Here is an 83,426-nt window from a genome sequence, read left to right on the forward strand (position 1 = left end):
TGTACAATGTTGTCCCAGTTATGCTCCATTTCATGGATGGTTAGGTAATGCTCAATAGTGCTTAATAAATTTTCCCGATTAATACTCTCTGAAATATCAAAGGATTGCAAGGTCTCCATGTTCACCAGTTCTGATTGGCTGATTTTCTGATATGAGGTTTTTAAATTTTGTAATATCTGTTGCACAGATAAAACTCTTTGTATTTCATCAATGTCAATGTTTGTGATGAAAAAGAGAATACTTAAATCATATTAATCTTTATTACAAAGGTCGTATTTAGATATAGCGTTTATCTGAAGCTTTAATCAATTTTTTACATGGGGGGATATTATAGTTTCACTTATAATATATGCTATTACTACTTTCTCGTTGTATATTGGGAATACAACATATGCGGTGATTGATGTTCTTTTTTCTTAGATAAGTTACAAGTAGTTGGTATCCTCTGTTTCCATGAGTGCGGATGTGTATAGAAGTTTGACTTCTCATTTCCAATGAGAGAAGCAGAGGCATATTAGTGATTTTTTGATATGACGACAATATGAGACAGAAGATTATTCAATCATTCTCATTGACAGTAATCTGAAAGATGAGCAAGTAAGTTTTTATAACACTTGTTTCCAACTGTTGGGGAAGCATAAATTAATAGACGAGAATCGTGTGTTCTTCCTAATTACTCTATCAAAAAATCGAATAGGAAAAATCTCTAAGCAAACAAAAACCCCAAATAGGTAACAAACCTAAATGGGGTAAATTTTATACGTATTACAACCCTTCAGTTATTGAATAATCTTTAATCAATAATTGGAAACTAAATAACCTTCCATCTATAATTCACAAAATTTAGTTATACTCACCGTAATAGCTGATAATCTTATTTGCAAAATATTTTTACATTTAATTTTAGGAGAAAAACACATCATTCAGTTTTACCTAATTTAAACGGATAGTCAGAATAATAAAACAGTCTCCCATTAAAGAAGGAAAATTAATAAGCTGATCGATTAAACGTGAACAATATTGATTCAAATACGTAGACTAACCCAAGAAAAATACCAAAAATCATAATAACCCCCCGTTATAAATAATTAAAAAAATATACAGATAAGCATTTCTATTTAAAAAGCTTAAATGTTCTCAATTAACATAAGGATTCCCCTACACTTCATAGAGATATCTAAAACCTTAACGCACATTAGGCAAGCACTCACATTTAAGTGTCTGTGTTACTGGATTAAGGTAAACATCTTTATTAATTTTTAGAAAACCCCAATTTTTATTTGGTAAATATTTAAATTTTATTTGTCAAATATTATTTTTATATTTATGCAAAAAGAATATTTATAATGTTAGAATACAAACAATTTTACGTGTACAATGCAATATGTAAAAATTCAAAAGCCTGCAGTATAACATATAACAACAGCGCAACAATTGACAGGATATAAGGAATTCTCTAAAGTGAAGCCTCGTCGGGGAAATGTTTATACAGCTCGGCTAAAATATTCAAATTTTCTCAGCTTTCAAGATTAGCAAAAGTGGTTAATTGCAAAATAAATCGGTTGTGAGTGTTGTGATCATAGCCAATATACGTGTAAGATCGTATTTAAGAAAGTGACAATAAAGATTATTCAACGTTCATCAGCCAACTCACCCTTTCCTGATCCAGTACAGGAAAGAGAACCGACAGTGTGTTCGTTTTTGTAAAATAGAGGTATGAGGAGTGTAAAACTATGGCTTTTAAAGTTACAGTTGTTGGCGCAACCGGGAATGTTGGCCGTGAAATGCTAAAAATTCTAGAAGAGCGTGGCTTTCCTGCAAGTGAAGTCGTTCCTTTAGCTTCACGACGCTCACTAGGACAGAACATTGTTTATGGTAACAAAACCTTAAAAGTGAAAGCACTTGATACCTACGATTTTTCCGACACCGATTTGTGCCTAATGTCTGCTGGAGGAAAAATTTCCAAAGAATATGCCCCTAAAATTGGTGCCGCTGGCTGTGTAGTGATCGACAATTCATCGACTTGGCGTTACAATGCTGATATTCCTTTGATTGTACCCGAAGTCAATGCAGAAGCGATTAACGGCTTTTCTAAACACAACATTATTGCTAACCCCAATTGCTCAACAATTCAACTGGTTGTAGCTTTAAAGCCTCTCCATGACGCAGCAATCATTAAACGTGTCGTTGTTTCCACTTATCAATCAGTTTCCGGAGCGGGCAAAGAAGGAATGGACGAATTGTTTGAACAATCACGTGCTGTTTTTGTTGCTGATCCAATCTCATCAAAAAAATTCACCAAGCGTATTGCCTTTAACCTCATTCCTCATATCGATACTTTCATGGAAGATGGCTACACTAAAGAAGAATGGAAAATGATGGTTGAAACAAAAAAAATTCTTGACCCTAAAATCAAATTAACAGCCACAGCTGTTCGAGTTCCCGTCTTTATCAGTCACGCTGAAGCCGTCAATGTTGAATTTGAAAAACCACTAAGTGTCTATGAAGCACAGAGCTTACTGCGTGATGCACCTGGTTGCCAACTTGTCGATAAACACGAAAATGGTGGCTATATTACACCTTATGAATGCACAGGAGAGGATGATACTTTTATCAGCCGTGTTCGTGAAGATATTACTGTTGAAAATGGTTTAGCTTTCTGGATTGTTGCTGACAATTTAAGAAAAGGAGCCGCATTGAATGCAATTCAAATTGCTGAACTTTTGACTACTAATCAGTGGATCAAACCCAAAGCATCTGCCTAAAAATAGCCGCTAAAAAACAAAGTAAAACGAGTATTACCTATATGTTGTGCATATTACGGGTGACTTTTGCGCACAACATAAATATTACCCATAGCTACAAATAACCATTCAAACAATCTTACCAATAGCAATTCTAAACCTCAATCCTCCAAAGATACTATCATCATGGATAAAATTTCCCTATAAATCATCCTTTTTCCTTTGCGATAATTTTCAGAAATAAAATATTTATTTTTGTAATAATTGATTGCGTTATAAAATGATGAAGTGTTCTTTTATTTTCTTTTAAAAGCTATTTCTTGAGAAAAGTTCTTTTTGTTCTCTCCCTAATATCCCTCATACATTACATATAAGCATTTACATTTATAGTCCCGCTCATATCATAACTAACTGCTTTTAAAGAACATAATATGATTACTCTTTTTCAAGTCATGACTGCTTAAAGAAGTTTTGTACTGGTTTCATCAAATAATAAAAAATGCGAATTTTATTTGTTAAATTTTAAGAAAATATGCATTGATAAAATCATCATATATTATATGATAATTTATTTAAAATAAAGTAATTGAATAATTTATAATATATTCTTATGTTATTCTATTTTAATATTTAATTTATATAGAAAATGTGTAAATTTTACTTTATAAATTGTCTAAAAAACAAGAAAGACAAAAATTTATGACACTGAATAAACTGTCCTGGTACACTATAATTGGATTATTTCTTTCTCTTGCTGCATGTTTTTTTTATGCTCCCGTTGCCATAGCAGTAGACAAATCAAAAATCAAACTCGGTGTCATGGAAGGAGCAGAGGCCATTATTTGGGAAGTTGCCATTGAACAAGCTAAAAAAGATGGTCTTGATATTGAGCTCGTTTATTTTTCTGATTACACACTGCCCAACGATGCTGTTCATGCTGGAGATATTGATGCGAACGCTTTTCAGCACACACCTTATCTTGATACGCAGATAGAACAGCGTGGCTATAAACTTTCAATTGTCGGATATACTTTTATCACTCCAATTGGTATCTACTCACACAAAATTACAGATATAAAGAATCTGCAAAATAAAGCAAATATTGGCATCCCCAATGATCCATCTAATGGTGGCAGAGCCTTGCTCTTGCTCGATTCTTTAGGTATCATTAAGTTAAAAGATCCTCATAATGTTCTTGCATCTCCACTTGATATTGTTGAAAATCCTAAAAATGTGAAAATCCATGAATTAGATGCCGGTATTTTAGGACGTGCCATTGATGATTTTGATATTGTAATTGTGAATACAAATTGGGCACTGACAACTGGATTACACCCACAAAAAGATGCCATTGCATGGGAAAAAGCAGAAAATAATCCTTATAATAATATCATTGTTGTACGCACTGCAGACAAAGATGAACCATGGATCCGAAAATTAGTTGCTGCTTATAACAGCGAACCAGTCCGAGAAAAACTTAAAGAAATCTTTGGCACAACTGCTCAAACATCTTGGTAACTTGTGAATGGAGAATTCTGCTGCCCTTATTTCCCTAAAAAATGTTAGTCATTGTTTTTCTAAAACAGCAGCTATTCCAGCGCTTAACAATTTATCTCTTGATATCCACGCAGGTGAAATTCTTGGTATTATTGGACGCAGTGGGGCAGGAAAATCAACATTGATGCGGTGTTTAAATGGATTAGAAAAAATCGATGAAGGAAACCTTTTTTTTGAAGGAGTGAATATTTCAAACCTATCAGAAACAGAATGGGCTCCTTATCGCCGACATATTGGAATGATCTTCCAACATTTCAATCTTTTATCGTCTCAAAAAGTTATTGATAATATTACATTACCACTAAAATTAGCAGGCATAAATAAAAAACAACGCTATAAACGTGCTTTTGAACTCATTGAATTGGTAGGGTTATGTGGCAAAGAACACCACTATCCTGCAGAACTTTCAGGAGGGCAAAAACAGCGTGTCGGTATTGCACGGTCTCTGGCTGCTAATCCTAAAATATTGTTATCAGATGAGGCTACCTCTGCTCTTGATCCTGAAACAACGCAATCTATTCTAGAGCTTCTTTCTGATATCAACTACCGTCTCAATCTGACTATTGTTCTCATTACCCATGAAATGGAAGTTATACGCACAATCGCGCATCGCGTTATCGTCCTTAATCAAGGAAGCATTGTAGAAGAAGGATATGTAAAAGATATTTTTACATCACCACAAGAAGATACAACCATCGCTATGCTAAAACTTGTAACACCACAGCTTCCAAAAAAATTTGCACAAAAACTCAAACCAAGTGGTCAAGAAGCTGTCATTGAGATTAATATTGACGGTGAAATCGCACAACAACCTTTTTTAAATCTTCTTGAAGATGATATCGGATTAAGGGCACGTATTTTACACGGCAGTATTGATACTGTTCAAGGTGAAACCATTGGACGCCTTTTTTTAGGTCTTCCCAGCCAAGATAAAATAAGGTTGGAACAAGCTGTTAAATGGTTAACAGAAAAAGGTCGATATTGTGAGGTTTTAGGCTATGTTTAAGACTCTCCTTCATGAGCTACCTAACGCCATTCTTGATACGTTATTGATGACAACAACTGCCTCTTTAATCGCTCTTATCATCGGACTTCCGCTTGGTTTGCTGCTCTATACAACAGCATGCGGAGGACTTTATGCATCATCTCTCATTAATCGTCCTCTCAGTGTCGTTATTGATAGTACTCGCGCTATTCCCTTTATTATTCTCGCCTTTTATCTTTTGCCTGTCACGCGTATGGTTTTTGGAAGCGGTGTAGGAATTCACGCAGTGATCTTTGTTCTCACCATTTCAGCTATTCCCTTTTATACACGTATCGCAGAATTATCGTTTAAAACGGTTGATCATGGTTTAGTAGAAGCAGTCCGTTCTATGGGTGCTAATCGTTTACAGATTGTCAGGCATGTGCTTATTCCTGAAGCACTCCCTAACCTGATTAATGGCTTTACAGTGATGATTATTTCTCTAATCGGAGCCACTTCACTTGCTGGATATCTTGGTGGTGGTGGTTTAGGGGATATGGCAATTCGCTACGGCTATCAGCGTTATAATACTTCCATCATGACAATCGTTATTATTGCTTTGATCATACTGAACATCACGGTTCAATGGTTCTCTGATCGCATAACTCAGAAATTGGACAAAAAAAATCTTTGAAAATTTAATGATCTGATTTTTCTTTCTCAACAGTAGTAATAACAATCCAATCAGCGGTAAGAGCTGGACTTTTTGACTGTTCAATCTCTATTGTTACTTGATAATAAAAAACCACCCGACCAGAAAGACGAACTTTAGCATCGCTTAAAACAAAACGGGCACGTATTCGTGTACCTGTTTTCACAGGGGCTATAAAGCGAACTTTATCAAAACCATAATTAATTCCCATGGTTGCCCCTTCCAACTCTGGCAAAACCTCATAAGCCAGCGTAGACAAAAGCGATAATGTTAAAAAACCATGTGCAATAGTGCCCCCAAAAGGTGTTTCTTTTGCTTTTTCTTCATTAACATGGATCCATTGATGATCATCTGTTGCAGATGCAAATTGGTTAATCATATCTTGTGTTACTAAGCGCCACGACGATACACCAATTTCCTGTCCAATAAAATTAGGGATATCTTGTACTGCTATTTTTCGCTGCATAATACCATTCCTATTTTGTTCGATAAAAAGCTCACTCTCTTCCCCCTTGCTTTTATAGAAGCGATTAATTAGAGCATCAAGAATAAAAGAAATGAAATATTTCAAAAATAAATGCATCTTATCAAGAAAATGTCTCGTTAAAGAGATACTTTTCAAATAGGAAAAACAATGGCCAGTAATGTAACCTTGACAGGTTTAGCACGTGATTTAAAACAATATGCAGAACAGCACCAACCAATTCGTATTGGACTTGTTGGATGTGGTGAAATGGGAACGGATTTATTATCAAGCGTTGCACATATAGAGGGTATAACGGTTGCAGCTGTTGTCACCCGAACACCTTCACGTGTTTTAGATGCTGCCGCTTTAGCCTATGGTGAAAAAGGCCATGCCATCACAGTTGAAAACACCAAAGCTTTAACTGAAGCCATTGAAAAAGGCTTAATTGCTGCCACAGATGATCTTGACCTTCTTTTAAAACATGAACAAATTGACATTGTCGTTGATGCAACAGGCTATCCTGAAGCTGGTGCAGAAATTGGCTTCAAAACGCTTGCAAATAATAAACATCTTGTCATGATGAATGTCGAGGCCGATGTTACAATTGGTACTTATCTCAAACATGAAGCCGATAAAAGAGGCCTCATTTATACATTGGGTGCTGGTGATGAACCCTCTTCCTGTATGGAATTGATCGAATTTGTTTCAGCCCTTGGACATCAGATTATTGCGGCAGGTAAAGGAAAGAATAATCCGCTTATTTTTGATGCTATTCCTGATCATTATGAAGAAGAAGCAACTCGGCGTAATATGAATGTTCGCATGTTAGTTGAGTTTATTGATGGTTCTAAGACAATGGTTGAAATGGCTGCTATTGCCAACGCAACAGGTCTTGTTCCTGATTGTGCAGGAATGCATGGTCCACAAGCTGCGCTTGAAGAGTTAGATAAAGTGTTCATTCCAAAAAAAGATGGTGGCATTTTAAATCGATGTGGTGTTGTGGATTATTCAATAGGCCGGGGAGTATCTCCTGGTATTTTTGTGATTGCAAAAATAGCACATCCACGTCTACGTGAGCGTATGGAAGATTTAAAAATCGGACGAGGACCCTATTTCACCTTTCATCGCCCATATCATTTAACCGCAATGGAAGTTCCTCTTACCTGCGCACGCGTTATGCTGTATGGTAAAGCGGATATGGCACCGCTCAGTCACCCAGTAGCAGAAGTCTGTGCTGTTGCCAAAAAGGACCTACACCCAGGCGACCAATTAGATTTTATCGGTCTCTATACCTATCGCGCTTGGACTATGAGTGTTGCAGAGGCACGTAGCCAGCAAGCTATTCCTTGTGGCCTGCTAGAAAAAGCAACAGTTACAGCTGAAATAAAAAAAAATGAACTCATTACAATACACAATACAGCCATTCGCGAAAACCAGTGGATTGCTAATCTTCGCACAAAGCAAGACCTTTTGCTTAATTTACATGCTTCCTAACAGCATACATAAACATCTGTTTTTTGAAAAACACTGAGTTTATTATAAGCATGCTAAGATAAAAGCACACTCACAACAATAATATTCTAATACCCTCTTATTATTTATAATTATTATTATCTTATAATTGCCAGTCTTTTTAATAATGCATCCATTTTTTATCATACGCAGATTGGATAAAATAAAACTCTTCATTTGAATTTTTTTTATATATAGATTATAATTTAGGAGGGATTGCTTATCAGAGTGAATGCATTCCGCATCTTATTCACTTATCTTTTTTGTGACGAATTTATGGTTTCAGATATCCCTCCCCTTGCTCTTTTACCCTTGGGAGCTCACGAATATCATGGAGATCATCTCCCATTTGAAACAGACTGGATTATTGCCGAATCCTTTGCAAAAGCTCTCACCTTAAAAACAAAAGAGAAGTTTCATATCACACGTTTACCAGTTGAAAAAATTGGCTATTCAGTAGAGCATATGGATATTGCTGGAACACAAACGCTTACCTTCTCTGATGCTATAGAACGCTGGATTAATATTGGTGAAAACTGTTACCGTAAAGGTATAAAACGTTTTCTTCTTCTCAATGCTCATGGAGGTAACTCACCATTAATGAGCATTGTTATTACTGAATTACGGAAGAGGTTTTCAATGCTTGCAGTTGCTACAAGTTGGAAGCGTTTTGGATTACCAGAAGGCTTAATGACAGCATCACAACACCATCTTGATATCCATGGAGGGTTTCTTGAAACCTCCTTAATGCTCTATTTAGCACCAGAAAAAGTGCATATAAAAGAAGCAAAAAATTTTCATAACAAACAAGCTGACATGATTGCTCATCACAAATATTTACGAGCTTATGGCCCCCATGCTTTTGGGTGGATCATGCGTGATCTCAATGCACAAGGAGCAGCAGGCAATGCAAGTCACGCAACTTCTCAAGCAGGTGAAGCAATTTTTTCTCATGTTCTTTGCGGACTTTGTGATTTACTTGATGATATCAGTCAATTTAAAATAGATGCATTACAATGAAAAACGTAACTATGGGGCAGACACAGAAATACACCTGAAAATTTTTCATTGCAATTCTCATAAATTACCAAATTAGATAACACCCCCTTTCAATTGCGTCTGGGAAAAGAGCCGGTATGACCACAGTCATACAGTCATTATGCAATAAACTGAGTGCTTTGGTGTTGATGACCTTCTTGCTAAGAAATTAACGTGAAAATATCTTATGATAAAAACACTGCTTAATATTTATTGACAGTATAATGTTAACTTATCCGCATTTTTAAAAGTCAGATGCAATCCTATCTGATTTAATTATCTTTGCACAACAAGACTTAACACCCCAATTCCAATTGTAAAATCTTCCCTGTTCTATCAACAATCTTTTTACGCCTTCTATTATTTTCCTCCCAATATCAAAAAGATGTACCGATTGATTACTTATTCTATTCAATCACGATAAGCACAATTCACTCTTAGACTTTTTTGAAAAAAATAATCAAATAAATATAAACATAAAATCACCCCCTTGCGGCTATGAAGCAACAAAGGGGTGATCAACGATCAGAAATCAACCAAATTATAACTAGAATCGGTAGCGCAGACCTCCTGAAACACTAGTTCCAGTGAAACCAAAAGTGTCAAGTTTGTGCTTATAGACCAAATCTCCGTAGATCATCACAGCTGAAGTTAATTGAGCATTAACTCCAAAACCTCCTTCGATCGCAGAACCGAAAGCACCTAAACGGAACGCATCATGAATGTACACAAACTGATCTCCTCCATAACTACTCGTGAAGTGAACTCTTCCGTAGAAAGAAACAAAATGACCTCTTTGCAAAGTTTGTATTGCTTTTCCGAAACGCCCACCAACACGCATTGTAAATTGATCTGGACGGTCAAATTGAACATTCAAACAATCAACATCAACAGTTTCATTAAAGGCAACAGACTGATAAATTAGCTGAATCTGTGGCTCAAAGACAAGCCCTTTATAGTTCGTGACAAAAGTTTTCCCTGTTGTCAAAGAAGCACTCAATGGTTGACCACGTAAATTAACCGCTACACCACGTTCAGCTGTCAAAACATCACCTGCTAAAAACCCATAAGAGAAAGTACCATTTGCATAAAAACCGTTATCATGTTGCACACGCCCATAAGCGGTTAAAGACCATTTATCCAATGTGCTTTTTAGGCTTTTTGCAACTTGTTTAGGTTGTAAAGACAAATGTCCAAAATTCCCCATAACCCCAAAGAACATGTTGCTGTGCTTGTTTTCTATTGTTTTCAGCAAAGCACTTCCTTGTACACCCTGATAACCAACATCGGCTCCATAACCATATTCGTTTTTAGTTAGGTTAGAAGTATAGCGGTGACTTCCATCATAACCTTGTACAGAAATTTTATCTGAAAGATCACCAGCATCAATCTGTATCGTTTCCAACAGCTTGTTTTGATAATTAATATCCATCAAATCAGCATGGAAAAAAGCATTCGGCAACACCAAATAGACCGGAACTTGCGGAGCGATAGCTCTGAAAGGACGAGCATGTCTTCCATACAGAGAGTTTTCATCTTCTTCAAACTCGTCCCAATCTAACTCTTCTCCATTTTCTCCAAACACAACTTCTTGTAAGCGGAAATCCCAAAAATTATCACCGTTTCCTGAAACAAATCTTTGTCTTTTCATAGACTTTTCTTTTTTTGCATCAGACTGCTTCGGGCCATAAGCTTTTAAACGATATTGATAAGGCAACCCACCAAGTGTAGTATAACCACTCTCTAATTCAAATGAATCCTTGTACGCTTCACCAGAAACCTGAATAATTGAAATACCTTTTTTCTTTCCGTCATTCTTAGTTACTGCTTCTTTATCATTAACGTCCAAATGCCCATTCACATGCACTCTAGTAGTGCTTCCAGCAACAGAGCCTTCGATCAAAACACGATCCGTCTTTTGATTATCAAGCTGGCCTTTCTCATCTACATAAGCATTAAGATAAAGATGTGCACCACCACTTACATAGTAAGCAATATCACCACGCACAGTTCCTGGCTTACCAATACGAAGCGTTTGATACTCTTGTGGAGCTACACTTTGAGATGCAAAAGCAATACTACTATGATTAAGGTGAAGGAATGAAATACTCGAATCTGGAAGACCTGCATCTCTAGATTTATTAGAATCTGATCCATTTAACAGTTCATATTGGTTTTTTGTTAAAGTCCATTTTGAGTTATTACTTAAATAAAACCCAACATTAGAAGTACCATTAATACGCGTACCACCTGTTAAGGAAGAATCATCAGCGACAATGATTATTTCATCTTTACCTTCTCTAGTTTCTAACAATAGACTACCAGAAACCTCTGTCCCTTGTGATAATTGAATATAAGCACGCCCATGATCACTATAAATAGCTGCGCTATCTGGAACTGTAAGAGTTGTCTTCTGCAAAGAAACAAAAGAGGTTCCTAGAGCGACACGTTCCTTTATAGGGCTTTCTGCTAACCATACTTGTTTTTTATGTTTTGGCAACAGTGTAGAACCTCGAACATATATACCGTAAGCTGCGCTACCTTTCACAGAAAATTCCGAGCGAGCGATATTAATCCCAAGAAAATGCGGAAAATTACGGGCATAATAATCATCTGAATGATCAAAGTCAGTATCATTCATAATTTGCAATCCATGATGATAGGTAACATCAATCTTACCGTCATTAAAAGTAATCAAACCAGTTTTGTTTGCATAAAAAGCTGCACCAAATACCATCTTATTTACATTTTCACCAATGCCAGTAATAAAAACATCTTTAGCCGTAAAAGAGGCATTACTCAAAGAAACCCCATTATTGGAAAAATTAAGACGTCCATTAAACATCTCAACCTTCCCACCTTTACCTATCATTATACCTGCTGAACCTCCTCTAGTGACCACTTCTGTACCCATTAGAGTTACAGCCCCTCCTGTGTTGTAAATCCCAGTAATCGCAGTAATTTTTCCACCTGTCATGCTAATATTGGTTCCTTTATCTTCAACACGAAGACCTGTACGCACACCTTCAAGCGTCGTGTTATTCAAACCAATTTTCCCTTTCGTTTTAGCATATACACCTATGCGATGGCCTACGTTTTCTACTGTAGTTTCTAAATCACTAACAACTTTTACGCCATCTGCTTTAATTGTACTGCCTGCTTCTGATTTTATGACAGCAGCCTCCTCCCCTTTATTTAGCACAGAAATTTCAACATTCTTTAAAGTAATATTTGCTTTTTCACCTGTAGCACGAACCCCTACAGTCTTGGCTATAACCCTCCCCTCTATCATGCTAATTACTCCACCCTCAGCTACAAGCCCAGAGTCTCCATGATTCTCTACTTTTACACCTGATAATCCGATACTTGCCTCATTCTGTGCCTTAACAGCAACAGTATTCTTCAACTTAATAGCCCCATTACTCATTATAATCTTTGATTTTTCACCTTCAGACAAAAATCCATATGAATCTGCAACATCACTGCTATTATTACTTTCCACTTGCGTATTCTTTAAGTTGATAACCCCCGCATTCTCTACCTTAACAGCCATTTTTTTAACTTGGATATTCCCGTCTTCTATATCAATAGACCCACCGGAAGTGTGAAAAACAATAGCCTTATTCGACTTAACAGACCCACCTGTCATTATAATCTTTGACCCTTCGTCAGATACAAATTCAGATGCATTATTTGCAGCACCATTATCACTATGATTATTCTTCACGTTTACATCAATTAAGTTGACACTCCCACTTCTCAGCACCTTAACAGCTGAACCTTTTGCAGCGATCGATCCCCCGTTTATTTCAATGGATGCATTATTAGAAAAAATCCCCACTACTCCACGATTCTCTACTTTTACATCTGATAATTTAATACTCGCGTTATCCTCTGCCATAATAGCTGCAATCTTGTTTACCTTAATAGATCCATCGTTCATTATAATCTTTGATTCTTGGGTAGCCAAAAGCCCATATGAATTCTGAACAAAGCGGCTATCATTAGTAGTTTCCACTTGCGTATTCTTTAAGTTGATAATACCCTTCTTACCCTGTGACTTAACAGCTACTCCTTTAGCTTGGATCTCCCCGTCTTCTATATCAATAGTTCCACCGGCAGTGTAAACAGCAACAGCCTCACCCGACTTAACAGACCCACGTATCATTGTAATCTTTGCTTCGGTAATCTTTGCTTCGTTACTGTCAACCCAAAGCCCATATGAATTTGCAGTCTCACTGGCATTGTTAACTTCCACTGTCGTATTCTCTAACTTGACAACCCCCTTACCCACTGACTTAACAGCTACTCTTTTAGCTTGGATTTTCCCGTTTCTTATCTCAATAACTCCACCGGAGTAAACAGCAATAGCCTTATCCGACTCAACAGACCCACTACTCATTATAATCTTTGATTGTTGATTTTCAGTCCAAAGCCCATACAAACCCTTAATATTCTTGTTATTGCTATTTTCTACTTTTGTATTCTCTAACTTGACAACCCCCCCACTCAGCACCTTAACAGCTACTTTTTGGGCTTGGATATTCCCGCCTTTTATCTCAATAATTCCATCGTGAGCGTAAACAGCAACAACCTTATCCGACTTAACAGACCCACCTGTCATTGTAATTTTTGATTTTTCACCCTTAGCAAAAAGCACATATAAATCTTGATTTTTATTGCTATCGCTGCTTACTATGGTCATCACATTTACATTATTTAAGTCAACACTCCCTTCATCCAATACTTTAACAGCAACAGCATTAGTTACCTCAACACTTCCTTTGTTCATCACAATCTTTGCGTCTTTACTGTTAGCAAAAAGCCCATATGAATTTGTATTCCCATTACTCCTGTTTTTCACGGTTACATCATTTAAATTAACGCTCCCCTTATCCGATGCTGCAATAGAAACAGCAATATCTCCGTTTGTCTCAACATTCCCCTTGTACATCATAATGATTGCTTCTTTCTCAGCAAAAAGCCCATATACATTTTTATTATTGCCGTTTACTATGCTCTTCACATTTACACCATTTAAGTTGACACTCCCATTATTTGTTGCTTTAACAGCTATTCTTTTGGATATGATATTCCCGTTGTTCACATTAATAATTCCACCAGTAGTGTAAACAGCAACAGCCTCATCCGACTTAACACTACCATCGTTTATTGTAATTCTTGATTTGTTATCCCCAACCCAAAGCCCATATTCACCCTCGTTGCTTACTTTTACATTACCTGATAAGTTGATAATCCCCCCATTTAATGCCCCAACAGCTATAGATTTTTTTGCATCAATAGACCCACCATTCACTGTAATATTTGATTTGCTATCCTTAGCAAAGAGCACATACGCATTTTCAACATTACTGCTGTTATTCGCACTATTATCGCCCGACACACTTACACCTGATAACATAATATTTCCCGCGTTCGATGCCTGAACAACTACTTTTTTTCCTGTAATCATCCCGCCAGTCACATTAATAGTTCCACCTTGAGAGCTAAGTGTTTCTTCATTATTTGTACCTGAACTGACTACGTGTACATTTTTTAATATAACACTAGCACCCTTTTGTTTCGACAGAACCGCTACCTTAGACGCCGTAATTCCCCCATTGTTCATTTCAACGCTCCCCTTTTCAACCCAAACCCCTGCTGATTGTTCACTCTTTATTTGAACATTATCTAAATACATACGTCCTTGGTTTAGCTGAACAGCTCTCCCTTTTGTCGCAGTAATCATTCCACCATCCATAAGAAAGGATCCATCATTGTGAAAAAAAACTGCCTCTTTTTTTACACTCGCTATCGTTACGCCGTTTGATAATTTGACCATTCCTTTTCCTGATATCTTAATAGCTGTATCGTCTCCGCTGACCTTTCCCCCATCTATTTCAATGACTACAGTAGCATTACCTTTTCTTGAATATTCAGAAGCAATCCCTATTTGTTGGGCACTAATACCTACATTTGACAGCTTAATTAACACCCCCCTATCGTCCCTATCGTCTATATCCAAAGCTTTTTCTTTTGCTGAAATTGTTCCACCCTTTATATCTGCGAATACATTACTTTTAATCTTAATCCCATTTTTCGGGACATTGTTTTGTGACACACCTTCCCCCACGTTTGAGGAACTTTCACCTATATGAACACCTTGCAATATGAGATTTGCCATTTTATTTTCGGAACCATTTATGTCGACAGCAACCTCTGTCCCACGAAAAGTTACATTTTCCATATAAACATCTGATTTATCAGCTATAACTCCGCTTACCGCTCTAAGTTCCTGAATCGTTTTTAAAATGACCTTTGAATTTCCTGTTGCATGAACTGCTACGTCGAATGCACTAAATTTCCCGCTCTCCGTTACACTCACTGTTCCTTCCGATGTAGCGTAAGCACCGTTTCTTACATTACTTATAATCAACTTTTGAGCGTCTATAGTCCCTTTACCGGAAGCATAAAAAGCAACTGAATCCGCAACGCCCTCACCATTGATTACACCCCCATAAACTCTCATAGTTCCTGCTTTCTCTGCAATTACAGCAATATTTTTTTTGTTCACAGGCGATTCTTTTCCAATATGCACAAATTGTGTCGAGTTAATCGCAGCCCTTGACCTTATTGTACCTTCGAACTCTACATAACCACATGCAACATAATTATTGTAATAATTTCCTTCGCTTATAACAGTTCCATCACCAACATACGAACAATTCCTACTCGCCACGTCCCACGTTCCAGCTTGAATATTTGCTCCAATTAAATTCTGTAAAGTATAAATAATAAGTCCTAAAAAAATTAAACTGATAACATTTTGTGCTTTTCTTACAGTCATCATCGTCACCATACCAAACTTTCATAAAAACATTGAACAAATATTCTTACGAGACTCATCAGAAATTAAGTCTCAAAAAATTAAGTTTGGCGTTTATAACAAAATAATGGCGAAAAAAAGCCACAAATTGATAAAAACATTTTATTATCAATTTATCGTTACAATATGGATAATAAGTAATTGAAAAACAATATAAAATAGGAGAATGTATATAAAGTGATAAACACAAATTATCTTTAAAATAGTCCTAAAAAAGTACAAATTTACGCTCAATCAATTTTTATATATTGAACATAAACTCTTCAATTCCTCCGAAGAATAATCAAATAAACTCGAGATAAGTCTCCTAATAATATCAATTCTCTTATAATCTCACGACGCACATTCAAAGCACTCTCATTCCTATTTTTAGTTATATTTCCTTTGTTAACTGAACAGATTCATACATACTGGTTGCCTCAATTTACAAAAACACGTGAAATCAATTTGCCAATCACTTTAATTATTCGCCCATTATTCTCATGAATGCTTCCATCTGCGCTCAATTTCCTTTCACATATCTTCATAAGTTAAATGTCTGAAAGTGACCGTTCCTTTTTATTATGATAAAGAACATACATACAGTATTTTGTGGTATGATCTCTTATGTCTGGATGTAAAGTGATCATCATCCCATTGCATTTCATAATGGAATCTGAAAGCTTTCCTCTATCTTGACATTTTTGTATCGACTGAAATGGACCACTTTACGTGACATAATCCTGGATCACAAATATACGGTGCATTTTGTTCTCTTACTTAGCAGATATAGATGGAATAAACTGAGTGACATTTAAAATATACCAAAAATCTATTCGGTATTTATATAATCCTCTGAATAATTAATTTTCGCACTCACATTATATTATAATGTATCAATCTTATTATAAAGATAGGTATTATAAAAACGCTATAGATGAAAGATATCATAGTTTCATCTCTTTCCATTACACCACAAATTGATTTTACTCCCAAAAGTATAAAATAAATCTAAATTTAGCCATATTGGTATAATAGCCGTGTTACCCTTAATGTTTAAGAGTGTAATTTTGAAGCGAAATTGTAACAAAATTTCTATTAACTGTTTCCTCTATGACATACTTTAAATGATATTTTTGAATAAAAGGATTAAAATGATGATTATCAAATATATCAAATGGATAGCTTCTATCTTAGCTGCGGTAATGAGCTTGGTGACCATTTCATCAGCAGATATAACCATTGATCATACTTCAGGGAAAACTTCTGTTCCCCTTCATCCAAAAAAGATTGTGGTTTATGATCTCGCATCCCTTGATAATATGGTTCGTCTTGGTGTTGACGCCACTTTTGGTGTGATTGATGGGAAAAAACCTACATACCTCGAATATTTTAATGGGGCAGAATACGAAAAAATGGGAACACGCACAGATCCCAATTTTGAGAAAATTGCCTCGTTTCAGCCTGATCTTATCCTGATTGCTTCACGAGTGCGGTCTAAATATGAGAATTTTTCCCAAATTGCTCCAACACTTGATATGACAGTAAGATACGCAACCATCCTTAAAGATATTGAACGTAATCTTACTATGCTTGGACAAATTTTTGGCAAAGAAAAAGAAGCTGAACAAGAAATCGCCACACTTCATGATGCTTTAGCTGAAGTGCGTAAAAAGACACAAGGAAAAGGAAACGCTCTAGTTATCATGACCAGTGGTGGTAAAATAAGCGCGTTTGCTCCTGGAGGACGTTTTGATCTTCTCCACTCTAGCTTTGGGATCCCTAGTGTAACAGATAAAATATCCCAAGAAAGACATGGCCAGCTTATTTCCCCTGAATTCATTTTTAAACACAACCCTGATTGGTTATTGGTTGTTGATCGGGATGCAGCAATCGGACAAGAAGGAAAATCAGCAGCAGAATTGCTTGACCATAAACTGATTCATCGCACAAAAGCTTGGGAAAAAGGCCAAATCATTTATCTTGATCCTCAGAGCTGGTATTTAGCAAGCGGAAACCTCACTGGACTTCATAACACAATAAAACAGATCGGTGATGCTTTTGAAAATAGCAAATAAGCGCATAAATGACTTGCTTTCTATAAAATAAAATTTAAGAACAGAAGAAGTTTAGTAAAACAACTTCTGTTATTTTTTTCTCGTAGGAATTATTAAGCGTGAAAAATTACTGGATAGCTATAATAGCTATTATTCTGCTTTCCATTCTCAGTATTTTTGTTGGTTATTCTGATATAACACTCTCTAATCTACTCTTAAAAGATTCTACTGGATGGCTCCTTTTTTGGCAAACACGCCTACCACGTACTGCTGCAGCACTCTTATCAGGGATGGCGCTTGCACTTTCAGGAATGATTATGCAAATGCTTGTGCGCAATCGCTTTGTTGAACCTTCAACAACTGGAACTGTTGAATCTGCATCGCTTGGCTTACTTTTGATTATGATGTTCGCCCCTGGCATGCCTGTTCTTGGAAAAATGGTTATTGCCACCATTTTTGCTATGGCAGGCTCTTTGCTTTTTATATTTTTACTATGTCAAATCCCTTTAAAATCTACTCTTATTGTGCCACTTACAGGCATTATGCTTGGATATGTGATTAGTGCCCTAACAAATACTATCGCTGATTATGAGACGCTTCTTCCCTCTCTTCAAGCTTACTTATTTGGTAGTTTTGCAATGGTTCTTGAAGGAAGATACGAACTCTTATGGCTATCTCTCCCTGTGTGTATTCTTGCCTATTGTTTTGCTGACCGTTTCACAGTTGCTAGCCTTGGAGAAGATCTAACAAACAACCTTGGTCTAAATTACCGTAGCGTTATGTTTTTAGGTCTCTTTATTATTGCATTAATCACTGCCCTTGTGGTCTGTACAGTCGGTCGTATTGCTTTTGTTGGGCTTATTATTCCAAATCTTGTATCAAACATCATGGGTGACAATATGCGCTATAGCGCCCCTTGGATAGCGATCAGCGGTGCAGGATTAGTATTAATCTGTGATATTTTAGGACGAATATTGCATCATGGTGCTGAAATCCCTATTGGAACCATGATGGGTGTTATTGGTAGCTTTATTTTTATCATGCTTCTTTTACGTTGGAGAAAACGTCTTGGATAAGCAAAAGACGACCCCTCTCATACTTATAACACTTATTTTCAGTGCTTGCGTTGTCATCAGCCTTTATATGACATGGAATATCAATGCTTATACCTGGTCATTACGTTTAACAAAATTGATCTCTCTTCTCCTTATTTCTTATACAATTGCTGTTTCCACTGTCTTATTTCAAACAATCGTCAATAACCGACTGCTGACCCCCTCTATTATGGGGTTTGATCAACTTTATATCTTAATCAAAACTGTACTCATTTATTATTTAGGCTCTCTTTCTCTACCTTTTTTGAGTAAAGAAGGACAATTTCTTCTTGAAGCTCTTATCTTAATTATTTTTTCAATAATTCTTTTTCGCTGTTTTTTTTCAGGAAGCTTCAAAGGACTTCACCTTACCCTTTTAATTGGTGTAATTTTAGGCGGCTTTTTTTTCAGTTTGCGTATGTTTATGCAGTTACAACTGGATCCAGATCAAATGATGACTTTAGCAAATGTCATGTTTGCAAATTTTAATACATTTAATTCATCATTAATCGGCATTGCTACAATCCTTGTCCTAATCATTAGTGTGATGAATTGGCGCTTATATCATATGCTTGACATTCTCGCGCTCGGCAATGAATTTGCTCTTAATCTTGGTGTTGATTATAAAAAAAGTGCTATAACTATTCTCATTTCCGTTTCTATTCTTGTCTCTATTTCAACATCACTTGTCGGGCCTATCACCTTTTTCGGACTGCTTGTTGCCAACCTTGCTTATAATATCTCACCACAAACAAAACACAGTGTTATTATACCAATCGCGGTATTATTGGCTATCATCTGTCTAATTGGTGGGCAATTTATTTTAGAGCAAATTTTCAATATGGCAGGACGTCTAAGCTTCATTATGGAATTTTGTGGTGGCATTATCTTCCTGACTTTATTGATGAAGGGACGACTAAAATGATTGAAATCAATCATCTTTCTAAATCTTATGGTGCTCAATTGGTTATTGATAATCTGTGCCTTCATTTGCCAAAGGGAGGAATTACTTCCCTTATTGGTCCCAATGGTTCTGGAAAATCAACCCTTTTGCTGATGATAAGACGCCTTCTGCCAAAAAATCAGGGATCGATTAGCATTGATGGTCTTGACACTCATACAACACCACACGATGTTTTAGCCAAAAAACTCTCACTCCTGCGTCAAGACAACCCTTTGTCTGTCCGTCTTACTGTGTATGATTTAGTCAGCTTTGGACGTTACCCCTATTCTAAAGGCCGATATCATCATGAAGATAAGAAATTTATCGACAATGCTATCCAATATCTTGATCTACAAGGCTTAGAAACACGATTTTTAGATGAGCTCTCTGGTGGACAACGCCAACGGGCCTTTATCGCCATGCTCCTCTGTCAAGATACGGACTATGTATTATTAGACGAGCCCTTGAATAATCTCGATATGAAACACTCCATTGCTATGATGAAGCAGTTACGCCGTATGGCTAATGAACTCAACAAAACAATTCTTCTTGTTATGCATGATATTAATTTCGCATCTTCTTATTCAGATATAATCGTTGCGCTCAAACACGGTAAAGCTGCTTACTGCGGAAGCCCAAGAGAAATTATGAAACCAGAAATTCTCAAAGAAATTTACGACACAGATATTCAAGTTAAAATGATCGATGGTGTACCCATTGCCCTGTATTACCAATAATTTAATAACTTTTTTTAGTGCTCGCACACCCCAAATTTAAGCTTGCACACACCCCAAAATTTGCTAAAAGCAATAAGCTTTTCATATTGGGGAATAGTTTAATGGTAGAACAGCGGACTCTGACTCCGTTAATCTTGGTTCGAATCCAGGTTCCCCAGCCATTTTACGCTCAATAATTGTCGTTTTTTATAGCCCTTTCTTTAATTTTAGAACTATAAACTTAAATCACAATTGTTTTCAAAAGCTACCCAAACAAAACACTATAATGTCTGTATGGTAAGATTCTAAAACGCTTAATTATATGAAACCCAGTGTAAAATTTAACCTTTTACGATATTTCATAAATTGATGCTTATTCGTTCATATACATAACAGAAAACGGCAATCATGAGTTTTTAAAGCATTTTTCCAACTCTATGTGCTTTCAAAATCGTCGTAAAATCAGTGGCAATTTTAAATCACAAATAGATAGTATGAATCTTTTCTGACCATAAACCTATATTTTTCCTTGAACCTAGATCTTTTCACCCTCTTTTATTAATAACATCCTCACCTTGATAGATAGCGCATACTTGTAAAACGCATCGGCCCTCAACAAAAGATTTTATAAAGCTAATTGAGACTTTCTGTTCAAATCTCTTGCTAAAAAAATCAATGCTCATATAGATAGGCAATCAACAATCATCAAAGAATCATGAGGATTATATCAACTGCCACAGCAGCGCTTGCGTACACTGAAAAAGTAAGTAATAATTAAATAAAAATATCTTGTACATTTTCTTCATGGATTTTCAATCCTCGTTACTATAAAATGACACTTTTTTACGAAACGATGCTTTCTATACTTAGAAATATATTAACATAGGTTTTAAATACTCTATTATTAATTTATGCATACAAAAAAGTGATCAAAAGCCGTAAATACAAAGAACACAAAAAAATATGAATGAAAAATGATAGTGAAAATTTCTGAACTTATGCCAACAAATCAACTTATAAAATCTATTTCATGAAAATAGTTGAACACTAACCTCCAAGGCTTCTTCTAAGTGAGAAAAATCAAATATACTCAAAATAAATTTCTATTATGAGGCCATTTAATAAAAGAATTTTTCTATCTTTCATCGTAAATACTGAAAGAATTTTGCCAAAATATTCATGAACATCGTATACCAACATGTGATATGAAAATTTTTAAAAGCCTGCTTCTATTCGATTATAAATTAATTGCGTAAAAGCATAAATTTGCCCCCCAACAAAGGGAGCCGTGAACGCTAATACTAAAAAAATCACAATGATTTTTGGAATAAAGGTCAGGGTCATTTCCTGAATTTGCGTTAATGCCTGAAATAAAGCGATAATGATGCCAACAGACATAGCAGCAAGAACTGCAGGTCCACTGGCAATCAAAACAGTCCAAATAGCAGCAGTTACCATATCAATGGCATCAGCTTCATTCACGCTTTAGCTCCACCTTTAGATTTACCACCATCTGTATCAGGCTTATCTGTATCCGGTTTGTTTGCATTAGGCCAACCTACATAATAAGGTGTTTCAGGTTTATCAGGCTTGTCTGTATCAGGTTTTTCAGACGTCTCAGGTTTCTCAGCCATAACAGTTACACCTGGACCAATCAGAACTTTTTCACCATTATCTAATGTCGCAACAATACCATCACTATAGATATCAACGGATTTCACATATCCTTCAATCACATTGCCATCTTTATCCTCAAATTGAATATATTTGCCAACATACCCTTCTGCTCCATTTGTTGCCCCATTTGCGAGCACTTGTTCAAGCTTATCATTCATTTTTATAGCTTGTTCAACCATCGAAAAGCTTGCTAATTGTGCAACAAATTCTGTCGAATTCATTGGATTGGTTGGATCTTGATTTTTCATCTGTGCTACCAATAATTTCACAAATGTATCGTAATCTGTATTCTTTTTTGCCCCAGTATCTGGAGTATCTTGTTGTTTCTCACCACTACCCCGAAAAAATCCAGGATTACCAACTGTACCTACTGTCATCTCATACCTCACTAACGTTACATTGCAATTTTTTTTATAGTATCATCCGTTGGGGATATTTTTCCCATAATTTGAGCTTCTTTTTGAAACAAACTACGAATAACTTTTAACACTTCAAAAATTTTATTTTTTTCTATTAAATAAGTGCATTCTTTTAACCCTTCTAAGAGCTCTCTATCAGTAAATGTTTGCAGTAATTTTTTTAATAATTCGACAAAAACAACCAAAGCTTGATCAGCTCCTTCCGGATTGATTAACATGAGTTGAGCAGAAAAATAGAGCTGTTTAAGTGGTGTATCAGTGTCTTCTATTTGCAAAACGTGCCCTTCTAAAAGAAAAGTCGCATCATTTAACAATTCCAAAGTCACCTTACGATCTACACGCAATACTGCACCATTGAGAAAGATTTTTTCATTTGGCTTTAATCTCAAATACATTGTGTTCTCCCCCACTGCTTTTTTCACCCCTCATATCGTTTTTATCTCATTCATATCTTTCCGAATTTGCAGCAAGGCCATCACGGATAGATTCAGAAATTTCAACGAGGACATCAAAATCAGCAATCTCTCCTTCATCTAATCTTTGAATTTCTTTTAAAATAAAAAAACCAATAGAAATCAGTGATGCCTTCAATGTTTGTGGTAAAGCATTTTCTGCCTGTCCTAGATCTTCAATAAGAATAACCCAAAGCTTTCGCGCAAATTGAACAGCTTCATTGGCTTCATATGTACCAGGGCCTTTTTCCTTTGCATCCTGAAGAAGCTTGATACACCGATCAAACAAAGATCGTTCACGCTCGCGCGCACTCATTGCATCATCTTCCATGACATCTTCGTATCGCATCTGATACATTAGATCACTACACCTTTGTTTATTTTAGATAATTCACAAGACTTAATTGGCTCATCCGCGCTGTCAAGGTGTAAGAGAGATTGAGCATCGCCTCCAAAGCCTTTACTCTTTGTCCAGCCTCCGTAGAATCTACACCAATCATATCAATTTGTTCACCTTTAAGAAGATTTGTCTGAATCTCGATCTGTTTTGTTGCTCCTTTAATTCTTGATTCAGTGCTCCCCAATCTGGAAGCTGTTGCAATAATCTCATTGATAGCAGTCGTTGTGGATGTTTGATCAGAAGAATTACGTGCCTTTGCAAAAAGAGCTTCCTGTGCCTCTTTTGATAAGCCAATGTCGCCAAATTCTGCGACTAAAATCATATTTTTCATAGCATCGCGAAAACCTTTCTCATTCGCGCTTGCCGCAACATTCACTGTCTCACCATTAGGACCAATACGCTTTTCAATAGAACCATCTTTAGCATTTGAAAAAATTTTGCTAAAATTCTCTTCATCAAATAATGTGCTAAATACCTCATCAATAAACTTGTCCATATCTTCTGCAGTAAGATCTTCTGGATTTCTCCCATCTAGGAATGTTGTAAAGGCATCATGAACAACTTTACTAGGCCCGTCTTCTCCTCCTACTTTATAAGCGTTTAAAGGCGGTTGAGTGGTATTTGTTCCACCAAATATATAATCACCATTATAGCTGGTATTCAAAGCAGAGATAAAGGAAGCTAAAGCATTTTCTGCTACGGCTTGCGCTGCCGATGGTGTTTGATTGGCGGCATCACCCACAAGCATATTATTAAAAAGTGTCAACGCTCCTGGTGCTGTTTCATCATCACCTGCTGCAATCAAACTTTGAATTGCAGCCTGTGCAGAAGACATCCTCGAGAGAGCCAGTTTATTGGTATGACTAAAACCTTCTAAAAAATTCATCTGATTTTGAATATCGACTAATCGTCCTGTTTTACGACCTAATGTCAAACCTGGATCATATAACTGCCCAGTCACCAACTCATAAGCAGCCTGCATCAATTCGGACTGCCCCTTAGCAATCGTATCACGCTGCGAATTATTTAAAACATATGTAGAAATTGATTGAATTCTCATTATACACCTATCGAATTGCGATCATAAGATCATCTAACATTTTACCAACTGTACTGATAATACGTGTAGTTGCTGCATAGGCTTGCTCTAGTTGCAACATCACCGCCATTTCATCATCTGTATTAACACCGGTTTCGTTGGATAATGCTTCAGCAGCACGTGCAAACATTGTTCCTTGATATTTTGCATTTTTATCAGCATCTGAACGGACCCCTTCAAGCCAACCCATTGAATTTTTACCAAAACTCATAAGAGATTGTTCTGTAGCCAAACCTGTATCAGAGCCAAATTCACGCTTTTGATCAAAAGCATCAACTAATGATTGAATATCTTTACCAAAATGTTCTGGACCACCGCCTGGTGTATTGCTATCAAATATAGGATTGAGCTTTATCCGCCCTGACAAGCCTACCATAGGACCTATCTCGCCCTCCGGTTTATCACTGTCTAAAAATAAAGGAGGAGATCCAGGAAATATCGACATCAAAGCACTGGCCATTTCATCCAATTGTTTTTGATATTGCGGTGCCATTTCATCACGCACCTTTAACAATCCACCAAGGTTCCCACCACCATTAGGCTCTGCAAAAGATGGATGCCCTAAAGGAACGCCATCAACAAAGACTTGCTTTCCTGCTATACCAGCAGGTAAAGAATTGCTAGATTCAAACGTGACTTTCCGTGGACTTTTGTCATATAAGGTACTACCATCCATACCATAGATGCTTGTACTCCCATCCTGGTGACTAACCGTGTTAATCCCAATTTCTTGAGATAATTGCTTTAAAACTGCATCGCGCTGATCCATATAGCTATATGCATCTCGACCTGCATTTTTTTCTTGAACCACTTTTTGATCAAGCTCATGAAACTTTTGTAAAAGATCATTAATGTGATCAACAGAATCTTGAATATCACTATCTGCATCATTGCGTAATTTTTCAATTTCACGATTGCCTTTATTTAGAGTATTGACTAAATCACGCGCACGATCAACCGCAGCATCTCCAGCAGCACGCTGGTCTGGATCATTAGCATAAGCTTGTAATGCTTTCTGAAAATCACTGAGCAATTGAGAGGGCGAATTTGAAAACCCATCTGCACCATGAATCTCAGCCAAGCGATGCAGACCATTAGCCAAGCTACCAGCAGCAGCAGCTTGACTTGATTTGACTAAATAATTGTCTAATAAAAAGGGACTATCATCACGACGAACTGCAACATGAACGGCACCCCTTGGCCCCGATTCCAAATAGGATGTGCGCCGAGTATAATTCGGATCTCGAGCACCCGCTATATTTTTTGCCACAACATCAAATTGACTTGTTGTTGCCTTGAGCGAATTGCGTGCAGTGTTAAGTGCTGAACTAAGAGCCATGATCTTACCCCCTTTTGATTTTTCTAGATTATCGCTTCAAATTAACAATCACATCCATCAATTCCGAACCGGTTTGAAAAACTTTAGAGTTGGCTGTATAATTACGTTGAGATTCAATCATATCCGTTAATTCTTCACTCATCTCAACATTTGAATCTTCAAGATAACCGGCAGTTAATGAACCAAATACACCGTCACCAGGACGCCCTACCATTTGAGCTCCTGTATGGGTATTTGTTTGAAAAACAGTACCACTCAAAACCGTTAAGCTTTCCGGTGATGTGACGGTTGCAAGGCCTACATAACTAATAACACGCGTTTTCTGATTGGTGTATTTAACCTCAACTTCACCATTTTTACCAAAAGTAAAACCATCAAAAGATCCCACTTCCATACCGTTTGCTTCTGCTTCAAAAGCATACGAATTCCCCTTTTGCGTTACTAAAGAATCCTCTCCTAGCCCACCCAAATTTATAGCAACTTGGAAAGTCCCTGGAGGATCTCCTCCATCATTTTCTGGCAAGGTTAGTGTAAAGTTTGGAAGAGGAGCCTGAAGATTGCCTTCTTTATCAAAATTGAAATCTGCAGTGCCAACCTTATTGTCTCCATGGTAAGCATCGACTGTCCATTTATTATCAGCAGTCTTACGCATATAGAAATCAACCTGAACTTTTTTACCTTGGCTGTCATAAACAGTTACTGATTTTTTCTGGTTATAACTCTTAGGATCGTTGGGATCAATCACACCCTCTCCTAAAGACTCTGCGCTTGCATCAAAGTTAGCTTTAAAATCAATTTCTGTTGTTACTTCAGGACCAAATAAATCGGTTGGTCCCCCTTTAATTTGAATCCTCTGACCTTCATCATTCAAAAGATAATACCCTGATGAATTACGCAGATACCCATCCTTATCACGCGAAAAAGACCCTGCACGTGTTAAAAATTCATTTCCATTTTCATCTTCAACACGAAAAAAGCCATTGCCATTAATCATCGCATCCCCCGAGCGACCTGTTGCACGTGCAGGACCATATATTGAAATATCATGGCCAACATGACTTTTCACTCCACCAGGAATATAAGCGTAATCTCCTGAAGGCGTTACGTAATTAGAAAATTGAACATTTGTACGCTTATATCCAACCGTACCAGCATTGGCAACATTTTCTGCTACACCAGAAAGGCGCTTTCCTTGAGCGTTCATCCCTGAAACACTCGTATGCATCATCCCATAAATACCCATATTATCTCCTATTTATCGTGAGCCTGCAACACTACGTGCAATTAACCTATATATTCATTTAAGAAAGCTTTCTTGCGTGAAGCTTTTGCTGAAGCCTTTTTATTAAAATAAATACGACCTTTTACAAAGACACATTTTTAAAAGCCATGCCACATTGAATATGTCCAAGAAGTGAAATCGCTTAACAAATCGTCAGGTGAATAAAGAGAAGAAAAGCAGTTAAAACTAGCTAAGTCTAGGAATTAGTTTTGATGACTAAACTATATCCAAGAAATCGCTTTGAATCGATGATGTCATACCCAACCTTCAGTTTCAGTTTTTTACGAAGTTTACTAATATGACTCTCAATGACATTTTCTTCGATAACATCGTCAAAAACACCATAAACAGCATTAAATATTTGTGTTTTATTGGCGCGCCGTCCAAAATTTGCTGCCAGATATTCAAGAATGCGCCGCTCACGACGTGGCAAAGGAAAATCTACACCATTAATGCGCGGATCACGCCCATCATTAAAAACACTAATAGGGCCAACTTTTATTGCAGCATCAGCACTACGAATGTCACCCCCTATACGGCGGCGAATAGCAGCAATACGTGCCAAAATTTCACGAACATGAATTGGCTTACGCAACACATCATCAATACCAGCTTGAAAAAGTTCTATTGTGTGATCAAGAAAATTTGTTTCTGTCATCGCCAAAATAGGAGCTGAGCTGTAAAATCGGATTTCTTTAGGAAGTTCAACTCGATTGTCACAATCACCTAAGAGGACTGCTTCGATTGAGGAAACTTCGCTGCTTGGAGCTTTTGAAATCCAATTACTAAAATCAGAAGGAGAAAGACCTGTTGTTGCTACCCCCTCCTGAGAGAAGAGCGTAGAATAGCCATCAGTTACTAATTTGCGGTCATCTACTACAACTATCATGAGCCCTCCACCCCAATAATTTATATTATACACGCAGCCCAATTATATACGTTGCCTAAATTTACACATAATAAAACCACAATATCTTCATAATATGTGCAATTTCAGTTTAAAATAATATAACTTTAATCACTAGAAAAACAAGCTGTTTTCTGATTTATTGTACAAAAATGGGATTTTTATATCTTGAGTTGTAAGATTTTTCTCACAAAAGCGATTTAAAATTGTAAAATTATGTTTTTAAAATTATCAAATAAAAGATTTTTCTATTTTTTATTTAATGTTTTTTCTATGAGTCTTTACAAAATATTTTAGAATTAGAAGTCCATTTACCAAAACCACTTGCAACCATATTACTTATAACACGGCAAACATAGCGCTTTTGAGCTGGATTGTTATTGAGTCCAGCATGATAACGCGCAACCGCCATAGTCCAGTTGCCCTCTTTTTGATGCAAAATTTGTAAAAAACGCGCTGCATAATCCACGTTTTTGTGAGGCTGCAGCATCTCTTCTATAGAAGCAAAATGTGACCCGTGATAATAATCATTAATCTGCATACACCCAACATCAATTAATTTCACACCGCGGCTTTTTGCGTCTTTAAAAAGACGAACAGCTTCTGTCTTCGTTTTTGCAAAAACAGCCCTACCATTAATATTCAATGCATAAGGTTGCAACGATTCCTTATGACCTGTTTCTGTCAATCCAACGGCATAAAGAATACCCAAAGGGATATGATAACGCTTAGAAGCATTCATCATTTCTGCTTCACATACATTGCCAGCGGCAGCACTGCTTAATATAGTAAAACTATACAACCAACCGACGGGAATTGCGCGGATGAACATCTTCAAGAGAAAGATCCACAAGTGACGAATCCTCCAACAAAAATCGTTTAAAAAATTGCCTTGATTCATTTTGTCCACTCTGATCGTTATGATCAAATGCCTGATGCTGTCCATGAGAATTTTGTTCGCTATTATTTTGCCTTACCCCCTGATCCATCTGTGACAACTGACCTGATTGAGCATTTTTATCAATAATGGTAACTGACAAGCGGCCACCATCATGAATATGCGCCTTTTCTAAGATGAGGATCAACATTTCTTGATTATGGGCTAAAAGGCGCGCTGTTTCTTGATGCTGAGCTTGTAATTCAACATGAAGCCCCTGTGTAGTCATCCGCAACTTTGCATCAATCGAGCCAAGTTCAACAGGTGTGAGCTTTAAATGCAAAAGCTGCACATGACCAACCTTCTTATTCAAAGTGACATGAACATCACTGAATTGGCTAATGAAATTTGGTTTTTCTTGTTGCATAGCAACATTATCACCCATTTTAAAATCCCCAAGAAACAGAGATTTTGCGGTCTCCACATCAAAACGCACTGTTGAAGATTCACTGCCCCGTATTAAACTGTGTGTGAAATTTTGTGTAAAATGCTGTGCATGCTTATGGACCTTCAGATTTTTTTCCTTTATACTTGTTTGAGTATCTTCCTCAACGCTCTCTGCTTTCTGCATATTTGCAATCCATTGCTCTCCCCTGTTACCCCTTATAGCGGAGTGACCACGCTCGTTTTCTGTAAATTCACCAATTTTCTTTTCAATGATTTCTTGTTTTACAAATTGTTGAGATAAACATAGCGGATGCTCCTCACCCTGAAGTGCAACACTTTTCTGCATGTTTGAACGCGAATGCTTTGCTTTTAAAGCTTTATCTGAAACTTCTTCTTCTGTTTGCAGCCATAAGAAATCTTTATTCACCTCCTCTTGCTCTGCTTCATCTTGATTGATCACCTTTTCAAACGCTTTGTTTGTGTGATGCTTTTCGTCTTTTTTGTCCAACACTCTATTAAACGTCGATGCAGAAGAAGATGTAGCCGCATTTGATTCTAGCATCCCTTCCGTTATCTGCATCGGTGATGAATTATGAGAAAAATGCTTTTTATCGCGGTTAACCAGTGCTCCAAATTCTTGATCAAACTGATTATCTATATCCCCTTGTGCCCTTTCCAATTGTGCTGAAATCTTATTCACTGGAGACATGAGCGCAGAAAGAAAACCACTCAATCCATCAATATTGATCATTATATCTTCTCTCCTAATAATTTGTCGATGGCATCTATCTTCTTTCGTGTTTGTTCGATAAATTGATCTGTCTCTGTTGCAATAGAAAGCAAATCACTTTGTTGTCCACCGCGTCTCTTTGACTGTGTCTTTAGTGTTTCTTGGCTTTGCGACGGTGTAAACTCTTGTGTCTCAACAACTTGAAGATTATTCGATAAAGAAGAAGAAACCCTGTCTGCTATAGCTTGCGCAGCAGTCAATAAAGGGCGATCTCTTTCTGATAAATCTTTGCTAGAAATAGTCTTCAACATCTGTGCTGCTTTTTCTGCTGTCACTGAGCTAGCTAAACTCGCAGCATAATAAAGATGGATAGGGGCATCGTTAACATTCAGTTTATGCGCCAATATAAGAGCTTTTTGAGCACTCAGTTTCACTCTTTCCATGCGTGCATCAATCAATGCTGCACGGCTCACTTCCGTATATGTCATCAATTGCAGTATTGTCGGTGCATATGAAACCAATGTTTCGAATTGCTCATCGCTTAAGCTTTTTTCAATGCGTGGAATAACAAGTCTAAACTCACTCCAAAAATTATTCGCATAGGGTGATTTTTCAAACCGATTTGCATAATTGCGTACTAACAACACCAAAAGTTCTGCCTTCTCAAGCGTTGCAGCAACCCTAAGTTCACGACGAATTGCACTCTCTTCAAACAAAGTTCCTGGAGCTAAAAGCCTAACTTGATTAAGTTGTTTTAAAGCCAAAGCAGGATCTTTTTCACTGGTATTTGTAACAGTAGAGAGCACAATGGATAAAAATAAAGCATGGGGAAGTGACTGAAGCTCTTGATCGCTCAAATTTGCAAAAGCTCTAAAAAATTCCTCTCTTTTATGAGACGTATAGGCCAAAGCACCTGTTATCAAATTTTGAGCAATCACTCCTTGCCCATAATCTTCTAAAATTATCCTAACAACCCGAGGATTTCCGCCATTTAAAAGATAGATCAATAAGGCATAAAGATTATGCTCATCTTGCCAAACATCAGGACTAAGAGTTAAAAATTTTTCACCAATCTCTCTTAAAAGTTCTGGTTGTTTCTGTAATGCCCCTTCCTGACCTGACATAATTTTGTCTTGTAAATTTTGTAAGGAACGAACAAGCTGTATAGGCTGAGATAAAATAATCCTTGATGAAGTAGAAGATTTTTCCTCTGAAACAGATAAATCTTCAGAAGGAAGAGCTGCTTGGGCGACAAAAACCTCTCCAAATTTTGTGTCAGTTGCTGTTTCGACTTGTTGTAAAGAGGCCTCTACTCTTTGCGGACATATCGCTTGAATCAAAACAAAAAAAAGCAAAAGACAAACACTCTGTATCCTTCTCATCATCATGGTACCTTATTCTTTTTTGGGGACAAACCCAAGTTGAATAGGCTTTTCGGATGACTTTTAAATGCTAGCACCTTTTGCATCTATTCACCATTTGGGGTGCGTATAAAAATAGAGATACGCCGATTTTCAGCAGCATATGGATCTGCCGTATTTTTTAAATCTCGATCTGCATACCCTTCAACCCGCAAAATCCGTTTTTCATCCAAACCACCCCGCACTAACATGTAATAAGCCATTTGCGCCCGTGCTGTTGAAAGCTGCCAATTATCACGATTAGCACTACGGTAAGGTCGAGAATCTGTATGGCCACTAATGATAACATCTCCCTGATGCTTTGCGATAATTTTTGCCATCTCGCCAATCATTTCAACCGTTTCTACTGTCGGAACAGAGGAACCCACTCTAAACATCTCACGTTGGGGCTGGTCCATTAATTCAATAATAACACCTTCTCTCGTTGGCTCGACATAAACCGATACATGATGATCATTGACTGTTTCTTTCATAAAATCCGTCAATTCTTTCGCAAAATCGAGCGATTCTTGAGAAGGAAGAAAATTCTCCTGTGCAAGCTGTTGGAAGGCTAATGGTGTCTCTGCTTTAACCAACGCATTAGATACCGAATGTTGATTCCAATAATTTAATGAAAATGGATCATAATAATCGGTTCCGACCTTTGAAGTTTCTTTTGAATCACCATTTTCTTGTTCCATCGACATGCTATTTTCTGTATTCTTATCAGAATGATCTTTCACGGTTCGTTTTACATCAACTATCTTTTCTAACCCTGTGTAGGGATCACGCATTAGCTCTGCTTCTTCTGCGAAATTAAGCTGACCATTTTCTGATTGTGCTCCTTCTCCAAGTTTTGGATCAACAAAAGATGTGTTGTCATTTTCAGCATCATTTTGCTTAACACCACGAATAGTTGTTTCATGATCCACGAGTTTGATAGGATTAAAATAATTTGCAATAACGGCTTTTTCTTCCTCATCCTTTGCATTAACTAACCACATCACAAGAAAAAGCGCCATCATTGCTGTCATAAAATCGGCATAAGCAATCTTCCAAACACCGCCATGATGATCATCATGATCATCATGGCCACCACGACGAACGATAATAATTTCAGAATGCGTGTGTTGATCTTCTGATTTCACCGAATCAACTCCTGTAATGACGCTAGTAACGAAGAAAGCTGCGTAGCGACAACCACTTCACCACGACGCAAACGTATCTCGGTGCTGTTGGTTGGGTGAAATTCAAATTGAGATGAATTAAATCCCTGCTGCTTTTTGAGCTGCTCAAAAAGTTTTTCATTGCCTTCAAGAATCAAAAACTGATTTGCATCGACAACTTGCCCTGCTAGCTTTGCAGCAAATTGCTTCAACACGTCTTGTGTCATCTTCTCACCTATAAAGCCAGAGAGAATCTGTGCAATATCCTGAGCAATTTCTTGACGTAAATTCGCCAAACCTTCTGTTAATTGGTGATGCATATCAGCACCTAAAGCTTCAATTGCACTATCCTTTGCTATTTCAAGAGCTTTTATATGCTCTTCTTCCATGCGTTTTTTTTCAGCTGCAAAATGCGTTTGCAACTTTTCTGTTGTTTCCTGCACTGCTTGGTGAACAACTTCTTGTTGCAGCACATGAACATCAATAGTTTTTTCAGCATTCACGTGGAGAGGTAAGATATCTTCCATATTGTCTTCTGAAAAAACAACGCCAGATAATGAAAATGCTTCATGCCCTTCATCTTCACACGTCCTCTTAGCTTGCTCAGCAAAAGACAGAATTTTTTCCTCTTCATCAACGACATGTCGTTGTGAAAAATCATTAAGAACGGAAGAAAATGGCAAACTTGCCTTTCCTTGAAATTCTTCACTTGTCTTTTCCATTCTATTGATCACATTCATTCAGCATTGCATTCTATAAATCTAAACAGGCTGTGCAGTTGTATCATTAACCCATTCACGTAAAATCCCAGCAAAACGCTCTTCATCCATATCTATCATTTTTTCTAAACGATTTTGTGGGGGAACACGCATACGATTGCGTAAATCACGTAGTATATCATCATTTGTTTTTGTTACCCCACCAAAACCGACAGCAGCTTGCGATTGATTATCCAAAGCAGGCATAGTACTTAAGCCAACCAAAGCATTTTCACCACTATTACGAGCTTTTTGTCCTTCACGCATTTCACGCATTAAGGGGCGTACACCTAAAAACAAAATCAACAGAACAGCAATCACCAATGCAACACCATTGACCACACCAGGTATATAACGTGACACGGATTCCCAAAGAGGTGTTTCAACAGGTGTCAAATCAGCACCATTATGACCAATGAAATCAACAGCTGTTACATTGATGACATCACCACGATTTAAGTCAAGCCCTGCAGCAGCTGAAACCATTTGTTGAATACGGGTTACTTGGTCATTAATAAAATCTTCAGAAACTGTCGTTTCCCCATTTGCAGGTACTAAACGTGTACGATCTACCACAATGGCAATAGCCAATTTTTTCACACTATAACCATCTCTAACCGTAGAGATAATTTTAGAATTAATTTCATAATTGGTTGTTTCTTCACGACGGTCTTTTTTATCTGTTGACGTTTCTCCACCACCATTAGCAATTTCTTCTTGCGGAATATTTTGCTCGACTCCAACAGCATCACTGTTGCGACTATTTTGGCTATCTGCTTGATCACGCACAGAACGTATAGAACGTACAACTTGCGATTCCGGATCAAAAATTGTTTCATTGATTTGACGACGATCTGTATCTAAAGCCACTTGCACACTGGTTTGGAAATGGTCAAGCCCAAGATAAGGAACTAATTGCTTACGAATATTGGCATCAATTTGCGATGCAACTTGATGTTCTAGTGAAGCCATGACAATAGGTACCCCATTGATGGCATCAACCCCAGAAGCTAACATCTGTCCACGTGTGTCCATCACCGTTACTGAACTTGCTTCAAGCGAAGGAACAGCGGCTGCCACTAAATGTCGAATAGATTGAGCAGATTCGACTGAAAAACCGCCATCCGTACGAATCACAACAGAGGCTGTAGGCTTTTGATTGGCCCGACGAAAAGATCCTTTATCAGGTAAAACAATATGGACACGTGCAGCCTTTACACCCTGCACAGCTTGAATTGTGCGCGCAATCTCGCCCTCTAAAGCACGTTGACGTGTGATTTCTTGCATGAAAGATGTTAACCCCAAGGACCCCATATTATCAAACAATTCATACCCTGCATTGTTCGATGTGGGAAGTCCTTTTTCTGCAAGGAACATTCGAACATGCTCTGCCTGCCCTACAGGAACCTGAACAGAACCCCCATCGGAAGAAACATCAAAAGCAATTCCTGCTTCCCCCAAAGCCATTCCTATACGGTTTACATCATCGCGAGAAAGACCAACATAAAGCGTTTCGTGAGAAGGACGCGTGAGATAAAAGCTGGAAAATAGAATCGTTCCAAAAAGCGTTACCCCAACCAAACCAAGCGCAATTAGACGCTTTGCCCCCAATTTATAAAGAGCACTCCCTGAAGAAGAAAGAAAAACAAAAAATTTATCAAGCATATATTTGTACCATTTTGTTTTAAAGAAAAAGCAATTACTACGTATAAATAAAGACAACACATTTAAGCTGTTGAGCGACACTTTTTCCCCTCATCATAAACAATAAAGCTTGTGCGAAAATGATGCGTATTTTTAGTGAAAAAATACATTCTTCTTCTGCATTATCCCCTTACAGAATCATAGTTTTAATGGAAATTGGATATCCATGTAGTCTTGTTTCAAAAGGCTCCATTGTATGAGGATACAAACTGCTAAGACCAACACTAAACGCAGATATATTCCGGCAATAATTTTCTGCAAAGAATAGATGATTGTTTTTAACGTTATTCTAAAAAAGATTTTTACAAAATGTATAGAGAAATACCCTCTAAATAGACGTTCACGAAATGTAACTGATTGACACAAAATAAAAAAGGAGATAGATCCAACCACGCTTAATGAGGGTACTCTATTTTTTGGGGGATATCTAATTTTTCAAAGAGCTCACTGAACATGTACAATCGCTGCTAGCTTTTTAGGACTAGGTATCAACGTGTAATTATCTCCAAAATTCTCATTATATGGGGACATAAACCACAGACACAAACTGCAAAAGTCTGGTATCTCAGGTAATAGCTTCGCTGCTGGAATAGGGTATCGCTTCTAATGATCTACCAGCAAATTTTTTTTGGGGGATGTTAATATAAAAGGATATTTTCTAAGTTTACATCTATGAACGATTTATGCGTTCATGGACGCATAAATCATCATTGACATAAATTAATGACAATGATAGCCCGGTCAAACTTTTACCGGGGTACTTTATTTATCATTTTAAAGTACAAATTTTATCTTTCTTCTTTAACGAAAGAAGGAAGAAATGGGGATTATAATTTTTGGGGAATTTCAATGAATAAAAAAGCTCTTTTATTGTGCACAGCAGCTGTTACCATGGCTCTGATGAATTTTAATTTCAATGCAAATGCAAAAACTCTTGTTGTTGAAGATGGAAGAACAGAAAATGTTAGTGATGAAACCTATCACGCTACAAGCCCAGCAATGGAGGATAGCGCTATCCATGTAACAGATGGCACAGTTACCGGCACAAATATAACACTAACGAGCAATATAAACAGCACCGGTGTGTATATAGATGGGGCTAACAGTAAAGTTGAAATTAATAACGTAACAATTACTGGTAAAATTACAACTGGTTTTTTCGTCCAAAATGGTGGACAAGCCACAATAAATGGTGGCTCTATCAATGTAGGGGCAATAGGTATACTCGTTACTTCTAACGATAATGTAGAACGACAAACTCTTGTTACTCTCAATAATGTTGATGTTACAGCGAATATAGGTCTTCTATCGTCCCATCAAAACTCAAAAATCATCATGAATGGAGGAACAGTTACTGGAAACATGTTCGCATTTTCTGCATCAAACGGCGGAAACATTGAAGTGACAGGCGTTTCTGCAATAGCGGGTCAAATAGGTATACAGATTGCGCACGTATCCAGTAAAGTAAGTTTGACCGATACAAAGCTTATTGTAGAAAATGGCATTGGCATTGGTGCTATTGGAGATATTGTCGGTGGCGAAGTGAACTTAAAAAATTCGGAAATCCGAGCCGATATTTTATTAAAATCCAGTACTTCTAATGAGTATCCCTCTAATTTTAAGCTAAAAGCAGAAAATTCAATTTTAGAAGGAGGTGTGCAATCTGAAGAACATGATAAAATATCTTTCGACCTCACTAACACAACATGGTATTTAAAAATCAGTAATCAAAAAAATGGTGCACTATTTGATCTTCAGGATAGAACAGATTCTCGAGTTTCTGAACTTAAACTGAAAGATAGCAGCATTATTTTTAACGAACCCACGGGAGATGACTATCAGACATTATATATCGGCTCTAAGAAACCAACCTCATTTGCAGAAGATTCCGACCAAGATAATAAAACCATAACCTATATCGCAGAAGGCAATGCACAAATTCATTTAAATACTGAATGGAGTAATGGTGAAAAAATAGAGAATCAAAAAACTGATCGAGTTCTCATCGATGGTGATGTCTCAGGTACCACCATGGTTTACGTTAAAGTGAAGAATGATGGAGATGAAAACAAAGGCGAAGGTGACGCTGAAAATACTTCTATTCCTCGCAATCAAAAAGGTGTTTCCTTGATTCAAGTCTCTGGAAAAGCTAATGAAAACTCTTTCAAATTAGCACATGGCTATGCCACATTAAATAATACGCCTTACAAATATATGCTCTATGGCTACGGAAAAAACTCCAGCAATGGGGGAGCCGATGCAGACCCAAATTTAGTTAGTGAAGGCGATGATTTCTGGGATTTCCGCTTACAAGAAGAATATATTGACCCTCATTCTGGTGTACAAGCTCTTGTTCCACAAGTAGCAAGCTATTTAATCTTGCCCAATGCCTTATTTTCTGCTGGCATCACCGATATAAATAATCAAAATACATTCTTATCGAATAGGCGCTCAGTTCCTCTTTATGTGATAGAGAATAAAAGGAACACCTTTCTCATATCTTCTTACAGCGATAGCCTCACCTTATCCTCTAACCGTAGTGCTTTAGAATATGGTTATGGCGCAGGTATGTATTATGCTGCCTTACAAGCAAGTCTAGCATTGACAACACTGGAACATAAAAATTCTACCACATTTTTGGGTCTTTTAGGCACCTATGGTGAACTGTCTTTTACGCCAAAGGATATGGAAGATTCTGACAAAAGTAAGCTGAATAAATGGTCACTCACCGCTTATGGCAGTACCCAATATAATAATGGAATGTATGTGGATACGTTGTTATCTTATGGTATTTTAAATGGATATATCACCAATGCTCTCATCGGCAATACAGCCAAATTGGATGGAACAAAGATGCTAAGCCTCTCCGCTACCATTGGAAAACCACTGCAAACCGGCGTTGAAAATCTTGCCTTCGAACCACAAGCGCAACTTTCTTACCAGCATTTGAGTTTTGATACTATTGCAGATATCGATGGCTTTGATGTTAAGGTAGGTTTGCCAGAACAATGGCTCATACGTATCGGCGGGCGTTTAATCAAAACGATCAATTCAGTTGAAAAAAGAGAGGCTTTTTCTTTCTATAGCAAATTGAATCTCATAAAAACTTTTGGTGATGAAGGCTCACTATGGATTGGCGATGAATTTCAGCGTGATTCAATGGGATCTTTTATTGAAGGTGGAGTAGGTATGAGTGCGCAGTTGTCTCAACATGTTTCATTGCATAGCGATATAAGCCATCGGCACAAGCTGCAAAAAGCAGGAATATCAGGAAACAGCTTTTCTGCGGGAATGCGCTATCGTTTCTAAAAGCACCTTACGTATTTTGTCAAAAAATTAAAGTACAATATGCACTAATTTCCACTTTACAAAAAATACATAATAAGTTAAATGGCTTCCAGAATTATAAGAGGGGGGAAAAAGATAAATGCTTAGGAGTGCGTAGGTGTTTAAAAAAAATATCTTATTATGTACAGTTGCTGGAACCTTGTTCTGTTCTCATTTTAATGTAGCTTTTGCCAACAATGCAATACAGGGTTCTCAAAGGAACTTAGGATCTTTGCTTACTATTACTGATGGTCAAGAGAGGATGTCTTTGAATAGTCATGTGGATCTTAGGTCGGTAGCTGATTATTTGGATGATCAGTGGGTAACTATAGAAAACAAAAAGGAAGAGTTGGCAAGAGACATAGGAGAATTTAGCAGAAGTGTGGGTCCTTTTTCAGTTGACCAGGAAGCTTTGAGCAGTTTGCCTGATTATTCTGCTGCAAGTCAACCTCATGGTCTGCGACATTTGCAAGAACCAATAGAGAAGACGAAAGGAGACACGATAATTCAAGCAAGAAGCTTGAGAACTAAGGCAGCCGATTTGAAGCGTCTGCTTTCTAAGGCTTCAGAGAGCAAGAAGAAAGAAATAGAACTGTTGCTAGCTCAAGTGGAAACCTTAACAAAAAATCATATTAATGGAGACGAATTATTTAGTAATCTGATGTTAGAGGGTAGTCCAGTTGATGATCTTTCAATTAATGGAGCTCGTGATCATGAATCTTTAAAAAAAATATCAGACGTAAGCTATCCTAACAGAATTATAACCATTAAAGATGCAACAATTTATGGGAAATTTCCTATGACTGTATCGGAGAATGGTGTAATTTACGGAGTAAATATTAGTGTGTCGGAAGGCGCGATGGTTGGTTTGTCCAACTTAGGGGGTAGATTTGAGCTGTATGATTCAGATATCAACGTTAAATGGCGTGGTGGTGTTGGCGTTATGTTTACATCAGAGAATGAAAATGATCATGTAGTTAAATTAGTTAACACAAATATTCATGTTGGAGATGGTATTGGTATTTTTGGATCTAATGTAACAGGTCAAATCAGTCTTGAAAATTCAAAAATTAACGCTGATGTTTTAGTAAAAAAAAGAAGTACAAACCAATACCCTTTTCATCTTACAATCACAGCTGATAATTCTGTCTTAAGAGGTGGAATAAGAACAGCCCTGGAAGAAAAAGCAAGTGTAAGAGCAGTCCTAAAAGAAAGAGGAGGAGCTAGAAATTTTCAAGATACTCAGACTGATCAACGAAGAAAAGAGGTTTTGAGCGTTCTTTTGCAGCACCATGAAAAGCGAAAACTTCAGCTGGAAACAGAGGATTCAGAAGATCTGAGCGGTCAGCTGAGAAATGCTCGAAGTGATCAGGTTAGTAGAGAAGTATCAAAAAGTCCGGTTGTTAATCTGCAACAAGAAGATCAAGATTCTCAGTTAAGGCTAACAGTTCGGGATGCTCCACAAGGAGTAACAGTTTTTGATTATTGGGTAGAACCAAAATCTCAGCAAAAACAAGTAGCTCAAAGTAATTGGATAACAAATACATCGCTAAGCACAATAAATTTAGATCTGCGTAATAACAGTAAGTGGTATTTAACGTTTAGTAAAGACAAAATGGATGATGTAGGCCTGGATTCTAAAGACGAAACACAGATTGAAAGTAGAAAGCGGCGGTTAAGTTCTGATCTTGCTTCTCTTAAGATCCGTGATAGTTCCGTTATTTTTGTTGAACCCCAAAACGGTGATCGGTATAAAACTTTGTACGTAGGGTTCGGTAATGAAGGGAATGTCTACGTTGCAGAGGGTGATGCAAAATTGTTTATCAACGCTGAGTTAGATGATTCTAAAAAGATAGGAAATTTAAAGAGTGATCAGGTTATCGTTAAGGGGAATGTTACAGGTAACACTACAATTTATGTTCAAGACATGACAAAAAGTGAGCGTGTTATACTTCCTAAGATTACCCACAGACCTTCTCTTTTAGCTGCATCTGAGGAAATTATTCCCTTGAATGAAAGGGGAATTTCAGTTGTCCAGGTTTTTGGAATAGCAAAGGAGGATTCCTTTAAGCTAAATAATCCATATGTTACACTCGGTGGTTTGCCTTACAAATATGTCTTAAAAGCTTATGGGCCAAAATCACAACATGGGGAGTCTCGTGAAGCGGACGTTAGTGTTGTGTACGCCCTTCTCACAGCCAACTCTTCAGAGAGTGCTTTTTGGGATTACCGCTTGCAAAATGAGTATATTGATTCTGATAGATATGTCAGCGCTATTGTACCGCAGGCTGCAAGCTATTTAGTGATGCCTAATGCTATATTCTCTGCTGGATTAGCCGATGCAATTAATCAAAACATGCTTATAGATAGCATGCAGAAAAATCCTTTAAAAAAGAAAAGTGGAAAATTTGCTATTTCGCTCTCTTCTTATGGAACTAGGTTGACCTTATCATCTGACCGTACTCCTTTTGATTACGGTTATCACGCAAGTGTTAACTATAGTGCATTGCAAACAGGTTTGTCATTGATTGAATTAGACAATCAAGATAGCATTACGCATTTCGGTCTTTTAGGACATTACGGTCGCTTATTGTTCACTCCGAAGGATGTTCTTGATGCTGGTGAAAGTAAATTGAATAAATGGTCAGTTACAGCTTATAGTAGTACGCAACACTATGATGGCTTTTATGCAAATGCGCTTATATCCTATGGTATGATGCAAGGAACGATTACCAATGCTATCGTTGGTGATACAGCAACCATAGATGACGCAAAAGCATGGAATATTTCTATAGCTCTTGGTAAAAAAATTGATACTGAAGTTAAAGGGCTTAGATTTGAACCAGGAGCGCAGCTTGTTTATCAGAATTTGGACTTTAAGACCATTTCAGATATTGATAAATTTAATGTTGATATGAGTGATCCTCATCAATGGTTAGTGCGTGTTGGTGGACGTGTAAGTAAGGTTGCTTCTATAAATAATAGAGATGATTCTGTTTCGCTCTACACCAAATTACACCTCATTAAAACTTTTTCTAATAACAGTACAATAAAGATGGGTGATCAGTTCCATATTGATTTTGTAGGATCTTCACTTGAAGGGGGATTGGGAATTACTGGCGAATTGTCTAATATTCTCTCTCTCTACAGTGATATCAGTTACCGGTATGCATTGCAAAAATCTGGTACATCAGGAGCTTCTGTTTCAGGTGGAATACGCTATCGTTTCTAAACGATACGATTACACTTATAAAAAAGGCAGTACAGTGTACTGCCTTTTATTTGGATCTATCTTCCATGAGAAAAAAGTCACTATACTTTGACTATTATGATTTGCAATTGGTAATCCTTGAAGGTTAAGCTGTTTGCGTATTTCTAAAATAGAAAGACGGACCGATTCAATATTGCAGTTGGTATCAATTAAAGCTTGAGTATCTGAATTGAGAGTCTGAATCAAAAGTTTCACACATGCTGGCTGAGTATCAATTAAAGCAATTGCAAAATTTATTTTTTTTTCTGCAATCAAAATCGCAATAATTAAATACTGAACGGTTTTTTGAAAACTATTAAAAAGTATCATTTTTGCTTCAAAAGATAACGAAGCAATTCCTTGTATATTCACAAAATCCGTCATAGAAATACTATCTGTAATAACTTTAAACTGAGCTTTTGCTTGACTCCACGCGCCATTATCCCTTGTGCTTTCATCAACAGCTTTTTGAGCATTATTATAAATTGTTTCATTGGCCAATGAAGGATCAGCTATGTAATGTGCTTTTGCCTTCATAAGAGCGTCTTCTAATTTTCTAAAATCTTGATATGCTGTATCAAAAATTTCTCGAGCTATCGAAAAATTCTTTGTCGTTCCTATTTCAAAAATAGGTGTCAAAATACCTTGAGATATATCAATCGTGCCATTAGCATTAACAACACCAAAATTGAATTCTGGACCACCAATTTCAATAATATCTGAAAACCCCTCACTTCTGTTATAAGAGGAAGGCACTCTGATTTTTATACCACTATTGGTAAGAATATTGCTTTTTTTTAAAATAGACGCTCGAATAATATGAGAGATTTTTTTCACATTTTTTGCGATAGCTTCTTGCATTTTTGCAACATCTGCTGAGCCCTTTTCGTATGGATACACTATCGACTTTTGAATTTCAGCTAACAAATCTCTTGTAATATCGATAATAATTCTTGCCGTATTAATCTGCTCTCTGCTGAGTTGTAGAACATCAAGAACCGAAACCATTGTACCAATCTCACATTTTATCATGGATCCCATTGCCCCATAGGTGACATCGTCTAAGATACCGTCAAAATGTAAGTTTATTTCCATATGATTTTGCGCTTCATTTAAATGATGATTGGATGGATGATTTACATATCAATAATCTTGTAGTGATTATGATATCCCCCAAAGAAAAATAAAGAGACTATACTAAATATTCTTATACAGAGATTAGAATAAATTATAAATTTTAAAGTATATTTATATTATAATTATCAATTTATCATGATTTTTAAAGCATTTTTATTATAATAATCTAATATAAATACAGTAAAAACTTTACTTATTAAATTATAAATTAAAAAGACCTTATTAAGCTACCAACCAATAGGTTCCATCCGTCAATTAATACAAAAAATAAAATTTTAAAGGGTAGAGAAATAACAGTTGGTGGAAGCATCATCATTCCCATTGACATGGTTAATGTTGCCACTACAAGATCTATCACCAAAAAAGGCAAAACAATAAGAAAACCAATCTCAAATCCACGACGTAATTCAGAAATCATAAAAGCAGGAACCAGGATGCGAAAATCAATATCCACACCTGTTTTTATCTGAACAGACGGATCAGAAAGGTCCACAAAAAGGTCAAGATCTTTTTCACGAACCTGTGATATCATAAATTCGCGAAAAGGTTGACTAACCTTATCGATCGCTTGCTGTTCAGTGATTTCATTTTTCATTAAGGGTTGCACCCCTTGCTCCCATGCAGCATTAAATGTCGGCGCCATTACATAAAAAGTCATAAACAAAGCTAAGGATATCATGACAAGATTAGGAGGTGTCGTTTGCAATCCTAACCCTGAACGTAAAAGTGAAAAAGCAATGGCAAAACGGGTAAAACTCGTCACCATCATGAGCAAACCGGGTGCAACTGACAAAACAGTCAATAAACCAAATAATTGAACAATCCATCCACTGACTGAACTCCCAACAGATGGGAGAAGCTCAGAAAGCCCGCTAGGACTTGCCGCACCTGTTTGTTGAGCAAAAGCATCTGGTATAGCCAATACCAGCATCAACAAAATAAAACCACTCAACCGTCTCATTGTTCTATCACCAAATTGGAAATTAAAATATTGCTGATTTTATCACCAGAACGAATTTTAGCACGATCAAAAAGGTCCGAGCGCAAATGCATCAGCCCAGATGGCCCTTTCACCTGATCGATTGTTATTTGACGCAAAAATGCTAAAAAATCACTCGATATATCCGCTACCTCAGTTGAGGAAATAGTTTCACTAGATTTAACAATCAAAACAATCTCGACTCGAATCCAAGCCTTTTCTGGTGATGCTATATTCGTTACAAGAGGAGGCAAAACAACCGTATGAGCATCAGCCATGATTTTACTCGCTGGAATAGCGACTGAGGCATCTTTAGAAGCACCAGAAATCTGCCTCATTTGTTGACTCACCCATAAACTTAAAAACCATCCAGCAGCCCCGGCAATCAATGTTAAGATAAATCCAACAATCAAGAGTGTTTTCACACTATTATCTTTGTTGACTGTTGCCTCTTCTTGTTTTGGTTCTTTATCCATAAAAACCTCTGTTACAAAAAATAATGCAAGTCATTAATTGCCTTGCGTCTTTCATCAGTCATAAACCCAATAAAAACCTGAGATGATCATCAATTAAAAAGGCGAAATTTGATTTAATAACTGCTGACCATAGGGGGGTTGTTGTATTTCACTTATACGCCCACGCCCACCATATGAAATGCGTGCTTCAGCAATTTTATCATATTCAATCATGTTATTGCCTGAAATGTCACGTGGACGAACTACTCCTGCAATATTGAGAATACGCAATTCATGATTAACCCGAACCTCTTGTGAACCACGAATAATTAAATTCCCATTGGGCAAAACATCAGTCACAATTGCAGCCACAGACAAGCGAATATTTTCTTGCCGTTCAATCTTGCCATCCCCTTTAGATTGGTTTGATGACTCACCTTCAAGGCTCCCTGCAATTCTATTCATGAAAGAATATCCCGTCCCAATGGTATATTTAGAATTAGAATCACGCTTTAGGTCGCTTTTATTATTCAAACTCGCACGATCATTAATCGATATTTGCACAGTTAACACATCACCTGGCTGCATAGCCCGTGGATCACGAAAAAAGCTATTCCCGCTTGCACGATAAAGTGAATAACTGCTCTCCCTCAGGGGCAATGGATAGGTCTGCGCTGTACGCGAAGGGGCATAGCCTAAATCTGCACGCACAGGTGAAAAATCTGGAACCGAATTAAAATCTTTCGGATTGTATGAACAAGAAGTCACTATCATTGATGTAAAAATGATGCCAAATACCAAATACAATTGAGAATATTGTTTATTCTTGTATTTCATCTGTTTTTACTTTCATCATTACTTTTCTAACAATCTAATTGACAGGATTCTTTCTCGTTGAAAATTGTTGTGCACTAACCAATATTTGAGTTAGTTCAGCTGATTTTTCAGGAGGTAATTCATTCATAATAGTGCTCGATACCTTGGGGCTAAGCTTCAAAACAAGTGAAGCCGCAACAAGACTATTCATCAAAGCTAATTGAGCTGCTGCTGCATCAGGACGCATTTTTGATAAAACTTCAACCAAAGAGTCTTCTGCCATAGAGATAAAATCATTGCGCCTCTTGAGCCAAGTTTCATATTCTTGTTGTTTTTCTTCCAAAGTTTTCACACGCTCACTAATTTGATCACGCAATTGTTGCAATTGTTGACGTTGCAATTGGAAACGTGCATCCGCAGCCTGACTGCCAATATTGCTACAAAAACGTTCTATTTCTTCCATATTCATCCCAGACATGCCCTCTATCAACGAAGCAGTAGAAGCTATTGTGTTTGTAGAAGAAGCATCTGAAGGCATCGCTGCCTGAACCACCTGCTGGAGAATAGATGGAGACTCTGGTGTCGAGAAAGCGGTTGTTTTTGGGGAAGCATCTGCAGACACTGCTAACTGAGCCACTTGTTGGGGAACAAGTTGAGGCTCGCTTATCGAGGAAACAGAAGGGAAAAGTGTTTCCGAAGCAGCGTCTGCAAATACTTTTGATTGAGCCACCCACTGAGAAGCGGAGTGAAGCTCTTGTTTCTGTTGTGCACGCACTGTAGATGAAAATATTGGCACCGGAACTGAATTTGGTATAGGCACAGTGCTCCCTATTCCACTAACGGTCAACATCGCCATAAAAAAAATGAAAAAAGAAAAACGTAACTGTATCATTGTACTATCAGCTCCGCATGAAGAGCGCCTGATGTTTTAATAGCCTGCAAAACCGCTATAATTGCTGTTGATTTAACACCGATTTGATTAAGTCCTTTAACGAGATTGTCTAAATCGACCCCATTGAGAATACCTATATTGGAGGGTAGCTGTGCTACATCCACATTAGTTCTTGGCACAAGAACCGTATTCCCTTCAGAAAAAGGATTTGGCTGCGAAACAAGTGGATCTTCTGTGACACGAACTGTCAAACTTCCATGGGAAATCGCAACACGTGAAACACGCACTTTTTCACCAATGACAACAGTTCCTGTGCGCTCATCAACAACCACACGTGCTACTTCATCTGTAGGAATAGGCAATCTTTCAATTTCAGCAACAAAGCGCGTAATTGAAATATTGCGAGGTTTACTCAACACAATGGTCTTTGAATCTCTCTCTTTCGCTACACCCTTCTTGTAACGTTGATTAGAAAAAATATTAATTAAATCTGTCACACGAACTGCTGTTGAAAAATCAGAGTTGCGTAATTCTAAAATAATCTCGTTACTCTTGTTAAAATTGCCTTCAATTTTTCTCTCAACTAACGCACCATTAGGAATACGACCTGATGTTGGTACACCTTGTGTTACACTTTCTGCTACGCCTTGCGCACCAAAACCAGAAATCACCATATTTCCTTGCGCAACAGCATAAGTTTTTCCATCTGCACCAAGCAGTGGGGTCATCACCAACGTTCCTCCTTGCAAAGATGTTGCATCCCCTAACGAAGAAACTGTCACATCAATCCGTGAACCTGGCGTAGCAAAAGGTACCATCTCAGCTGTCACAATAACAGCAGCGATATTATTAGCACGCGATGCACCAGCAGGAGGACTGATCCCCAAATTATCAAGCATAGCCCGCATAGATTGCTCTGTAAAAGGTGAATTTCGTAAAGAATCCCCTGTACGATTTAACCCAATCACCAAACCATAGCCAACCAATTGATTCGAGCGCACACCTTGAATTTCTGCAATATCTTTCAAACGTGCTACAGCACCTGGGCGTGCTAAATCAGCATGATGCATCTGATTAGGATCACCGCCTGATCCTAACAAAGCAGCATCCAACTCAACTGCAGAGCTATAGCGCGTTCCTTCCTCCTGCCCATTCGCAAAAATCGGAAAAAAGACAGCAAAAAAGCTAAACCAAAAAGCCAAAAAATAATGAAAGAGATGATGATACACTCTCATTACGATCCCACCCTCACGCTACCATTTGGTAAAACAGTTCCCATCACAATGCGCCCTGAATCAGCATTGCGCACTCGAACAACATCCCCCAAAGACCCTGATTGCAACACCACACCGATAGCAGTGATTTGTAAATTATCTGACTGAAAAATCAATTTTATTGTCTGACCACGTTCAATCAAAACCGGATCACCCAAAGCAGTAAGAGCAATAGGACGCCCCGCTCTTAAAGGACGGGTTGCAACCTTATTCAGAACCTGCTTCATATCCATGACATATAAAGAAGAAGCTTCAGACTTAATAATAAAATTCTTTTCGCTTAAACCAACATCACTTACACGCTGACCAACATAAATTGACCGCTCAGGAACAAGAAAACTAACCCGATCAGCATAAGCCGCAGTCAATAAACAGAATGAGAAAAAAACATTCACCAGTAAAAGCGAAAGTTGTTTCATGGTCTTTACCTTAGATTTTTGGAAACAACGGCTGCCATTTCATCGGACGCTTGAATGACTTTGGAATTCATTTCATAAGAGCGCTGCGCTGTAATCAGCTCGGTAATTTCTTTCACAGGATCCACATTGGAAGCTTCCAGCGTAGCTTGCATAATGCTGCCATAGCCATCTTCCTTTGGATTGCCTGGCACTGGAGCACCAGAAGCTGGTGTCTCACGGAAAAGATTATCCCCTATCGGCTCTAAACCAACTTCATTAACAAAATTAACTAAATTAAGGCGACCCGCTTCTACAGGATCAGCCTCCTCAGCAGGTTTATAAAAAACCGTCCCATCAGGATTCACTGTGATACTCTTACTGCCAATAGGAATGGTGATAGCCGGTTGCACGACATTGCCATCTAATGTGACAATTTGTCCTGTTTCACTCAAATTAAAAGCACCGGAGCGCGTGTAAAAAATATTGCCATTAGGGTCTTGAATTTCAAACCAGCCATTTCCGTTAATCGCCAAATCTAACGCATTCCCAGTTTGAACAAAAGCACCTTGTGTGTTGACCGTACGAACGGCTGCTGTGCGCACCCCCATACCCACCATAACACCTTCAGGAACAATGGCTTGATTCATCATATTGGGAACACCAACAGCGCGATCTGCGACATACATTAGATCAGCAAATTCTGCGCGCGCACGCTTGTACCCTGTGGTATTAATATTTGCCAAATTATTTGCAATCACATCAAGATTGGTTTGCTGTGCAGCCATCCCTGTTGCAGCAATTGACAATGATCTCATAACCATAGTTTTTTCCCCTCATATTCTCAACTCTATCCAGAAAAACCGAAAGAGATGTTAAATTTGCATCCGGCTTACTTCGAGATAAGCTTGCACCATCTTATCACGCAAAGCGATGGCCGTACTTAACGATTGTTCCGCTTCCATGACTGAAGAGACAATCTCACGCACCCCAATATCGTTCCCAGAAATCTTCCCCATAGAAAGGCTTTCTGCTTTTTGTAATTTGGTGCCAACAGATTCTGTAATTTTAGCGAGAACTTGATCAAAACTGGCTGTATTTGCATCCTCACTTAATATATTTTGCCTATTGTTGATGCTATTCATTAACCCACCTTCTGGCCCTAATGAATTCGCACGCATCGCAATAGAAGTAAGTGCCCCGATCATTTTTTATGCTCCTCAAAAGATTCAACTATATAAAATTCACAAACAAAGTGATGAAATTGCCTCATGAGCTTCTTTATCATTTCAACAAATCAATCGTCTGTGATACCAAATCGCGCACTTGGCGAACAACTTGTAAATTCGCTTCATAAGAACGGTTCGCTTCACGCATATCAGCCATTTCTATCACTGCATTGACATTGGGATATTTGACATAGCCATTACTATCTGCAGCCAGATGACCTGGTTCATAACGCATAATAAAAGGGGCATTATCAACACCAATACGCTTCACATGCACACCTTGCGCCTCAACATAAGGATTAAGAGCAGTTTCAAAACTGACTGTTTTGCGTCGATAAGGTGTTGCCCCCGGTGCACGTCCTGTTGAATTAGCATTGGCCAAATTTTCAGCGATAATACGCAAACGTGTTGATTGGGCACCCAACCCTGTTGTCGCAACCCGCTCTGCTGTCATTAAAGGATCAGACATTCTTAAGAGCCTCCTCTAATCGTTAACATTGTCATTCGGTGAAAAGCCTTAACAATCGCAGTATTGAGAGACATTTCTCGACCAATAGCCGCACCTTTACTCATTTCTTCTTCTAAATTGACATTATTACCAGAATGGGTCACCCCTCCTGCATTGTCAGGTCGAATTGCCTGCGCTTCCATACCATTTTCTGTCAAATCCATGTGCTGCACGTGGGTTACTTTCATAGAGATCGCTTTATTTTGCACAATATCGGTAAAATTCTGGACATCACGAGCCTGATACCCCGGGGTATTAGCATTTGCCACATTACTTGCAACAGCCTTTTGGCGTGAGGAAAGCCATTCTGCCTGTTTACTGGCAAGATTAAAAAGATTGACCGGATCCATTACTGAAGCCCCCCCATTTATATTAGAGCCAGGTTATACGAGAGTTAGAATAAAAAAGAAATCTTGTGCGAGACTTGCCATTGGTTCTTTTTAAGAAAGTAACAAGAATATTAATTTATGCCTAAATTAAGCTTAACACAGCTAAAAAAGCAAAATAATAAAGACAAGAACCGCTTCAAGCTTGTAATATCACAAAGATCCGCTGCTCTCCTATCCATCATGGGAGCATTAGACTCAAGGTCTCACCAATCTCCTCACCTTCAATACATATCTTGCAGAAAAAAGCCTCTGATTCTCAATTTTCAGACTATTATGGTATTGTGTACCTAAGCTATGATTGAATTCTTACAGGCCATTCTTAGCTGTTTGCAGTTCATCTCACATTCAGCCATTATTGACTCTTCAATAATTTTGCTAATTCGTCATAAGGATTACGAACAAGAGGAGTATCAACATTTTGGTTCATAGCAGCATAAATTGATGGCACTAAATGGACAGCTTGATCGAGAATATGATCTGTTCCCGGGCGATAAGCCCCCATGGCACGTAAATCGCGTGTTTCTTCATAGCGAAAAATCATTTCCTTCAAACTTTGCACTAATATACGCTGTTCACCCGTCCAACTATGCGATGCCAAACGTGAAATAGAAGAAGAAATATCAACAGCAGGAAACCGCCCCTGTGCAGCAATCGCACGATCTAGCACAATATGACCATCCAAGATCCCACGAATGGCATCAGCAATAGGATCATTATGATCATCCCCATCAACTAGTACAGCATAAACACCAGTGATAGATCCATTGCCTTTTCTTCCCGGACCTGCTCGTTCTAATAAGCGTGGCAATTCGCTAAAAACACGCGGCGGAAATCCACGTGATACAGGAGGTTCATGCGCAGAAATAGCAATTTCACGCACAGCCAAGGCATAACGCGTTATTGAATCGACCACTAATAAAACATTATCCCCTAGGGAAGAAAAATATTCAGCAATTGTTGTGGCCATAATAGGAGCTAAACGCCGCATCATTGGACTTTCATCACTGGTTGCAATCACGGCAACAACCTTATTCAATTTATCCTGTAACGTATCATCAAGCATATCACGCACTTCACGACCACGTTCCCCCGTAAGCGCTAAAACAACTTTATCGAAATGATCAGCTTGCATCATCATTGACAAAAGTGTTGATTTCCCTACCCCAGAGCCAGAAAAAATCCCTATGCGCTGTCCAAAACAAAGAGGCGTAAAAATATCAATCACCTTAACACCCGTACGCAACCCATTCCCCACACGTGCACGTGCAAGTGCTGGGGGTGCATGCGCCTCAACCGCCATCGGAGAGGAGCCTAAAAGAAGTGCTCCCTTTCCGTCTATTGATTCACCAAAAGCATTCACAACCCGCCCACACCAAGAAACATCCGGTGCAACGAAGAGAGGACCTTGCGGAAAAACAGAAGCTTTCAGAACCGGAACAATCGTTTCATCATAAGGTTTAATCAAAACACTTTCTTCATTAACACGAATAATTTCACCCCGTACAGTCTGTGTCCCACACTCAATACACACAGTATCACCAAGAAAGACAGATTGTGATAAACCACGCGCGGTCAATATCCCACGCGCGACATCACTTATCACCCCTCCTTGATTTATAGAATGAGAAGAATACTCACAGTTATGGGTAACAAAAGACAATAAGCGACTTAAAGCAGTAGGGGAAACACGTGTTGCCTCCCTTTTATCCCCTGAAGAAGCCTCTAATGTCTCTTCTTGAAAAGTCTCTAATACTAAAGCAATAGGTTCCTTGGTCTTGTCTTCCCCCTTACCCCTTGCAGAAACATTTCCTACATCTGTTGTCTGGGAGAATTCTGGTGCTAAAGCACTTAACGATTTCATGCTCTCTTCATCAGAAACTTTTATAGAAGCACTAAGCCCATCTGTCTGAACAGCTTCTAATGTTGCAGTAACGGTGAGAGTGGAATCATTTTGATTATTTTGCATGGTGCAACGTACTCTGCTATAAAAGTCCCCTATGATATAAAGGCTTCTTGTGATCTATCACTTAAGCTTTCCCACCTAGAATTTGAATAGATTTAGAACGCATTTCTTCTTGCTGACGCAGCATTGCCTCAACCCGTTCAAAAGCGCGGCTCACTTCAATAAGGCGCGTCATTTCTGCTACCCCATTAACATTTGAGCTTTCAACATATCCTTGCATAACACTATCACCAATGCTCCCCTCTATCTGAATCGCTGCTCTATCAGGAATAACAGAAGCATTGGGACCGTAGCGTAATTGAGTTCCTGGTTGGAATTGATACAAACCAATTCTTCCTGCCAAAACATTTCCTTGATAAATACTCCCATCTGCACCAATACGAGGTGCGCCCCCCACAGGATTTAGCTGGATCGGTGCACCTCCATCATCTAAAAAAGGCAAACCTGTCACCGAAACTAACATCCCTTCTGGGGTCATAGTCATTCGGCCATCACGAGTATAGACCACCCCAAAAGAGGCCTCCATAGAAAAGTAAGAATCACCTGTTGCGGCGACATCCAGTGCATTACCCGTTTGTTCTAAAGAGCCACGTTCCGTTGAAATATATCCCTTCCCAGCGCTCGTAAAAAAAACGTGATCCCCCTGCTCTTGAGCAATGGGAGACACCAACGTATCAAACTTCATACCACCAGCACGGAACCCTGGTGTATTCACATTCGCCATATTTTGTGCAATTGTTTCCATCCGTCGTGCTAAACTAATTTGGCCTGACACGCCAACATAAATCGGATTTTGCATAAACCTGACCCTTCTTTTTTCTAGTCAATAAAACTAGACTTCTCTTCCATTAATGAATTTAAAACCCACCCCGTTTTAGAGATTGGAGAGCCATCATTGTTTCATTTGAAAATGCCAATCCGTTTGATGAATTTTGCAAAATCATTAAAGCAGGATTTATTTCTTCCTGATTCTTTGCATCATACAGAGCAGAAAATTGAGCAATAAAATGTTCTAATCTCTTAGGATCTTTTAAATCCTTAAGTGACATACGTGATTCTAATAAAGATTTTTGCGCTTCAATCTTCGATAAACGCACATTTTCAGGAATGTCCAATGCTGTAAAAACAACAGCTGACAAAGCTTTATCGCCAAGAATTTGATAAGCCCAGTTTTTCTCTGAAAGAAGGCCGTCTCTCGCCATTCCCCCAACTGTGCGGGTAAAATACAAGGCTAAACGTGCTCCCTCATTGTCCTGCCCAACTTGCACTTCCAAAGTTTGCTGCATGTATTTGTTGACAGTTGCTGTTTGAGCACTATTTTGCTGGGTTGCTTTTTCACCATAAAGGTTAAAATTAAATGCCGCAGCAAATTGCTGATAACGCTGATCGCTTAACTGAGATGCATAACGAGGATCTAACAGAACCTTACGCATCATGCCTTTTGCATAAATCATATCTTCCAGGCCGTGCGCCTGCATCGCGTAACGGTAAAGTTTATCATTGGCCAGAAATTCATCAACAGACTGAATACTAGCAATATTCCGGACATAATAATCTGTCTCACGCTTAACCTGTGGCTCTTTAAGAAGCCGATCAAGCGTTTTCTTCATATTGTCGATTGTACTTCTATAACTCGTATATGTACCAATCATAGCAGCCCCCTTCCTGAATAGACTTTATATTAAAGCACAAAACTTACCCGAAACTGATGATAGTGCTCTCTCTTTAAAACAACAGGACCCCCCACTCAGCTTCTTGATATGTCTAAAAATTAACAGTCTTAAGCTTTATTTCATAAATTCTTGTACATACCAATAATGCGCCAATGACGCACTTATAGCATAAAACAAGCAAGGAGTGACAAATAATTCATCATGAAAGTGGTAAGGTTTACACAAGCATAGATATTTATTTTGCTAGAAAATTTAAAAGAGGGGCATAGCATTGAGTGTTATTATTGGATTAATCATTACGTTAGGATGTATCCTTGGCGGTTATGTTGCGATGGGAGGACATCTTGATGTTTTAATGCAACCGTGGGAATTTGTTATTATTGTGGGTTCCGCTATTGGAGCCTTCATTGTATCGACCCCTTTCCCCGTGATTAAAGATACACTTAAAGCAACAATAGAAGCCCTGACAGATGCTGTGCCAAAACAAAAAGATTTTTTAGCAACCTTAGGGTTGCTCTATACTCTCATGCGGGAAATGCGTTCAAAATCGCGTTCTGAAATGGAAAGCCATATCGACAATCCTAAAGAATCAACACTGTTTCAACAATATCCTTTAGTTTTAAAAGATGATTCTTTGACCAATTTCATTTGTGACTATTGCCGTCTGATTGTCATGGGGAATACACGCCCTTTCGAAATTGAAGCTTTAATGGATGAAGAAATTCACACAATTTCATCAGATTCTCAAAAACCATATCAAGCCATGCAAAATATGGCCGATGCTCTTCCTGCTCTTGGAATTGTTGCTGCCGTTTTAGGTGTTATTAAAGCCATGGGTGCCATCACTGAACCGCCAGAAGTATTAGGACACTTGATTGGAGCAGCCCTTGTTGGAACTTTTGCAGGAATCTTCTTTTCTTATAGTATTTTTGGTCCTATCGCGACAAAAATTAAAGCAGTGCGTAGTAAAAAAACACGCACTTACATTGTCGTGAAACAAACTCTCTTAGCCTATATGAATGGTGCTATACCACAAATAGCCTTAGAATATGGACGAAAAACCATCTCAGCAAAAGATCGCCCAACAATCGACGTCGTGGAACAACATGCAATTTCCGGTCATAGTGCTGAAAAAAAGGCAGATTGACTATGACTGAAACAACTGAACAACAAAAAAATCCTGAAACACAGGAAAATGAAGAAAAAAAACAAGATGTATTAGCGCAACATATTTTGCGGGCTGCTGGTCTATCGAGTGATGATCTTATGTCATTCCAATATATTTTTCGGGATGCCGCAAGTCATCTTTGCTCGCAGATCAATCATTATACACCATTAGAATTCACCATCGACGTAGTATCTCTCGATACACTCAAAATTGACAAAATTATCCAAACTATCGGAACAGATACACTATTGATTGATTTTAGCTCTGATCGTTGGGGAAACGACGTTATCTTCGTTCTTGATTCTGTTTTGGTTGAGTTGATCACAGAAACATTTTTCGGCGCGACAGAACCAAAAATAATAAACCGTAATGGACGCCCTTTCAGCCCAACAGAACGTAGCATAAGCGAACATTTCGGCAAATTGCTTGCCAATGCCATAGATAGTGTCTTTGGTACGGGCGATAAATCACTGCTGATATTTACACAAACACGCAAAGCGCAAGAATTGAACACAGAAACATTTCATCAATCACAAATGTTTTCCTGCACGCTCTCCATCAAATGCAGAGAAGCCGAGGCACATTTAAATATTTTAATGCCACGCAGTTGTCATCGCCCTATTCACGAGGCCATTACACGCGCTCTTCGTGCCCCTGAAAAACGTATGGACCCTCTATGGACAAAACGCTTAAGAAAAGAAGTCAGCCAAGCACATGTGCAGATTGAAGCCTTTATGCAACAAGGCTCAATGACCTTAAATGAATTATTGAATCTTAAAGTGGGTCAAGTCCTGCCTCTTCCAATCAATGCTGTTAAACAGGTTAAATTGTGCAGTGGTGACAAGTCTCTTTACAAGTGCTCCCTTGGTAAAATTGGCAAAAATTTTTCTATCCGAGTCACGGATCCCATCGATGAAGAAAAGGAAATGATTAATGAGCTGGTTCATGGTTAATATTGCCAGTGCACTTTTAGCACTAATTTCACTAAGTGTTTTTGTTGTCATCGCACGAAAATTAGCGACAACCATTCAGATGGGACGTGAACTTGCTAAACAAGTCCACATTGGCACATCATGCCTTGATCGAGCAATCCTTGCTTTGCGTGAAGAACATCAAGATTTCCGTGATGAAAATCGCAAAATGGATGCGCGTATTATTGAATCAACACGTATCCGACGTGAGATTGACCGTTCCATTGCGCATATGGAAGAGGTTCGCAACCAATTACAAAATGATTTTAATCTTCTTCGCAATCTACCAACCGTAAAAACACAGGAACATGCAGCCACACTGAAAACAACACAAACTTACTCAAAACGGTCTATTTTTCCTAAAAAATTTCCGGTTTTTGTGCAACGTAGTGCACAGAAAGCGCTTCTTCATAACACTATACAACCTACTGCTTCTAAAAATTTTCCAGTTTTTGTTCAGCACAAAACACAGAAAGCCTCTCTTCATAGCAAAACACAATTTTAAATAAACACTCTCTGATAGCTTATTCCATGCCATCCCATGAACCGACTCTACAAGCCCATCCGATAAGCCCATTCGACAAGCAAGATCAAATAAATAAAATAATATGGTGACAGAATGACAAATGACGTAAATCCGCCCAGCGGTGTTAAAGGGATCAACCCAACAACAGCCTCCCGCCCAACATCATCGAGAATGGGGGAAGGTTCAACCGGAACACCAGGAGCTTTTGGTGCCGGCGTACAAAGACCAGGGACTGGAGCTTCTCAGGCAGCAACAGGCAGTTCTTCTGCTCTTGGTGCTACAGCGGGGAGAACTGCCGCTGGCAATTTTGGAAGCAGAAAAATACAAGAAAATACCAATGAAACCTCCAATAATACAGAACTCGTTATGAGTATTCCTGTCGAGGTGCAAATTGTTCTTGGCTCAACCACTATGCCCGTTGCCAATTTGATGAATTTAGGGCGTGGCTCTGTCATCACGCTCAATAAACAAATTGGTGATCCTATTGATATTGTCGTCAATGGCCGCATTATCGCGCGTGGTGAGGTCATTGTTCTAGAAGATGATTCTTCCCGTTTTGGGGTTAGTCTTACCGAAGTCATTGATAAATAATAAAATTCAAACAACGCGGAAGACAAATTATGACACAGGCAGACAGAGAAAAAATAGCAGAAGAGATCGATGCCGCATCAAACGATATAGCTTCTGAAAGTGATGCTCAACCCTCTTCTACACTTATCGATACACTTTCCGGACAACAAAAAGTTGCTGCACTTCTTGTTGCTCTTGGGAAGCCTGCTGCCGCACGTCTTTTAAAACATTTTACACCAGATGATTTGCGCCATCTTAGTGGACAAGCTCATAGCTTGCCTAACATTTCTCTTGCTGATTTCGAAATTTTGGTTCGTCAATTTGAAGATGCCTTTGCAGAAGGCGCTTCTTTTTCTGAAGCTGGTTTACGCTTCGACAATCTAGTACAAGAAACATTACCAGAAGATGAAGCCGCTTTAATTTTTGACCCTTCAAAAGCACCAAAACCACCCGTTGAAAGCCTTTGGAATATTATCACAAAAGCAAATATTGACGTGACGCAAATGAATCTTGTGCAAGAACATCCACAGGTGATCAGCTATATTATTTCGCGTCTTCCTTCTGAAACAGCTGCAAAAATTTTGATGGCACAAAGCGCTACTGTACGCGCTGATCTCACTCGAAGACGATTGCATTTACGCAACGTAGCCCCAGAAATGGAAACGATCCTTGATCAAGCGCTGCGGCCTCTCTTTTTACAGGAGAACAGAGCAGGAGAACAAGCACATCACGGTCAGGTTGCCATTATTCTTAACGAACTTGATAAAACCGATGTTGATGAAATGCTAGCGAGTCTTCAAGATTTGGAACCAGAAGATCTGAAAAAAATTAAAGAAAAACTCTTTGTGTTTGATGATATTCCACGGTTAACAGAACGTGCGCGGTTACTGCTTTTTGATGGCATTGCAGCAGATGCGATCATTACTGCATTACAAGGAGCTGATGATCTTATGAAGGAGCTTATCTTGGCTTCTCTTTCACAAAGAACACGCCGCATGGTGGAAACAGAGCTTTCCTCAGAAAATCAATCGATTCAGCAAAGTGATATTCTCAATGCACGCCGTATAATTGCTCAAACGGCCATCAAATTATCAGAACAAGGAACGATTGATCTTTTAGGTCAAGAAGGAAAATCCTAAATGCTAAAAATAGACCTAACCTCAGACGATCAACCAATCAGCAAAGTGCTCTTCTTAGCTCATACCGAACGATGGATCAAACAGCCATCACAGTATCAAAATAAGGAATGGTCTATCTTTTACTTTTAGGTCACAAAGGAACATCCTCGAAAGACGGACTAAACCACCATGTCAGATGAAAAACCAGACAAAGAAAGTCAAACAGAAGAACCTACAGAACATAAAATTCACAAGGCAGAAGAAAAAGGTAATCTGCCCTTTTCGCGTGAATTACCCATTCTTGCCTCTCTTATGAGCTTTAGCCTCATTACCATTTTTGTTGCTTTTCCTGCCATGTCAAAGTTGTCTCGTTTTTTAACTGAATGGCTTGAACGTCCGGAATCGTGGCACATTAATACCGCAGAAGACATCAAACATTTGATTTATTTAGTTGGTGGAAATCTAGGCTTAGCTTTAGCCGCTCTTTTAATTATTATCCCTCTGATTTCTATTGCTGCCTCTGCTATACAAAATGCACCGCGTATTGTTACAGAACGCATCAGCCCAAAATGGTCACGCATTTCACCTGCTAATGGATTTGGACGGATCTTTGGGAAAGCAGGATTTGTTGAATTTTTAAAATCACTCGTTAAACTCATCGGTGTCAGCATTATTGTTTACATTATGTTCTTCAAAAATAACACGATTTTTATCAATGCGCTCTTAACGGATGCACCGGCTTTACCAGAATATATCCGCCAAAAACTGGTTGATTTATCCCTGTCTTTTATCGTTGCTGTTGCTATTATTGCAGGATTTGACCTAGCATGGTCACGCTTTTATTGGCGTCAACAATTGCGCATGACGAAACAAGAAGTCAAGGATGAATATAAAAACCTTGAAGGTAATCCCATGGTCAAATCAAGAATGCGCTCACTTGCACGAGATCGCATTCGCCGAAAAATGATCGCTAATGTGCCTACAGCAACCTTAATTGTTACAAACCCAACGCATTTTTCTGTTGCTCTGCGCTATAAACCACCTCTTGATCATGCACCCGTTGTGATTGCGAAAGGACAAGATATTCTGGCACTCCATATACGCGAAATTGCTACCAAACACGATATCCCTATTATTGAAGATCAACCCTTAGCACGCGCACTTTACAAACAAGTCGAAGTCGACCAAACAATCCCACCTGAATTTTATGAAGGTGTTGCTGCCCTAATTCGATTTATTAATAGTCAAAAAATTCATTAAAAAAAATTTCTATTCATCTACTTTCTTTTTAAAAATTTAACTTTAGCTCTATAGAGTCGCCATGTTTATTTTAAAAACTTAACCTTAAACCGATATGTAGAGCAGCCATGAGTCAGCATAAAATTTTAAATACCTCAACGATATCAGGAGGTCAAAAAACGAAAAAGGATTATATCACTGAAATTCGTGAAATGGTTTTGGCAAAACAGGTTGCACAATTTATTCCAGAATTACGGCTTATTGACGTGGGTGATTTCATTTCCTGTATTCATACAGAACGTTTTCATCATCTTTCTGAATTGATTGAAAGTGCTGCAGAATTGCGTTTTTACCCTCATACTATGCTCTTTGCCCAAAATGCCAGTTATGAATTAGATTGGGAGACCACCCCAAACATATTACTGCATATGAAATTTTCAAATGACGGTGTACAAACCTTTTTTCAGCTCACCATGTCTGCAGAACAATTTGGCGTTGAAATAGATCATTGTATTTTTGATAATCCTGCAGATGAAGAAACCAATACCAGCGCTTTTATGAATGCTCTGAATAATGCACGGATACAAAAACAAAGACCGCTAGCTCACTAAGCGTGCGCCTCCTTCGTATCACTCTCATGCCCAGTATGTATTTAAAACAGTCCACACCCTAAAGAGTGCAAAAAAGCTCTTCTCTATGCAAGAATTCCTTTTATACACATAGATGATGCAGAATCTCACATAATGACGCAGACGCTCTTGCTCATAGGGGAAAAATTACTCTTGAGTAAACAGGTTATAGACGGAAAATATCCCTAAAAATAAACGATAATAAATTGAAGAGACTGTTCAATAACAACGTCTCCTAAAAAACTAAGAAAAGCTCTGTGCGCTAAATACGGAAAAACCCTTACCCTCTTGCCAAGGCAGCATATAAGCGTGCAAATTCCCTCTTAAAAGCGATACCAAATGCCCTATACCTATAAAAAAGCACTCTTGAAAATTAAAACCGCTTCTTAACAATATACCGACTTCAACCTGAACGTCTTGTCGCGCCACGTATTTTCTCAACCGAGATATAATTAAACTGTTTAACAAGCAAATCTTTCAAAACAGGACTTGAAAAACGCTGATTCACTTGATCCATGATCTGTTGTTTGACCATATCAAATTTAACTCTTTCAATCATACGAACATTTGAATAACTGCCCCAAAAACTTTGAAAGATCGCATCATGAATCAAAACACCTACAGGAACCACTATGTTTTGTGCTGCTTTTTTGTCAACAACATAGGTGAGCTGTGCAATCAGATACCCCTGTACAGCTCCATCAACTAAGATCGGAATATTCATTATTTCCGTATCGCTAGAGCCAATCTCTTCACTAATAGAAACTGGAGTTGTGGGAATGTTTGAATCTCTTTTATAGCTGTTAATGCCAAGCATCAAAGCCCCTAAAGAAACCAAGCAAACCCATAACCCCAGTGTGATCATCTTGATCATTTATGACGCCCAGCATTAACCAAAATTGGATCATAGGTTCCATCTGTATCTTCAGCACGCGCAGCCATCTGCACGATTTGCGAAAGCTCCCGAACAGCTTCTAAATGTGTTTGAAGCAATTCACTATTACGATGTAATTTAACCTGTAAATCGGAAAGTACATTTGCAACCTCAGTTTCAACATTTGAGTCCATATACCGTGCAACATCTTTCATCGATTGATTAAGATCACGTAATCCACGTGTTTTACGCAAATTAACTTCTTCATAATCTGGTGTCCCATGGCTTTCAAGCATCGTACTTTCATATTCAACGACTTCTACTAGCCCCTTAACAGCAGTCATAAATTTCGTAATCGCCCAATCACGACCAATCAGGTCATTATTCGGAATATTCGTTTGAGATACAGTATTCTCATCATTATATTGTGCTACAGACATTATATTATTCCCCTTTTTTACTTTTCTTAGACAAGATTTATTATTATTCGTATTCAACTTTATTCCTAATAAGATAATGGATTATTTATATAATCATCACTACTTACAAAATTAACGAGGTTGACGGACCCAATTCAGTTCATTTGCATGAACAATTACATCAGCAATCGTGCGATAGTCTTGCATCACAAGCGTTTGTTTAAGTTCTTTCTCGTGAGACAAATTTTCTTTCAACAAACCTTCTGTCTTCTTTTCTTGCTCAGAGGCAAACATCTGAGCAATGCCGACGCCACCAGACATTGCAAATTCTTTAGCCAATTGCTCAATCATCATAAATTTCCATATTTTTCCTGCTTGCCCTTTCCCAAAAACAGAAGGAAGATCCGTCGTAAACATATTTTCAATAAAAGATTGTAACATAAAAGCTTCAAAAGCCTTAAAAACTTCACTATTTTTGTCATTAATTGCTTTTGATTTTATATGGACCTGGTGAACAACTTCTTTTGGTGGGACAAAATCAGAGCGCACTAAGTCAGAAAAATCTGCTTTCTCATTAACTGAAATTAAAACAGAATCTGGCGTGCGCATAGCATTTTGCGCAATACGCAATTTTTCAATCGACGCACGATATTCAAGCGGATCGGCTGCACGTGCAACGTCAAGAACAATATCTGAAGGTGGCTGAATAGCCATAGATCCCTCCTTAGCGTAACAATTGGCTCTTCTTTATGCTCATGATTGAACAACAATTGATGTCCTTTTCTTCTAAGAATTTCTAAAAATTTCGGAAATTCTTAAGAAAAGCGTAAATACTATTTTGGATATATAAAAAACTAAACTTACGTCAAACTGACCCTCGGCATGATTTGAATTCTTTTTTCCAACACTCTATCAAAATTTGGTCCATTGATATTTTTGCTGAGCATACCTTCTCCGAATATGCCTACTTTGAGTATACTGGCTCTGAATATACCTGCTATAAATTGGCTTATACCAAAGTTCCACAATCGACAGTGCGCATCCTCTTATCACTCTCTTTGAGCAATTTCATCACTCTAATTAATTTGTGCAATATGTGTTTGTACGAAAGAAGATTTTGCAACATTATCGATTGCTTAACATGTCACCTCCTAAAGCCTAACAAGCATTATATCACTTTGATATTCTTATGACTTTATCTGCAATGTGATCTTCCAGTATCATCTCAAAATCTTTACGATCTTCACGAGATTGAGCCTTTTTATATTTGTCTTCTAACCGTTGTAAACGACTAGAAGCTTCACGCACAACCTGTCTCTGCTGGACAATTCTCTCTTGAAGATATTTTTCCATTCTGGCAATATATTTTAAGCGCCGTGTCAAAAAATTGGCATCCCAAAAGTGATTCCCTGATTCTTTTTCCATCAAAGAAAAAAGCACATACATCTCTTCTTCACAAAAAGACGCTTGTGTGTTCAAGTTTTCCAATTCAACTTTATGATACGCATCCATAAGGCCTTGTATCTTAAGAAGTTTGCCATAACGTTTGCTTTTTTGCATGTTTTAAGGCCCTCTTCTCAGCCAGTCTTGTGACTCTAAACTGAAAAAATTCAAAATCTCCGGCATAATAAAGTAAAGCAAGAATAATCCCCCTGCAATCACAAAAGGCAGTGAAATAAAATACACAGGAATGTTGGGGGTTAATTTGTTGACCAATCCAACAGCAATATTGACCAAAACCGCATAAACAATAAAAGGCGCAGCAATACGCAATGTAGTTAGAAAAGCCTTCGACAAAGCATCACGATAATCTATCAATGCAGCCTCTGGATTAGGAATAAAAACTGGCGACACCACATCATAAGAAGCTAAGAGACCGCGGATCGCAAACATATGCAAATCGCTTGCAAAAAAAAGCATAACACCAACCAAAACTAGCAGATGTGCTACTTGAGTTTCTGGTGTTGAGTCAATCACATTATGGCCTGGTTGACCAGAATATCCCATCGACATGGCAATAATCGTCGCCATAAATTGCAAAGCCCAAAGATAAACATGAGCAATAACCCCAAAAGTAACCCCAATCAGCATTTCAGAACATAAAGCACGCACAAATAAGGTAAAATCAGGTTTTTCACCAAAATCCTTAAAAAAATCGGCCACCATAGGCAACATTATCAATGAAAAAGAAATCGCGATAAATAAACGTAACTGGATAGGAATACGAATACTTGAAATACCTGGCATCAACATCAAACAAGCCCCCACCCGCGCAAAAACAAGCATGGCAAGAAGAACCAACTGGTTCAAAGGCACAGAAGCCAATGGCGATATAAGTGAGGATAAGGATGTCAACGGCATCAACCCTTCTTCTTTTAAGAGAGAACTCCTAATGTTTTGACTTCAATACCACGAGCAATTTCTGCATGAGAAAGCACAGGCAATGTTGGGAAAAGACGTTCCATAATCATACGGATATAAGGCCGCGCTTGTGGCGATGTAATCAGGACAAAACGTATCGCTTTTTCCATATGCTGACGAATCATCACTGAGGCTTCCGTGCCAAATTTTTCAAGTTCCATCGGATCAAGATCAAATTCAACAATCTCACCCTTTGTATCGAATTTTAAAGCCTTCTGAAACGTCAGATCCCAACGGCTTCCCATCCGCAGAACATTCAACACACCACCGTCAGACAAATCACCACAAATTTGTTGCGATAAACGTAACCGTACATGTTCAACAATCAAGTCAGAACGCCGAACATGGGGAGCAACTTCAGCAACTGCTTCCAAAATAAGATGCAGATTACGAATAGAAATGCGTTCAGACAAAAGAAGTTTCAAAACTGACTGTAAACCTGAATAAGAAAGATGCGCAGGGCAAATTTCTTCCAACAATTTGCGATACTCGCCACCCAAACGCTCCAGCAGAATACGCATATCCCGATAAGAAAAGAGTTGAGCTAAATTATTGCGCAAAACCTCACTTAAATGGGTCAACAAGACAGAAAGATTATCAACGGCAATATAGCCTTCACGCACTAATTCTGAGCGGAATGTTTCTGAAGTTGAAAAAGCACTCATACCAAAAGCGGGCTCTTTTACCTGTTCACCAGGGATATTAGGAATGGGCTTATTGCCTGGCATAATCAGCACATCACCGATACGCATTTCGTAAGAGGCCACCACTGTACCATGTAACTTGATCCAATAATTTTTTGCAGGAACGGTATAATCATCAGAAACTTGGATCTCTGGAATAACAAAACCATATTCTTGCGCAAATTTCCGACGCATTTTTGCAACGCGATTAGCCAATTCAACCTGCTGTGGCAGCAAGCGCTGCGACAATTGTTTGCCCATAGCAATTTCAATTTGCAACATCTCAAGTGAGGCCTTAACCGATTGACCATCTTCTTGAGAAGCCCTTTGGGCTGCCTGTTGTTGCATAGCTTCTTGCGCAAGCGCTTCTTTTTGCAAGCGGCGTGGAATAGAATAACCAATAGCAGCCATAATACACCCCAGCAAGATAAAGGGAAAGGCAGGCAAGCCTGGCATCAATCCCAGCATCAATAAAAGCATTGATGAAACAAAAAGAGCCTTAGGATACCCTCCTAATTGTCCTAAAACAGCTTTTTCAGCAGAACCACGCGTTCCCCCTTTTGAAACCAAAAGACCTGCAGCTAAAGACACAATCAGCGCAGGGATCTGAGTAACCAGACCATCACCAACGGAAAGCTTTGTAAACACATCTGCCGCACCGGATAAGGTCATCCCATGACGTGTTACACCGATAACAATGCCCCCAAAAATATTAACAGCTGTGATGATTAGCCCAGCGATAGCATCACCGCGCACAAATTTTGATGCCCCATCCATCGCCCCAAAAAAGGAGCTTTCTTCCTCCAGCTCTCGACGGCGACTCTGTGCTTCTTTTTCATCAATAAGACCTGATGAAAGATCAGCATCAATGGCCATTTGTTTACCTGGAATTGCATCCAGTGTAAAACGCGCACCCACCTCAGCAATACGCGTTGCCCCTTTGGTAATGACCAAAAAGTTGACGATAATAACAATGGCAAAAACAACAAGACCAATGACAAAATCGCCCCCCATCACAAATTGCGAAAAACCGTGAATTACGTGTCCTGCTGCTTGATAGCCTTCATCCCCATGGGTCAAAATAACACGAGTTGTCGCAATATTAAGTGATAAACGTAACATGGTTGCAATCAATAAAACTGTTGGGAAAGCTGAAAAATCAAGCGGCCGCTGAATCCATAATGAAACCATTAAAATTAAAACAGAAAAAGCAATGGAAAAGGAAAGCCCTAAATCTAAAACAAAAGCAGGAACCGGTAAAAAGAGAACCGTCAGAATCACAATAATTCCTGCTGCAAACGCAACATCTCGACCAGAAAATTGATTCTGACCTTCAACATTCAGATTATGCGACACACATTTCTCCCTTAAATGATTATTTCCAGCGCATTATTAAATGATTATCATCAGCGGCAACGATACAAAGAAACCCTTTTCCCCTGTTCGATAAATTTACAAGCTTATAGGTTTTTTGGTCCCATTGATGACCCCAGTGATCATTATCTCAGTTTCTAAAATACGGAATGAATCTTGTGTGAAAATGATGTATTGCTTTCACGCAAAAAGACGTGTTTCTTCCAAAAGCGGTGTTTCCCTACACAAAAGTGATCCCCCGGCAAATAAACAGAAAATGCCTAATCTTCCCTCTCCCTACAGTGCGTAAACCTGCCTCTCATCCCTTCAATCAAGCAATAAAAATCATTTTAAACTTGCTGAATGTTGGAGATCAGCATATATTACACCTTGTAACATTTTGTGAATCTTTACACAAAACAATGGAAGGATGAAAGAAGCTTCTATGACAGACATAGTAAAAACAGCAGTGCTTTATTCAATGCTGATTATCGGCACTAATGCTGCGATTGTTATTACTATGATGATGGAAACACCCTGGTAGCTGATTTACTCTATATGCTTTTATAAGCTGAGAAAATACTTCAGTAAAAGCTCCTATTGAAAATAGGCAGAGTATCAGACATAGAGTTGATGAAAATTTAACAATAAAAAAAGATTTGGGATGTGTCTTTTTGCGTTTTTTACCTTTTAAATCGTGTATGAATTTCTTCTAAATTTTAGAATTGATAAATATCTCAACCTTCATCATGCCTTGATAGGAGACATCATTTCTTTGTGGGCAAAAAAGCATCACACATTGTATCGTGAATAAGGATGAATAAAATGAAATTGCAGCAAATTGAAGATGACGTTTTCATCAGTACCCAAATTGACATCACGCATATGCAAACACTCATAGATGTTGGCATCAAAACAATCATCTGCAATAGACCTGATAAAGAAGATCCGAATCAACCTGATTTTTCTATCATTCAAGAAGCAGCACAGCACTATGGAATACAAGCTTATTATGTTCCTGTTGTGCCCCCTACCATAGAACAATCAAGTGTAGAGGCCATGCGCCAAATTTTAACAACAGCATCTTATCCCATTCTTGCTTATTGCAATTATGGAATACGCTCTGTTCATCTTTATCACTTAGCGCGTCCTTAATTTTCATTTTAACGGATCAGAAAGTAATTAACGATAAACTCCTTTATTGCCGCAAAGCTTATACACTTATGCAAGCAATAAAGGAAAAAACAATGATTCCCTCAGATCTTCAAACTCTTGATTCTCCCATCGCACAAAGAAAACGCCACATCATCCGTGATATTGTGCAATATATTTTCGTTATTGTGATGAGTTTAAGTGCCCTTGCTGCAGCTTTCTTGTCTTTTTCAGATCGCCTCAACATTAATTGGTATCTGTAAAAGTTAAACACTGATCTAGAGGGGAAAGAGGCTGCACGCTCGTTATCATTTCTTTTGCCTCTCTTTCATCGTGTTGCATTTGAGCAATTAAAGGCTCTACCCCATCAAATTTTTCTTGTCCGCGCAAAAACCGTAAAAAAGAAACGGTACAGCTTTCACCATAAAATTCTTCTGCTAGATTAAATACGTAAGTTTCCAAGAGCACCTCTCCATTTTCTACAATGGTTGGGCGACACCCAAAACTGGCAACCCCATCATACAAAACACCATGTGCACGGCGCAAACGTACAGCATAAACACCATGCGCTAAAGTCGTTTGGTGAGGCAAGGCTTGATTGGCCGTTGGAAAACCCAAAAGGCGGCCAAGCTTTTCACCATGGATAATGTCTGAGCGCACGCGATAATGGTACCCCAATAAACACGCTGCTTGCTCTACCTGTTTTTGCGCTAAAAGCTGACGAATCAAACTAGAGGAAATCGCCTGCCCTGATGCACTCCGCACAGAAGACACTTGAACAACTTCAAAACCCTCTTCTTTTCCTCTTTGACATAAAAGGGAAGCATTGCCGCTTTTATGACAACCAAATTGAAAATTATTCCCCGTCACCACAACAGAGACATCCAAATCTTGTTTTAAAATGATAGCAATAAAGTCATCTGCTGAAAGAGAGGAAAATTGCGCATCAAAAGGCTGTTCAATTACACCATTAAATCCAAGAATTTTGAAAATTTCAGCCTTTTCAGCAGCCTCTGTTAAACGATAAACAGGCGTTGAATTTTGAAAAAAATTCCTTGGATGTGGTTCAAAAGTTAAAACAAGAGCTGGCTTATTTTGAGCCCGCGCTATTTCAAGAGCTTTCTGTAGCACTTGTTGATGACCTCGATGAACACCATCAAAATTTCCAATAGCCAACACAGCACCACGCAAAACTGAAGGAAGCATTGAATAGCTTTGAAGACGTAAAAAATCTGCCATTATTGAAGCGCCCACATAATTGCTTGTGGCTGATAACCGTAACGGTCAAAAAGAGAGAATAACGCATCTTTATCCATGACATTATTTTTCATATAATCATGACGATGAATCCCACCGGCAATATAAAGCACATCAAGGCCAAAATCGACAGCACCTTTCACATCTGTTAAAAGACCATCGCCAATCGCTAAAATACGATTTTTTTCTACTGTCCCGCGGATATTGTGCAAAATCTTAAAAGCACAGTCATAAATAGGGGTATGGGGTTTTCCAGCAAAATGCACTTCACCCCCTAAATTTTGATACAGACGAGCCAAAGCGCCTGCGCACCAAACTTCCTGCTTCCCATAATAAACGACGATATCAGGATTGGCGCAAATAAAAGGCAAATTCCGTGCTTGCATACGCCGAAATAGCTCTTCATAATCTTGTGGTGTAAAACCAACCTCTTCAAGAAAGCCAGTACACACCACCGCAGCAGCTTCCTCTTCTGCAACAAGTGCACGGTCTAACCCTGCCAATAAAACTAAATCATGTTGTGAACCAATGAAAAAAACCTTACGCGGAGCCGCACGAATAAGATCACGTGTAACATCACCAGAAGTGACAACAGCGTCATAACATTCAGCATTCACTTTCACACTTTGTAATTGAGCGATAATATCTTGCTGTGTCCGGGGTGAATTGGTTAATAAAACGACAGTTTTTCCTATTTGTCGCATTGTTTGCAGCGCTTTCAACGCGGGTTCAAATGCGCGCATACCATCATGCAAAACGCCCCAAATATCACAAAATACAGCATCATAATCGGCTATCATAGGATCAATATGGGTCAGTTCTTTCATGCTACATCTCATCATAGTTGAGCTGTTTATGGGATCGCTTTCATGACCAAATTCTTGATCGCAACGCATTTTATCGTAAGATCGTTTTTTTGTCATCTTCTTTCTCAAAATGTGGTCACTGCACCTTCGCAATTTTTCCCCCTAAAACACCAAGAGATCTTTTTATTTCATATGGCATTTCACCTAGCTGCATTCTCTCTTTTCCCTGTTAATCCCTCCAACAAAAACCACTCTGCCCATAAACCAAAATAGTTGACAGATATCATAAAGAACGAACAAACCGCCTGCTTATGATAAGTGAACTGCAGAAAAAAGAATAGATAATTTTGTCTTACATCATCGCTTAATATTTTTTTGATAGCTTGGTATAAAATCAATCATTTTCTTGTGCTTGCCCATGAAATGGCTATTGATGAATTGTAGCATTGATGCATTTTATTGACAGAGAGATCATCGCCATCGTAACATAGACCATATTGTAACATCAGTGCATCATAACACATGGTACGCTCTTATCATATCGGCACCCTTGTCACATAAGTGTCTCTTTAGTGTAAAATCTAGCAGGATGAATACCACCATAAATAAAGACACCGCGGAATATAGGATTATATAGACACATTAATAACATATTCATAATTTTAAAGGGCTTCTAGCTCAATGTTCCATGATACATTTGCCCATGAATAACCCAACGTACCTTTAGCTAAATAAAAAAGAATATTTATGAGCTTAATTAAAAAATTTGTAGCCGTCGCGTCTGGAACTTTAATGAGTCGCATATTTGGCTTTATACGTGAAATGCTAATGGCCGCTGCCTTTGGAACAGGCCCTGTTTCTGACGCATTTAATGTTGCTTTTCGGTTTCCCAATACATTCCGCCGATTTTTTGCTGAAGGGGCTTTAAATGCAGCTTTTATCCCTCTTTTTTCAAAAAAAATTACTGAAGATGGGAAAGAAAAAGCCTGTCAATTTGCAGAAGAAGTATTTGGTGTTTTATTTTCTCTGCTCTTACTTTTAACCCTTATCATGGAATTGAGTATGCCTTTTTTAGTGCGGACAGTTATTGCACCAGGATTTGCAGAAGATGCAACAAAATTTAGCGCTACAGTTCGTTTTACTGCAATCATGTTTCCTTATTTAACATGCATGTCTCTAGCTGCCATGATGGGAGGGATGCTTAATGCACTACAACGCTATTTTGTTGCCGCTATTGCCCCTGTCTTTTTGAATATTATCCTGATTGGTGTTCTTATCTATACTTGGATCTACCAGCTTGATCCCTGGCATATTGGGTTAAACTTGTCTTGGGGTGTGATGGCAGCAGGCCTTATTCAATTGGGCTTAATTGCCTTTGCTTTACGCCAAAGCGGTATGAAAATTTGCTTACGCTTTCCTCATTTTGGCTCCAATGTACGTCAACTTTTAACTTTGGCGCTCCCTGCAGCCATCACAGGGGGAATCACACAGATCAATTTGTTAATCAATACCAACATTGCCTCTAGTCAATCAGGGGCTGTCTCCTCGCTTGTGTATGCGGACCGTCTTTACCAGGTCCCACTTGGTGTTGTTGGCATTGCTGTGGCAACTGTTTTGTTGCCCGAATTAACAAAAGCTCTGCGTAGCAAAAATTATACAGAAGCGAACAATCTGCAAAATCGTTCAATTGAACTGACCTTGTTCTTAACCTTACCAGCGTCTGTTCTTTTTTTCCTTATTTCTACCCCTATTGTTAGTTTGCTTTTTGAACGTGGTCAATTTACTAGTGAATCGACAGACAGTGTGGCATATCTGTTAGCACTTTATGGATTAGGGCTGCCTGCTTTTGTGCTGATCAAGGTTTTTATTCCAAGCTTCTTTGCCCATGAAGATACAAAAACACCGATGATTTTTTCAGGCATTTGCGTTTTCATTAATGTTAGCTTAGTCTTGACTCTATTCCCGCTTTTCTCAGCACGAGGCATAGTCATCGCTGAAATTACCTCTGCATGGGTCAATACACTCTTACTGTGCACAGCCCTGATCAAACGCGGCTATTGGAAATATGACATAAAGCTCATCAAATGGATTATGCGCCTGATCATCACTATTTGTTTGATGGCTGTAGCCTTATATTATGCGCATGAGTTTTTGTCTGTTCCCTTGTCCTCATCTGCATCATTTTTCTTGCGTGCTAGTACTTTGGCAGGTTTAGTCATTACGATCCTAGCGATTTATTTTGCCATATGCTTTTTGTTGGGCACTGATTATATTTCGCTTTTATGGAAAAAATTGAAAAAGCACTTATAATATTTTATCTTGCTTTCAGATAAATGCTCTGCCACAAAGTAAAATCTCTATTGTAGAACCTTATTGAGAAAGGCCTATTCTATGGATACCTTTGCACCGCTTGTTTTTTCTGGTGTACAACCGAGTGGCAATCTGCATCTTGGGAATTATCTTGGTGCTATCAAACAGTGGGTGTCCCTGCAAGCATCCTATCCTTGCCTTTATTGTGTTGTTGATATGCATGCCTTAACCGTTAATCCGGATCCGCTCACCGTAATGCACTCTACCCGGGCAGCTGCCGCAGCTTTTTTGGCCAGTGGCATTGACTCCGAAAAACAGATTATTTTTAACCAATCACGGGTCTTTCAACATACTGAATTAGCGTGGATCTTTAATTGTATTGCTCGCATCGGCTGGCTGCAACGCATGACACAATTTAAAGACAAAGCTGGCAAAAATCGCGAACAAGCATCCCTTGGCCTTTTTGCTTACCCCAGCCTTATGGCTGCTGATATTCTCGTTTACCGTGCAACCCATGTACCCGTGGGCGAAGATCAAAAACAACATATTGAGCTAACACGTGACATTGCTCAAAAATTTAATAATGACTATGCTGAGCGTATTGCAGACTTAAACTATGGTCTCTCTCAGCCAAATGATGAAAAAAAAGCACAAGGCTTTTTTCCCATACCAGAAGCGATTATTGGCAACGCGGCTACACGCATTATGTCTTTGCGTGATGGCACGAAGAAAATGTCAAAATCAGATCCTTCAGATTTTTCACGGATTAATTTAACAGATGATGTGGATCTCATTACCCAAAAAATACGCAAAGCAAAAACTGATTCCGCTCCCTTACCAGATACATTGGATGATCTAGAAGAACGCCCGGAAGTTGATAATTTGCTTGGTATTTATGCCGCACTTGCAGAAGTGAGCAAAGAAAAGGCTTTGTTAGAATTCTCTGGTCAACAATTTTCGTTTTTTAAATCTGCTTTGGCTGATCTTGCCGTTGATAAATTGGCACCCATCACACAAGAATTAAAGCGCCTTCATCAAGACAATGCATATATTGATACTGTTTTGCGTAATGGTGCAGAACGAGCAAGTGCTTTGGCAGAAAAAAATATGAAACAAATCCGTGATATTGTAGGATTGTTACAAAATTCATAAAGCCTATTTGTTCTATAAACAACACAACATATGATATCAAACACATGACAACCAAAACAAGGAAACAAAGACTTTCTGGCTCCCCCTGCCCCCTTTTGTCTTGCCCTCTTACCCCTTTTATCTTGAATGCCCTGTACCTAATCTAAAACCCTAAGGATGCTTGCTCGCTGCGACTCGACGTGTCTTTTTGTGCTTCCTCTTTGATGCTATTTTTCTTGTCGTAATTTTCTTCCTTTGTATTATAGATGTAGTCTATTGGTTGCTATTTTGCTGCTAACAATCAATAGCGCATCCTGTGCACCCGCACTGCTTCTTCAATAATATAATGTCCTTTGCATTAATAAAACTCATAGCTTAATTTATTAGGGATAAGAATGGCTCAATAAAGGTTAGTATGATAAATTATTCTCTCAGAAAGTTAAGCGCTTGATTGCACAATTTGAGGGAAATTATTTTTTTTCATAAAGTAAGAAATTCAGCAATTTTCTGCTTTATTTTCTCTTTAATTAAGTATGATGATACTCACTTTTAAAAGCATCTTCAGTCTCTTATGGCTTCTTCAAAAATTGGCCAAATTCAACAGCCCAAAAAACCATGACGCATTATGAACCTGCTTTGTTGGGTAATTTTATCAATATCCCTTCTCTCACATTTTAGAAACTTTTATTATAGGCTCTAAACCGAAAGTGTATCTAAAGATGAAAATGTTATTTACGCTCTTTGACCACTATATTACCCCTTCATTCTTCAACTCTTGCACATATCTTTAGTAACGTATTCAGCATTAACAGCAGAAGATTCAATGTTTGAAAATTCCCCTTATCAAGCTGATAAATTCAATTCTGCAACCAAAACCAAAAATAGCAGAAAAAGCAGCCTTATTTACCATTCCATGTACAAAAATAGGAATCTTAGCTTCCACCATTTCTTTACGGATGTCTCTTTCTTCACGCATCTAGATCACAAAATATTTCGAAAATAAGATACAATTAAAATATGATACCTGAGTGCTTTACCTTCACGTGCGATAAAAGTAATAACTTTACGGCTATCAAGTTTTGTTCCTGATATCGTGACCATAATTATATCAGCACGACTCATCACATAAGATGCTGCTAAATGAGCTGATCCTTCAAAATCCACAATCACAAAACTATGGATTCTGACTGCTTCGTCGATAATTTCAATAATGTTATTTTCATTTACTTCACCCTGAACTTTTATGTGAGATGGATAGTGAGGATGAGTATTCTGCTACCATTCATGCGCAATGAGTTGATTAAGATCCGTATCAATGATTTTTATTTCTAATTTATGATGAGCCAAGACTTGGGGAAAAAACAAGCGCAGACGTTGACTTTCCAACACCACCTTTTGTTGAGAAAGGCACAATTGTTGGCATAAGTCACCCTCTTTATCACGCTTTTAAACTATAGTGTAAGGATAAATAATTTATATTCTAAATACTTTTAAAATATGTCTTACATATAGTTAATATACATTATACATATTTTTACTTATTAACGAAGATATTCTCTTAAACGCTACGGTTATACCGAAGATTCAATTTATTGAATAAGCCAGACATTCCTACTATTTTTCAGATACGTGCATGAAAAAAATGAAAAATGCACATCATAAAATAGCCTTTACAATAAAAAGCGCACAATGAAATTCTCACAAATAAGAAGGCAAAATGATTGACGATAATCAGGATATCGCTATCATAAGCTTTAGCTTTTTATCATAGTGAAAAACTAAAATGCCCATATCACCATCTATCAGATTTATATCATCCACCAGATTTGCATCATCTATCGGAGGAAAGATTTTCCCATTTTTATCCTTCCTATTGTATAAGATCTCTGCAATAAACTCCTATGGTGTCTTTGGAAGAAAAAATATAAAGCACTTCCCTTGAAAGATATTTATAGGTCGAATTTTTTCCTAAACCCGAGACATAAAAGGATCATCTATATGTTTATACAGACTGAAACCACACCTAACCCTGCAACACTCAAATTTTTGCCAGGCCGCGTGATCCTCTCTGAAGGTGTGTTAGAATTTCGTGATAGTGAAGCTGCTGCTTTAGGCTCTCCCCTAGCGGCTAAATTATTTCAAATTCCTAATGTTAGTGGCGTTTTATTAGGGTATGATTTTATCACGGTGACAAAAAGTGACGGTGAGTGGCAACACCTTAAACCGGTTATTCTGGGCACCATTATGGAACATCTTCTGTCCAATGTCCCAATTGTCAGCACAGGAGCTTCTGCACACGCACAAAACCATGCTCATCATGAAGAATTTTATGATGAAAAAGATACTGATATTGTAAAAACGATCAAAGAATTGCTAGAAACACGTGTGCGTCCGGCTGTTGCTAATGATGGTGGAGATATCACCTTCCGTGGTTTTGAACATGGTATTGTTTATCTTAATATGCGCGGGGCTTGTGCTGGATGCCCTTCTTCTACAGCAACATTAAAACATGGTATTGAAAATCTGCTACGACATTTTATTCCAGAAGTTGTAGGCGTTGAAGCCATGCCACAGTGAGCAAAACTAAAACAAACCTAGAACACGCTTCATCCTCTATTACATAACGGAATGAGAAAGATTTTACTTTTCAAGACATTCATTCATAATATTGCCATTCATAATATTGCTAACCACAACATTGCACGCAAAGAGCATTTTACAAATGCAAGGATAAGATCTCTTTCTATAAGAGTGCATGCTCATTTATAATCAACAAGAGCAAAATATACAAAAAACTATAGCTACATTTAAAGAGATATCTGTGAAAGAGCCCATTGGCTCTTAGCTAAACAATCAGTGTCTTACTAACTGTCCTCTACCAATTTTCATACATGTCAATTTTCAACTTTATCTCGCTAGTTAAGACAAGATATTTTCCAGCTTTATCTCTCCAGTTAAGATAAAATATTTTCAATATCGGGATTTTTTCAAAACAAGCTTTTTCAGCTTTTTTCAAGACCGTTTCTTTCGCCAGCAAATATGAAGTTTTTTCTGCCAAAGAATGATAAGTGCTACCAATCAAATAACTATTGGAAACCTTTCTTTTTTACAGCACCTTTTATATTCAACTCTTTCACTATGTCCATCAAATAAAGAAAAGCTAAAAAAAACGGGCCCATTGGCCCGTTTCTTATCTATTTCTTCGCGAATGGCTTAGAAATCCATTCCACCCATTCCGCCACCTGGCATTGCAGGCGCTGCTGTTTCTTTTTTCGGAATCTCAGCAACCATTGCTTCTGTCGTGATCAAAAGACTTGCAATTGATGCTGCATTTTGCAGAGCAGAACGCACAACTTTCACTGGATCAACGATTCCCAAAGCAATCAAATCACCGAATTTAGCCGTTGCCGTATTATAACCAAATGTGTCTGAACAATTTTCAAGCACTTTGCCAACAATAACTGCGGCTTCTTCACCTGCATTGTGAGCAATCTGACGTGCTGGAGCTTGCAAAGCACGGCGGACGATATCAATACCTGCTTCTTGATCTGCATTTTTCCCTTTAATAGAAAGAGCATTTGCAGCACGCAAGAGCGCAGTTCCACCACCAGGAACAATTCCTTCCTCTACAGCAGCACGTGTTGCGTTCAACGCATCATCAACACGATCTTTCTTTTCTTTCACTTCAACTTCTGTTGAACCACCAACACGGATAACAGCAACACCACCAGCAAGTTTTGCAAGTCTTTCTTGCAATTTCTCACGGTCATAGTCAGAAGTTGTTTCTTCAATTTGTGCCTTAATCTGGCTAACACGTGCATTGATTTCAGACTTTTGCCCAGCACCATCAACAATGGTTGTGGTTTCTTTAGAAATATGTACTTTTTTAGCACGTCCGAGCATGTCTAAAGTCACATTTTCAAGCTTAATACCGATATCTTCAGAAATTACCTGACCAGAAGTTAAAATCGCAATATCTTCTAACATAGCTTTACGGCGGTCGCCAAAGCCTGGAGCTTTAACAGCAGCAATTTTCAAACCACCACGTAACTTGTTTACAACGAGCGTTGCTAAAGCTTCACCTTCTACATCTTCAGCGATAATGAGAAGAGGCTTACCAGACTGAACAACAGCTTCAAGCACAGGCAACAAAGATTGCAGATTAGACAATTTCTTTTCATGAATAAGGATGTAAGGATCATCAAGATCAACCATCATTTTTTCAGCATTGGTGACAAAGTAAGGAGAAAGATACCCACGATCAAACTGCATTCCTTCAACAACTTCCAGCTCAGTTTCAGCTGTTTTTGCTTCTTCTACCGTGATAACACCTTCATTACCGACTTTATTCATAGCGTCAGCAATCATTTTACCGATGTCCTCAGCGCCATTAGCGGAAATAGTTGCAACTTGCGCAATTTCTTCTGAAGTTTGGATCTTCTTCGCTTTTTTGAAAAGATCTGCAACAACCGCTTCAACAGCAGCGTCAATTCCACGCTTAAGATCCATTGGGTTCATACTGGCTGCAACAGCTTTCACACCTTCTTGCACGATGGCCTGCCCTAAAACAGTTGCTGTTGTCGTTCCATCACCAGCAATATCGTTGGTTTTTGAAGCAACTTCACGTAACATTTGCGCGCCCATATTTTCAAACTTGTCTTCAAGTTCGATTTCTTTTGCAACGGACACACCATCCTTTGTAATGCGTGGAGCACCAAATGATTTCTCAATCACTACATTGCGGCCTTTAGGGCCAAGTGTTACCTTAACAGCATTAGCAAGGATATCCACACCACGCAACAACCGCTCACGTGCGTCACGGCTAAATTTTACTTCTTTAGCAGCCATCTATTTTCTCCTTGATTGTCTTAAATAATGTACTACAAATAATGGAAAGTCGGATTTAAGCGAGAATTCCCATAATATCAGATTCTTTCATGATCAAGAGCTCTTCACCATTAATCTTGACTTCGGTCCCCGACCACTTGCCAAACAAAATGCGATCTCCCGCTTTTACTTCGAGAGGTACACGCTGTCCATTATCATTGAGGATGCCATTGCCAACAGCAATAACTTCCCCTTCTTGAGGTTTTTCCTGTGCTGTGTCAGGAATAATAATCCCACCAGCTGTCTTGTTTTCTGATTCAACCCGACGCACGACAACACGATCGTGAAGTGGGCGAAACTTTATGTTAGCCATGTTTTAAACCCTTAAAACTTGAATATAACTTATGTATTGATTTTATACTTAGTTAGCACTCCCTTGCTATGAGTACCAATATCAGTTATATAAAAATGCGGCTCTACGATGTCAAGAACTTTAGAACAAAATAATTTATCACTGTTAGAGGAATTTTATATTTTGGCTCCTTTGAATTTCTATTGAGTGATATTTATTTCCCTATATAAACTTTAAAAGAAATTTCTTTATACGTCGATTTAAACCAAAAAAATGAGATAAAAATAGAAGGATTTTATTTATGGTCAAAACACGTCAAGAAATGGATAGTTTTGGAACAATTTCAGTCCCTCAAGACTGTTACTGGGGTGCTCAAACCGAGCGTTCTTTACATCATTTTAATATTGGGACAGAAAAGCAGCCTCTTTCTTTGATTTATGCTTTAAGCCTTATTAAAAAGGCAGCAGCTCTCGTAAATATGCAAAAAGGAAAACTCGAGAAAAATATAGGAGAAGCAATTGTCCTTGCTGCTGATGACGTGCTTGCTGGTACATTTGACACACATTTTCCACTCTCAGTCTGGCAAACAGGTTCTGGAACACAGAGCAATATGAACGTCAATGAAGTGATCGCCAATCATGCTAGTGTGCTTTTAGGAGGAAAACTTGGTAGTAAATCGCCTGTTCACCCCAATGATCACGTTAATATGAGCCAATCCTCGAATGATTCCTTCCCAACAGCACTCCATATTGCTACGGCACTGCAAACACACCAACATCTCCTTCCAATTCTTGACACTCTCATCAGTGACATCCAAAAAAAGGAAACTGAATTTTCAGACATCATTAAAATTGGGCGTACTCATACGCAAGACGCAACCCCCCTTACACTGGGGCAAGAATTTTCAGGATATCGGGCTGCACTTGAAGCAAACCGCCATCGCATTGCAGTAGCTCTGACTGATGTTCAAACACTCGCGCAAGGGGGCACGGCTGTTGGAACAGGTCTTAATGCACCACGTGATTTCGATGTCACCTTTGCTGAAACAATTAGTTCTCTCACAGGTGTGACCTTTAAAACTGCTAACAATAAATTTGAAGCCCTCGCACACCATGGAGCCCTTGCAAATTTTCACGGCAGCCTTAATGCATTAGCAGCAGATCTATTTAAAATTGCCAATGACATTCGCTTCTTAGGATCAGGACCGCGTTCAGGATTAGGCGAACTCAGCCTACCAGAAAATGAGCCCGGGTCTTCTATCATGCCAGGAAAAGTTAATCCCACACAATGTGAAGCTTTGAGTATGGTCGCTTGCCAAGTCTTTGGAAATCATACCAGTGTAACATTTGCAGCCAGCCAAGGTCATTTTGAACTCAATACCTTTAAACCAATCATTGGCTATAATGTTTTACAGTCTCTCTCTCTCTTAGGAGATTCTATGCGATCCTTTAGCACGCATTGTATTAGAGGACTGCGCGCAAACCGAAACCATATTCATTCTCTTATGGAACGCTCTCTCATGTTAGTGACAGCGTTGACTCCGGAAATTGGCTATGAAAAAGCAGCTGAAATCGCTAAAACAGCTCATAAAAATGGCACAAATTTACGTGATGAAGCCTTGAAAGCAGGTGTTTCTGCTGAAATTTATGACCGATTTGTCGATCCTAAAAAGATGATCCATCCACAATAAATGCTTTTGTCGCAATGCCTTATGTCATGACATCGGGATTTTATGTCACAATATTAGGCCATTCTCGACCTAGATAATGGTTAATTTTTAACATTTCAAGCGCTGCGACAAATAAAGGCTGCAGGACTTTTTGACACTCTTGAGCATGATATTGAGGATTGCCTTCGTATTGCTCAAGATAAAGCCGCACTGTAGCTCCTGCAGTTCCTGTTCCAGATAAACGCACCACCAAACGTGCACCATTGTCAAAAAATACACGCACCCCTTGCTGTGTATTCACGCTGTGATCAATCGGATCATGATAAGAAAAATCATCTGCTTTTTTGACTGTAAGTCCAGCGATCTGTGTTCCTGCCTGAGGAAGATGAGCGCGCAAATCTTCTATCATTGTTTCAGCTTTTTGCGTTTCAACATCTTCATAATCATAGCGCGAATAATAAAAGCGCCCATAACAACGCCAATGCTGCTGCACAATATGGGCTGCACTTTTCTTTGTCACCGCCAAAAGATTTAACCAAAATAATACAGCCCACAAACCATCTTTTTCACGCACATGGCTTGACCCCGTTCCAAAGCTTTCTTCACCACAAAAAGTCACTTTGCTAGAATCTAATAATGTGCTAAAAAATTTCCATCCTGTTGGTGTTTCAAAACATGGTATTCCTTTTTGTTCTGCTACCCGATCTACTGCGCGCCCCGTTGGCATAGAGCGTGCAATCCCTGTGATACCGTGGCGATATCCTTTAATCAGATGTGCCTGATCTGCCATAATCGCAAGAGAATCTGAAGGGTTAATAAATTGGTGGCGACCGATAATAAGATTACGATCTCCATCACCATCCGAAGCTGCACCAAGATCAGGTCCATGATCAGAAAGCAATAAGTCGTAGAGATCCTTCGCATGAATTAAATTGGGGTCTGGGTGCTTTCCACCAAAATCGGATAAAGGTGTGCCATTGACCACTGTCCCCTGAGGGAAGCCCAAAGATTTTTCAAAAATCTCTTTTGCATAAGGACCTGTCACAGCATGCATAGCATCAAATCGCAAAGTTAACCCTTCTGCCACGGCCTGCGCAATACAATCAAAATCAAAAATCTCCTGCATCAAAGCATGATAATCTGCAACAGGATCAATAATCTCGACTCGCATAGAACCAATAAAGCTATGCCCTTTTGTTTCCAAATCAATCTCTGGAGCTTCGATTATTTTATAAGAAGAAAGACGCTGCGATGCTGAAAAAATGGCCTCACACACGGCATTGGGAGCCGGACCACCATTGGCAATATTATACTTGATGCCACAATCCCCCTCTGGTCCACCAACATTATGACTTGCTGAAAGAATAATGCCACCTTGAGCATTATATTTGCGAATAAGATGTGATGCAGCAGGCGTTGACAAGAGCCCCCCTTTGCCAACCTTAACGCACCCCACACCATGAGCCGCAGCCATTTGCAATATACGCTGAATGAAGGTGAGGTTCAAATAGCGTCCATCGCCACCAAGGATCAAGACTTGCCCTTCAAGAGGTCCAACAGTGTTAAAAATGGATTGAATAAAATTTTCAACATAATGAGGTTGTTGAAAAATCGATACCTTTTTGCGCAAACCAGATGTTCCTAGCTTCTGATCATCAAAAGGTGTTGTCTCTATAGTTTTAACATTCATACAAGAGCCTTCATATCCTTTTTCTTGGTTTAATTGAAAAGAAGAACAGACTCAAGTTGAAGATGAATTTAATTTAATAAAATGCATACATGAAATTCTTGCAAATTTGTTGCAATAGATTAGAGTATTTATTGTCCGTATCAAGAATAAAATTATTTTTGAAACACTATTCTAGAAACCATAGGAGGCGTAATCATGGTTAGAAGAAAAGTTCCTAACGTAACGTTCCACACACGCGTACGTGATGAATCGATAGGCGGGGAGAATCCTTATCGGTGGCAAGATATCAACAGTGATGCTTATTTCAAAGGAAAGCGTGTGATACTCTTTTCTCTCCCAGGAGCGTTTACGCCTACTTGTTCAAACTTTCAGCTCCCTGATTTTGAAAAACTTTATGATGACTTTAAAAAAATCGGTATTGATGACATTTACTGCCTTTCTGTAAATGACACCTTTGTGATGAACGCTTGGGGAAAAAAGCAAGGCATAAAAAATGTGAAATTGATTCCTGATGGTTCTGGTGAATTTACACGAAAAATGGGGATGCTCGTTGAAAAAACCAATATTGGCTTTGGCATGCGGTCATGGCGTTATGCCGCTGTCATTAATAATGGCCTCATTGAACATTGGTTCGAAGAAGAAGGCTTCGCAGACAATTGCGGAACAGACCCTTATGAAGTCTCCTCACCACAACATGTTTTAAAAGTGTTGCAAAATCATAAATAAGGCATCACTTTATTCAAACAGCGCAAACTTCTCCCAATAACAGTTTGCGCTGTTTTTTATTAAAACACATCATCATAAACATAAAATAACTGATACCTTTTTGGCAAAAATCCTTCACTGTCGACAGAACCAAAGATAAGTTTCTTTTTCTCCTCGTCATATGCGTTTTTTCCTCTTCTCTATTAAGAATGTCAAAAAGCAGACTTATGAGGATTAATGAACAACCAAAATCTCTTGAACTGCTTGCACCAATTGATTTTCATCAACCATTATTTGCGCTGGACGGCTTTCTCGCCATGTCTGATTATCTTTAATTTCTGCAGATAAACGAGATCCTTCAATCAGATCTTTAATCTGAACTTTACCCTCCTGGCGCTCAGATGCCCCTTGGATTACCACACAGGGAGCATGACGCCGATCTGCATATTTCATTTGCGCCTTTATGCCTGCAGCCCCAAGATATAATTCAGAACGAATACCAGCATGGCGCAACTGCATCACCATCTTTTGATAACGCACCACATATTCAGGGTCTTTATCCATCATCAAAACCACAACTGGACCTACTGTTTTTTTAACAGGACATTTTCCGAGATTGTGTAAAGCTACCATCAAACGCGATACACCTATAGAAAAACCGGTGGCTGGGACAGCCTCATCGCGAAAACGTGCAACCAATCCATCATAACGTCCTCCGCCACCCACAGACCCAAAGACAACTTTTTGACCCTCTTCATTGAGCACATCAAAGAGCAATTCAGCTTCAAATACAGGTCCTGTATAATAGTCCAACCCACGCACCACTGAAGGGTCGATTTTGATACGTTGTTGATAGCCATTTTTGCTAAAAATAGTCTGCATTTCTTCTAACTCATGGATCCCTTCTAACCCGCGAACTGTGTAGCCCACAATGTTTTTAAGATTATCCAATGTCGCTTCAGCTGTTTCAGCACCAACAGAAATTAAAGAAAGGATAAGCTCACTTTCTTGCTCACTTAAGCCTGCTCCTTTTGTGAAATCCCCACTTTCATCCAGACGGCCTCTGCCTAAAAGCAGACGCACACCTTCCATGCCAAATTTATCGAACTTATCAATTGCTCGAAGAACCGTTAAACGTTTCTCAGCTTGGTCATCTCCCCGCAAACCAATCAGCTCTAAAACACCGTCAAGAATTTTCCGATTGCTCAAACGAATGACATAATCATGACGTTGAATACCCAATCGTTCCAAGCTATCGGCTGCCATCATGCAAATCTCAGCATCCGCTGCAACCGTTGATGAACCCACAATATCAGCATCCAACTGCATAAATTGCCGAAAACGCCCTGGCCCTGGTTTTTCATTACGAAAAACAAAACCAGAACGATAACTGCGATAAGGCTTTGGTAAAATTTCAAAATTTTCAGAAAAATAGCGCGCAAGAGGTGCTGTCAAATCATAGCGCAAAGACATCCACTGTTCATCTTCATCTTGCAAAGAAAAAACACCGGCATTGGGGCGATCTAAATCGGGTAAAAATTTTCCTAAAACATCCGTATATTCAAAAATAGGTGTTTCAAGTGCTTCAAATCCATATAATTCATAAACTTCGCGAATCTGCGTGATCATTGTTTCCAAAGCATTCAACTGTGCACTTGTGCGATCAACAAAACCGCGCGGTAAACGGGCTTTTGTTTTTTCTTCTTTTTTTGACATTATTTTCTCTAGCAACAATCTGTCTTTATAATAATAAGTTATTTGTGTCTATCGCATAGCAACACATGTCGCAATGACTTTATAAAACTGAGCCTAATCCTGACCAAAATAAGCCAAGGTAACAACAAGATTGCTTTTATAGCATAAAGCACTCTCCTTTTTCTTATTAATTTCTATTCATTTTTACGAATTTCTAAAAGTTACGAACTTTTAAATCAAAAGCCAATC

General features: G+C 38.4%; 70 protein-coding genes, 1 tRNA gene and 1 pseudogene. 27 read left to right on the plus strand and 45 right to left on the minus strand.

Features of this window, described 5'->3' with window-relative positions; all coding sequences use genetic code 11:
• Positions 1-185, minus strand: a pseudogene (locus H710_RS06280) (LON peptidase substrate-binding domain-containing protein); the annotation flags it as partial.
• A gap of 1,548 nt (positions 186-1,733) precedes the next feature.
• Between H710_RS06280 and H710_RS05585 the strand changes: the two are divergent.
• The 4 genes from H710_RS05585 (at position 1,734) to H710_RS05600 (ending at position 5,959) form a co-directional block, all read left to right on the plus strand.
• Positions 1,734-2,765, plus strand: a complete 1,032-nt coding sequence (locus H710_RS05585; protein WP_041849832.1) for an aspartate-semialdehyde dehydrogenase — start codon at positions 1,734-1,736, stop codon at positions 2,763-2,765.
• Positions 2,766-3,443: 678 nt separating this feature from the next.
• A complete protein-coding gene (locus H710_RS05590; protein WP_041849833.1) occupies positions 3,444-4,262 on the plus strand; it encodes a MetQ/NlpA family ABC transporter substrate-binding protein in 819 nt (272 codons plus the stop codon).
• Positions 4,263-4,269: 7 nt separating this feature from the next.
• Positions 4,270-5,307: a methionine ABC transporter ATP-binding protein gene (locus H710_RS05595; RefSeq protein ID WP_041849834.1), complete on the plus strand. Its 1,038-nt coding sequence runs from the start codon at positions 4,270-4,272 to the stop codon at positions 5,305-5,307.
• A complete protein-coding gene (locus tag H710_RS05600; protein WP_041849835.1) occupies positions 5,300-5,959 on the plus strand; it encodes a methionine ABC transporter permease in 660 nt (219 codons plus the stop codon). Before H710_RS05595 ends, H710_RS05600 begins: the two co-directional genes overlap by 8 nt.
• A gap of 4 nt (positions 5,960-5,963) precedes the next feature.
• Here H710_RS05600 and H710_RS05605 read toward each other — a convergent pair whose 3' ends face one another.
• Entirely contained in the window at positions 5,964-6,443 is a 480-nt protein-coding gene (locus tag H710_RS05605; protein WP_041849891.1) for a MaoC family dehydratase, read from the minus strand.
• A gap of 168 nt (positions 6,444-6,611) precedes the next feature.
• Between H710_RS05605 and H710_RS05610 the strand changes: the two genes are divergently transcribed.
• Positions 6,612-7,937, plus strand: coding sequence for an NAD(P)H-dependent oxidoreductase (locus H710_RS05610; RefSeq protein ID WP_041849836.1), 1,326 nt, complete (start codon positions 6,612-6,614; stop codon positions 7,935-7,937).
• A 294-nt stretch (positions 7,938-8,231) separates the two neighbouring features.
• Positions 8,232-8,975 carry a creatininase family protein gene (locus H710_RS05615; protein ID WP_041849892.1) on the plus strand — a complete coding sequence of 248 codons (744 nt, stop codon included), beginning with the start codon at positions 8,232-8,234 and terminating at the stop codon, positions 8,973-8,975.
• A 565-nt stretch (positions 8,976-9,540) separates the two neighbouring features.
• Here the strand turns inward: H710_RS05615 and H710_RS06435 are convergent.
• Entirely contained in the window at positions 9,541-15,843 is a 6,303-nt protein-coding gene (locus H710_RS06435; RefSeq protein ID WP_244875597.1) for a hypothetical protein, read from the minus strand.
• A 1,172-nt stretch (positions 15,844-17,015) separates the two neighbouring features.
• Here H710_RS06435 and H710_RS05625 point away from each other — a divergent pair.
• The 5 genes from H710_RS05625 to H710_RS05645 all read left to right on the plus strand — a co-directional run bounded on the left by H710_RS05625 (position 17,016) and on the right by H710_RS05645 (position 20,850).
• Positions 17,016-17,936: a siderophore ABC transporter substrate-binding protein gene (locus H710_RS05625; protein WP_041849837.1), complete on the plus strand. Its 921-nt coding sequence runs from the start codon at positions 17,016-17,018 to the stop codon at positions 17,934-17,936.
• Positions 17,937-18,034: 98 nt separating this feature from the next.
• Positions 18,035-18,991 carry an ABC transporter permease gene (locus tag H710_RS05630; protein ID WP_041849838.1) on the plus strand — a complete coding sequence of 319 codons (957 nt, stop codon included), beginning with the start codon at positions 18,035-18,037 and terminating at the stop codon, positions 18,989-18,991.
• Complete coding sequence (locus H710_RS05635; protein ID WP_041849839.1) at positions 18,984-19,934, plus strand: iron chelate uptake ABC transporter family permease subunit; 951 nt, start codon at positions 18,984-18,986, stop codon at positions 19,932-19,934. The genes H710_RS05630 and H710_RS05635 overlap by 8 nt, the downstream gene beginning before the upstream one ends.
• Positions 19,931-20,689: an iron ABC transporter ATP-binding protein gene (locus tag H710_RS05640; RefSeq protein ID WP_041849840.1), complete on the plus strand. Its 759-nt coding sequence runs from the start codon at positions 19,931-19,933 to the stop codon at positions 20,687-20,689. Before H710_RS05635 ends, H710_RS05640 begins: the two co-directional genes overlap by 4 nt.
• An 87-nt stretch (positions 20,690-20,776) precedes the next feature.
• Positions 20,777-20,850: transfer RNA gene (locus H710_RS05645), tRNA-Gln, on the plus strand.
• Between the two features lie 1,033 nt (positions 20,851-21,883).
• On the opposite strand, the gene fliQ is transcribed toward H710_RS05645, so the two are convergent.
• The 14 genes from fliQ to fliF form a co-directional block, all read right to left on the minus strand.
• Entirely contained in the window at positions 21,884-22,150 is a 267-nt protein-coding gene (fliQ, locus tag H710_RS05650) for a flagellar biosynthesis protein FliQ (RefSeq protein WP_041849841.1), read from the minus strand.
• On the minus strand, positions 22,147-22,722 hold the full coding sequence (gene flgD, locus H710_RS05655) for a flagellar hook assembly protein FlgD (protein WP_041849842.1): 576 nt from the start codon (positions 22,720-22,722) through the stop codon (positions 22,147-22,149). Before flgD ends, fliQ begins: the two co-directional genes overlap by 4 nt.
• A gap of 17 nt (positions 22,723-22,739) precedes the next feature.
• The gene (gene flbT / locus H710_RS05660) at positions 22,740-23,159 is read right to left on the minus strand and encodes a flagellar biosynthesis repressor FlbT (protein WP_041849843.1); all 420 of its coding nucleotides are present in this window, start codon (positions 23,157-23,159) and stop codon (positions 22,740-22,742) included.
• 46 nt (positions 23,160-23,205) lie between these two features.
• Complete coding sequence (gene flaF / locus H710_RS05665) at positions 23,206-23,574, minus strand: flagellar biosynthesis regulator FlaF (protein WP_005767724.1); 369 nt, start codon at positions 23,572-23,574, stop codon at positions 23,206-23,208.
• 19 nt (positions 23,575-23,593) lie between these two features.
• The gene (locus tag H710_RS05670) at positions 23,594-24,676 is read right to left on the minus strand and encodes a flagellar hook-associated family protein (RefSeq protein WP_041849844.1); all 1,083 of its coding nucleotides are present in this window, start codon (positions 24,674-24,676) and stop codon (positions 23,594-23,596) included.
• 7 nt (positions 24,677-24,683) lie between these two features.
• The gene (gene flgK / locus H710_RS05675) at positions 24,684-26,054 is read right to left on the minus strand and encodes a flagellar hook-associated protein FlgK (RefSeq protein ID WP_041849845.1); all 1,371 of its coding nucleotides are present in this window, start codon (positions 26,052-26,054) and stop codon (positions 24,684-24,686) included.
• A 28-nt stretch (positions 26,055-26,082) separates the two neighbouring features.
• Positions 26,083-27,297 carry a flagellar hook protein FlgE gene (locus H710_RS05680; protein ID WP_041849846.1) on the minus strand — a complete coding sequence of 405 codons (1,215 nt, stop codon included), beginning with the start codon at positions 27,295-27,297 and terminating at the stop codon, positions 26,083-26,085.
• A 235-nt stretch (positions 27,298-27,532) separates the two neighbouring features.
• Positions 27,533-28,225 (minus strand): response regulator transcription factor, encoded by a 693-nt coding sequence (locus H710_RS05685; RefSeq protein ID WP_041849847.1) that lies wholly within the window; start codon positions 28,223-28,225, stop codon positions 27,533-27,535.
• A gap of 289 nt (positions 28,226-28,514) precedes the next feature.
• Positions 28,515-29,075 (minus strand): transglycosylase SLT domain-containing protein, encoded by a 561-nt coding sequence (locus H710_RS05690; RefSeq protein ID WP_041849848.1) that lies wholly within the window; start codon positions 29,073-29,075, stop codon positions 28,515-28,517.
• Positions 29,038-30,318, minus strand: coding sequence for a flagellar hook-length control protein FliK (locus tag H710_RS05695; protein ID WP_244875598.1), 1,281 nt, complete (start codon positions 30,316-30,318; stop codon positions 29,038-29,040). Before H710_RS05695 ends, H710_RS05690 begins: the two co-directional genes overlap by 38 nt.
• Positions 30,318-31,685, minus strand: a complete 1,368-nt coding sequence (gene motC / locus H710_RS05700) for a chemotaxis protein MotC (RefSeq protein ID WP_041849850.1) — start codon at positions 31,683-31,685, stop codon at positions 30,318-30,320. Before motC ends, H710_RS05695 begins: the two co-directional genes overlap by 1 nt.
• An 80-nt stretch (positions 31,686-31,765) precedes the next feature.
• Positions 31,766-32,845, minus strand: a complete 1,080-nt coding sequence (locus H710_RS05705) for a flagellar motor protein MotB (protein ID WP_041849851.1) — start codon at positions 32,843-32,845, stop codon at positions 31,766-31,768.
• The gene (locus tag H710_RS05710) at positions 32,842-33,585 is read right to left on the minus strand and encodes a hypothetical protein (RefSeq protein ID WP_244875599.1); all 744 of its coding nucleotides are present in this window, start codon (positions 33,583-33,585) and stop codon (positions 32,842-32,844) included. Before H710_RS05710 ends, H710_RS05705 begins: the two co-directional genes overlap by 4 nt.
• Before the next feature lie 39 nt (positions 33,586-33,624).
• Positions 33,625-35,286: a flagellar basal-body MS-ring/collar protein FliF gene (fliF, locus tag H710_RS05715; protein WP_041849853.1), complete on the minus strand. Its 1,662-nt coding sequence runs from the start codon at positions 35,284-35,286 to the stop codon at positions 33,625-33,627.
• 888 nt (positions 35,287-36,174) lie between these two features.
• Here fliF and H710_RS05720 point away from each other — a divergent pair.
• Both H710_RS05720 and H710_RS05725 read left to right on the plus strand, forming a co-directional pair.
• The gene (locus H710_RS05720) at positions 36,175-38,634 is read left to right on the plus strand and encodes an autotransporter outer membrane beta-barrel domain-containing protein (protein ID WP_041849854.1); all 2,460 of its coding nucleotides are present in this window, start codon (positions 36,175-36,177) and stop codon (positions 38,632-38,634) included.
• Between the two features lie 136 nt (positions 38,635-38,770).
• Entirely contained in the window at positions 38,771-41,884 is a 3,114-nt protein-coding gene (locus tag H710_RS05725; RefSeq protein WP_041849855.1) for an autotransporter outer membrane beta-barrel domain-containing protein, read from the plus strand.
• A gap of 15 nt (positions 41,885-41,899) precedes the next feature.
• Here H710_RS05725 and H710_RS05730 read toward each other — a convergent pair whose 3' ends face one another.
• The 14 genes from H710_RS05730 to H710_RS05795 all read right to left on the minus strand — a co-directional run bounded on the left by H710_RS05730 (position 41,900) and on the right by H710_RS05795 (position 53,591).
• Positions 41,900-42,997: a hypothetical protein gene (locus H710_RS05730; protein ID WP_041849856.1), complete on the minus strand. Its 1,098-nt coding sequence runs from the start codon at positions 42,995-42,997 to the stop codon at positions 41,900-41,902.
• A 250-nt stretch (positions 42,998-43,247) separates the two neighbouring features.
• Positions 43,248-44,000: a flagellar type III secretion system pore protein FliP gene (fliP, locus tag H710_RS05735; protein WP_041849857.1), complete on the minus strand. Its 753-nt coding sequence runs from the start codon at positions 43,998-44,000 to the stop codon at positions 43,248-43,250.
• On the minus strand, positions 43,997-44,494 hold the full coding sequence (locus tag H710_RS05740) for a flagellar basal body-associated FliL family protein (protein WP_041849858.1): 498 nt from the start codon (positions 44,492-44,494) through the stop codon (positions 43,997-43,999). The genes fliP and H710_RS05740 overlap by 4 nt, the downstream gene beginning before the upstream one ends.
• A gap of 93 nt (positions 44,495-44,587) precedes the next feature.
• Positions 44,588-45,280: a flagellar basal body L-ring protein FlgH gene (gene flgH / locus H710_RS05745; protein ID WP_041849894.1), complete on the minus strand. Its 693-nt coding sequence runs from the start codon at positions 45,278-45,280 to the stop codon at positions 44,588-44,590.
• 64 nt (positions 45,281-45,344) lie between these two features.
• Complete coding sequence (locus H710_RS05750; protein WP_041849859.1) at positions 45,345-46,181, minus strand: MotE family protein; 837 nt, start codon at positions 46,179-46,181, stop codon at positions 45,345-45,347.
• Complete coding sequence (locus H710_RS05755) at positions 46,178-47,416, minus strand: flagellar basal body P-ring protein FlgI (protein WP_041849860.1); 1,239 nt, start codon at positions 47,414-47,416, stop codon at positions 46,178-46,180. Before H710_RS05755 ends, H710_RS05750 begins: the two co-directional genes overlap by 4 nt.
• On the minus strand, positions 47,416-47,874 hold the full coding sequence (gene flgA, locus H710_RS05760; RefSeq protein ID WP_041849861.1) for a flagellar basal body P-ring formation chaperone FlgA: 459 nt from the start codon (positions 47,872-47,874) through the stop codon (positions 47,416-47,418). Before flgA ends, H710_RS05755 begins: the two co-directional genes overlap by 1 nt.
• A gap of 5 nt (positions 47,875-47,879) precedes the next feature.
• Complete coding sequence (gene flgG, locus H710_RS05765; RefSeq protein ID WP_041849895.1) at positions 47,880-48,668, minus strand: flagellar basal-body rod protein FlgG; 789 nt, start codon at positions 48,666-48,668, stop codon at positions 47,880-47,882.
• A 57-nt stretch (positions 48,669-48,725) separates the two neighbouring features.
• Positions 48,726-49,058 carry a flagellar hook-basal body complex protein FliE gene (locus H710_RS05770; protein ID WP_041849862.1) on the minus strand — a complete coding sequence of 111 codons (333 nt, stop codon included), beginning with the start codon at positions 49,056-49,058 and terminating at the stop codon, positions 48,726-48,728.
• Between the two features lie 76 nt (positions 49,059-49,134).
• Positions 49,135-49,548, minus strand: a complete 414-nt coding sequence (gene flgC / locus H710_RS05775) for a flagellar basal body rod protein FlgC (protein ID WP_041849863.1) — start codon at positions 49,546-49,548, stop codon at positions 49,135-49,137.
• Between the two features lie 2 nt (positions 49,549-49,550).
• Positions 49,551-49,937, minus strand: a complete 387-nt coding sequence (flgB, locus tag H710_RS05780; protein WP_041849864.1) for a flagellar basal body rod protein FlgB — start codon at positions 49,935-49,937, stop codon at positions 49,551-49,553.
• A 391-nt stretch (positions 49,938-50,328) separates the two neighbouring features.
• Positions 50,329-51,942 (minus strand): flagellar protein export ATPase FliI, encoded by a 1,614-nt coding sequence (locus H710_RS05785; RefSeq protein ID WP_041849865.1) that lies wholly within the window; start codon positions 51,940-51,942, stop codon positions 50,329-50,331.
• 61 nt (positions 51,943-52,003) lie between these two features.
• Entirely contained in the window at positions 52,004-52,738 is a 735-nt protein-coding gene (flgF, locus tag H710_RS05790; RefSeq protein WP_041849866.1) for a flagellar basal-body rod protein FlgF, read from the minus strand.
• Between the two features lie 58 nt (positions 52,739-52,796).
• Positions 52,797-53,591 carry a DUF1217 domain-containing protein gene (locus H710_RS05795; protein WP_041849867.1) on the minus strand — a complete coding sequence of 265 codons (795 nt, stop codon included), beginning with the start codon at positions 53,589-53,591 and terminating at the stop codon, positions 52,797-52,799.
• 292 nt (positions 53,592-53,883) lie between these two features.
• On the opposite strand from H710_RS05795, the gene motA reads away from it, so the two are divergent.
• The 7 genes from motA (at position 53,884) to H710_RS05830 (ending at position 59,815) form a co-directional block, all read left to right on the plus strand.
• Positions 53,884-54,759 (plus strand): flagellar motor stator protein MotA, encoded by an 876-nt coding sequence (gene motA, locus H710_RS05800; protein WP_041849868.1) that lies wholly within the window; start codon positions 53,884-53,886, stop codon positions 54,757-54,759.
• A 2-nt stretch (positions 54,760-54,761) separates the two neighbouring features.
• Positions 54,762-55,733, plus strand: a complete 972-nt coding sequence (locus H710_RS05805) for a FliM/FliN family flagellar motor switch protein (RefSeq protein WP_041849869.1) — start codon at positions 54,762-54,764, stop codon at positions 55,731-55,733.
• Entirely contained in the window at positions 55,714-56,256 is a 543-nt protein-coding gene (locus H710_RS05810) for a BAB2_0123 family type IV secretion system effector (protein ID WP_080772770.1), read from the plus strand. The genes H710_RS05805 and H710_RS05810 overlap by 20 nt, the downstream gene beginning before the upstream one ends.
• A 342-nt stretch (positions 56,257-56,598) precedes the next feature.
• Positions 56,599-56,868: a flagellar motor switch protein FliN gene (fliN, locus tag H710_RS05815; RefSeq protein WP_244875604.1), complete on the plus strand. Its 270-nt coding sequence runs from the start codon at positions 56,599-56,601 to the stop codon at positions 56,866-56,868.
• Between the two features lie 29 nt (positions 56,869-56,897).
• On the plus strand, positions 56,898-57,986 hold the full coding sequence (locus H710_RS05820; RefSeq protein ID WP_041849871.1) for a flagellar motor switch protein FliG: 1,089 nt from the start codon (positions 56,898-56,900) through the stop codon (positions 57,984-57,986).
• Positions 57,987-58,154: 168 nt separating this feature from the next.
• The gene (flhB, locus tag H710_RS05825) at positions 58,155-59,225 is read left to right on the plus strand and encodes a flagellar biosynthesis protein FlhB (RefSeq protein WP_041849872.1); all 1,071 of its coding nucleotides are present in this window, start codon (positions 58,155-58,157) and stop codon (positions 59,223-59,225) included.
• A 107-nt stretch (positions 59,226-59,332) separates the two neighbouring features.
• Positions 59,333-59,815 carry a hypothetical protein gene (locus H710_RS05830; protein ID WP_041849873.1) on the plus strand — a complete coding sequence of 161 codons (483 nt, stop codon included), beginning with the start codon at positions 59,333-59,335 and terminating at the stop codon, positions 59,813-59,815.
• A gap of 421 nt (positions 59,816-60,236) precedes the next feature.
• Here the strand turns inward: H710_RS05830 and H710_RS05835 are convergent, their stop codons facing one another.
• The 6 genes from H710_RS05835 to flhA form a co-directional block, all read right to left on the minus strand.
• A complete protein-coding gene (locus H710_RS05835) occupies positions 60,237-60,707 on the minus strand; it encodes a hypothetical protein (RefSeq protein ID WP_041849874.1) in 471 nt (156 codons plus the stop codon).
• Positions 60,704-61,147 (minus strand): hypothetical protein, encoded by a 444-nt coding sequence (locus H710_RS05840; protein WP_041849875.1) that lies wholly within the window; start codon positions 61,145-61,147, stop codon positions 60,704-60,706. Before H710_RS05840 ends, H710_RS05835 begins: the two co-directional genes overlap by 4 nt.
• A gap of 111 nt (positions 61,148-61,258) precedes the next feature.
• Positions 61,259-61,840: a rod-binding protein gene (locus H710_RS05845; RefSeq protein ID WP_041849876.1), complete on the minus strand. Its 582-nt coding sequence runs from the start codon at positions 61,838-61,840 to the stop codon at positions 61,259-61,261.
• Positions 61,841-62,299: 459 nt separating this feature from the next.
• A complete protein-coding gene (locus H710_RS05850; protein ID WP_041849877.1) occupies positions 62,300-62,686 on the minus strand; it encodes a hypothetical protein in 387 nt (128 codons plus the stop codon).
• Positions 62,687-62,689: 3 nt separating this feature from the next.
• Complete coding sequence (gene fliR, locus H710_RS05855) at positions 62,690-63,487, minus strand: flagellar biosynthesis protein FliR (protein WP_041849878.1); 798 nt, start codon at positions 63,485-63,487, stop codon at positions 62,690-62,692.
• 14 nt (positions 63,488-63,501) lie between these two features.
• On the minus strand, positions 63,502-65,586 hold the full coding sequence (gene flhA, locus H710_RS05860; RefSeq protein WP_041849879.1) for a flagellar biosynthesis protein FlhA: 2,085 nt from the start codon (positions 65,584-65,586) through the stop codon (positions 63,502-63,504).
• An 822-nt stretch (positions 65,587-66,408) separates the two neighbouring features.
• Here flhA and H710_RS05865 point away from each other — a divergent pair.
• Both H710_RS05865 and H710_RS06275 read left to right on the plus strand, forming a co-directional pair.
• Positions 66,409-66,738: a TIGR01244 family sulfur transferase gene (locus H710_RS05865; protein WP_041849896.1), complete on the plus strand. Its 330-nt coding sequence runs from the start codon at positions 66,409-66,411 to the stop codon at positions 66,736-66,738.
• Between the two features lie 92 nt (positions 66,739-66,830).
• Positions 66,831-66,998, plus strand: a complete 168-nt coding sequence (locus tag H710_RS06275; RefSeq protein ID WP_196295861.1) for a hypothetical protein — start codon at positions 66,831-66,833, stop codon at positions 66,996-66,998.
• On the opposite strand, the gene H710_RS05870 is transcribed toward H710_RS06275, so the two are convergent.
• Positions 66,982-67,974, minus strand: coding sequence for a bifunctional riboflavin kinase/FAD synthetase (locus H710_RS05870; protein WP_041849880.1), 993 nt, complete (start codon positions 67,972-67,974; stop codon positions 66,982-66,984). The genes H710_RS06275 and H710_RS05870 overlap by 17 nt on opposite strands.
• Entirely contained in the window at positions 67,974-68,819 is an 846-nt protein-coding gene (locus H710_RS05875; protein WP_041849897.1) for a TIGR01459 family HAD-type hydrolase, read from the minus strand. Before H710_RS05875 ends, H710_RS05870 begins: the two co-directional genes overlap by 1 nt.
• 726 nt (positions 68,820-69,545) lie before the next feature.
• Between H710_RS05875 and murJ the strand changes: the two genes are divergently transcribed.
• Together murJ and trpS are read left to right on the plus strand one after the other, a co-directional pair.
• Positions 69,546-71,108, plus strand: a complete 1,563-nt coding sequence (gene murJ / locus H710_RS05880; protein WP_041849881.1) for a murein biosynthesis integral membrane protein MurJ — start codon at positions 69,546-69,548, stop codon at positions 71,106-71,108.
• An 81-nt stretch (positions 71,109-71,189) separates the two neighbouring features.
• The gene (gene trpS / locus H710_RS05885) at positions 71,190-72,260 is read left to right on the plus strand and encodes a tryptophan--tRNA ligase (protein WP_041849882.1); all 1,071 of its coding nucleotides are present in this window, start codon (positions 71,190-71,192) and stop codon (positions 72,258-72,260) included.
• A gap of 799 nt (positions 72,261-73,059) precedes the next feature.
• Here the strand turns inward: trpS and H710_RS06440 are convergent.
• Positions 73,060-73,215 carry a hypothetical protein gene (locus H710_RS06440; RefSeq protein WP_244875600.1) on the minus strand — a complete coding sequence of 52 codons (156 nt, stop codon included), beginning with the start codon at positions 73,213-73,215 and terminating at the stop codon, positions 73,060-73,062.
• A gap of 5 nt (positions 73,216-73,220) precedes the next feature.
• Positions 73,221-73,403, minus strand: coding sequence for a hypothetical protein (locus tag H710_RS06445; RefSeq protein ID WP_244875601.1), 183 nt, complete (start codon positions 73,401-73,403; stop codon positions 73,221-73,223).
• Between the two features lie 834 nt (positions 73,404-74,237).
• Here H710_RS06445 and H710_RS05895 point away from each other — a divergent pair.
• Entirely contained in the window at positions 74,238-74,816 is a 579-nt protein-coding gene (locus H710_RS05895) for a NifU family protein (RefSeq protein ID WP_041849883.1), read from the plus strand.
• Positions 74,817-75,452: 636 nt separating this feature from the next.
• Here the strand turns inward: H710_RS05895 and groL are convergent.
• Positions 75,453-77,087 (minus strand): chaperonin GroEL, encoded by a 1,635-nt coding sequence (groL, locus tag H710_RS05905; protein WP_041849885.1) that lies wholly within the window; start codon positions 77,085-77,087, stop codon positions 75,453-75,455.
• A gap of 55 nt (positions 77,088-77,142) precedes the next feature.
• Entirely contained in the window at positions 77,143-77,439 is a 297-nt protein-coding gene (gene groES / locus H710_RS05910; RefSeq protein ID WP_041849886.1) for a co-chaperone GroES, read from the minus strand.
• 280 nt (positions 77,440-77,719) lie between these two features.
• On the opposite strand from groES, the gene fumC reads away from it, so the two are divergent.
• Positions 77,720-79,108 (plus strand): class II fumarate hydratase, encoded by a 1,389-nt coding sequence (gene fumC, locus H710_RS05915; protein WP_041849887.1) that lies wholly within the window; start codon positions 77,720-77,722, stop codon positions 79,106-79,108.
• Positions 79,109-79,148: 40 nt separating this feature from the next.
• On the opposite strand, the gene H710_RS05920 is transcribed toward fumC, so the two are convergent.
• Positions 79,149-80,777, minus strand: a complete 1,629-nt coding sequence (locus tag H710_RS05920; RefSeq protein WP_041849888.1) for an alpha-D-glucose phosphate-specific phosphoglucomutase — start codon at positions 80,775-80,777, stop codon at positions 79,149-79,151.
• Positions 80,778-80,972: 195 nt separating this feature from the next.
• Between H710_RS05920 and H710_RS05925 the strand changes: the two genes are divergently transcribed.
• A complete protein-coding gene (locus tag H710_RS05925; RefSeq protein WP_041849889.1) occupies positions 80,973-81,503 on the plus strand; it encodes a peroxiredoxin in 531 nt (176 codons plus the stop codon).
• Between the two features lie 213 nt (positions 81,504-81,716).
• Here H710_RS05925 and hisS read toward each other — a convergent pair whose 3' ends face one another.
• Positions 81,717-83,198, minus strand: coding sequence for a histidine--tRNA ligase (gene hisS / locus H710_RS05930; protein WP_041849890.1), 1,482 nt, complete (start codon positions 83,196-83,198; stop codon positions 81,717-81,719).
• Positions 83,199-83,426: the final 228 nt, after the last annotated feature.

The sequence above is a fragment of the Bartonella bacilliformis Ver097 genome (assembly GCF_000709795.1).
GTDB lineage: Bacteria > Pseudomonadota > Alphaproteobacteria > Rhizobiales > Rhizobiaceae > Bartonella > Bartonella bacilliformis_A.

Coding starts and splice junctions, on each gene's coding strand:
- H710_RS05585 (WP_041849832.1), top strand. CDS start 1,734: ATGGCTTTTAAAGTTACAGTTGTTGGCGCAACCGGGAATGTTGGCCGT.
- H710_RS05590 (WP_041849833.1), top strand. CDS start 3,444: ATGACACTGAATAAACTGTCCTGGTACACTATAATTGGATTATTTCTT.
- H710_RS05595 (WP_041849834.1), top strand. CDS start 4,270: ATGGAGAATTCTGCTGCCCTTATTTCCCTAAAAAATGTTAGTCATTGT.
- H710_RS05600 (WP_041849835.1), top strand. CDS start 5,300: ATGTTTAAGACTCTCCTTCATGAGCTACCTAACGCCATTCTTGATACG.
- H710_RS05605 (WP_041849891.1), bottom strand. CDS start 6,443: ATGCAGCGAAAAATAGCAGTACAAGATATCCCTAATTTTATTGGACAG.
- H710_RS05610 (WP_041849836.1), top strand. CDS start 6,612: ATGGCCAGTAATGTAACCTTGACAGGTTTAGCACGTGATTTAAAACAA.
- H710_RS05615 (WP_041849892.1), top strand. CDS start 8,232: ATGGTTTCAGATATCCCTCCCCTTGCTCTTTTACCCTTGGGAGCTCAC.
- H710_RS06435 (WP_244875597.1), bottom strand. CDS start 15,843: ATGATGACTGTAAGAAAAGCACAAAATGTTATCAGTTTAATTTTTTTA.
- H710_RS05625 (WP_041849837.1), top strand. CDS start 17,016: ATGATTATCAAATATATCAAATGGATAGCTTCTATCTTAGCTGCGGTA.
- H710_RS05640 (WP_041849840.1), top strand. CDS start 19,931: ATGATTGAAATCAATCATCTTTCTAAATCTTATGGTGCTCAATTGGTT.
- flgD (WP_041849842.1), bottom strand. CDS start 22,722: ATGACAGTAGGTACAGTTGGTAATCCTGGATTTTTTCGGGGTAGTGGT.
- flbT (WP_041849843.1), bottom strand. CDS start 23,159: ATGTATTTGAGATTAAAGCCAAATGAAAAAATCTTTCTCAATGGTGCA.
- flaF (WP_005767724.1), bottom strand. CDS start 23,574: ATGTATCAGATGCGATACGAAGATGTCATGGAAGATGATGCAATGAGT.
- H710_RS05670 (WP_041849844.1), bottom strand. CDS start 24,676: ATGAGAATTCAATCAATTTCTACATATGTTTTAAATAATTCGCAGCGT.
- flgK (WP_041849845.1), bottom strand. CDS start 26,054: ATGGCTCTTAGTTCAGCACTTAACACTGCACGCAATTCGCTCAAGGCA.
- H710_RS05680 (WP_041849846.1), bottom strand. CDS start 27,297: ATGGGTATTTATGGGATGATGCATACGAGTGTTTCAGGGATGAACGCT.
- H710_RS05685 (WP_041849847.1), bottom strand. CDS start 28,225: ATGATAGTTGTAGTAGATGACCGCAAATTAGTAACTGATGGCTATTCT.
- H710_RS05690 (WP_041849848.1), bottom strand. CDS start 29,075: ATGTTCATCCGCGCAATTCCCGTCGGTTGGTTGTATAGTTTTACTATA.
- H710_RS05695 (WP_244875598.1), bottom strand. CDS start 30,318: ATGATCAATATTGATGGATTGAGTGGTTTTCTTTCTGCGCTCATGTCT.
- motC (WP_041849850.1), bottom strand. CDS start 31,685: ATGATGATGAGAAGGATACAGAGTGTTTGTCTTTTGCTTTTTTTTGTT.
- H710_RS05710 (WP_244875599.1), bottom strand. CDS start 33,585: ATGGAAAAGACAAGTGAAGAATTTCAAGGAAAGGCAAGTTTGCCATTT.
- fliF (WP_041849853.1), bottom strand. CDS start 35,286: ATGCTTGATAAATTTTTTGTTTTTCTTTCTTCTTCAGGGAGTGCTCTT.
- H710_RS05720 (WP_041849854.1), top strand. CDS start 36,175: ATGAATAAAAAAGCTCTTTTATTGTGCACAGCAGCTGTTACCATGGCT.
- H710_RS05730 (WP_041849856.1), bottom strand. CDS start 42,997: ATGGAAATAAACTTACATTTTGACGGTATCTTAGACGATGTCACCTAT.
- fliP (WP_041849857.1), bottom strand. CDS start 44,000: ATGAGACGGTTGAGTGGTTTTATTTTGTTGATGCTGGTATTGGCTATA.
- H710_RS05740 (WP_041849858.1), bottom strand. CDS start 44,494: ATGGATAAAGAACCAAAACAAGAAGAGGCAACAGTCAACAAAGATAAT.
- H710_RS05750 (WP_041849859.1), bottom strand. CDS start 46,181: ATGATACAGTTACGTTTTTCTTTTTTCATTTTTTTTATGGCGATGTTG.
- H710_RS05755 (WP_041849860.1), bottom strand. CDS start 47,416: ATGAGAGTGTATCATCATCTCTTTCATTATTTTTTGGCTTTTTGGTTT.
- flgA (WP_041849861.1), bottom strand. CDS start 47,874: ATGAAACAACTTTCGCTTTTACTGGTGAATGTTTTTTTCTCATTCTGT.
- flgG (WP_041849895.1), bottom strand. CDS start 48,668: ATGAGATCATTGTCAATTGCTGCAACAGGGATGGCTGCACAGCAAACC.
- H710_RS05770 (WP_041849862.1), bottom strand. CDS start 49,058: ATGATCGGGGCACTTACTTCTATTGCGATGCGTGCGAATTCATTAGGG.
- flgC (WP_041849863.1), bottom strand. CDS start 49,548: ATGTCTGATCCTTTAATGACAGCAGAGCGGGTTGCGACAACAGGGTTG.
- flgB (WP_041849864.1), bottom strand. CDS start 49,937: ATGGATCCGGTCAATCTTTTTAATCTTGCCAGTAAACAGGCAGAATGG.
- H710_RS05785 (WP_041849865.1), bottom strand. CDS start 51,942: ATGCAAAATAATCAAAATGATTCCACTCTCACCGTTACTGCAACATTA.
- flgF (WP_041849866.1), bottom strand. CDS start 52,738: ATGCAAAATCCGATTTATGTTGGCGTGTCAGGCCAAATTAGTTTAGCA.
- H710_RS05795 (WP_041849867.1), bottom strand. CDS start 53,591: ATGATTGGTACATATACGAGTTATAGAAGTACAATCGACAATATGAAG.
- H710_RS05805 (WP_041849869.1), top strand. CDS start 54,762: ATGACTGAAACAACTGAACAACAAAAAAATCCTGAAACACAGGAAAAT.
- H710_RS05810 (WP_080772770.1), top strand. CDS start 55,714: ATGAGCTGGTTCATGGTTAATATTGCCAGTGCACTTTTAGCACTAATT.
- H710_RS05820 (WP_041849871.1), top strand. CDS start 56,898: ATGACACAGGCAGACAGAGAAAAAATAGCAGAAGAGATCGATGCCGCA.
- flhB (WP_041849872.1), top strand. CDS start 58,155: ATGTCAGATGAAAAACCAGACAAAGAAAGTCAAACAGAAGAACCTACA.
- H710_RS05830 (WP_041849873.1), top strand. CDS start 59,333: ATGAGTCAGCATAAAATTTTAAATACCTCAACGATATCAGGAGGTCAA.
- H710_RS05835 (WP_041849874.1), bottom strand. CDS start 60,707: ATGATCAAGATGATCACACTGGGGTTATGGGTTTGCTTGGTTTCTTTA.
- H710_RS05840 (WP_041849875.1), bottom strand. CDS start 61,147: ATGTCTGTAGCACAATATAATGATGAGAATACTGTATCTCAAACGAAT.
- H710_RS05845 (WP_041849876.1), bottom strand. CDS start 61,840: ATGGCTATTCAGCCACCTTCAGATATTGTTCTTGACGTTGCACGTGCA.
- H710_RS05850 (WP_041849877.1), bottom strand. CDS start 62,686: ATGCAAAAAAGCAAACGTTATGGCAAACTTCTTAAGATACAAGGCCTT.
- fliR (WP_041849878.1), bottom strand. CDS start 63,487: ATGCCGTTGACATCCTTATCCTCACTTATATCGCCATTGGCTTCTGTG.
- H710_RS05865 (WP_041849896.1), top strand. CDS start 66,409: ATGAAATTGCAGCAAATTGAAGATGACGTTTTCATCAGTACCCAAATT.
- H710_RS06275 (WP_196295861.1), top strand. CDS start 66,831: ATGATTCCCTCAGATCTTCAAACTCTTGATTCTCCCATCGCACAAAGA.
- H710_RS05870 (WP_041849880.1), bottom strand. CDS start 67,974: ATGGCAGATTTTTTACGTCTTCAAAGCTATTCAATGCTTCCTTCAGTT.
- H710_RS05875 (WP_041849897.1), bottom strand. CDS start 68,819: ATGAAAGAACTGACCCATATTGATCCTATGATAGCCGATTATGATGCT.
- murJ (WP_041849881.1), top strand. CDS start 69,546: ATGAGCTTAATTAAAAAATTTGTAGCCGTCGCGTCTGGAACTTTAATG.
- trpS (WP_041849882.1), top strand. CDS start 71,190: ATGGATACCTTTGCACCGCTTGTTTTTTCTGGTGTACAACCGAGTGGC.
- H710_RS06440 (WP_244875600.1), bottom strand. CDS start 73,215: ATGCGTGAAGAAAGAGACATCCGTAAAGAAATGGTGGAAGCTAAGATT.
- H710_RS05895 (WP_041849883.1), top strand. CDS start 74,238: ATGTTTATACAGACTGAAACCACACCTAACCCTGCAACACTCAAATTT.
- groL (WP_041849885.1), bottom strand. CDS start 77,087: ATGGCTGCTAAAGAAGTAAAATTTAGCCGTGACGCACGTGAGCGGTTG.
- groES (WP_041849886.1), bottom strand. CDS start 77,439: ATGGCTAACATAAAGTTTCGCCCACTTCACGATCGTGTTGTCGTGCGT.
- fumC (WP_041849887.1), top strand. CDS start 77,720: ATGGTCAAAACACGTCAAGAAATGGATAGTTTTGGAACAATTTCAGTC.
- H710_RS05920 (WP_041849888.1), bottom strand. CDS start 80,777: ATGAATGTTAAAACTATAGAGACAACACCTTTTGATGATCAGAAGCTA.
- H710_RS05925 (WP_041849889.1), top strand. CDS start 80,973: ATGGTTAGAAGAAAAGTTCCTAACGTAACGTTCCACACACGCGTACGT.
- hisS (WP_041849890.1), bottom strand. CDS start 83,198: ATGTCAAAAAAAGAAGAAAAAACAAAAGCCCGTTTACCGCGCGGTTTT.